Annotated in this window: 111 protein-coding genes, 2 tRNA genes, 1 other RNA gene and 1 riboswitch (2 of these 115 only partly in view); of the genes, 27 read left to right on the forward strand and 87 right to left on the reverse strand. The window is 67.7% G+C overall.

The features are described from left to right. The 5 genes from ACOOGH_RS05940 to hutI form a co-directional block, all read left to right on the forward strand. A protein-coding gene (locus tag ACOOGH_RS05940; protein ID WP_420448043.1) for a chlorite dismutase family protein crosses the window boundary here: on the forward strand, positions 1-375 show its 3' end. Its footprint begins 471 nt before the window's first position; the window shows 375 of its 846 coding nt (coding positions 472-846); its start codon lies off the left edge, out of view; it ends in the stop codon at positions 373-375. A 68-nt stretch (positions 376-443) separates the two neighbouring features. Beyond that, the gene (gene hutH, locus ACOOGH_RS05945; protein WP_420448044.1) at positions 444-2,048 is read left to right on the forward strand and encodes a histidine ammonia-lyase; all 1,605 of its coding nucleotides are present in this window, start codon (positions 444-446) and stop codon (positions 2,046-2,048) included. Positions 2,049-2,062: 14 nt separating this feature from the next. Further along, the gene (gene ftcD / locus ACOOGH_RS05950) at positions 2,063-2,962 is read left to right on the forward strand and encodes a glutamate formimidoyltransferase (RefSeq protein ID WP_420450074.1); all 900 of its coding nucleotides are present in this window, start codon (positions 2,063-2,065) and stop codon (positions 2,960-2,962) included. Further along, positions 2,959-4,617 carry a urocanate hydratase gene (gene hutU / locus ACOOGH_RS05955; protein WP_420448045.1) on the forward strand — a complete coding sequence of 553 codons (1,659 nt, stop codon included), beginning with the start codon at positions 2,959-2,961 and terminating at the stop codon, positions 4,615-4,617. The genes ftcD and hutU overlap by 4 nt, the downstream gene beginning before the upstream one ends. A 16-nt stretch (positions 4,618-4,633) precedes the next feature. Then, positions 4,634-5,866 carry an imidazolonepropionase gene (gene hutI, locus ACOOGH_RS05960; RefSeq protein WP_420448046.1) on the forward strand — a complete coding sequence of 411 codons (1,233 nt, stop codon included), beginning with the start codon at positions 4,634-4,636 and terminating at the stop codon, positions 5,864-5,866. A 21-nt stretch (positions 5,867-5,887) separates the two neighbouring features. Here hutI and ACOOGH_RS05965 read toward each other — a convergent pair whose 3' ends face one another. Genes ACOOGH_RS05965 through ACOOGH_RS05985 form a run of 5 tightly spaced genes read right to left on the reverse strand, consistent with a single transcriptional unit; the run spans position 5,888 to position 12,691 of the window. Then, complete coding sequence (locus ACOOGH_RS05965) at positions 5,888-7,192, reverse strand: metallophosphoesterase (RefSeq protein WP_420448047.1); 1,305 nt, start codon at positions 7,190-7,192, stop codon at positions 5,888-5,890. Between the two features lie 14 nt (positions 7,193-7,206). Next, positions 7,207-8,205 (reverse strand): hypothetical protein, encoded by a 999-nt coding sequence (locus ACOOGH_RS05970; RefSeq protein ID WP_420448048.1) that lies wholly within the window; start codon positions 8,203-8,205, stop codon positions 7,207-7,209. Then, positions 8,202-8,999 (reverse strand): sensor histidine kinase, encoded by a 798-nt coding sequence (locus ACOOGH_RS05975; RefSeq protein ID WP_420448049.1) that lies wholly within the window; start codon positions 8,997-8,999, stop codon positions 8,202-8,204. Before ACOOGH_RS05975 ends, ACOOGH_RS05970 begins: the two co-directional genes overlap by 4 nt. Then, positions 8,996-9,481, reverse strand: a complete 486-nt coding sequence (locus ACOOGH_RS05980) for a response regulator (RefSeq protein ID WP_420448050.1) — start codon at positions 9,479-9,481, stop codon at positions 8,996-8,998. Before ACOOGH_RS05980 ends, ACOOGH_RS05975 begins: the two co-directional genes overlap by 4 nt. 6 nt (positions 9,482-9,487) lie before the next feature. Further along, on the reverse strand, positions 9,488-12,691 hold the full coding sequence (locus ACOOGH_RS05985) for a HEAT repeat domain-containing protein (RefSeq protein WP_420448051.1): 3,204 nt from the start codon (positions 12,689-12,691) through the stop codon (positions 9,488-9,490). Positions 12,692-12,748: 57 nt separating this feature from the next. Between ACOOGH_RS05985 and ACOOGH_RS05990 the strand changes: the two genes are divergently transcribed. Next, positions 12,749-12,822, forward strand: a tRNA-Pro gene (locus ACOOGH_RS05990). Positions 12,823-12,869: 47 nt separating this feature from the next. Here the strand turns inward: ACOOGH_RS05990 and ACOOGH_RS05995 are convergent. The 19 genes from ACOOGH_RS05995 to ACOOGH_RS06085 form a co-directional block, all read right to left on the reverse strand. Further along, entirely contained in the window at positions 12,870-14,039 is a 1,170-nt protein-coding gene (locus ACOOGH_RS05995; RefSeq protein WP_420448052.1) for a tyrosine-type recombinase/integrase, read from the reverse strand. Continuing rightward, positions 14,036-14,425 carry a hypothetical protein gene (locus ACOOGH_RS06000; RefSeq protein ID WP_420448053.1) on the reverse strand — a complete coding sequence of 130 codons (390 nt, stop codon included), beginning with the start codon at positions 14,423-14,425 and terminating at the stop codon, positions 14,036-14,038. The genes ACOOGH_RS05995 and ACOOGH_RS06000 overlap by 4 nt, the downstream gene beginning before the upstream one ends. A gap of 377 nt (positions 14,426-14,802) precedes the next feature. Next, positions 14,803-16,515, reverse strand: coding sequence for a phage/plasmid primase, P4 family (locus tag ACOOGH_RS06005; RefSeq protein ID WP_420448054.1), 1,713 nt, complete (start codon positions 16,513-16,515; stop codon positions 14,803-14,805). Positions 16,516-16,705: 190 nt separating this feature from the next. Beyond that, the gene (locus tag ACOOGH_RS06010; RefSeq protein WP_420448055.1) at positions 16,706-17,020 is read right to left on the reverse strand and encodes a hypothetical protein; all 315 of its coding nucleotides are present in this window, start codon (positions 17,018-17,020) and stop codon (positions 16,706-16,708) included. An 18-nt stretch (positions 17,021-17,038) separates the two neighbouring features. Further along, positions 17,039-17,947 (reverse strand): hypothetical protein, encoded by a 909-nt coding sequence (locus ACOOGH_RS06015; RefSeq protein ID WP_420448056.1) that lies wholly within the window; start codon positions 17,945-17,947, stop codon positions 17,039-17,041. A 3-nt stretch (positions 17,948-17,950) separates the two neighbouring features. Then, entirely contained in the window at positions 17,951-18,985 is a 1,035-nt protein-coding gene (locus tag ACOOGH_RS06020; protein ID WP_420448057.1) for an ArdC family protein, read from the reverse strand. Continuing rightward, on the reverse strand, positions 18,982-19,203 hold the full coding sequence (locus ACOOGH_RS06025) for a hypothetical protein (protein WP_420448058.1): 222 nt from the start codon (positions 19,201-19,203) through the stop codon (positions 18,982-18,984). The genes ACOOGH_RS06020 and ACOOGH_RS06025 overlap by 4 nt, the downstream gene beginning before the upstream one ends. A 12-nt stretch (positions 19,204-19,215) precedes the next feature. Next, positions 19,216-20,202 carry a CpaF family protein gene (locus ACOOGH_RS06030; protein ID WP_420448059.1) on the reverse strand — a complete coding sequence of 329 codons (987 nt, stop codon included), beginning with the start codon at positions 20,200-20,202 and terminating at the stop codon, positions 19,216-19,218. Beyond that, the gene (locus tag ACOOGH_RS06035) at positions 20,199-22,229 is read right to left on the reverse strand and encodes a type IV secretory system conjugative DNA transfer family protein (protein WP_420448060.1); all 2,031 of its coding nucleotides are present in this window, start codon (positions 22,227-22,229) and stop codon (positions 20,199-20,201) included. The genes ACOOGH_RS06030 and ACOOGH_RS06035 overlap by 4 nt, the downstream gene beginning before the upstream one ends. 304 nt (positions 22,230-22,533) lie before the next feature. After that, positions 22,534-23,469, reverse strand: coding sequence for a hypothetical protein (locus tag ACOOGH_RS06040; protein ID WP_420448061.1), 936 nt, complete (start codon positions 23,467-23,469; stop codon positions 22,534-22,536). Further along, a complete protein-coding gene (locus tag ACOOGH_RS06045; RefSeq protein ID WP_420448062.1) occupies positions 23,466-24,137 on the reverse strand; it encodes a VirB8/TrbF family protein in 672 nt (223 codons plus the stop codon). Before ACOOGH_RS06045 ends, ACOOGH_RS06040 begins: the two co-directional genes overlap by 4 nt. Positions 24,138-24,155: 18 nt before the next feature. Beyond that, positions 24,156-25,145 (reverse strand): type IV secretion system protein, encoded by a 990-nt coding sequence (locus ACOOGH_RS06050; protein WP_420448063.1) that lies wholly within the window; start codon positions 25,143-25,145, stop codon positions 24,156-24,158. Between the two features lie 13 nt (positions 25,146-25,158). Next, the gene (locus ACOOGH_RS06055; protein WP_420448064.1) at positions 25,159-26,055 is read right to left on the reverse strand and encodes a hypothetical protein; all 897 of its coding nucleotides are present in this window, start codon (positions 26,053-26,055) and stop codon (positions 25,159-25,161) included. A gap of 17 nt (positions 26,056-26,072) precedes the next feature. Continuing rightward, positions 26,073-27,314: a TrbI/VirB10 family protein gene (locus ACOOGH_RS06060; RefSeq protein WP_420448065.1), complete on the reverse strand. Its 1,242-nt coding sequence runs from the start codon at positions 27,312-27,314 to the stop codon at positions 26,073-26,075. Further along, positions 27,311-28,195 carry a TrbG/VirB9 family P-type conjugative transfer protein gene (locus tag ACOOGH_RS06065; RefSeq protein ID WP_420448066.1) on the reverse strand — a complete coding sequence of 295 codons (885 nt, stop codon included), beginning with the start codon at positions 28,193-28,195 and terminating at the stop codon, positions 27,311-27,313. The genes ACOOGH_RS06060 and ACOOGH_RS06065 overlap by 4 nt, the downstream gene beginning before the upstream one ends. Before the next feature lie 4 nt (positions 28,196-28,199). Continuing rightward, entirely contained in the window at positions 28,200-30,641 is a 2,442-nt protein-coding gene (locus ACOOGH_RS06070) for a VirB4 family type IV secretion system protein (RefSeq protein WP_420448067.1), read from the reverse strand. Then, entirely contained in the window at positions 30,638-30,943 is a 306-nt protein-coding gene (locus ACOOGH_RS06075) for a VirB3 family type IV secretion system protein (RefSeq protein WP_420448068.1), read from the reverse strand. The genes ACOOGH_RS06070 and ACOOGH_RS06075 overlap by 4 nt, the downstream gene beginning before the upstream one ends. After that, on the reverse strand, positions 30,943-31,230 hold the full coding sequence (locus ACOOGH_RS06080) for a TrbC/VirB2 family protein (protein ID WP_420448069.1): 288 nt from the start codon (positions 31,228-31,230) through the stop codon (positions 30,943-30,945). The genes ACOOGH_RS06075 and ACOOGH_RS06080 overlap by 1 nt, the downstream gene beginning before the upstream one ends. Beyond that, on the reverse strand, positions 31,227-31,772 hold the full coding sequence (locus ACOOGH_RS06085) for a helix-turn-helix transcriptional regulator (RefSeq protein ID WP_420448070.1): 546 nt from the start codon (positions 31,770-31,772) through the stop codon (positions 31,227-31,229). The genes ACOOGH_RS06080 and ACOOGH_RS06085 overlap by 4 nt, the downstream gene beginning before the upstream one ends. Positions 31,773-32,152: 380 nt before the next feature. On the opposite strand from ACOOGH_RS06085, the gene ACOOGH_RS06090 reads away from it, so the two are divergent. The 13 genes from ACOOGH_RS06090 (at position 32,153) to ACOOGH_RS06150 (ending at position 53,579) form a co-directional block, all read left to right on the forward strand. Further along, entirely contained in the window at positions 32,153-32,878 is a 726-nt protein-coding gene (locus ACOOGH_RS06090; protein WP_420448071.1) for a S24 family peptidase, read from the forward strand. Between the two features lie 147 nt (positions 32,879-33,025). Next, a complete protein-coding gene (locus tag ACOOGH_RS06095; RefSeq protein WP_420448072.1) occupies positions 33,026-33,127 on the forward strand; it encodes a type II toxin-antitoxin system HicB family antitoxin in 102 nt (33 codons plus the stop codon). Between the two features lie 163 nt (positions 33,128-33,290). Next, positions 33,291-34,127 carry a hypothetical protein gene (locus ACOOGH_RS06100; protein WP_420448073.1) on the forward strand — a complete coding sequence of 279 codons (837 nt, stop codon included), beginning with the start codon at positions 33,291-33,293 and terminating at the stop codon, positions 34,125-34,127. Further along, a complete protein-coding gene (locus ACOOGH_RS06105; RefSeq protein WP_420448074.1) occupies positions 34,124-34,678 on the forward strand; it encodes a DUF1788 domain-containing protein in 555 nt (184 codons plus the stop codon). The genes ACOOGH_RS06100 and ACOOGH_RS06105 overlap by 4 nt, the downstream gene beginning before the upstream one ends. A gap of 37 nt (positions 34,679-34,715) precedes the next feature. Continuing rightward, positions 34,716-38,213, forward strand: a complete 3,498-nt coding sequence (gene brxC / locus ACOOGH_RS06110; RefSeq protein WP_420448075.1) for a BREX system P-loop protein BrxC — start codon at positions 34,716-34,718, stop codon at positions 38,211-38,213. Between the two features lie 34 nt (positions 38,214-38,247). Continuing rightward, positions 38,248-38,658: a TIR domain-containing protein gene (locus ACOOGH_RS06115; RefSeq protein WP_420448076.1), complete on the forward strand. Its 411-nt coding sequence runs from the start codon at positions 38,248-38,250 to the stop codon at positions 38,656-38,658. Next, positions 38,658-39,125: a RipA family octameric membrane protein gene (locus ACOOGH_RS06120; RefSeq protein ID WP_420448077.1), complete on the forward strand. Its 468-nt coding sequence runs from the start codon at positions 38,658-38,660 to the stop codon at positions 39,123-39,125. The genes ACOOGH_RS06115 and ACOOGH_RS06120 overlap by 1 nt, the downstream gene beginning before the upstream one ends. Next, positions 39,122-42,784, forward strand: coding sequence for an Eco57I restriction-modification methylase domain-containing protein (locus ACOOGH_RS06125; protein ID WP_420448078.1), 3,663 nt, complete (start codon positions 39,122-39,124; stop codon positions 42,782-42,784). The genes ACOOGH_RS06120 and ACOOGH_RS06125 overlap by 4 nt, the downstream gene beginning before the upstream one ends. Beyond that, positions 42,781-44,493, forward strand: coding sequence for an ATP-binding protein (locus ACOOGH_RS06130; protein WP_420448079.1), 1,713 nt, complete (start codon positions 42,781-42,783; stop codon positions 44,491-44,493). Before ACOOGH_RS06125 ends, ACOOGH_RS06130 begins: the two co-directional genes overlap by 4 nt. Positions 44,494-44,909: 416 nt before the next feature. Continuing rightward, positions 44,910-47,333 (forward strand): BREX-1 system phosphatase PglZ type B, encoded by a 2,424-nt coding sequence (pglZ, locus tag ACOOGH_RS06135; protein WP_420448080.1) that lies wholly within the window; start codon positions 44,910-44,912, stop codon positions 47,331-47,333. After that, entirely contained in the window at positions 47,330-49,414 is a 2,085-nt protein-coding gene (gene brxL / locus ACOOGH_RS06140; RefSeq protein ID WP_420448081.1) for a BREX system Lon protease-like protein BrxL, read from the forward strand. The genes pglZ and brxL overlap by 4 nt, the downstream gene beginning before the upstream one ends. Before the next feature lie 1,036 nt (positions 49,415-50,450). Beyond that, positions 50,451-53,357, forward strand: a complete 2,907-nt coding sequence (locus ACOOGH_RS06145) for a hypothetical protein (protein WP_420448082.1) — start codon at positions 50,451-50,453, stop codon at positions 53,355-53,357. 84 nt (positions 53,358-53,441) lie between these two features. Next, positions 53,442-53,579 carry a hypothetical protein gene (locus ACOOGH_RS06150; RefSeq protein ID WP_420448083.1) on the forward strand — a complete coding sequence of 46 codons (138 nt, stop codon included), beginning with the start codon at positions 53,442-53,444 and terminating at the stop codon, positions 53,577-53,579. 114 nt (positions 53,580-53,693) lie between these two features. On the opposite strand, the gene ACOOGH_RS06155 is transcribed toward ACOOGH_RS06150, so the two are convergent. From ACOOGH_RS06155 to ACOOGH_RS06255, 21 genes are all read right to left on the reverse strand, one after another. Next, positions 53,694-55,283 (reverse strand): AAA family ATPase, encoded by a 1,590-nt coding sequence (locus ACOOGH_RS06155; protein WP_420448084.1) that lies wholly within the window; start codon positions 55,281-55,283, stop codon positions 53,694-53,696. A 543-nt stretch (positions 55,284-55,826) separates the two neighbouring features. Further along, positions 55,827-56,483, reverse strand: coding sequence for a non-canonical purine NTP pyrophosphatase (locus tag ACOOGH_RS06160; protein WP_420448085.1), 657 nt, complete (start codon positions 56,481-56,483; stop codon positions 55,827-55,829). Continuing rightward, positions 56,471-57,433, reverse strand: a complete 963-nt coding sequence (locus ACOOGH_RS06165) for a hypothetical protein (RefSeq protein ID WP_420448086.1) — start codon at positions 57,431-57,433, stop codon at positions 56,471-56,473. Before ACOOGH_RS06165 ends, ACOOGH_RS06160 begins: the two co-directional genes overlap by 13 nt. A gap of 4 nt (positions 57,434-57,437) precedes the next feature. Continuing rightward, positions 57,438-57,677, reverse strand: coding sequence for a hypothetical protein (locus ACOOGH_RS06170; RefSeq protein ID WP_420448087.1), 240 nt, complete (start codon positions 57,675-57,677; stop codon positions 57,438-57,440). 7 nt (positions 57,678-57,684) lie between these two features. Beyond that, entirely contained in the window at positions 57,685-58,608 is a 924-nt protein-coding gene (cyoE, locus tag ACOOGH_RS06175; protein ID WP_420448088.1) for a heme o synthase, read from the reverse strand. Positions 58,609-58,622: 14 nt separating this feature from the next. Then, positions 58,623-58,925, reverse strand: coding sequence for a cytochrome C oxidase subunit IV family protein (locus tag ACOOGH_RS06180; RefSeq protein ID WP_420448089.1), 303 nt, complete (start codon positions 58,923-58,925; stop codon positions 58,623-58,625). A 43-nt stretch (positions 58,926-58,968) separates the two neighbouring features. Then, positions 58,969-59,583, reverse strand: coding sequence for a cytochrome c oxidase subunit 3 (locus ACOOGH_RS06185; protein ID WP_420448090.1), 615 nt, complete (start codon positions 59,581-59,583; stop codon positions 58,969-58,971). Positions 59,584-59,607: 24 nt separating this feature from the next. Then, positions 59,608-61,374: a cytochrome c oxidase subunit I gene (locus tag ACOOGH_RS06190; RefSeq protein ID WP_420448091.1), complete on the reverse strand. Its 1,767-nt coding sequence runs from the start codon at positions 61,372-61,374 to the stop codon at positions 59,608-59,610. Between the two features lie 15 nt (positions 61,375-61,389). Beyond that, on the reverse strand, positions 61,390-62,055 hold the full coding sequence (gene coxB, locus ACOOGH_RS06195; RefSeq protein WP_420448092.1) for a cytochrome c oxidase subunit II: 666 nt from the start codon (positions 62,053-62,055) through the stop codon (positions 61,390-61,392). A gap of 88 nt (positions 62,056-62,143) precedes the next feature. Then, positions 62,144-63,004 carry a carboxypeptidase regulatory-like domain-containing protein gene (locus ACOOGH_RS06200; protein ID WP_420448093.1) on the reverse strand — a complete coding sequence of 287 codons (861 nt, stop codon included), beginning with the start codon at positions 63,002-63,004 and terminating at the stop codon, positions 62,144-62,146. Positions 63,005-63,069: 65 nt separating this feature from the next. Next, a complete protein-coding gene (locus ACOOGH_RS06205; protein ID WP_420448094.1) occupies positions 63,070-64,629 on the reverse strand; it encodes a c-type cytochrome in 1,560 nt (519 codons plus the stop codon). Then, complete coding sequence (locus tag ACOOGH_RS06210; protein ID WP_420448095.1) at positions 64,626-65,423, reverse strand: c-type cytochrome; 798 nt, start codon at positions 65,421-65,423, stop codon at positions 64,626-64,628. The genes ACOOGH_RS06205 and ACOOGH_RS06210 overlap by 4 nt, the downstream gene beginning before the upstream one ends. Further along, on the reverse strand, positions 65,420-66,256 hold the full coding sequence (locus ACOOGH_RS06215) for a hypothetical protein (RefSeq protein WP_420448096.1): 837 nt from the start codon (positions 66,254-66,256) through the stop codon (positions 65,420-65,422). Before ACOOGH_RS06215 ends, ACOOGH_RS06210 begins: the two co-directional genes overlap by 4 nt. Further along, positions 66,253-68,025 (reverse strand): cytochrome ubiquinol oxidase subunit I, encoded by a 1,773-nt coding sequence (locus ACOOGH_RS06220; protein WP_420448097.1) that lies wholly within the window; start codon positions 68,023-68,025, stop codon positions 66,253-66,255. The genes ACOOGH_RS06215 and ACOOGH_RS06220 overlap by 4 nt, the downstream gene beginning before the upstream one ends. Further along, on the reverse strand, positions 68,022-69,446 hold the full coding sequence (locus ACOOGH_RS06225) for a radical SAM protein (RefSeq protein ID WP_420448098.1): 1,425 nt from the start codon (positions 69,444-69,446) through the stop codon (positions 68,022-68,024). The genes ACOOGH_RS06220 and ACOOGH_RS06225 overlap by 4 nt, the downstream gene beginning before the upstream one ends. After that, positions 69,443-71,710 (reverse strand): universal stress protein, encoded by a 2,268-nt coding sequence (locus ACOOGH_RS06230; RefSeq protein WP_420448099.1) that lies wholly within the window; start codon positions 71,708-71,710, stop codon positions 69,443-69,445. The genes ACOOGH_RS06225 and ACOOGH_RS06230 overlap by 4 nt, the downstream gene beginning before the upstream one ends. Before the next feature lie 213 nt (positions 71,711-71,923). Then, positions 71,924-72,631, reverse strand: a complete 708-nt coding sequence (locus ACOOGH_RS06235; protein ID WP_420448100.1) for an ABC transporter permease — start codon at positions 72,629-72,631, stop codon at positions 71,924-71,926. Then, positions 72,628-73,593 carry an ATP-binding cassette domain-containing protein gene (locus tag ACOOGH_RS06240; RefSeq protein ID WP_420448101.1) on the reverse strand — a complete coding sequence of 322 codons (966 nt, stop codon included), beginning with the start codon at positions 73,591-73,593 and terminating at the stop codon, positions 72,628-72,630. Before ACOOGH_RS06240 ends, ACOOGH_RS06235 begins: the two co-directional genes overlap by 4 nt. After that, complete coding sequence (locus ACOOGH_RS06245; RefSeq protein ID WP_420448102.1) at positions 73,590-73,862, reverse strand: ferredoxin; 273 nt, start codon at positions 73,860-73,862, stop codon at positions 73,590-73,592. Before ACOOGH_RS06245 ends, ACOOGH_RS06240 begins: the two co-directional genes overlap by 4 nt. Positions 73,863-73,882: 20 nt before the next feature. Next, positions 73,883-74,326: a PCP reductase family protein gene (locus tag ACOOGH_RS06250; RefSeq protein WP_420448103.1), complete on the reverse strand. Its 444-nt coding sequence runs from the start codon at positions 74,324-74,326 to the stop codon at positions 73,883-73,885. Beyond that, on the reverse strand, positions 74,323-75,219 hold the full coding sequence (locus tag ACOOGH_RS06255; protein ID WP_420448104.1) for an ATP-binding protein: 897 nt from the start codon (positions 75,217-75,219) through the stop codon (positions 74,323-74,325). Before ACOOGH_RS06255 ends, ACOOGH_RS06250 begins: the two co-directional genes overlap by 4 nt. Before the next feature lie 128 nt (positions 75,220-75,347). On the opposite strand from ACOOGH_RS06255, the gene ACOOGH_RS06260 reads away from it, so the two are divergent. Together ACOOGH_RS06260 and ACOOGH_RS06265 are read left to right on the forward strand one after the other, a co-directional pair. Next, a complete protein-coding gene (locus ACOOGH_RS06260; protein ID WP_420448105.1) occupies positions 75,348-75,554 on the forward strand; it encodes a hypothetical protein in 207 nt (68 codons plus the stop codon). 22 nt (positions 75,555-75,576) lie between these two features. Next, on the forward strand, positions 75,577-76,224 hold the full coding sequence (locus ACOOGH_RS06265; RefSeq protein WP_420448106.1) for an HmuY family protein: 648 nt from the start codon (positions 75,577-75,579) through the stop codon (positions 76,222-76,224). Here the strand turns inward: ACOOGH_RS06265 and hemC are convergent. The 14 genes from hemC to ACOOGH_RS06335 form a co-directional block, all read right to left on the reverse strand. After that, on the reverse strand, positions 76,214-77,179 hold the full coding sequence (gene hemC, locus ACOOGH_RS06270; RefSeq protein WP_420448107.1) for a hydroxymethylbilane synthase: 966 nt from the start codon (positions 77,177-77,179) through the stop codon (positions 76,214-76,216). The genes ACOOGH_RS06265 and hemC overlap by 11 nt on opposite strands. 36 nt (positions 77,180-77,215) lie before the next feature. Then, complete coding sequence (locus ACOOGH_RS06275; RefSeq protein WP_420448108.1) at positions 77,216-77,629, reverse strand: PaaI family thioesterase; 414 nt, start codon at positions 77,627-77,629, stop codon at positions 77,216-77,218. Between the two features lie 22 nt (positions 77,630-77,651). After that, entirely contained in the window at positions 77,652-79,385 is a 1,734-nt protein-coding gene (locus ACOOGH_RS06280) for a Na(+)/H(+) antiporter subunit D (protein ID WP_420448109.1), read from the reverse strand. Further along, on the reverse strand, positions 79,375-79,671 hold the full coding sequence (locus ACOOGH_RS06285) for a hypothetical protein (RefSeq protein WP_420448110.1): 297 nt from the start codon (positions 79,669-79,671) through the stop codon (positions 79,375-79,377). Before ACOOGH_RS06285 ends, ACOOGH_RS06280 begins: the two co-directional genes overlap by 11 nt. Before the next feature lie 3 nt (positions 79,672-79,674). After that, positions 79,675-81,120: a monovalent cation/H+ antiporter subunit D family protein gene (locus ACOOGH_RS06290; protein ID WP_420450075.1), complete on the reverse strand. Its 1,446-nt coding sequence runs from the start codon at positions 81,118-81,120 to the stop codon at positions 79,675-79,677. 14 nt (positions 81,121-81,134) lie between these two features. After that, on the reverse strand, positions 81,135-82,616 hold the full coding sequence (locus tag ACOOGH_RS06295; RefSeq protein WP_420448111.1) for a monovalent cation/H+ antiporter subunit D family protein: 1,482 nt from the start codon (positions 82,614-82,616) through the stop codon (positions 81,135-81,137). Further along, positions 82,616-82,984 carry a cation:proton antiporter subunit C gene (locus tag ACOOGH_RS06300; protein WP_420448112.1) on the reverse strand — a complete coding sequence of 123 codons (369 nt, stop codon included), beginning with the start codon at positions 82,982-82,984 and terminating at the stop codon, positions 82,616-82,618. Before ACOOGH_RS06300 ends, ACOOGH_RS06295 begins: the two co-directional genes overlap by 1 nt. Further along, complete coding sequence (locus tag ACOOGH_RS06305; RefSeq protein ID WP_420448113.1) at positions 82,981-83,403, reverse strand: Na(+)/H(+) antiporter subunit B; 423 nt, start codon at positions 83,401-83,403, stop codon at positions 82,981-82,983. The genes ACOOGH_RS06300 and ACOOGH_RS06305 overlap by 4 nt, the downstream gene beginning before the upstream one ends. Next, positions 83,400-83,894, reverse strand: a complete 495-nt coding sequence (locus ACOOGH_RS06310) for a DUF4040 domain-containing protein (protein WP_420448114.1) — start codon at positions 83,892-83,894, stop codon at positions 83,400-83,402. The genes ACOOGH_RS06305 and ACOOGH_RS06310 overlap by 4 nt, the downstream gene beginning before the upstream one ends. Before the next feature lie 71 nt (positions 83,895-83,965). Further along, positions 83,966-84,289, reverse strand: coding sequence for a monovalent cation/H(+) antiporter subunit G (gene mnhG, locus ACOOGH_RS06315; protein ID WP_420448115.1), 324 nt, complete (start codon positions 84,287-84,289; stop codon positions 83,966-83,968). Then, entirely contained in the window at positions 84,286-84,567 is a 282-nt protein-coding gene (locus ACOOGH_RS06320; protein WP_420448116.1) for a monovalent cation/H+ antiporter complex subunit F, read from the reverse strand. Before ACOOGH_RS06320 ends, mnhG begins: the two co-directional genes overlap by 4 nt. Then, positions 84,564-85,040: a Na+/H+ antiporter subunit E gene (locus tag ACOOGH_RS06325; RefSeq protein WP_420448117.1), complete on the reverse strand. Its 477-nt coding sequence runs from the start codon at positions 85,038-85,040 to the stop codon at positions 84,564-84,566. Before ACOOGH_RS06325 ends, ACOOGH_RS06320 begins: the two co-directional genes overlap by 4 nt. Before the next feature lie 203 nt (positions 85,041-85,243). Continuing rightward, the gene (lptE, locus tag ACOOGH_RS06330) at positions 85,244-85,756 is read right to left on the reverse strand and encodes an LPS assembly lipoprotein LptE (RefSeq protein ID WP_420448118.1); all 513 of its coding nucleotides are present in this window, start codon (positions 85,754-85,756) and stop codon (positions 85,244-85,246) included. Positions 85,757-86,413: 657 nt separating this feature from the next. After that, a complete protein-coding gene (locus ACOOGH_RS06335) occupies positions 86,414-86,857 on the reverse strand; it encodes an acyl-CoA thioesterase (protein WP_420448119.1) in 444 nt (147 codons plus the stop codon). 112 nt (positions 86,858-86,969) lie between these two features. On the opposite strand from ACOOGH_RS06335, the gene ACOOGH_RS06340 reads away from it, so the two are divergent. Next, positions 86,970-87,713: a UDP-2,3-diacylglucosamine diphosphatase gene (locus ACOOGH_RS06340; RefSeq protein WP_420448120.1), complete on the forward strand. Its 744-nt coding sequence runs from the start codon at positions 86,970-86,972 to the stop codon at positions 87,711-87,713. Positions 87,714-87,746: 33 nt separating this feature from the next. Here the strand turns inward: ACOOGH_RS06340 and ACOOGH_RS06345 are convergent, their stop codons facing one another. The 3 genes from ACOOGH_RS06345 to ACOOGH_RS06355 all read right to left on the reverse strand — a co-directional run bounded on the left by ACOOGH_RS06345 (position 87,747) and on the right by ACOOGH_RS06355 (position 88,783). Further along, positions 87,747-88,244, reverse strand: a complete 498-nt coding sequence (locus tag ACOOGH_RS06345) for a hypothetical protein (RefSeq protein ID WP_420448121.1) — start codon at positions 88,242-88,244, stop codon at positions 87,747-87,749. 11 nt (positions 88,245-88,255) lie between these two features. Beyond that, positions 88,256-88,351 (reverse strand) — tRNA-Sec (locus tag ACOOGH_RS06350). 39 nt (positions 88,352-88,390) lie between these two features. Then, a complete protein-coding gene (locus tag ACOOGH_RS06355) occupies positions 88,391-88,783 on the reverse strand; it encodes a RidA family protein (protein WP_420448122.1) in 393 nt (130 codons plus the stop codon). 259 nt (positions 88,784-89,042) lie between these two features. On the opposite strand from ACOOGH_RS06355, the gene ACOOGH_RS06360 reads away from it, so the two are divergent. From ACOOGH_RS06360 to ACOOGH_RS06370, 3 genes are read left to right on the forward strand one after another with little or no spacing between them, the layout of a single operon-like run. Beyond that, positions 89,043-89,822 (forward strand): MlaE family ABC transporter permease, encoded by a 780-nt coding sequence (locus ACOOGH_RS06360; RefSeq protein WP_420448123.1) that lies wholly within the window; start codon positions 89,043-89,045, stop codon positions 89,820-89,822. A 13-nt stretch (positions 89,823-89,835) separates the two neighbouring features. Further along, positions 89,836-90,678 (forward strand): ABC transporter ATP-binding protein, encoded by an 843-nt coding sequence (locus ACOOGH_RS06365; protein WP_420448124.1) that lies wholly within the window; start codon positions 89,836-89,838, stop codon positions 90,676-90,678. A 58-nt stretch (positions 90,679-90,736) separates the two neighbouring features. Beyond that, entirely contained in the window at positions 90,737-91,717 is a 981-nt protein-coding gene (locus ACOOGH_RS06370) for an MlaD family protein (protein ID WP_420448125.1), read from the forward strand. 47 nt (positions 91,718-91,764) lie between these two features. Here the strand turns inward: ACOOGH_RS06370 and ACOOGH_RS06375 are convergent, their stop codons facing one another. After that, complete coding sequence (locus ACOOGH_RS06375) at positions 91,765-92,232, reverse strand: GreA/GreB family elongation factor (RefSeq protein WP_420448126.1); 468 nt, start codon at positions 92,230-92,232, stop codon at positions 91,765-91,767. Between the two features lie 87 nt (positions 92,233-92,319). Beyond that, positions 92,320-92,690: a transfer-messenger RNA gene (gene ssrA / locus ACOOGH_RS06380) on the reverse strand. A gap of 188 nt (positions 92,691-92,878) precedes the next feature. Here ssrA and ACOOGH_RS06385 point away from each other — a divergent pair. Together ACOOGH_RS06385 and ACOOGH_RS06390 are read left to right on the forward strand one after the other, a co-directional pair. Continuing rightward, a complete protein-coding gene (locus tag ACOOGH_RS06385; protein WP_420448127.1) occupies positions 92,879-93,331 on the forward strand; it encodes a PTS sugar transporter subunit IIA in 453 nt (150 codons plus the stop codon). Further along, the gene (locus ACOOGH_RS06390; RefSeq protein ID WP_420448128.1) at positions 93,331-93,687 is read left to right on the forward strand and encodes a hypothetical protein; all 357 of its coding nucleotides are present in this window, start codon (positions 93,331-93,333) and stop codon (positions 93,685-93,687) included. Before ACOOGH_RS06385 ends, ACOOGH_RS06390 begins: the two co-directional genes overlap by 1 nt. A gap of 35 nt (positions 93,688-93,722) precedes the next feature. Here the strand turns inward: ACOOGH_RS06390 and selB are convergent, their stop codons facing one another. From selB to purM, 23 genes are all read right to left on the reverse strand, one after another. Next, positions 93,723-95,621, reverse strand: a complete 1,899-nt coding sequence (selB, locus tag ACOOGH_RS06395) for a selenocysteine-specific translation elongation factor (RefSeq protein WP_420448129.1) — start codon at positions 95,619-95,621, stop codon at positions 93,723-93,725. 31 nt (positions 95,622-95,652) lie between these two features. Then, a complete protein-coding gene (gene recO / locus ACOOGH_RS06400; RefSeq protein ID WP_420448130.1) occupies positions 95,653-96,393 on the reverse strand; it encodes a DNA repair protein RecO in 741 nt (246 codons plus the stop codon). A gap of 24 nt (positions 96,394-96,417) precedes the next feature. After that, entirely contained in the window at positions 96,418-97,554 is a 1,137-nt protein-coding gene (locus ACOOGH_RS06405; RefSeq protein ID WP_420448131.1) for a hypothetical protein, read from the reverse strand. Positions 97,555-97,765: 211 nt separating this feature from the next. Then, positions 97,766-98,590, reverse strand: a complete 825-nt coding sequence (locus tag ACOOGH_RS06410) for an ABC transporter ATP-binding protein (RefSeq protein ID WP_420448132.1) — start codon at positions 98,588-98,590, stop codon at positions 97,766-97,768. Next, entirely contained in the window at positions 98,583-99,572 is a 990-nt protein-coding gene (locus tag ACOOGH_RS06415; RefSeq protein WP_420448133.1) for a FecCD family ABC transporter permease, read from the reverse strand. Before ACOOGH_RS06415 ends, ACOOGH_RS06410 begins: the two co-directional genes overlap by 8 nt. Continuing rightward, positions 99,569-100,501: an ABC transporter substrate-binding protein gene (locus ACOOGH_RS06420; RefSeq protein WP_420448134.1), complete on the reverse strand. Its 933-nt coding sequence runs from the start codon at positions 100,499-100,501 to the stop codon at positions 99,569-99,571. The genes ACOOGH_RS06415 and ACOOGH_RS06420 overlap by 4 nt, the downstream gene beginning before the upstream one ends. A gap of 100 nt (positions 100,502-100,601) precedes the next feature. Then, positions 100,602-100,770, reverse strand: a riboswitch (cobalamin riboswitch). 28 nt (positions 100,771-100,798) lie between these two features. Further along, positions 100,799-101,338 carry a bifunctional nuclease family protein gene (locus tag ACOOGH_RS06425; protein ID WP_420448135.1) on the reverse strand — a complete coding sequence of 180 codons (540 nt, stop codon included), beginning with the start codon at positions 101,336-101,338 and terminating at the stop codon, positions 100,799-100,801. Between the two features lie 36 nt (positions 101,339-101,374). Next, a complete protein-coding gene (gene metK / locus ACOOGH_RS06430; protein WP_420450076.1) occupies positions 101,375-102,526 on the reverse strand; it encodes a methionine adenosyltransferase in 1,152 nt (383 codons plus the stop codon). A 97-nt stretch (positions 102,527-102,623) separates the two neighbouring features. Then, on the reverse strand, positions 102,624-104,372 hold the full coding sequence (gene ptsP, locus ACOOGH_RS06435) for a phosphoenolpyruvate--protein phosphotransferase (RefSeq protein ID WP_420448136.1): 1,749 nt from the start codon (positions 104,370-104,372) through the stop codon (positions 102,624-102,626). Then, positions 104,369-104,734, reverse strand: a complete 366-nt coding sequence (locus tag ACOOGH_RS06440; RefSeq protein ID WP_420450077.1) for an HPr family phosphocarrier protein — start codon at positions 104,732-104,734, stop codon at positions 104,369-104,371. Before ACOOGH_RS06440 ends, ptsP begins: the two co-directional genes overlap by 4 nt. Positions 104,735-104,756: 22 nt before the next feature. Then, positions 104,757-105,485 carry a PTS system mannose/fructose/sorbose family transporter subunit IID gene (locus ACOOGH_RS06445; protein ID WP_420448137.1) on the reverse strand — a complete coding sequence of 243 codons (729 nt, stop codon included), beginning with the start codon at positions 105,483-105,485 and terminating at the stop codon, positions 104,757-104,759. Further along, positions 105,482-106,180, reverse strand: a complete 699-nt coding sequence (locus tag ACOOGH_RS06450) for a PTS sugar transporter subunit IIC (RefSeq protein ID WP_420448138.1) — start codon at positions 106,178-106,180, stop codon at positions 105,482-105,484. Before ACOOGH_RS06450 ends, ACOOGH_RS06445 begins: the two co-directional genes overlap by 4 nt. After that, on the reverse strand, positions 106,177-106,656 hold the full coding sequence (locus ACOOGH_RS06455) for a PTS sugar transporter subunit IIB (protein ID WP_420448139.1): 480 nt from the start codon (positions 106,654-106,656) through the stop codon (positions 106,177-106,179). Before ACOOGH_RS06455 ends, ACOOGH_RS06450 begins: the two co-directional genes overlap by 4 nt. 9 nt (positions 106,657-106,665) lie before the next feature. After that, positions 106,666-107,067 (reverse strand): PTS sugar transporter subunit IIA, encoded by a 402-nt coding sequence (locus tag ACOOGH_RS06460; RefSeq protein WP_420448140.1) that lies wholly within the window; start codon positions 107,065-107,067, stop codon positions 106,666-106,668. Beyond that, the gene (hprK, locus tag ACOOGH_RS06465; RefSeq protein ID WP_420448141.1) at positions 107,057-108,013 is read right to left on the reverse strand and encodes an HPr(Ser) kinase/phosphatase; all 957 of its coding nucleotides are present in this window, start codon (positions 108,011-108,013) and stop codon (positions 107,057-107,059) included. Before hprK ends, ACOOGH_RS06460 begins: the two co-directional genes overlap by 11 nt. Beyond that, positions 108,010-108,357, reverse strand: a complete 348-nt coding sequence (locus tag ACOOGH_RS06470) for an HPF/RaiA family ribosome-associated protein (protein ID WP_420448142.1) — start codon at positions 108,355-108,357, stop codon at positions 108,010-108,012. The genes hprK and ACOOGH_RS06470 overlap by 4 nt, the downstream gene beginning before the upstream one ends. Next, entirely contained in the window at positions 108,332-109,489 is a 1,158-nt protein-coding gene (locus ACOOGH_RS06475; RefSeq protein WP_420448143.1) for a glycosyltransferase family 4 protein, read from the reverse strand. The genes ACOOGH_RS06470 and ACOOGH_RS06475 overlap by 26 nt, the downstream gene beginning before the upstream one ends. An 8-nt stretch (positions 109,490-109,497) precedes the next feature. Then, positions 109,498-109,932 carry a transcription antitermination factor NusB gene (nusB, locus tag ACOOGH_RS06480; RefSeq protein ID WP_420448144.1) on the reverse strand — a complete coding sequence of 145 codons (435 nt, stop codon included), beginning with the start codon at positions 109,930-109,932 and terminating at the stop codon, positions 109,498-109,500. After that, the gene (ribH, locus tag ACOOGH_RS06485) at positions 109,929-110,393 is read right to left on the reverse strand and encodes a 6,7-dimethyl-8-ribityllumazine synthase (RefSeq protein ID WP_420450078.1); all 465 of its coding nucleotides are present in this window, start codon (positions 110,391-110,393) and stop codon (positions 109,929-109,931) included. The genes nusB and ribH overlap by 4 nt, the downstream gene beginning before the upstream one ends. Positions 110,394-110,449: 56 nt before the next feature. Continuing rightward, on the reverse strand, positions 110,450-111,664 hold the full coding sequence (locus ACOOGH_RS06490) for a bifunctional 3,4-dihydroxy-2-butanone-4-phosphate synthase/GTP cyclohydrolase II (protein ID WP_420448145.1): 1,215 nt from the start codon (positions 111,662-111,664) through the stop codon (positions 110,450-110,452). A gap of 49 nt (positions 111,665-111,713) precedes the next feature. Beyond that, entirely contained in the window at positions 111,714-112,322 is a 609-nt protein-coding gene (locus tag ACOOGH_RS06495; RefSeq protein WP_420448146.1) for a riboflavin synthase, read from the reverse strand. Between the two features lie 12 nt (positions 112,323-112,334). Beyond that, positions 112,335-113,495, reverse strand: coding sequence for a bifunctional diaminohydroxyphosphoribosylaminopyrimidine deaminase/5-amino-6-(5-phosphoribosylamino)uracil reductase RibD (gene ribD, locus ACOOGH_RS06500; protein ID WP_420448147.1), 1,161 nt, complete (start codon positions 113,493-113,495; stop codon positions 112,335-112,337). Further along, positions 113,492-113,760: the final stretch of a phosphoribosylformylglycinamidine cyclo-ligase gene (purM, locus tag ACOOGH_RS06505; RefSeq protein ID WP_420448148.1), read on the reverse strand. The gene runs 757 nt beyond the window's last position; only the last 269 of its 1,026 coding nucleotides appear in the window; its start codon lies beyond the right edge, outside the window — the gene reads right to left on this strand; it ends in the stop codon at positions 113,492-113,494. The genes ribD and purM overlap by 4 nt, the downstream gene beginning before the upstream one ends.

A 113,760-nucleotide genomic window follows, 5' to 3' on the forward strand; every position in this document is an offset into this window, starting at 1 on the left:
CGCCTCGAGCCGAGGCAGCCGGAGCATATGCCGTACGTCTGCTACTACCCGATGGACAAGCGGCGCAACGCGGAGCAGAACTGGTACACGCTCTCGCTGGAAGAGCGGGCGGGACTGATGAGCGCACACGGCAAGGTGGGGCGCCGCTTCGGGGGCCGCATCATGCAGGTGATCAGCGGGTCCATGGGCCTGGACGAGTGGGAATGGGCCGTGACGCTGTGGGCGGCGGACCCTCTCGAATTCAAGGCCATCATCAGCGAGATGCGCTACGATCCGGCGAGCGCGGAATACGCCGAGTTCGGTCCCTTTCTGGTCGGGAAGCGGATGCCCGGAATGGAGTACGAGACGCTGCTTTCCGCCGTGCCCACGCCGTGAGCGAGGTGGCGGGGGGGAGGCCGGGTTCCCGGGAGCGGAGCGGAGCCGGTCCGGGAGAGGCGCCTCCCGTGAGGCTCTCGCGGAAGCTCACGATCGGGGACGTCGTCGCCGTGGCGCGTGGGGGCTCGCCCGTCCGCGAGCTGGACCGCGATGCGCGTGAGCGGGTGGAGGCGAGCCGCAGCACGGTGGTGGAAGCGCTCGCTCGGCCCGGGTCCCGGATTTACGGGATCACCACCGGCTACGGGTCTCTCGCCGGCACCCGCATCGAAGCGTCCGATGCGGCTCGGCTGTCGTGGAACCTGATTCTCAAGTGTGCGGCCGGGACGGGCCCGCCGCTGTCCGAGGACTGGGTGCGGGCCATGCTGCTCGTGCGGGCGAACTCGCTCGCCCTGGGAGCCTCGGGCGTACGCCCGGTGATCATCGACACGCTGGTCCGGATGCTGAATCGGGGAGTCACGCCGGTGGTTCCGGGCAAAGGCTCGCTCGGGGCGAGCGGGGATCTCGCCCCCCTCGCGCACATGGCGGCGGTCGCGACCCGTGCCCCGGAGCCGGATCAGGGCGTCGGCGGAGGCGAGGATGCGGCGGCTTTCAGCGGCGCAGCGTGGTTCGAGGGCCGTCGCATGGACGGAGCGAGCGCGATGGCGGCGGCGGGGATCTCCCGCCCGGGCGTGCAGGCGAAGGAAGGGCTGGCGTTGACGAACGGGACCACGATGATGGTCGCGGGCGCGGCGCTGCAGCTCCACGATGCCCGACGCCTGCTCCTCCACGCGGAGCTCGCGGCGGCGCTGAGCTGCGAGGCGCTGCTGGCCCGTTCGGCTGCGCTGCACCCGGCGCTGCACGAAGCGAACAACCAGCCGGGGCAGATTGGAACCGCGGCGAGGCTCCGATCGCTCCTCGCCGGGAGCAGGCTCGTCGACACGGACACCGACCGGGTACAGGATGCCTACAGCCTGCGCTGCACGCCGCAGGTCGTGGGTCCGGTTCAGGACATGGTGGGATTCCTTTGGGGGCGAGTGGAAGCATCGCTCAACGCGGTGTCGGACAATCCGCTGGTCTTCCCCGCCGAGGGACAGGAGGCGGGCGCAGTCGTGTCGGGCGGCAATTTCCACGGCGCGGGGCCGGCGCTGTGGCTCGATACACTGGGGATCGCGCTTACGGACGTAGCGAGCCTGTCTGACCGCCGGGTGTTCCGCATGCTCACGCCGGAACTCTCCGCGGGGCTTCCCGCCATGCTCGTGGAGTCTCCGGGGCTGCACGGCGGCCTGATGTCCCTGCAGTACACGGGGGCGGCGCTCGTGTCGGACAACAAGACGCTCGCGCACCCGGATTCCGTGGACTCGATCCCGACGAGCGCGAACCAGGAGGACCACGTGAGCATGGGAGCGAATGCGGCCCGGCACACGCGTGAGATCCTCGACAACACGCGCACCGTGCTCGCGATCGAGCTGCTGAGCGCCGCGCAGGCCGTCTACGTCCGTCCCCAGGGCCCTGGTCGACTGGGCGCCGGCACGCGGGCGGTATACGACGTGGTGCGCGAGTGCGTCCCTCCCGTGACCGAAGACCGTTCGCTGGCGGAGGATGTCGTGCGTCTGGAGGCAGCCATCGAGGAGGGGAAGCTGGAACGGGCGGCCACCGGCGCCCTGGGCGATCTCTGGCCCCCCGCACCCCTCTGAGCCCCGGGTGGCTCCTGTGCGAGCCCAATGTGAGCGAGGGGCGTGATCCAGGCAGGATGGCCCGCTTCGGGGCGGCGGTCGAGGAGAGCCCCGGAGTTGAACTCATCCACTGGTCGGCGGACCCGGATCACCACCGGATGGTGCTCGCGTACCGGGGCGCCCCGGATGCCGTGGTCCGCGCAACGTCCGCGCTCGCGGCGGCCGTGTACGCCGAGGTGGATCTGCGGCGGCAGCGGGGCCAGCACCCGCGGATCGGCGCGCTGGATGTCGTCCCCTTCGTGCGAGGCCCGGGCTGTGCCGAGGCCGATGCGCTCGGGGCAGCCCGATCCTTCGGCGAGTGGGCGGCGGCGCGCTCGGTCCCCGTCTTCTTCTACGAACGGGCGGCGGCGAATCCGGGCCGGGCTTCCCTGCCCGGCATCCGGTCCGGGCAGTTCGAGGGTCTGGCCGAAAAGTTGTCGAACCCCGAATGGAGGCCGGATCTCGGCCCTCGATCGCCCCATCCGTCGCTGGGGGCCGTCGTCGTCGGGGTGCGAGCGGCCCTCGTGCGTTTCAACATGAATCTCGATACGGAAGATCCCGGCCCGGCTCGGCGCATCGCCGCAGCGATTCGGGAGTCGAGCGGTGGGCTCCCGCATGTCCGTGCGCTCGGCATCCCGCTCCGGCGGCGGGGTTTGACGCAGGTGTCCATGAACCTGACGCGCCACGCGGTGACGGGCGTTAACACGGTGTACGAGCGGGTGGCCGCGGGGGCGCGGGCGGAAGGCGTTGCGCTCGCAGGCTGCGAGTTCATCGGTCCGGTACCGGCCGACGCCCTCCGCGGCCTCGACCCCGGACGGCTGGACGCGGACCTCGGACCGGGGCAGATATTGCAACTACCGGAGGCGGGAGACCGCGAACACGGAGGAGGCGAATGAAACCTGCCGGACCGATCCGGGCGCCGACGGGAACGACGCTTTCCTGCAGGGGATGGCACCAGGAGGCGGCCCTCCGGATGTTGATGAACAATCTCGACCCGGCAGTGGCGGAGCGGCCCGAGGACCTCGTCGTGTACGGCGGCGCGGGCAAGGCGGCGCGTAACTGGGCCGCATACGCGAAGATCGTGGAGACGCTGCGCCGGCTTGAGAACGATGAGACCCTCCTCGTCCAGAGCGGAAAGCCGGTCGGCGTGTTCCGCACCCACGACGAGGCGCCGCGCGTCCTCATCGCGAACGCCCACCTGGTGCCCCGCTGGGGGGATATCGATGAGTTCCGGCGCCTCGATGCACTGGGGCTCACGATGTACGGGCAGATGACCGCCGGCTCGTGGATCTACATCGGCACGCAGGGGATTCTCCAGGGGACGTACGAGACGTTCGCGGAACTGGCGCGGCAGCACTTCGGGGGTTCCCTTGCGGGGCGGCTCGTGGTGACCGCCGGCTTGGGAGGAATGGGGGGCGCCCAGCCCCTCGCCGCGACGATGAACGGAGGCGCGTTCCTCGGGGTCGAGGTCCAGGAGGACCGCATCCGCCGCCGCCTCGACACGGGTTACTGCGACCGGATGGCGACGGATCTCGACGAGGCGCTGGAGTTGCTCACCGCCGCCATGGAACGGCGCGAGGCACTCTCGGTGGCCCTGCTCGGGAACATCGCCGAGATCCTCCCGGCGCTGGTGGACCGCGGCGTCGTGCCCGACGTGCTCACGGATCAGACCTCGGCGCACGATCTCCGTCTCGGCTACATCCCCGCGGGCCTGTCCGTGGCCGAGGCCGAGGCGATGAGCACCTCGGACCCGGACGACTACGTCGAGCGCGTACTCGATTCGATGGTCGCGCACGTGTCCGCCATGCTCGCGCTCAAGGCAAGGGGCGCAATCGCATTCGACTACGGGAACAACCTCCGAGGGCAGGTGGCGGATCTGCGCGGGATGGCGGAGGCCTTCGAGATCCCCGGCTTCGTGCCGGCCTTCATCCGGCCGCTGTTCTGCCGAGGCGCGGGCCCCTTCCGCTGGGCGGCCCTTTCCGGCGACCCCGGCGACATCGCGGAGACAGATGACGCCGTGCTCGGAATGTTCCCGGAGAAGGAGGCCCTCGCGCGCTGGATCCGGCAGGCGCGCGAGCGGGTGCACTTCCAGGGGCTCCCCTCCCGCATCTGCTGGCTCGAGTACGGCGAACGGGCGGAGATGGGAGAACGCTTCAACTGGCTCGTGAAGACGGAGCGCGTGCAGGCGCCGATCGTGATCGGGCGCGATCACCTGGACACCGGCTCCGTGGCATCGCCGAATCGGGAGACGGAGGGGATGCGGGACGGCTCCGATGCGATCGCCGACTGGCCGCTGCTGAATGCGATGCTCAACACCGCCTGCGGGGCGAGTTGGGTGTCGATTCACAACGGGGGCGGCGTGGGCATCGGCTATTCTACGCATGCGGGCATGGTGTGCGTGGCGGACGGGACGGCTTCCGGCAGCCGGCGACTCGAGCGCGTCCTCACGGCGGATCCGGGGACCGGGGTCATGCGGCACGCCGACGCGGGATATCCGGAGGCGATCCGGACCGCCCGCGAGCGCGGCGTCGACCTGCCCATGCTCGAGTAGCCGCCGGTTCGCCGCCATGCCGCGCCTCGCGAACATCGGCTGTCTCGCCACCTGTGCGAACCCTGTCGGCCAGGAGGACATCGGCCTCATCCGCGACGCGGCGCTGGTGTGGCGGGATGGGGTCGTCCGCTGGGCCGGACGCGCCACGGCGCTTCCCGCGGAATACCGGCAGGAACCCGAGTGGAATGCCGGAGGGCGCCTTGTCATCCCGGGTCTCGTGGACGCGCATACGCACCTCGCCTTCGGTGGCTGGCGGGCGGGCGAGTTCTCCGACCGGATCCAAGGCCGGGACTATCTGGAGATCGCCGCGGCCGGAGGCGGGATCAGGTCCACCGTGCGGGCCACGCGCGCCCTCGACGAGGATACCCTCCTCGACCGGGCACGGGAGTTTCTCTCCGGGATGGTATCGCTCGGCGTCACGACCGTGGAAGCGAAGAGCGGGTACGGCCTGGACCTCGAGACGGAACTCCGACTCCTGCGCGTGTATCGGCGGCTCGATGAGAGCGGGCCTGTACGGATCGTCGCGACGTGCCTGGCCGCCCATGTCGTCCCTCCCGAATGGGCGGCGGACCGGGCGGGCTACGTCCGACTTATCACCGAGGAGGTCCTGCCCGCGGTGGCCGAGGAGGGCCTGGCCGCTTTCTGCGATGTCTTCGTCGAGGATTCGGCGTTCTCGGCGGACGAGGCACGGCAGATCTGTGAACGGGGATCCGATCTGGGGTTACGGCCGAAGCTCCACGTGGATCAGCTCACAGGCGGTGGCGGAGCCGAACTCGCGGCGTCTCTCGGGGCCGTGTCGGCGGACCACCTGGAGTACGTGTCGGAGTCCGGGATCGAAGCCCTGGCGCAAGCCGGCGTCGTCGGAGTCACGCTCCCCCTCGCGAGTCTCTACCTCGACCAGGCTCCGCCCCCGGCCCGGGCCCTCATCGATGGCGGTGTCGCAGTGGCGGTCGCCAGCGACTTCAACCCCGGCACGGCCCCATCCTACCACCTCCCCTTCGCCATGACCCTGGCCTGCGCACGTCAGCGCATGACCCCGGCTGAAGTCCTCAAGGGCACGACGCGGTACGCGGCCCGTGCGCTCGGCCGCGAACGCCGGGTCGGATCGCTGGAGCCGGGAGCCGCCGCGGATTTCGCAGTCATCGATGCCCCGGACGTGGAACACTGGCTCTACCACCTGCGGCCCAACGCGTGTGTCGCCGCGGTGATCGGCGGTGAAGCCCGACACGGAGTTCTGCCGAAAGCGTAGGCGGTGGCGCGACCCCCGAAGTCAGGCGCCGGGGTCCGCCACGGAGCCGAGTGGAGCGGTGCCCCCGTCCAACCCGATGACTGCGCGGTGCCAATCACCATCCGGTCGACGGATGAGGCGCAGCATCTCCGCTGCTGCGTCGAGCAGGTCTGCGGCAATCAGCTTTCCGCCGTAGCTCTCCCGGATCGTGCGCACGGGTGTGTGTCCGACGACATGAATGTCGGCTTCGAAACGCTCCAGGACGGTGTCGAGGTGGTCCCCCAGCGTGTCGGCGAGCACGAGATCCCGATACCAGAGCACGCTCTCCGGCCCGAAGAAGAAGTCGTACCGGCGGTAGATCTGGGCAGAATCGAGCCGCGTTTCGCGCGCGAACTCCCGGAGGAACCCTCCGTCCCGCCACCTCTTGAACAACGGCTCCGCGATGTAGGTCTCCAGGGTGTCCTGATATTCCTCGAGCGAATAGTCGACATACGCCGGACTCACGCCCCCGTGCGCGAAGAGCAGATCCTCCAGTCGAATCAACCCCGGCTTGGCGGCGATCCAGCGTCCGAGTATGGATGTGTCCAGATCGAACAGCGCCTCATAGGACATGCCGTGCCGGTCACCGATCGTCTGTTCCTTGGGCGCCACGTAGCGCAGGTCGGCGGACAGGACCATCACTTCGTGATTGCCGAGGAGCGTGACGACTCGGCCGCCGGCCGCGAGGGCCTCCCGTTCCAGGCCGTAGATGAACCAGAGGAGACGGGTGACGTCTTCCCCCCGGTCGAACAGGTCTCCGAGAAAGGCGACGACGGCGCGGCCGCCCGTCCAGCGCAGTTCCGCGTCGATCAGGCCGGCCAGGCCGAGGAGAGAGACGACGCGGTCGAACTCGCCGTGCACGTCTCCGAACACAAACACGGAGTCGTGGCCCCTGAGGTCGACCTCCGGCGATGGGGCTTCCATCCAGATCCGGGTCCGGTGAAGAGCCGCGGCCCCGCCGGTACCGTCCGCATGTTCCACTCCGTATTCCAGCGTGATTTCGGGTGCCCGTACCTGCAGTTGGGCCGCGTGGGCGTACCCCGGGTCGGTCGTCTGCTCAGCGACCACGCGTCCATTCACTATCAACCTAACGCGCCCGGACTGCTCTTCCTCCGTCAGCCAGCGCACTTCGAGGTCGCGGCCGGCAAGCGCGACGTGGAGTCCGTACTCCCCCTCGAAGCGCCAATCGGCCTGCCCCGTTCGCGGCGGAGACCCGCCCGGTGGCGTCACATGACCGGGAGCGGGAGCGGAGGCGCCGGTCCACCCCACCCCCGCGACGGCGACGGCACAGCCCAGCAGACCGGACATCCGACGCCGAAGCTTCAGGGGATCAGCCCGTAGCGGCCGTCATCAACCCACTCCAGTAAACGGGTGATGCGCCGGTGCATGGCCCGGATCTCGGATTCGGTGAGGCCGAGCTGGATCCGCTCCGCATCGCGGCGAACCCCGCGGCCGGGCTCGAGATTCTCCGTCCGCTCCACCTCCACGAAGTTTCCGTCCCGCAGTTCGAGCTGAACGAGGACCCCGAGGCGGTCCTGCAGCGCCTCTAGCGAAACGCTGCGCAGCCGGTCGATGGCGGAGGCCGGGTAGCGGTCGAGGCGCAGATCGCGCCACTGGGTGCCCCGGTCGCTCTCCTCGCTCGCGAACGCCACGCCGTTGTCGATGCTGAACACCCGGGGCCACGCGGGATCCATCGACTGCACGAAGTTCCCCCGGTTCGAGTCGCTGTGGCCGATGACGTAGGTGAGGAGATTGAAGTTCCCGAGGAGACGCTCGTAAACCTCGTCCGCCTCGAGCCGGTCGTCGTCGGGCAACTCGTCGGGTATCTCCACGCTGAACATCCAGTACTGGAGCGCGACGAGGGTCATCGGCCACTCGTCGAACGTACGTTCCGGCGGGTTGGCGGCGTCTCCCGTCCGGGCGACCGTGGCCTGGACGGCCTCGATCGGGAACGCGCGGATCGCGGTCGGAGGGACGACCCATTCCCGCTCGTCGAGGAAGAGCGTCTGGACTGCGTAGGCCGCCAGCTCGTAGCGGGGCCGGTTGTTGAACTCGTCCGCACCCTCGCCGGCCGGGGCGTACTTGATCTGGAGCACCTGCCCGCCGGACTGCAGCGTCACGCGATAGGTGCGCTCACCGGGAAGGCCGCGGGACGGCTGTACGTCGATGACCTGGATTTCCCCTTCGCGCAGGATCCCGTCGATCTCGGCGATGGGGAGGAGGAAGTTCGCGTCCTGAGCCGTCGCCGGGGCCGGCGTCGCAGCGGCGGCCGCCCCCGCGACGAAGACCAGGGCGCGGAACAGATCGGCGCATCGTATCATTCCGAAGTCTCCTTCCGTGCGGGACCCGTGGACTGGCGAAGCGGGAGCTGTACGTCGAACGTCGTCCCCCGTCCCGGTTCGCTCTCGACCGAGATGTCTCCTCCGTGCTGGTGTACGATCTGGAGGGTGATGGCGAGACCCAGCCCCATCCCGATCCGCTCACCCTTGGTTGTGAAGCCGGGCTCGAAGATCTCCGCGAGGACGTCGTGCGGGATGCCCCGGCCCGTGTCTGCGACGCGGACGTGCGCGTGGTCCCCTTCCGCGCGCGTCGCGATCGTGAGTACGCCGCCATCGTGCATGGCCTGGGCCGCGTTGTGCACGAGATTCATGAACACCTGGTTGATCCGGTTTGGATGACACACCACGGGCGGCAGATCCCCGAAGTCCCGGACGACCTCGATCTCCTTCAACTCGTGTGCCAGAAGGGCCAGCGTGCCCTCGATGCCTTCGTGAAGGTCCACGGGGCGTGCCTCGGAGGTCGTGGGCCGCCCGAAGTTCCGCAGGTTCTGTACGAGGTTCACCATGCGTTCCACGGCGATGCCGTTCGTTCGCAGCACCGATTCGGTGGCGCGCACGACGCGCCGGACTTCATCGAGTTCGTCCGGCGTTACGACTTCATCTTCGAGGATGTCCCCGAGCTTGAGGAGCGCGCGCTCGATGACGTGGTGGTTGCTGTTCAGCGCCCCCAACGGCGTGTTGAGCTCGTGAGCGATGCCGGCGACCAGGGTACCCAGCGTGGCCAGCCGGGCCTGGGTGATCTCCCGGGCCGTCGCCCCGATTCCCGGCTCGCTCACAGGAAGGCCTGGATCCAGCGCTGCCGGAGTCCGGCGAGTTCATCGTGTGCCGCTTCCAGTTCGGCGAGGCGCTCCGTCAGCACCCGAAAGAGCAGGCTTCGCTCGACGCCGTTGCGGATCGCGAAGGCCAGCGCGTCGTTGTCCCAGGGTTTCTCGAGATACTGGTAGAGACCCGCCTCGTTGATGGCCAGGATCGCGTTTTCCTTTTCGGCGTAGCCGGTGAGCAGGATCCGGGTCGCCTCCGGCCTCATCTCACGGGCCCGCGTCAGAAACTTCACACCATCGAGTTCGGGCATCATGAGGTCCGCCACGATCGCATGGACCGGTTCTTCCTCCAGGCGGGCGAGAGCGGCACGCGGGGACGTGAAGGGGAGCACGATGTGGTCGGTCTCGAGCTCGAGGAAGCCCTGAATCGCGCCGACGACCATGTCCTCGTCGTCGACGATCATCACGGTCCCGGCGTCCGGTGTCATCTCATCCATGTGGGATCATGTCATGGCCAGGCCGCGAACGCGACTCGCGAGCCCGCGGAGGAGGTCGAGACCGAGTTCCGGATGGTCGATCAGAAGGTCGCGGAAGTCCTCCCGGGTGATGCGCAGTACACGGGTGGATTCGATGGCGCGTGCTTCGACCAGGCTCGGGTGTTCGTCGATCAGGGCCCAGGTGCCGAATGCTTCGCCGTCACCGACGGCGATCGACCCTTCGCCCGCACCCTCCAATGAGACTTCGCCGTGGATGACGTGGTAGAGGGCGTCCGTGGGTTCTCCCCTGCGGATGAAGACCGCATCCGGCCGCACCTCGACCTCCCTCGCGATGGAGGCGAGGAGCGCGAGCTGCCGGCTCTTCACGCCCGAAAGGAGATCCACGCTCTGCAGGCGGAATACCTTCTCGATCAGTTCCATCTGTTCCTCGTCTCGTTCCCTCTTCGGGTCCTGTGCGCGGGCCCCCGCCCGCCGCGCAATCCGGCGGGCCGCCAGCGCCAATGCCGGCTCCGCCGGCACGAATCCATCGAGTGCGGAGGCCATCGTTTCGCGGGAGGTCTCGAAGGACGTCCAGAGCGCGCACCTCGCGATCCAGGCGTCCTCATCGTCCCACAGCTCCCGGAGTACCTCCTCCGCCTCGCGCGGGGCTACCTTTGGGGGTTCCTCCGCGAGCACCGGCCTGAGATCCGAGAACATAGAGTGTCCGACCGTGCTCTCGATCCACTCCAGCGCGTTTGCGCGGCGCCGCTGCCGTCCGCTCTCCAGGGCCAGGTAGCTGCGCCTCATCGCCTGTTCGGGATATACGAGCCCTAGCCACCGAAAGACACTCGCCCGCCGATCTCTCCGTGCCTCCTCGAGCGCCCGGAGGAGCAGCGCCCCCGGCATCGACGCCGGCACGCCCTCGAGCGCGGTGGCGGCGCGGGCGTAGCGCCGGGACGCCCTCACCTCGCGCTCCACGGCCTCGAGCACCCGGTCGGCCGGAAAGGTGAGGTGATCATGCTGCGTTCGCAGCCGGTGGAGCGACACCAAGGCCTGGTCGTCGAGGGCCTGCTCGGTCTCCGGCAGCAGGTAGGATGTGATGAGAGCGTCGATCGCCGCGTGGGTCGCGATTTCGCCAAGCACGACGGCCACGCCCCGCCGTACCCAGGGATCGGCAGCCGGATCGGAGAGCGCCGCGAGCAGCGGTGTGACGATCTCCTCGCCCCGCCCCGCGAGGCCGTCGCGTGCCGCGCTCCGGGTCCGGGGGAGCGCCAGGGATGCAATGGCTGCCTGCACCAGCGCCGGCTGCGGAAGCCGGGACGCGCTTCGCACGGCCGCCGCCGCCACGTCGTCCTGCGGATGGGCGACGAGTTCGAGCAGGACGCCCTCGACGGCGGGGTGCCCGGGCACGAGCCCCGCCGCCATCGCCAACTCGCGGGCGCCGGACGCATCGAGCTGCCCCCGTTCATGTTCCCGGAGCAGATGTTCGAAGCGGGGGGTGGCGATTCGTTCGGCCCGGGCGGAGCCGAAGTCGCTGAACAGGCAGTCGAGCGCGGCGGAGCGGGCGTTCGTCGACTCGGAGTTCAGAATCGGGATGAGGACGTCGCGCGCGCGCGGCGCCGCCTTCAGGGCGAGGAGCCGGGCGGCGGCCCGACGGACCCGGGAATCCGGATCCTCGAGCAGGGCACGCACCGCCTGCTCGTTCGAGAGCCCGGGAGCGCGCGACAGCGACCCGAGCGCCCGCGCCCGGAGTTCCGGATTCTCGTGTTCGAGCAGGCGGTACAGTTCGGGCGCGAGCGTCTCGATATCCTCCGGCGTGGCGCCGCGCAGCAGGTCGAAGGCGAATGCCACTTTCAGGGGCCGGTCGTCTGTCAGCGCGTCCCGCGCGAGAGCGAGGGCGCCCACGTCGGCCATCGACACGAAGGTTCCCCGCAGGCTCGCAAAGCGCCCCTCGAAGGATTCGGCCAGGCTCGTCACGTAGGACTTGCGCACCTTGAGGAAAGCGAGCAGAAGGATGCCTGCCAGAACCACCCCGGCGAACCCGATGATGATGAGCCGGCCGGTGATCGATACGCCCGCGAGCGCGATGGAGGGGATCGCGATGAGCACGCCGGAAAGCGCCTTCCCCAGACCCTTCTCCACCGCGACGTCGATGTAGGACTTCGCCTTGAGCTTGATGTCCTCCGGGACGGGGACATAGAGGATCTCGCGGCCGGTGCGCTCGGCGGAATAGCGGAACATCTTCTCCGTCGTCCGCGCCCCGACAGCCACGGCCAGCGCAGCTGTGGACAGCCACACCGCGGCGGCAACAGCGCCGGTCGCGAGGATCACCGCGATGGGGAAGATGATGACGGCGACCCCTGCGCCCCACCGCCGAAGGATCGGGCGCAGGGCGAGGAGGACGACGATCGGCAACCACTGGGTGAGGACATCCACGAAGGCCAGGAAGCCGGCGATCGCCCCCAGATCCGTAAAGACCTCGCGCGTGAGCGTGTTGTACTGGTAGTCGATGAACTGCTTGACGACGATCGTCAGGAGCACCGTGGCCGCGATGAGCCGCACCTGCGGGTTCGCCGCCATGCGCCTCAGGTCGCTGCGCTCGAGATCGGGATCCTCCGCGCGCGCGTATTCCGACGGTGGCTCGGGCGCCTCGCGGGACCACACGAGCGCGAGCCCGCCCGCCAGCGCGAGGAGCGCACCGCCCGCCACGAGGAGCAGGTTTTCGGACGGCCCTCCGCCGGACGTGAACACGGTCGTGAGCAGCGCACCGAGCGTGGCCCCGGCGGAACCCGAGGCGATGACGATGGGATAGGCGCGCTTCGCGTCGCGAGCATTGTAGAAGACCTGCGTCGCCATGTAGAAGTGCGTGACGAGCGAGGCCGCGAGCACGTCGTACCACCCGTAGAAGATGAGCCCGAACCACGCCTCGCCCGATTGATACAGCAGGCGGAAGGCGACCATGCTGAGGGCGAAGAAGGCGGCCGTCAGAGGGATGAGGCGGCGCCACGAGATGCGGTCCGCGAGGGCGTTGTAGATCGGCGCGACGACGACCACGGCGGCGCTGATGAAGTACACCTGGTAGAAATCGCCGGCCGCGAGTCCGGAAAGGGCAAAGGCCCTACGCAGGGGGCTCAGGATCCCGATGACGAAGAGGACGAGTGCGGCCAGCCCCATCATGGCGAAGAGCTTCCCCGCCCCCGGTCCTCCCTCGAAAATCCTGCCGATCCTCATGACCGCTCCCGGAGCGGGGTGGCTTCGACCCCCGGCACAGTCCATCTTGCGGCCCTTCGGGGCGTGGCGCAGTCCGGTAGCGCACCTGCTTTGGGAGCAGGAGGTCGGCGGTTCGAATCCGCCCGCCCCGATTGAACTTACGTGATTTGGGGAGTCCGATGTATGCCAATTATGTATGCTAATTGGAACCGATACCAACCCCCCGGTACTCCTCGATGGCTTTTCTGAGCCGGTTCTCGTCGGGCCTCTGATAGCACTGAAGCACGGTCTCGGCTGTCTTCCAGCCGCCCAGATCGCAGAGAACCTTGAGCGGCAGGTCCATGAGGTCGCTGGCGAATTTCCGCCTGAGCGAGTGCCACCCGCGACCGCGTTTGGGTTCCAGTTCCGCGTGCTTCTCGGCCCGCTTCCACCAGACCCGCGCCAGCGACCGGCTCATGCACGCGAACGGATCCTTCGGCGCGGGCATCACCGGCGTGTCCCCGATCCCGGGGTTGTGCCTCCGCGCTTCCGCCAAAGCGGCGAGCGCCTTGGAAGTGACCGGCGTCCGGTGTTCGTAACCGGTCTTCTCGTGCTCTCCCCGCCACCGGATGGTCCGGCCATCGCGGTCGATGTCAGCCCAGCGAAGCTGGCGGATGGCTCCGATTCGGTGCCCAGTCTCGTGGGCGAGCACCAAGGCCACTCGGAACCGCCAGTTCATCCCTCCCGCCACCCGGAGCAACGCCTCGTACTCCACCTGAGTGAGTATCACCCGGGTCGGGTTCTTCTCCTTGGGGAGCTTGAGGCCCCGAAGCGGGTTGGATTCGAGGAGGAGCCTCCCCTCCTCGTCCCGCGACTTGGCGGCCCAGTTGAGGATTGCGAGCAGGAATCTGAGGTCGTATTCGACCGTGCGGTTGGACACGGGCCCGCGGCTACCACCGGCATTTCCCGCGCGCCGCGCCCGGATGAATCGGTCCCAGTCACGCTGTGAGAGGGTCTTGGCCTTGCGGTGCCTCCCGAAGAACCGGAGAAACCTCTTCATCGCGGCCCGGTCGTACCTCTGAGACCGCTTCGCCTTGGTGGGCGTGACCTCGTCACCGTAGATGTCAAACAGCGTCTCCAGGGTGAGCGGCTCGGGCTCGGCGTCCGCCGGATCGCTGCGCGGCTCGGTGAGCCCGGCTGCGATCTCGTCGGCCTGCTGCTTGGCTTGGTCCCAGTCACGATGCCTGAGCGACCGGATCAGCCTGCGACCGTGTTCGCGCCACTGAACCTGCATGATGCCGGTCCTCGGATCAGGGAAGACCCGGACCCGGTTCCGGCCCCACTCACCGGCGCTGTAGGAGCGCCGGCCCTTCTTCGTGCGTCCCATCATTCGATTCCCTTCTGGATGATGGAGTGCACGATCTGCACGTTTGAACGTTCGCGTGGACGGGCGGATTCCGCCAGTCTCGGCTCGGACGGCGCCTTTAGGGGAAGGTGCCTGCGGGCGATTCTGGGTGCGTTGGGCCTTCCGGCGTTGGGGATCTTGCCGTCGCGCACGAGGCGTCCGAGGTGGGTGGCGGTGTATCCGCTCTCCCGGGCCGCGTCGGTCAGCGTCAGCGTCGTTTCGTCGCGTTCCTGGATCGTGCCTTCGAGTTCGTCGGCGCAGCGTTCGAGCGCGGTGGCGAGCGCTTGGCCGCCGTATCTGCGGAGTGTCTTAGCCTGTCGCCGCCAGGCGTCGGGTAGCTTCCTGATCGAGGGTTGGCTGGTCCTGGTCATGAGCAGACCTGCATGTCAGAGGTTGGGTGGGGCCGGTGGTTTCGGACTGGCCGCACTGCGGGCGCGGCGTCGGTAGGGGCGAGACCGGAAGGAGGAGAGCTTCGACTCGGCCGCGGCCCGGGTGGGGCCTCGGGTAGCCCGTTGGGGGTGCCGGGCAATCGGGACTGCCGGGTGTGGTCCGCGGGTGGGTATGCCCGAGCGGGCATCGGGGATGCGGAATCGCGGCATGATCCGGCACGATCGGGCGAATTCGGCGCGAAAATGTCGTCTTTGGGACCGAATGGGACGGATGCGGCGCTTCCGTAGGTTTCCCTTGCGTACGCGCGCGCCCACGGCACAACCCAACCAATGGGTCTATTCGGTCCCAACCGTCCCATTCAGGCCTCCCGGCACCCACGCCAGATTCTTGAACTGCCGCGCTTTGAGCGTTTGCAGTCCCGTCTCCGCAGTTCCGCGGCGATCGCACGGACGGAGGGCACGGCCCCGAGCCCGTTGTCGTCGAAGTAGTCGGTCAGCATCTCCCGTATTCTCTTTGCCGGAACCGAGGCGTAGGCGTCGCCGAACGCGAACAGCGTGTTGAGCGCTTCGCCCAAGGGATCCATGCTGTCGAAGAGGTCCGCGGTCGCGGTCTCGATGCCCTGCGGGAGCGTGGGCGCGATCCAGGGCTTGCCCGCCTGATGCCGCTGCCAGCCGGCGTTCGCTTCGCCGACCATGCGGGCCAGGATGCGCGGCGCCTCCTGCCAGAGCGTCTCGGGCAGTCGTTCGTCGGGTCGTCTGGCAGTTGTACAGGGAATGACGACGAGTCGTCGCTTGAGTCCGGAGTCCCACCCCGGCAGCCGGGGCTCGGCGTTGCCGTAGAGCATGAGCTTGGCGGTGGGGCGGAAGGAGTAGCCGTCGGCGCGCATCCGGTTGGCGCGGATCGTGTCGGCGCCGGTGAGCGCCTTGAAGAGTCCGGCCTTGAGTCGGCCCGAGCTGGGGATTTCGGCGGCTGAAGCGAACCGCGATCCGTCGAGCGCGGTCATCCATTCCGGGTGGCGGTCGGAGGTTCCGCGTGCGGAGACGAGTCCGTCGGGCGGGATGCGGGCGGCGTAGTCGCCCATGATGCGCGTGAGCAGTTCGACGAGCGTGGACTTGCCGGCGGCGCCGCGTCCGTAGAGGAAGACGGCCCGGTGGACGACGGTCTGTCCGGTGAGCAGGTAGCCGAACCAGCGCCAGAGCCACTGGACGACGTCCGCATCGTCTCCGCACATCTCGCGCAGGAACGCATCGAACCGTTCGGTCTCGCCGCCCGCCGGCGCGCACCCCAGGGAGCGCGTGACCCCGTCCTCCCTCCGGGCTGGCCGGTCCTCGATCCGCCCGAGGTCCACCACCGCGCGGCCAGGCAGGCCGCACAGCATGGGATCGGCGTCCGGCCGCAGCTCGGGTGCATGGGCGTAGAGGATATCGAGAGCGGCGCGCGCGACTTTGGTGCGGGCGCGCTTGCCGCCGATGTTCCAGACCCGCGCGACCGCCTTGCCCGGACTGGCCCGGCCGGACCCGGACACCCAGACGGAGCCTGTCCAGTAGAGGCGCGCGCGCCCGGGTCCCAGCGCGAGGTCGGCCAGCACACCCCGGCGCACGCATTCGCGGACGAGGCGAACCTCGCCGCCCAGCTCCTTCGGCGCTGCGCCCATGACGGCGGCGTCCACGATCCTGCACAGCTTTGCCGCTTTCTCGGCTTTGGCGGCTTTGGCTCTCGCTTCCGCGAGGATCCGGTCCCGGTGGGGATCCCTCCGGCCGATGGGTCCGTTGGCGATCTCCTCGGTCAGCGCAAGGTCCCTCCGCGCGCGTCTGGCCCGTGCCTCGTACCAGTCGGAGGGCGGGGTGCCGGGCCGGTATCCGAGTGCCTCGCACATGGCCTTGAAGTGCTGCGGATCGCCGGGATGTTTGCGGCAGTGGAAGTATCCCGAGGGCGAGACCCGGAACCGGTCCTCGCCACCGCAGGCCGGACAGGGTCCGCGCCATTCCTTGCCGCGCGCATCAAGGCGTTGGCCGGTTGAGTGCAGGTAGTACCGGGCCACCTGGGCCTGCGTCCGTCCCGAGCGGTTCATGGTTGGCCAACTGCACTCGGTTGGCGCGTTTTCGGATCCTCGTCGCAGCGCCAGCATCGCGGCTGGTTCGAGGTGCGGACGAGATCGGCGATGCGGCCGCACGGGCAGCGTCCCATGCCGCCGCACACCGGGCAGGCGGGCGCCAGGGGCGGGACCCTTGCGCCACAACGAGTACAACGGGAGCGGGCGCTCATTCCCAGTCTCCTTGCGTGTCCCTCCGCAGCGCCTCGATGAGGTCCGCATCCCCCTCGCCGCGCCGCACGGACCGCTCGGCGAGATCGACGCGGCTCCCGAGGTCGGCGAGTCCGGTGGTTCGGGCAACGACGTAGATCGCGGCCGCGACGACGGAGAGCGCGAGCACTGCGTGCAGCACAAGTGCGATGCCGTGGTTGGCGAGGATGGCGGGCCAGTGGGGCGCGAGGTAATCGAGGCGGGAGCCGCCGAGCAGGAATGCGGAGCCTGCGATGGCGGCGGTGAGTCCCGCGCTGATCTTCCAAGGCTGCATTGGATGCCTCCCGTGTGGTCAGATTTCGACTGAGGCCGGGTCTCGGTCGACTGGCCCCCTGAGCCAGGAGCCGTTGTCGCTTCCTCCGAGCCCGAGCTTTCGTAGCAGTCCCGCCGCGGCCGGGCCGTTGGCGTGCATGGCGAACCCGGCGGCGGCCTTCGCGCGCAGTGCCGGTTCGCGGTAGTTGCCGGAGACGGCCTCGACGTTGACGCGGCCGGTCCGGCCACCGGCGTCCTCGTACTCGATCTGCGCGTCCGGGTAGAGCACCTTGCCGTGTTCATCGAGTGGAAGGCTCAGTTCGCGGGCGATGCGGCGGCGTTCGTCATCGGCGGCCTGCTTGCCGTGCTTGAGCCGGGCGGCCTCGCTCGCCCGCGCGACGGCGCTCTTGAGTTCGGCATCGAGCCGGACGCGCTTTACTGCGGCGCCCTGCTCGGCGAGGCGTTGCCGTTCCCTCCATGCGGCGCGGTAGATGGCGGTGTCGTGGCCTGCCTCGGCGGGCTTCATGCGTTGGGTTCCGATCCGCTGTGCGGGATCGATCCCCCGCCGGGAGGCTTTCCTCCGGGCCTCGACGACACCCTCGCGGGTGAGCGAGAGGACCTTGAACGAGTTGCCCTTCGGTCCGGTGGCCCGGTGCTCTTCGACCCATCCTTTGCGGATCCAGTCGTTGACGGCGCGGCGGGTGGTGTGGGGGTGGCCGCCGAAGCGTGCCTCGGCGAGGTCGCGGTAGGAGACCGCGCCGAAGACGCCGATGTCGGTCAGCGCCCCGTCGCAGCGTTCGGGGAAGGAGATGGACCCGCGCGCCCGGTCCGCGGCGTATTCTCGGCGGTGGCCTTTCCGCATGCGTTCGCGATTGCGATTGCGGCTGGGTGGCGCGGCGGGGCGCGGGTCCGGTTCGGCCGTGCGGTCGAACGTCTCTCTCCCTCTCACGGGTCAGCGGCTCGGTCCAAAGCCGCGCTCGGGGACCGGGATCCTCGGCACGTGTACTTGGATCCGCTGCGGTCCCTGCGCGGGTGTGCGGACCGCCGCGACGGCCACGGGGTCGCGTGCGGCAATGCGTTCGCGGTGCCGCACCAGCACGAAGTCGGAGATCTTCTGCGCGTCCGCTGCGGCGCGCCGGATCTCGCGCGGGTCCTCTTCGAGCGCCTGGACCCAGCCCTCGACGTAGGCCGCGCCCCGGCTTGGGTCGTGTCCGACGCCGACGCGCTCACCGGTCATCATCGCGCTGATCTCGGCCCTCAGCTCCTCCCTCGCGTACTGGGCCGAACCGAACCCGCCGTCGATCCCTTCGATGAGGGTCTCGCGGTTCATCCGGTCCTTGTGGCCGGTGCTGTGGCCCAACTCGTGAAGCGCGGTCTGGTAATAGTGGTTGGCGGAGGGGAACTGGCCGCGCTTGGGCAGCACGATCTCGTCGCGCTTCATGTGGTAGTAGGCGCGGTCGCCCTGGATGTGGCGGACCGGCACTCCAGCGTCGTCCATGACCCGCTCGGCGTCCTGATGGGTCTTCCAGAGCGGCTCGGGCGTAGGGTTGGCGCGCTCGGGCAGCCCGTCGGCCTGCTCGGCGTTGAACACGGTGTACTGCCGGACGTAGGGCGTCTTGAGCTTCTCGTAGCGGTAGAGCTTCTTGCCCTCGGCGTTCCTCCTGGGCCGCCCGCGCTCGTCGGTCACGGCGATGCGCTTCTTGTCCTGGAAGGAGAGGATGCGCGTCCCGCGCTCGCCCTTCCTCACCTGCCCGCCCTGCTTCTGGATCTGGCGGTAGGTGCCCCAGCGCACATCGCCGTAGCCTTCGCTCTGCTGCATGGCGGCAAGGTGCAGGCTGTTGCCGCCCCGGTAGGAGCGGTCGGTGTCCACGTTCCTTGGCATGACGAGCTCGCCCGGGGCCCAAGGTTTCTGCCAGGGCGCGGTGCCTCGCCTGATCTGCTCGATGATCGTGTCGGCGAACTTGCGGTGGTACTCGTCGTGCTTCATTCGTCCACCTCCTCGCCGGCGGGGCCGTACGGATCGTCCCAAGCAGCCGCGATCTCGTCCTCGGTCCCAACGTCCTCGGCGAAGAGGCCGTACTCCCCGGCCAGATCGGCCAGGACCTCGAGCGTCTCGCCGCCGTCGCGCGCGAGTTCCCGGTCGAAGTCCTCGAACGTGTCGATGGGGATGATTTCGATGGGGATGGTTCGGCCATTCCAGCTCATGCGTTCACCTCCTTATGAAGGGTGGGTATGGGTTCCGGTCTCCGGTTGCGCTCCCGGCGGCGCGGTGATCCAGCGGCCGGCCGTCGCGTCGTATCCGCAGACTTCGAGCGCGTCCTCGACGAACCGCCGGCCGCTGCGGCGGGCCACGTGCAGCACGAGCGAGATGCCGTCGACGACGCCCCGGCAGGTGACCTCCCAGGGCAGCGCGTCCCCGGCCTGCATGGCGCAGCTCGCGAGCCGCGAGAGCGCGGAGCGCGCGTTGTTGGCGTGGATGGTGGTGAGCGACCCGCCGTGGCCGGTGTTGAGCGCCTGGAGCAGATCGGCGGCCTCGCCGCCCCGGACCTCGCCGACGACGATGTGGTCGGGCCGGTGGCGGAGCGCGTGGCGCACCAGGTCGCGGATCTCGACGGGGGTCTCCGACTGAGTGGCTCCGGCCTCGAACCTCAGGCAGTTGGCGCGGTCGATCCTGAGTTCGAGCGTGTCCTCGATGGCGACGATCCGCTCGTCCTCGGGCAGCAGTTCGATCAGCGCGTTCAGGAGCGTGGTCTTGCCCGAGCCCGTGCCGCCGGAGACCAGGATGTTCTGGCGGGACGCAAGCGTGCTCCGGGCGGCTTCGAGGATGTCTTCGGGCAGCGATCCCAGGCGCACCAGGTCCTCCGCCGAGAACGCGCGCCCCCCGAACCGGCGGATGGTGATCGCGACCTCTGGACTCGCGGGCGGCGTGCAGATGGCGACCCGCGATCCGTCTTCGAGCCGGGCGTCCAGGACGGGCCGAGCGGCCGGATCGAGCCCGAGCGGGCGGGCGATGTGGATGGCGGCGCGGTGGAGCCACGCGGACGTGAGGTCCGGTGCTGGGTGGGGTTCCAGTTTCCCGCCCCGCTCGACCCAGACGTTGCGGGGTCCGTTGATCATGATCTCGGAGACTTGCCGGTCTTCGAGCAGCCCCTTCAACCCCGGCAGGAACGGAGCGAGATGGCCGACACCGCTGGCGCGCTTCATATCCGCCCCTCCTCGCGCTGTTGCCAGTAACCCGTCTCCTTCGGCAGGTAGTGCGGTTTCAGGTAGACGCGGCGTGCGGGGAGCGACTTCACGCCGTCGTAGGGCAGGCAGATCGCCTGGTAGTTGGCGAGCAAAGTGAACTCGCGGGGCGTGAACACCGGCTCCCTCTGCCGGCGGAACGACTTGCTCGCGCCGATGGTGCCGCGTCCGCCGCCCGCCCGCCCGGACAGCAGCGAGAACTCGGGCCTGCCCGTGGTCTCGGTGAACGTGTAGGAGGGCTGGGTCTTCATGACCGAGCCGCACATCTCGGACGCGATCTTGGCCGACGCCTCGTCGGAGAGCGAGAGGAAGATCCGGGTGCGGAGCGTCTGGACAAGCGTGCGCCACGCCTCTCCAGACGGCAGTACGGAGCGGAGCGAGGAGATCGACTGCGTGGCCACGATCGGGATGCAGCGGCACTGCCGGGTGAGCGCGAACGCCCTCTCGTCACCGGAAGGATCGTCCTGGCCCACGGTGGCGAACGCCTGGTATTCATCGCAGATGAACACGGCGGGCCGCATGTAGCGGTCCGGCCGCCGTGCCGCCTCGGCGGGTCTTCGGAGCAACGCCTGCATCCACGCACTCTTGAGCAGCACGCCGATGGCGCGGGCGAGCGCCGGGTTCGCGCCCGCGGGCATGTTGAGCGCGAGCACCTTGCCGCCCTCGATCAACTCGGAGAGCGGGGGCAGCCTCCGGCGGAGCCCATCCATGGGCGGACCCTTCTCGTCGTCGTCGGCCTCACCGCCGCCCTTGGGTTCCGGCTTGGCAGTCTCCGGCGGCGGCGGGCAGAACACACCTGCCACGTCCGGCTGGTCGAAGAGCGAGAGGAAGACGCTGATCCCCTCGACGATCGAGGTGCAGAGCTTCGCGTCCAGCTTCGACCAGTCCTTGTCGTACCACCGGTCAATGGCGTCGACCCGCTCCCTGAACTCGGAGACTCCACCGCCCCCAGCCGCCTCCACCTCGTAGGTGACCTCGAGCTTCGCGAGCTTGGCCCGAAGCTCTGCGTCCAGCCGCGAGCGCACACGGTCGTCGCCGTCCTCCTCCCAGTCCCACTTCTTGAGCGCACCGGCGTGGGAGATCATGTCTTCCTTGGCAAGAACGGCGTCCACCGGGGATACCTGATCGGCGATCTTCTGGGCCGCGCCGATCATTTGGGCCAGGAGCTGCGCGTCCACGGTGCAGCGGTAGATGTCCTGGAGCGTGACCCAGCCGCCGGGGAAGAGCCGGTGCAGCTCGATGATCCAGCGCACGAGGTTCGTGTACGCTTGCTGCCAAAACGGTTCGCGAGACTTGCCGAAGAGCTGGTTGATGAGCGACGCGACGCCGTAGGCGAGCGAGTAGGAGTCGAGCAGCGGATCATCGAGCGGGTTCCACTGGACCAAGCCGCCGAGCCCGATCTCTAGGTAGTCCTCGCCGCGTCCGGCGTCTTCGAGGATGCCCCGGACCTGGTGACAGAAGTCACCTTTGACCTCGAGCACGAGCGCGCCCGCGCGCTGTCCGGGATCGCCGGCTTGCCAGGAGAGGATCTGGCGGGCGAAGGGATACATGCAGCCGCTGGTCTTGCCCGTGCCGACGGCGCCCACGATGAGGGTGCCGGTGTAGAGTCCCTTCTCGGGGATCACGAGCCAGGACGGTTGCTCGCTCTCGCGCGGAACGGTCGGATGATGCAGCTCGCCGATTACGAGAGCGGGCGCTTCGTCCTCGGGCGACACGGGCCACTCGGGCAGCTTGCCCCGGCGCTTGAGGCGGAAGAGCGGCTGGAGCCAGACGCGCCAAACGGACAGCGCGAACGAGCCCGCGAGCACGACCAGGACGGCGGGCCATGCGTAGTGCCAGACGCGGATGGCAGCGTGCAGACCCGAATCGTGCGACGCGATCAGGTCGAGGTACGGGTTCGTGCCTGAGGTTGGGAACGGCGCCCTGAGCGCGTGGCCGCCGACCGCGCCGACGGCGCTCCCGATGATGGCGAGGGTACCGTACCTCATCGGAGATACACCCTTCCGGGACGGACTGCTGGCTGGGAGTGACCCCGGAGCGGAGGGGAGGATGGGGCTGTCCGGCTCCATCCGCCCCGGCGCCAATCGAGGTTTGCCGAGATGGGGGGTCGCTCCCAGCCACCTCCAAAGAACGCAGACTGGCGCCGGCGCTCCCTCTGTCGTAACGTAACCGCAAGCGCGCCAGCGACATGGACGGCCAGGGCCGTGTCCGGCCAAACGGCGAATTCGTGTCCGGCGACCCCCGAAGTGAGCCGGACACGCAGGAGTCGCCACCAACACCCGCATCCGGCGCTCAAAACGGGTCTCCCGAGAGACGCGTGGATCGCCACACGGTAAACCCGTCGATCATCGCTTCGGAGGGTGCGGCCGGGAGCGCGTCCCGCAGTTCGGCGAGCCGCACCAGACAGCCCCGTAGGCTACCGTACCGCCCGGTTACGCGCTTGTCCCTGCCACGGATGCCCTGTTCGATCTGCTCGATCTCGCGGCGGATCTCGCGTCCGGTTGCGGACGCCTGCGCGCGGCCGGGGGACCGCTTCGGGTCGGTCCAGTTGGCCAGAACTTTCTCGGCCCGCTCGAACTCCCCGTCGCCCAGGACAACCGCGACGGCCTCGACCTTTCGGCCCTGCTCCTGGAGCCCCTCCCAAAGTTCGCGGTGGGCACGGCCCCAGGAACGGAGCCCCGCCGCCGTGTCATGGCCCGGATCGGCGTAGACGAACACCGCGCCTCCGGCATCCAGCGCGACGGGCAGCTTAAGAGGGAAGTGGCGGCGCGTATCGCCGCCGCCGCCCCGGTACACGCGCACGGGCAACAGCACTCGCTCGATCCCGAGCGCCTCAAACGCGGCGACCTTCTCGGCCTCGGTCGGAAGCCACGCTTGGCCGGTGTGCTCCATCACGTAGTCGAGCGAGAGCAGGCGGCGGAGCAGCACCCGAACGGAGGCGATTCGGCGGTGGCGGATGTTCTCGGCGCCGAGCGCCCGGTAGGCCGCCCGCGCGTAGATCCGGCAGACCCTCCGGCCCGCAAGCCGGTCCCTGGCCGCCAGCCTCCGGTCCGACATGTCCCGGATGAACCGGCGCGCGCTGCGGGGGTGGATGCCGAGCCAGTCGCAGATCTGGTCGCGGGTGAACACGCCGCTGTGGAGGCAGACCAGCGCGATCCACTCGGCCTCGCGCCCCGTCCAGCCGAACGACTCCAGCGCCTTCTCGCGTCCCTTGAGATGCGCGATCATCGGTCGCCCCCGGTGACGAGCGCCCGATCGGCGCGCATGTAGGTGACGAGGAGTCCCATCGGGTTGTGGACGACCAGCTCGGGCGGAATCGAATCGAGGAACTCGAACCGCAGCGAAAGCGTCCAGCGCTCGCGCCTCAGCTCCTGTTCGCCTCTGAGATGCACGAGGTCGAAGTCCGCCGTCGCCCCGTGCGGCGGCTCGGGCGCGGGGTGGATGCGGAGCACCACCTGTTCGACTTCGAGTTCGGTGTCGGCCGTCCCCGCCGCGACGCTCGCGACCTCCGCGCCGTCCCTCTGGAACGCCGCGTTCGCGAGATCGGTGCTCAGGAACCGAAGGCTTCTCGTCCAGCTCTCCTGCGCCGTTGCGCGGCGCCGCGAGTGGAAATCGTGGACGAACCGGTTCAGGAAGTACTTCGTTGTCGGATCGAGCGGATCGGCCTGCGCGGTTGCGGCCTCGTAGGCCAGCGCCTCGGCGCGTCCCACCTCGTCCACGCGCACGACGATCGGCTTGGGCGGTTCCTTGCGCGCGAGGTTGAACAGGATCACGACAAGCAGCAGCGTACTCGCGGCCAGCAGGATCAGGATCCTCCGCAGCTTGCGGTTCGCCTCGACCGCCTCGCCCCAGATCTCGGCGTACTCGCGGCCGGCGTTGCGGTCACGTTTCATCATCGGCTTCTCCTTCGGGGCTCAGACGGGGGGCTTGACGGGGGCGGCGGCCTTGCTGGCGCCCTGCATGACGAGTGCGACGAACCCGGACCCGGCGGAGCCGGAACCGGAGACGAGCATCGAGGCGAGTTCGCCGACCTTGAGCCCGGCCATGAGGCCGCAGACGACGAGCGGCATGAGGACGACGGCCCAGAGCCAGAGCTCGAACGGGTCCGCCGTGCCGGTGCCCATGAGCGCATCGGCGTACGTCGTGATGTAGCCGAGTCCGACGCCCATGAAGACGCGCAGCACCGCACCGGCGACGACGCCGTAGAGCGTGTAGACCATCATGGTCCGGAACCATCCCCAGAACAGGAACGAGAGCGGCTCGAAGAGCAGGAACGCGATGAACACGGGACCGAGCAGGATCGCGATGGCGATCGCGACCTGCGCCCAGATCACCTGCGCGTAGGTGACGCAGAACAGCGCGAGCAGGCAGACCACGAGCGAGGCGCCCATCACGAGCGTGACCAGCGAGGAGAAGATCACCGTGGTTCCCGCCGTCACGATCGAGAGCAGGTTGCCCGTGGACCACGCCGCGCTCAGGTGCGCCGAGTACGCCTGCACGAGCGCCGTCATCTCGGTGTAGCCCGCCGAGACCACGTCGGAGAGGAACAGGTTCTGAAGCCAGATCCCGCCTCCGGCGATCATGGCCGGAAACGTGAATCCGACGCCGGGGATCGGGATCGTGTAGTAGTGGAGCAGCGTGCGGGGGATCGCGATCCCGATCACGAGCTTGACGATCTCCCAGGGCTGGAAGGTGCCGCTGAACGCGATCTTGAGACCCGTCCACGCGACCATGACGGCGGCGAGCCCGCCCCAGAGCTGGAGTCCGAGCGTATGCACACCGGGCGCGGCTCCGACGACGACGGTGTCGAGCACGATGTCCAGGAAGCTCTTGAAGTCCTGAAGCTGATCGACGGGGATCTGCGTGGGGACGTTCGGGTCGATGGACTGCGGGGGAAGTTGCATGGCTGGCCCGCCCCTACCGGTAGAACGAGGGAATGCGGAACAGAAGGCCGTCGCGGAGTGTGGTTCGGTTCAGCGAAGCCGCGTTCCGCATCGTCTCGGCGAGCGTGTTCGCGCGAGCGTTGTCGTCATGCCAACGGCCAAGCCATTCGAGGCGGGCGAGTTCGGCCTGCCTCGCCCGGCTCGCCTCGGCGGCGGCCTGGTGCGCGAGCACCTGTCCGGCGGCCGCGTTGATGCGGCCTTGGCTCAGCGCGGCGGCGACCCGTGCCTGCTGCAGAGCCGTGTTGGACAAGTTCCGGTTCGCGGTCAGGTCACCGAACGAGCCCTGCGCGCTCTCGATGGTCTCCGCGAGTGCGGCCGCCGCGTCGAGTGCGGCGTAGTCGAGCACCCGCTGCCGGTCGGCGGCATCCTTGGCACGGCGGTAGTCTTCGAGCGCCCGGGTCGCGGCCTGGGGCGGGAGGTTCCGGAAGAGACCGAGTACGTCGGCTTCGGTCACCCGGTCGGCCGTCCCGTGCGCGGTGCGCCACAATCCGGTGAACGAGCGGCCGTTGCCGAAGCGCCGGACGGCGTCCACCGTGCCGCGGGCTTGTCCCGTGAAGTCGGACCGCCAACCGAGTCCGTCGCGCACGAGACCAACGGGATCGGCCGCGAGGTCGGAGAACGGTTGCAGAAGCGCGTCGATCTCGCCGCGCGCGGCGCGCTCCATGTGGTCGAGCTGGTCCTCGAGTTCCGTAAGCTGGCGGGCCATCGACCGGATCTGGCTGACCTGGTGCGAGATTTGCGTGATCTGGTTCGCGATGATCGTTGCCCGCTGGAACCAGCTGCCGAAGTCGAACTGCGCGCTCGCGGGCCGAGCGGCCGCGAGCAGCACGACGGGGACGAGAAGTGCCGGGGCGAGGATGCGGTGCAGCAATGGGGAGTCCTTTCGTGTCATCGGGGTGTGGTATTGCGGGGAACCAGCACATCCGCAGTGAGCCAGATGCGGAGCCGGTGGCCCGCACGGATCGTGATCTCAGGCAGGCGGTTGAGGTACCGGTCGAGCATCGAGGCGGCGCTGCCTCCGAGTCCCTGGCCGACCCCCGCCCGGAGTCCGTAGGGAGAGGCTCCGGCAAGCGTCAGTCCGCTCAGCGCGCCGACCGCTCCGGCGGCCGCGAATGTCGAGAGATAGCGACGGTTGACCTGGTCCCTCAGCGCGCTCTCGCCCGCCTGGTTCAGTCCGGCGAACTCGAGGTCCACCCAGCTTCCGCCAGGTAGCAGCAGGCGGTGGAACGCCACGGCGAGGCGGCTCTGGTCGCGGTCTTGGACCGCTTGGGCCGTACCGACGACGCGCGCGCCGCGCGGGATCAGCACCCGCTGGCGGTCGGCCGTATACAGAGGCACCGACACCATGGCGAGCACCGGGCCGGGGAACTCGCCGGAGAGTTGGGTGAGCAGCACCGCTTCCAGGAACGAGCCCTCGCGGATCCTCTCCCAGCCGGGCGGATCCGCAGGCTGGACAGCGTGGCCGGGCTCGGATGTGCGGGGCGAGGGTGGAGCGGCCTGCGGGAAGGGGCCTTCCACGTTGGGCGCGTATTCTCCGGCGGCCAATCCGGCCGCCATCTCGGCCTCAAGCGCGGCCAGGGACTGCCCGAGGGATGCGAGCGCGCCGTCGAGCGCCGCGTCGGGAGACTCGGGTGCGGGCGGTGACATCCCAGCCGCATTTGAGGTCCGGTTTGGATCCCGGTGGGACTGCGCGACCGGTAGTGAACGAAGCGAGCGCGTCCTGCGCTCGACCTCTTCGAGCCGGAGCGCCTCGCGAAGCTCGAACTCGGCCTGGCCGAGGGCGGCCTGGGCACCGGCGTTGCCGGTATCCGCCCCCGCGTCTTGCCCGGCCGGTTCCCGCCCGGCGTCATCGGACTGTTGCCGCTCGCTGTCCGCATCGGCCGCCGCCTGCTGGCTCTGGCGATCCGTCTCGGCGCTGAGGCGCCCGTCGAGCGAGCGGCCTGTGCGGTCGTCCACGGGCCGCGCCTCCGTGGGCGCGACTCCCTCGGCCGTCTCGCCGGGACCCGACAACGTCGAGGAGAACAGCAACCCCGCCACGAGTACGGTGATCAGGGCGATCCCGGCCTTCGTGACCATGCCACCGGGCAGCGCGCCCTTAGGTTCCTTGACCCATTGCTTCCAGCCGCTCACCTGGAGCCCGCCTCTGGCTCGAACCGCCAGTGCAACCGCTTGTCGCCGATCTGGAGCCATCCGTCGCCCAGGACGCGGCGGGCGATGTAGAGGCCGTCCTCCGTGAGATCGAACGCGACCAGGCTCGGCTCGCCGTCCTGGAGTTCGTAGAGGGCCGGGGCTTCCTGCGCGCGAGAACGGATGTAGGTGAAGAGCCCGTCGTGCCACATTGCCTCGACCCGGAACGGACGCTCGGACGCTCTGCGGTCCAACCGGTACTCGAACCGGAGCCGTTCGGGGTAGGAGGCGCGGAACGCTTCGATCTCCGCAGCCGCCTGCTCACGCGCCTCGGCGATCCCGGCCTCGGCCTCCTCGCGCGTTGCTTGCGCGGCCGCCACCGCTTCAGCGGCCATCTGCCGGTAGGCCGCGACTTCGCTCCGGGCCACGAACGCGGGTCCGCCCGCGCTGCCGGCCATCTCAGCCGCCTCCGCGCCCGCCTCGACGCGCACCACGAGATGGGGCGGCTTCTCCCCGTGCTCGGAGACCAGAAACGAGTAGATGCGCCCCGATTCGCAGACGAGCGCGACGTTCGTGGCCGCGTCCTCGGCCAGTGGTTTGAGGTAGGCGACGTTGGCCGAGCCGGTCAGGTGCCAGTACTCCGAGTCGCCGGCCACGAAGTCGAGGATCCGCTCTTCGGCCGGAAGCACGATTACAGTCGTGTGGCGCACGCGCGCGCGAAGCCGGGGGATCCGCTCATCGCCCTCCGCAGACACCGGGACCCGGAGCAGGGTGGCGTCCGCGCCCGGTTGCTGCGCGCAGGCGTCGCCGGGCAGCGCCAGCACAAGCAGCGTGAGCAGGACAACGGCGATCCCGAGCAGGATCGCTGCGGTTGGTGTTTTCATGGTGTCACGTCCTCTCGGTTAGTGAGGTGGTATGGGTTCGGCCCGCGAGCGCTTCGAGCGCCCGGACCAGTCCGTGCCTCGCCACGGCCTCGGCGCGTCTCTCGGCGTCGAGGGGCGAGGAGGTGTAGAGCCAGTAGCTCTCTGGATCGACTTCGAGACGGAGCACCGCCGCCTCGTCCGGGCGGCGGAGATAGAGTTCCCGCTTCGGCGTCAGCTCCCGGACCTGGGCGATCTCCGACTCGTTCAGCCGGAAGAGCGCTCCGGCCTCGGCGGGCAGCTCGGGGTTGGCGAGGAACAGCTTGGTGGGAATGGATTCGAGGAGCGCCGAGGCGCCCGGCGTCCCGGTCACGTCCACGGCGGACTGGGTGGCAAGCACGAGCGCGGCGTTCTTCTTGCGCCACGTCTTGGCCGCCTCGGCCAGGTAGTTCAGCACGGCGGGGTCCTGCATGTACCGCCACGCCTCGTCCACGACCATCAGCTTGAGCCGCGCGGTCTCCGCCGGGTCCTCGATCTCCAGGCGCATGCGTTCCAGCAGGTAGGCGAGCGCCGCCTCGCAGAGGTCCGCGTGTTCCGCCGCGCCCGCCAGATCGATCACCTGCCAGTCGCGGAACTCGATGTCGGCCGCGCCCGACGGCGCGTTGTCAAAGAACGCACCCCAGGCACCGCCCTCGGTCCACCGGCTCAGCGCTGGCCACATTGCGACCGGGAGCGAACCGGCCAGCACGCTCAGCGTCCGGCGCTCAGGCCCCAGCGCGTAGAGGTCCTCGATCCGCGCGCGGATCTCGCTCGTGTCCGAGCCGTCGGCCTCGTAGCCGCCCAGGCTGAGGAGCCGGAGCACCCAGCCGGTCAGGAACTGGAACGTCCTCGTGGTCGGGGGCAGCGCGAAGGGTTGTAGCCGAAGCGTCGGTTCCGTCTCGCCGGGCGCGAGCTCCAGATACCGGCCGCCCAGGAACCGGGTCAGCCAGCGATACGAGCCTCCCAGGTCCAGGATCAGGATGCGGGGGTCGTACTTGAGCGTCTCGACCAGCAGGAAGTTCAGCGCGAAACTCTTGCCCGCACCCGTCGCCCCCAGGATCAGCGTGTGGCCCACGTCGCCCGCGAACAGGTCGTAGCGATACGCGGTACGCCACGGCGTCTCGAACACCGCCAGCGGCTCGCGGCCCAGATGGCGGCTCGTTCGGTTCCCCTTGGGCGGTCCGAACACGGGCGCAAGGCACGCCGCGACGCCCGCCGACACGAACATCTTGCGCACCTGCCGCTTGCGCGGCTGGGCCGGGAGCCGGGCGAACCACGCGGGAAGCTGGCCGTAGCCTTCCCGAATCACCTTCGCATCGTGCGCGGCGAACAGTCGGCGCACGTCGCCGTCCAGGCGCTCGATCTGTTCCAGTTCCCCGTGGAGCGCCACGGTGAGCGATGCCTCGCCGTAGGCCACGCCGTCGGCTTCGAGTTCGACCAGCGCGCTCCCAAGCCGGTCCGATTCGGCGGCGGCCGCGGAATCGACCATCGCCGCCGCCGTACCCTGCGCGTCCTGCGCGTGCGCCATCATCGAGTAGCGGCGCGCGAAGTAGTGGCGCTGCGCGCTACGGATCCGGCGCCGCGCCGCTTCCACTGTCCACGGCCGCCATTCGAGCGACACGGTCGTCACCGCATCGAGGCAGTAGAGGTCGTTGAGCAAGTTCGCGTGCGCCTGCCCTGGCGGCGACAGAAGCGAGTAGAGGATCACCGGCTCGCCGTCAAGCTTCAGATGTGAACGCTCGGCCTCCAGCTCCGAGATCGCGAGCCGCCAGTTCATGCCGCTGCCCGTCGCGCCGTCCCAGAACGTGCCGGGCTTGTTCGTCAACTCGGAAAGGAGGCCGGACGCCTCGTGCGCTCCGAGCAGCTCGATGGGCGTGTGTTCGGCCACGAGCGAGCGGCCCGCGTCGATCATCGCCCGGAACCTGTCCGCAGCCGACTCGATCTCCGAGGCTAGGTAGGTCGTTCCCGTCTTGCCGCCGCGCTTCCGAAGTCGCGTGAGCCGTGATAGCGGTCCCGACCCCGAACTCCCGCCGACCGGACGGAGCCCCGGGTTGTGCGTCCAGACGGCGTAGGAATCGAGCCGCTGGACGCGCCCGGCGAGGAACGCGCTTCGCTTGCGCCCCGACAAGGATGCGATGTCCGAGCCGCTCGTCTCTGGACCCTCGGCGCGGCTCGGGCGCCGGAGCATGTGGAATTGAAGCCGCGTGCCGGGACCGAGGCCCGACAGCAACCTCTGCCAGAGTCCCAGCACGCGGTCGATCTGCTCTGGCGTGCGCCCGTCGGTCACGGCGGGCCGGATCCGGCCTGCCGCAATCAGCTCGCCTGCACGGGTCAGGCAGCTTTGGCCGTCTTCGAGCCAACCCCAGTAGGGCAGCTCCTCGGCCAGCGAGCCTGCCGCCTCGTGGGCCCGGAGTTCGTCGGCGACCCTCACCGGGCACCCGTCCGGATGCGGAGATGCCAAGGCTCGTCCGCCCACTTGCCCGGATCGTACCGGGCCGGATAGCGGGCCGCCGCCCGGAGCACCGCCAGCATCGCCGGGTCCCTGCGGCCCGCCAGCCACCCGCCGCCGTAGCAGACGGCAAACACCAAGCCGCCCGCAACGAGCGAGGCCGTCGCGTTCCACACCGCGACCGCCAGCGTCGCGCCCAGCAGGAACAGCCGCCGCTCGACGCCCAGCACCGTCAGCGGACGGTTGAGCGCCGCGTAGCCCGGCCAGCGCCTGAGGCCTCGCATCAGAAGAGCCAGGCCAGGAAGTTGACCGCGCCCACCGCCATCCCGATCCCGAAGATGATCCCGGCCAGCGTGCGCTTGCTGCCGCCCTCCCCGAACGCGAACATCAGCCCGCCGACGACGATCGCGATCAGCGACAGCCCCCGCGCGATCGGTCCGGTGAACTGCGTCTCGAGCTCGGCCACCGCATCCACCCATGGACTCGTGCCCTGCGCGTGGAGCGCGCCGGGCGCCAGCATGAGCAGCGCGGCCCACGCGGCCGCCCGCGTCCTTCTCATCAGCTTCCTCATTCCGTTCTCTCCTTGTTGGGGTTCGGTCGGGCGCCGCCTTGCGCGCCGCTCCGTGTGTCCGCGATTCGGTTGCGCATCCACGCCTCGACTTCCGACTCGATCCAGCCCACTGCGCGTCCACCCAGCGAGACCGATTGCGGGAATGTCCCCGCGGCCATCCGGGCGTAGATCGTTGGCCGCGCCAGACCCGTCCGGGCTTCCACCTCCGGAAGCCGCAGGAAACGGATCGGCGCTCTCGTTCCCTGTTCCATCGGTTGCTCGCTCTTCACTCTGGTCCGCTTCGTTCTCCTCGTCCGGGGCGAAGGCTCTCGGCGCCTGCGGCGGCGGGGCGGAGCCCGGGCACCGCCCGAATCCCTTTCGTGATTGTTGATGAACGCCAGCACCTGGTCCGCGATTCTGAGCGACGGCGAGCGCCCCTCCGCGATCTCGCGCATCAGGTTCGGGTCGCCCACCGCCTTCAAGCCGAGGGTCGTCGCTCCCATGCCGGTTTCCTCGAGGAATCCGCTCACCCGGGAGTTGAACTGCCGCTCCAGAGTCTCCATGGCCGAACTGCTCCCGCGTCTTCATGGCCAGAACGGTGAAGAATTGCTCTCCAGGAGCACAATCCGTAGGGAATTCCCTTGTATCTCGTAACGTCTATGGACGTCTCGTAAGGGAATGAACCCGGTGGATCGCGGCGCCAGTGGGGTGGAAAACACCCCCGTTGGGCGCTCGCGGGAGATCTCGGCGGCGGTAGGCGGGGGCCAAGCCGGGAGGCCGTGTCCGATCACCCGTTTGGCGTGGCGCGGATCTGTCTTGAGGGACCGGTCAAGCGAAGACGGTGCGCGCTGGCCGCGTCCCCGATGCCTACCCAGCAGAGCCAGTTCCATCGGGGTCCCGCCCGGCTTGCGAAACCGGCCGGAAGCGGGATTATTTCAGCCCCATGGGACGCAAGAAGAAAAGCACCGCCGCGCGGCTCGATCCGGTGCGCAAGCGGCTGCTCCGGCTGCTGGAGGCGAAGGGCTCGAACCTGCGCACCGCCTCGGTCGCCATGGGCCGCAACGACGCCTACCTGCAGCAGTTCACCTACCGGGGCACGCCGAAGGTTCTCGCCGAGGACGACCGCGAGATTCTGGCGGAGCATCTGGGCTGCCGGCCCGAGCTACTCAAGCACGGCCGAAGCTTCCGGCTCTCGACGAACGCCACGCGGCCTTCGCCGCCCGGCGACGCCTACGCCGCGCCGATCGGCTACAGCGCCGTGCCGGAGGCCGACCTCAGAGTGGAGCCGGACGCCGAGGAACCCTGGAACGGCGAGCTGCGCGAGACCGGAGATGCGTGGATGTTCGCCGATGCGTTCATCCGCCACCGGCTCCGGGCCGACCCCGGCGACCTGTGGATGGTCGAGGTGGACGGGGACTCGATGGAACCGCTGCTCTCAAGCGGCGACCACATCATGATCGACGTGAGCCGGACGGTGCCCGCGCCGCCCGGGATCTTCGTGATCTGGGACGGCATCGCGCTCGTCGCCAAGCGGATCGAGCACGTGGCGCACTCCGAGCCGCCCCGCGTGGTCCTCAAGTCCCTCAACCCCGAGTACGACGGCTACGAGTGTGCTGCCGAGGATGTCCGCGTCGTCGGGCGAGCCGTCTGGGTCTCGAGAAGGCTGTAGGGACCCAGCGACCATTCGGATTGGCACTCAGGCCGCTCGATCCCGGAGGCGCCGAATGGACTTAGGACCGGCGGTAAACCTCGGCCCCGTCGATTACTACCCCTTGAAGCCGGGTGCATGGCCCATGGAGCCGATCAGGAGACCGCGTTGTGGAATATCAAGGATGCGATGCAGGTCTGGATCGACCGGGCACGGGAGTTGAGGCGGCCCGTTCCCGAGCCCAAGGGCGAGCGCCTGATGCTCGCCTGACTCGTCCCATGCAACCGCACACCACGCTTCTGGTCTCGCGCGGGACGTTTGAATTGAACGGTCGAGGCCGGTCTGATCGTCCGGTGAACTGCTCCCAAGGCATAGGGACCGAACCATCGTCGTCGCGGACCCCGCCGTCCGACCTGGAGCATCGGAAGTGCGAATGAACATGCGCCTCTCCCGTTCCGCCTCCCTGGACCGCGCTGGTTTCCGGTTCGGGGAGCGCGGCACGCAGAGTTCCCGGCACATCATGCTGCGAGAGCTGGGCGAACTACTGGACGCGCTTCCGGCAAGTGCCGACCGATTCGACTACGCAACGGCCATCGTCGACGACAACGTCCTCGGAAAGCCGACTCTGGCCACCCGGCGCGCCACGCGACAGCGCCTGGCCGAACTCTACGCGCTCGATCCCGCGGTGCCGCTCTTCCGGGTCTTGCGCCGGCTTTGGGAGTTCGACCGCCGGCACGCGCGCGGTCGTGCGCTGCTCGCGTTGCTCTCCGCCCTCGCGCGCGATCCACTCCTGAGGCTTACGTCGGCCCCCGTATTGGGGCTCGCCCCCGGCGAGGAACTGGTGAGGAAGGAGTTCATAAATGCGGTTCACGCGCGGACCGGCACCCGATTCAACGACGCCGTGCTGGGCAAGGTGGCGGGCAACGCGGCGAGTTCCTGGTCGCAGGCAGGCCACCTCGAGGGGCGGACGCGCAGGGTGCGCCGCATCGTTGCGCCGACCCCCGCCGTCGTCGCCATGGCGCTCTGGCTGGGCGAGGCCGAGGGGCTCGCGGGGCATGGCTTGATCGACTCGCGCTGGGCCACGGTTCTGGATCTTCCCGGAGGCGCGCTCCTTCCCCACGCGGTGGAGGCGCGGCGTCTGGGCTTGATTCGGCTGAGCGCTGCGGGCAACGTGGTTGACGTGTCCGCGCGAAAGCTGGATCCCGGCCAGCGCGGAGACCCGCCTTCCCATGAGACATCATTCCCTGCAGGATTGGAAGCTGCGGTTTGAACCAGATAACCAAGCTCTCGCAGATCTACCGGCGGCACATCGGTGCACCATGGCAGCCGACGCTGGCCGGAGCCCAGCGCGTGATGATCGTCGTATACGCCAAGGAGCGCGAGCGCGCCCTGCGGGCGGGGATCGGCGAGTTCGAACAGGCGACGCGCGCCGAGGGACACGAGTGGGTCCAGACCGACGCCACCGGCTGGTTTGCCGAGTGGATGGCCGGCCATGATTATCGGGACGCCTACTTCGAGGACCCCGAACTGCTGGACGGCTCGCTCGCGAGCGAGTTCCGCGCCTTCGCCATCGAGAAGCTTTCCCGGGTCCTGGACGCGGCGGACGAGAACACCGTCGTCGCCCTGTTCGGCGCGGCTTCACTGTACGGCTTCATGCGCGTCTCCGACCTCATTCATTCTTCCGAGTCTGCGATCCAGGGCCGCCTCGCCGTTTTCTTTCCCGGAATCAAGAACGACAACAACTACCGCCTTCTGGACGCCCGCGATGGCTGGAGCTATCTGGCCCAGCCGATCACCCTGCACGAAGCCTGGATACCTTGAACGTGACATCTCTCCCACCATACGGCAGTCCGCAACCATGAAGATCCACGAACTGCTCGACCGCGACCCGCTACGCGTAGGCCTCGCCAACAACGGTCAGGCCCGGATCACGGCCGGACAGGACTCGCAGGTCATGCGCGAGTTGCGCGCAGAGTTGGAGACCTTCGTCTGCAAGGGGCAGTTCGCGGACGCGCTTGAACGCATCCTCGAAGGCTACCTCGCCAAGCTCGACGCCTCGCGCCAGGACGCCGTGTGGGTGAGCGGTTTCTTCGGAAGCGGCAAGTCCCACCTACTCAAGATGCTCGCCCATCTGTGGGTGAACACGTCGTTCGACGACGGCCAGACGGCGCGCGGGCTCGTGGGCGGCCGGCTGCCCTCGGGGGTGCGGCACGCCCTGCGCGAGATCGACACCCAAGCCCTGAGGGTCGGTCCCGATCCCGTGGCTGCCGCCGGATCGCTGCTCGGGGGCAACGTCGGCCATGTGCGCCTTTCGGTGCTCTCGATCCTGCTCCGCTCGTGCGGGCTTCCTGAACAGTACCCACAGGCGCGGTTCTGCTTCTGGCTCCGCGAGGAGGGCCTGCTCGACCGGGTCCGCACCAGCGTCGAGGCCCGGGGGCGGACGTGGGAGGGCGAACTGAACAACCTCTACGTCAGCCCGGTGATCGCCAAGGCGGTGATGGAGGCGAACCCCGGGTTCGCGGCGGATCTGAAGGGTGCGCGCCAGTTGCTCATCGGGCAGTTTCCCCAGCCGAGAGCCGACATCAGCGACAGGCAGTTCGTCGAGGCGGCGCGGCAGGCGCTTGCGCCAAGCGGCGGCCCGACCCCGCTCACCATCGTCGTTCTAGACGAGGTTCAGCAGTACATCAACGAGGATACCGACCGGGCACAGATCGTCACCGACCTGGCCGAGGCGCTTCAGACGCAGTTCGACAGCCGTGTGCTCCTCGTCGCGTCGGGCCAGTCGGCGCTCGCGGGTGGCAACGCGGCGCTCCACTGGCTGAAGGACCGATTCCGGATCACCGTGCAGCTCGCCGATGCGGAGGTCGAGGTGGTGACGCGCGAGGTGCTGCTGCGAAAGAAGCCTTCGGCCGAGCCCGCCATTCAGGACATGCTCGGGCGTTACGCCGGCGAGGTGGCGCGCCACCTGCAAAGCACCCGGATGGCCGTGCGCGCCGAGGACAAACAGCTCGATGTGGGCGACTACCCGCTGCTGCGTACGCGCCGCCGGTTCTGGGAGGCTTGCTTCCAGACCACGGACCCGTCCGGCACCCGGAGCCAACTCCGCTCGCAGCTGCGTATCCTGCACGACTCTTTGGGCGGCATCGCCGAGAAGCCGCTCGGCGCGGTGATCCCGGCCAGCGATCTATTCCGCGCGCTCGCCCAGGATCTGGTCGGCTCGAACGTGTTGCTCAACGAGATCAACACCCGCATTCGCAAGCTCGACGACGGATCGGCGGAAGGCAGGCTGAAGGCCGATCTTTGCGGTGTCGTCTTCCTGATTGGAAAGCTGCCCCGCGAGGAGGGTGCCGATCAGGGCGTTCGCGCCGACGCCACCACACTGGCCGATCTGCTCCTGGGCGACATCGGCCGTGACTCGGGAGCCTTCAGGACCCGGGTTCAGCGCACGCTTGACATGCTCGCCGACGAAGGCGTCCTCATGCGCATGCCCGACGAGTACCGGATCCAGACGCGCGAGGGCACCGAATGGGAGCGTGCGTTCCGGGAGGAGCGCACGCGGCTGTCCGGAAGCGAGGTGGAGATCGCCGCGCGGCGCGAGCAGCTGCTGGGGGAAGCCGTTCAGGAGGAACTGAAGGGCGTGCGGCTCTCTCACGGGGATGCCGGCGTGGCGCGCAAGGTGCGGCCGCACTTCGGAGCCGAGGATCCCGCCTCGCGCGAGGGTGGCGGGAGCAAGGAAGCCGCCGCCATCTGGATCTGGGTGCGAGACGGGTGGTCGTGTTCGGAGACCACCGTGAAGGGCGATGCGCGCCGAAAGGGCATGGAGGACGCCACCCTGCACGTCCATCTCGCGAAGCGAAGCGCGGACGAGTTTCGGGCGCACATCACGAGCGCCGAAGCCGCGCGCAAGGTGCTTGCCGCGCGTGGAATCCCTTCCTCGCGGGAGGGAGAAGAGGCCCGGGAAAGCATGAAGAGCCGGTTTTCCGGGGCCGAGGCCGCACGGGACCGCATCGTCGAGGAGATCGTCCGGATGACCAAGGTCTTCCAGGGCGGCGGAGCGGAGGTCTATGGGGAGGGACTGCGCGCGAAGGCGGCGGCCGGTGCGGAGTCTTCGCTCGCAAGGCTCTTCCCCCGCTTCAACGACGCGGACCATCGGGCATGGGGCACAGCGCTCAAGCGCATCCGTGAAGGAACGGGCACGCCCTTCGGCGCGGTGGGATGGGAGGGAGCCGTCTCGGACCACCCCGTCGCCCGCGAGGTGGCGTTGCGAGTGGGATCGGGTGCGACCGGCGCGAGGGTGCGGAGCACGCTTGAAGCCGCGCCGTACGGGTGGCCGCGCGACGCAATAGACGCGGCGCTCTTGGCGCTGGTGACGGACGGACATCTCAAGGCCGAACGGAACGGTCGGCCCGTGGGGGTTGCGGCGATCACGCAACAGTTGACGCCCGGTGTGCGATTCCTGCCCGAGAAGGTGCGGCTGACGACAGCGCAGAAGCTTCTGATCCGTCAGCTCTTCCAAGGGCTGGAGGTGCGGACACGGAGTGGGGAGGAAGTCGCGAAGGCTCCGGCGTTCCTATCCGAATGCAGGAAGCTGGCGCGAGCGGCCGGGGGCGCCCCTCCGTCGCCGCCGGTACCAGACACGCGGTTCCTGGAAGATCTCTCCGGGCTGGCCGGTAGTGAACAGTTGGCGGCGCTGCTCGCCGAGCGCCAGCGCATCGAAACTTCGTTGGCGCGTTGGAAACAACTCGCCGAGCGGGCTCCAGAGCGCACCTCTGCGTGGGAACTGGCCACCGCGCTTCACCGCCACGCCGATGGCGAGCTCGACGAGGTTGCCGACGATGTCGGTCGACAGCTTGACGCGATCCGTGACCGGCGCACCCTGCTCGACGACACGGACCACGTCCGGCCTTGCGTCACCCGGTTGGCGGATGCGCTGCGCGCGAATCTGGGCGAACTGCGTGAGGAGCTGAGCGCCTCGGTGAACGCCGCGACGGCGCGGCTCGAAGGCGACGTGACCTGGCTGAAGCTGGCTGCGGCCGACCGCGACGAGATCCTGGGAGACACGGGGCTGAGACCGCCACCAGCACTGCAAGTGGGCACGAACGAGGCGCTCCGAAGGGAACTCGACGCACGCGGACTGGCCGCGTGGCGCTCCGAAATCGACGCTGTGCCGACGCGAGAGAGCAGGGCGCTTGCTGCCGCCGCTGAACGATTGCCGAGTGATGACCCCGTTACGGTCAAGCATGTGCGCGTCAGGCGAGGAACGCTGGGCGACGCAGAGGCCGTGCGCGCATGGGTGACCGAACACGAGCGGAAGCTCAACGAGGCGGTTCGCGAAGGTCCGGTGATCGTGGAATGATGGCAGAATCGCAACTCGACACGAGAGGAGAATCGTGAGAACACACAACCTGTTCATCAGCCACTCGTGGGGTCACTCGGACGGATACGAGAAGCTCGTGGCCCTTCTCGAGAAGAGAACGTACTTCCGGTTCAAGAATTATTCGGTACCTCGCAATGACCCCATTCACAATGCGAATGACGACGATGCCTTACGACGGGCGATTCGGACCAAGATGCTTCCCTGTGGCGTTGTACTGGTGCTGGCAGGGGTATATGCCACCTACAGCAAGTGGATCGATGCCGAGATCGGGCTGGCCAAGTACGGCTTCCGCAACCCCAAGCCCATTGTGGCCATCGAGCCATGGGGCAGCGAGAAGACCTCGCGCCTGGTGAAGCAATCGGCAGACAGGGTGGTGGGATGGAATACGGAGAGCGTCGTCGGGGCGATCCGGGAGCTGGATTGATGGCTGCGAAAGAATCCAAAGAAGCCTTGGAACTCTACAAGCTACATGCGGAGCTTGCGGACAAGGTGAGCCAGCGACGTGATGGTGCCAACCGGACTTACTTCAGTGCACTGGTCGGTCTAATGCTGTTCATGGGCGGCTTGCTGAGGTTCGGTGAGACGAGTTGGCAGGCCGGGTTGTTTCTATGTCTGGTGGGGTTCGTGGGCGCTTCGCTGGCTATCTCTTGGGACCGCGTTATTCGTTCCTACGCGCAGTTGAACGGCGGCAAGTTTAAGGCATTGCTGGAGCTCGAGGAGAAACTGAGCTACCAGTTCTTTCAACGGGAATGGGGCTTGTTGGGCCAAGGCGAGGAGGCTGATGGGTACCTGAAACTCACCACGGTTGAACGAGTTACACCCTGGTTGTTCTTCGGGCTCTACGTCGTGGTGCTCGTCTTCGGCATAGCTTGGCTCGTGATCTCGACATGACCGCCCCCCTCCCTCCGGGACTCCGTGCCCGCCTCGGCACCGTCATTCAGGAGGCGCGCCGCACCGCCGAATCCGGCGCGCGCCAAGCGCTCAAGGCCCTCGCCGTGGACCGCGCCAAGCCCTTCGACTCCATGTCGCTCACCGAGAGGGCCCAGCGCAACGCGCTCCGAAACCGGGGCCGCCAAGCTGGTGACCGGATCGACGGTGCCACCCGTGCGCAGCCGATCGCCCGCCTTGCCCACGAGGTCGCCTACGAGCACTGGCACCGCATGCTCTTCGCGCGCTTCCTGGCCGAGAACGACCTGCTCATTGCACCACAGTTCGGAGTGGCGGTCTCGCTGGATGAGCTGCGGGATCTGGCCCGCGGCGTAGGAGCGGACCCCTGGGAGCTGGCGGGCGAATGGGCGCAGGAAATGCTCCCCGAGATTTTCTTCGCGGGCGACCCCGCGCTCGATCTCGCCCTCGCGCCGGAGATCCGCCAAACCCTTGACGAGTTGATCGAATCGCTTCCCGCAGAGGTCTTCACGGCGCAGGATTCGCTTGGGTGGACCTACCAGTACTGGCGCTCCGAAGAGAAGGACCGCGTCAACGCGAGCGGCGTGAAGATCGGCGCGGATGAACTTCCCGCCGTGACCCAGCTCTTTACAGAGCGCTACATGGTGCTTTTCCTGCTGCACAACACCGTGGGCGCATGGTGGGCGGGCAAGGTGCTCGCCGCCAACCCCGCGCTCGCCAGCTCGGCACCGGACCAGGCCGGGCTGCGCAAGCGGATACGGCTCGGGAGTGGTGGCGGATACGACTTCGACTACCTGCGCTTCGTGCGGGCAAGGGCGGAGGCAGACGAGGACGACGAGCGGACCGGTCTATGGCGTGCGGCGGCGGGATCGTTTCCGGACTGGCCCCGGGCGGCGCGGGATCTTCGGGTCCTCGATCCGTGCTGCGGGAGCGGGCATTTCCTGGTCGAAGCGTTCGAGCTTCTGGTGCGGCTACGCATGGAGGAGGAGGGACTCTCCGTATCCGACGCCATCCGAGCGGTGCTGTCCGAAAACATCTTCGGCCTTGAGCTCGACCCGCGCTGCTCCCAGATCGCGGCCTTCAATCTGGCGCTGGCGGCATGGCGGATGGCGGGCGAACGGATCGAGCTCCCCGCGCTGAACGTCGCGTGCTGCGGGATCGCGCCCGAGGGAAGCAAGGATCAATGGATGCGCCTCGCGGACGAACTGGAGGGGATGACCGGGTTGGCGGAGGATCCCGACCTGTTCGGCGCGGAACCGTCACTCCCGAGCGGACCGTTACAGGCGGGGATGGCCCGCTTGCATCGCCTCTTCCACCAAGCACGCGAGTTGGGGTCGCTGATCGATCCGGAGGTCGTCGGGGCCGATCTTCTCAGCGCGGGCTACGATGACCTCAAGAGGCTTCTCGATTCGGCGATCGGGCGCGAACGAAGAGGCGCAGGGCGCGACGAACGGGTGGTCGCGGCGGCGGGAATGGCGCGCGCTGCGGAGATCCTGACTGGGCGCTACACGCTGGTGGTGACCAACGTGCCGTTCCTGGCGCGTGGGAAGCAGGGCAACCGGCTGCGCGACTTCGCCGAAACCCACCACGGCGACGCGAAGGGCGACATTGCAACGGTGTTCGCCTCGCGGATCTTCCGCTGGCTGGGCGACCATGGCACACAGGCGCTGGTGACGCCCCAGAACTGGCTCTTCCTGACTAGCTACCGGAAGCTGCGGGAGCGGCTGCTCAAGAGACAGACGTGGAATGTGGTAGCGCGGTTGGGGCCGGGCGCGTTCGAGACGATCAGCGGTGAGGTTGTCAACGTCGCGCTGGTCGTGCTGTCGGCGGGAAAGCCGGAGCCGGATTGGGAGATGGCGGGGGTGGACGTGTCGTCGCCCCGGGGTCAGCCGCCGATTCGGGCCGCGGAAAAGGCAAGGCTGTTGGAGCGTGGGTCGGACGTGCTCGAGTCGGTTCAAGCCGATCAGCTGGAGAATCCGGATGCGGTCGTCCTGATGCGGCCGGTGGGCAAGGGGAAGTTGCTACGAGACTTGGCAGGTGGTTGGCAGGGAATTGCGACCAGCGACTACCCCAGATTTGGTCGGTGCCATTGGGAACCCGCGTGGCCGAGCGGTCCTGAATGGCGACTGCAACAGACGAGCCCACACGCGTCTCAGCACTTTGCCGGTCGCACCCAAACCATCCTTTGGGAAGACGGAAGTGGTCAGATTACGGAAGTCTGCCAAGCTGGTGCCACTTTCAGGGGAAGGGAAGCTTGGAGTCGGCAGGGTGTCGCCGCAGGCCAGATCGGCGCTATTCCTGTCTCGATCTTCCTAGGCCAAGCATTCGACAACAATACCGCAGTCCTGACGCCCAACTGCGACGAGCACCTCCCCGCCGTCTGGGCCTTCTGTTCATCCCCCGAATACGCTACCGCGGTACGCGAATTCGACCAGAAGCTAAACGTCACCAACGCCACCCTCGTCAAAGTCCCCTTCGACCTCGACCACTGGACCAAAGTCGCCGACGAGCGGTATCCCAACGGCCTGCCCGAACCCTACTCCGACGATCCCACCCAGTGGATCTTCCACGGAGACCCCTGCCGGAGCGTCGTCTGGGACGAGGACGCCAAGCTCACTGCGCACGGGTCCGTCCGCTTCGACCATACCGTGCTTCAGATCGCCGTCGCTCGCCTCCTCGGTTACCGGTGGCCCGCCGAGCTCGATCCGTCCATGCGCCTCGCCCCCGAACAGCGCGCCGTCGTGGAGGCTTGTTCCACCTACGACGAATTCGCCGACGAGGACGGCATCGTCTGCCTTTCCCCGGCGCGCGGCGAGGTCAGCGCCGCCGACCGACTACGCGCGCTTCTCATTCGCTCTTACGGCGACGAGTGGTCCGGAGCCACCGAACGCAGGCTGCTCGCAGCGACCAACCCGACCGGCCGTGCGCCCAAGTCGCTCGAAGACTGGCTTGCGACCAAGTTCTTCGCCGAGCACTGCAAGCTGTTCCATAATCGCCCCTTCATCTGGCACATCTGGGACGGGCGCACGGACGGCTTCCATGCCCTCGTCAACTACCATCGGCTTGCGGGTCCCGACGGGCAGGGCAGACGCACCCTCGAATCGCTGACCTACGCCTACCTGAACGACTGGATCGGGCTTCAGCGGGCCGAACAGCGCGACGGCGTGGCGGGGTCCGACGCCCGCCTCGCGCACGCCATGGACCTCCAGCAACAGTTGGAGCGGATCCTCGAAGGCGAGCCCCCCTTCGACATCTTCGTCCGCTGGAAGCCACTCCACGCCCAGGCGATGGGCTGGGAACCCGACCGTGACGACGGAGTGCGGCTGAACATCCGGCCGTTCATGCGCGCCGAATTGCGGAAGGGTGGGCGGGCCGGTGCGGGGATTTTGCGCATGAGGCCGACAGTCAGGTGGGGCAAGAACATTGGGAAGGAGCCGGAGGAGCCCCGGCCGCCCGAGGAGTTTCCGTGGTTCTGGGGGTGTCCGGGTGGGGGGAGCACTGAGGCGCGGACGGACTTCGAGGCGTTGGAGGATGCGAGATTCGATGGTAATCGCTGGAATGACCTGCACTACACGCGGGAGGCGAAGCGGAGGGCGCGGAAGCGACATGTCCGAAACGGCGCGGAAACGGGGTCAGACCCATGACCATGACGAGAGTCGAGATCGAGTCGCTTCTTGACCGCTTGGAGGATTGCACCGCCGAGGAACTGGAAGGCCAGCACGTCGACTTCAAGGAATGGGGACGCGGCAATTCCCGCGAGCAACTCCAACGAGTGGTCAGGGCCGCCGTGTGCATGGCGAACGGCGGGGGCGGCACCGTGGTGTTCGGCGTCGCCGATGGGGTGACGGGACGGGGCAACGCGGTGGTCGGCGTCCCCTACCACGTGGGCACGAATCCGCTGCGGCGGCACGTGTACAATGGCACCGACCCCAAGCTCACACCGGTGTTCGAGGAGATCGAAGTCCCGGAGGGCACCGGGCGACTGATCGCCATGCATGTCCACCCGGGCATTCCGCCGTATACGGACACCGCAGGGCGGGGAGCAGTCAGGGTGGGGAGCGATTGCCTCCCCCTCACGGGATCGCTGCTACGGCAACTCGACGAGGAATCGGCAGGTAGCGACTACACGGCCCAGCCGGTCGATGCTCCGCTCCAGAGCGTCTTCTCGGCGGCCGCCATGGAGGAACTCAGGGCGGTAGCGAAACGAGAGCACGCATCGGATGCCCTCCTCGAACGCGACGACAAGGATCTGCTGGAAGCAGTCGGAGCAACGGAGGCGGACAGGCCTACGCGGGCCGCCATACTCCTGGCCGGTTCACGCGCCGCGATACGCCGTCACGTGCCGCGATGCGTTTGGACCTATGTTCGCATGGCTTCGAGCACCGACTACTCGGAGCGTGCCGACGGCCACGATGCGATTCCCGTGGCCGTGGATCGCATGATCGCACGAATCATGGCCCACAATCCCATTGAGACGGTACGCGAAGGCGTCTACCACTACGAGCACCGCACCTATCCGGAAGTGGCTCTTCGCGAGGCCGTGCTCAATGCGTTCTGTCACAGCGACTACCGGATCGGTTCGCCCCGGTTGGTGAAGCAGTACGCCGACCGCATCGAGATCACGAGCCCCGGCGGCTTCCTGGGCGGCATCACGGCGGAGAACATCCTGCACCACAGGCCAATCACGCGAAACCCTCGTCTGGTGGACGCGCTGGTTCGGCTCAGGCTGGTCAATCGAACCAACCTGGGAACCGAGCGCATGTACCACGCCTTTCTGGTTGAGGGAAAGCGGCCGCCGGTGATCGAGGACATCGGGGGTGCCGTACGAGTGACGTTCCGCGCCTCCCGGTTCTCCGTGCCGTTTCACGGCTTCACCCTGGCAGAGAGCCGGAGCGGAAGAATTCTCACCGTGGACCATCTTCTGGTCCTGAACCATTTGTCACAGGACCCGGAAATCGGGTTGGCGGCCGCGGCCCGGTTATGCCAACGCTCCGAGGAGCAGGCGCTCGAAACCTTGGGGGTGATGGAGGCCGACTTCGGATACATTGAACGCATTGGGTCCGACGAAAGCTGGACTCTGACCCGCGAGCTTCGTCAGCGCATCTTGGTCGAGGAGGAAGAGGCGGAGGACTGGGCGGCGTTGAAGGGCCGCGTACTCCGAATCATGCGCCGTTGCAGCGAAATAGGAGATCCACCGTTGGCAAATCTGGACGTACGACGGATCACCGGTCTCGACCGCCATCAGGTCAGGCGTCTCATCGGTGAGCTCAGAACCCAAGGGCTCGTCACTTTGAGCGGACGCGGACGTGGCGCTCGATACGTTTACGTCGGTCCGCATGGATCGGCGCAATGAGCGGGGTGGTGCGACCAGAAGCGCCATCTGGAGCCATCGCGGGTGTCCGTCCGTCGGCAAAAGACGCGACGCCGAACGCAGTGCGCGTTTCCGTGCGCATTGGTGCGCCTACAAAGCGACCACAAATGCAATCGACCCATTGTTCGCGCATTTCTGACGGAATCGGACCACGAAATGCGGTCGAAATGCGAAAGCCGCATTCTCGCCCGCGTTTCGGTGAGCGGTGAACCTCCGCCAAGTGACCGGTTTTGCGCAGGCCTCCCGTCCGATGTGCGTGCCGCCTAAAGCCATGCGCTGTCGAGCGTTTCAACGGATATGCGCGCCGCCGCCCCCTGATATGCGCGCCGGTGCCGGGGCTTTGCCCCGGCACCTCCAACCGTTCGCCCCTCGTTTGGAGAAACACTAATCTACAGCCCATGACCGCGCTCGATCTCCTCGCCGCCGCCATCCGCGCCAAGGTGGGCGTGTCCGGCAGCATGGTGCCTCCCGCCGCCATCCTGTGGCCGGACGCCAGCCAGGATTGGCGTCGGCTCCTTCCCGCCGCACGTTCGCGCATCCCGGAACTGCTCGTGCTTGGCGACTACCGCCCGGACGACCGCACCGGCCCCGCCATCTGGCTACGCTGCGTGATCGACGGAACGATCGAGCTCCCGGACGTTACCGGCGACGGGCCTCCGGTCGTCTACCTGCCGGGGATCGAACGGGGACAGCTTCGCGCGGGCGAGGACTGTCCCGAACATCTCCGACCCCTCGTCGAACTCCTGTACCGGGGCGTGCCTTGGCACCACCCCAACGGACGCGACTGGAGCGTGCGCGCGTTTCTCACGCTTCGCGCCGCCGGGGTTCCCGCAGGCCCCGGCCTCGACATCGCGGGCGACTCGGAGACACGCGAGGCACTGCTGCGCGCCATCGGCGAGGTCGCGCAGACGCCCTTGGACGAGTTGCGAGGGCGCCGGCTCGACGCCAACGCGTTCAACCAGATTGCCGGCGTCGAGATCGAGCGCGACATCCTGCGCTGGATGGGCGATCCGGCGGCGAGCCGCAAAACGATGGGGGATGCGCGCTGGGACGCTTTCCGCGACCAAGCGCGCAACGTGCTCAAGTTCGACCCGGAGGCCGGGTCCGACGTGGAGGCCGGTGCGAAGCTCGCCCAGGGCAAGGGAAGGTGGAGGGCGGTGTGGTCGCGCTTCCGTGAGGCTCCGAAGTCCTTCCAAGGCGTTGCGGAGGTGCTCCGAAGAAGCCGACCGCAAGGCGAACTCGTGCTCGAAGGCCGCGACCGTTGGCCGGATCTCAACGATGAGGACGAGATGTCCGTGCGTGCGGCGCTCGGCGGGTTGCCGGGTCTCTCGCATCCCGACGCCTGCGCGGAGATCGAGCGGCTTGAGGCGGAACACGGCCAGCGGCGCGAATGGGTATGGGCGAAGATGGAAGAAGCGCCCCTTGCGGAAATGCTTCGCCCGCTGGCTCGCCTCGCCGAGGCCGTCGGTAAGTCGGTCGGCGGCGCGGCCCCGGACGACATCGCGCGAGTCTATGACGAACGGGGTTGGCAGGCCGACCGGAGCGCACGCGAAGCTCTCGCACTCGCCAGACCCCAGCACGAGGAGTTGATCGCCGACGCGGTTCGCCACCTGACGAAGCCATGGCTGAACCAATCGGCCCAGGCCTTCCAGGCGGCGGTCAGGGATCACCCGCTTCCGTCCGTCCGCACCGGATCGGTCAAGGAACCCCCCTCGACCGCGTACACGGCGACCCACCCCACCGTCGCTGCCGCTCCCATGTCGCCCGTTGCCGCCACCGAACAGGAGTGCCTGCTCTTCGTCGATGGTCTCCGCTACGAGCTCGGCCGCTGCCTCGTCGAACGCCTCCGGGAGCGCGGCTTGACCGCCGCGATCCGCTCCCGCTGGGCCGCCATTCCGACCGTCACAGCCACCGCCAAGCCCGCGGTCACCCCGGTCGCGGACCGGATCGCCGGCGACCGCTTGGGTGCCGACTTCCAGCCGGTCGTGCGTGGATCAGGCCGCCCCGCATCCGCCGGCACGCTGCGAGAAGCCATGAGAGAGCGCGGCTACGAGATCGTTCGCGACGATGCCCTGGATCTCGGCCCTCCGCCCGCTGCCCGCGGCTGGCGCGAGACCGGCCGGATCGACCACCACGGCCACCATCACGAAGCGGCCGGGTTCGCACGACTGGTCGAGGATGAACTCGACCGGCTCGTGCGCCGCGTCCTCGAACTCATCGAAGCCGGATGGACATCCGTCCGCATCGTCACCGATCACGGCTGGCTGCTCCTGCCGGGCGGACTGCCCATGGTCACGCTTCCGGGGCATCTGACCGAGTCCAAGTGGGCCAGGGCGGCGGTGCTTGCGGGAGAAGCCAGGCCCGATGCTCCACTGCACCCGTGGCATTGGAACCCGGACGAGTGCTTCGCATCGCCTCCCGGCATTGCCTGTTTCAGCAAACGGCCCGAGTACGCGCACGGGGGCCTGAGTGTCCAGGAGTGCCTGATCCCGGACATCCGCATCAGCGCTAAGGCGGCGGACGGGGGAATGGCGCACGTTGGGCTTCCCCGCACGGTCATCCGATCCGTCTCCTGGCTCCGGATGCGGTGCAATGTGATGGTGGACAGCCCCGGAGCGGGCGCCACGGCCGACCTTCGCCTCGGGAGCTCCTCGGGAAAATCCGTCGCATCCAGCCCGAAGGCCATTGACACGGACGGATGCGCCAGCCTGATCCTGCGCGACGAGGACCACGAGGACGCCGCGCTGGTTCTCGTTGTCATTGCCTCCGATGGACGCGTCCTCGCCCACCGGACGACCCGAAGGGGAGACCCTCCCGCATGACCGAGCGCAGCGAAGCCATGTCCGCCGCCGACTTTCGGCTTGACGACCTTGACCACGCGGCCAATGAGGCCTTTCCCGGCTACCTGGTCCGCAAGGACCTCGTGCGCCAGTACGCAAGGCAGTATCCCGTTCCGACGTACGTCGTCGAGTTCCTGCTGGGGCGATACTGCGCGAGCGTCGAACCGGCCGAGATCGCCGAGGGACTCGATATCGTGAAGCACCAGTTGGAAGGCCGCACGGTCCGTCCCGCCGAACGCGAGATCTTCAAGTCCCGCGCCCGCGAACAGGGCTCGGTGCGACTGATCGACATCGTGCGCGCGCGCTTGGACGCCAAGAACGACTGCTATCTGGCGGAACTGCCGAGCCTGGGCCTCCGGGACGTGCGGATCGGCACGAAGTTCGTCGTCGAGAACGAGCGCATCCTCGCCGACGGCTTCTACGCCGAGGTCACGCTGGAATATGACCCGGTCATCGCGCAGGAGAGACAGGGCCGCCCCTTCAGCATCGCCGCCATGCGTCCGATTCAGATGTCGAGTCCGTCTGTGCTCGATGTGCTGGCGAAGGGGCGGCGGAGCTTCGGCACCGAGGACTGGATGCGCCTCCTCCTCCGCTCGACCGGTCTCGAGCCCGACGCCCTTGGGGAACGAGCGATCCAGGTCGCCATCCTGCGCCTCATTCCTTTTGTGGAACGCAACTACAACCTCGTCGAACTCGGACCGCGCGGCACCGGAAAGAGTCACGTCTACCAGCAGCTGTCGCCGTTTGCGCACCTGCTCTCGGGCGGCAAGGCGACGGTGGCGAAGATGTTCGTGAACATGGCGAACGGGCAGCGCGGCCTGGTCTGCCAGTACGACGTGGTCTGCTTCGACGAGGTGGCGGGGGTCTCGTTCGACCAAAAGGACGGCGTCAACATCATGAAGGGGTATATGGCGTCGGGTGAGTTCAGCCGAGGCAAGGAGAGCATCCGCGCGGAGGGATCGCTGGTCCTCGTCGGCAATTTCGACGTGTCGGTCGAACAGCAGCAGCGAATCGGGCACCTGCTCAGTCCGCTCCCCACGCAGATGCGCAACGACACCGCCTTCCACGACCGCATCCACGGCTACGCACCCGGCTGGGACTTTCCCAAGCTCAATCCCGCCGAGCACCTCACCGATCATTTCGGGCTCGTCAACGACTTCCTGAGCGCCTGCTGGACGAAGCTGCGTGACACGACCCGCCTCCCGATCCTGCAGAATCGCATCTTCTGGGGCGGCGCGCTTTCCGGCCGCGACATCGAAGCCGTGCACAAGACGATATCCGGCCTTCTCAAGCTGCTCTTCCCCGATCCGGAGATGGAGGTCGAGGATGGCCATCTCGAATGGATGGTCCGGCTCGCGCTCGAATCGCGGCGGCGGGTCAAGGAACAGCAGAAACGCTGCCTCAAGGCCGAATTTCGAAGCACTCACTTCTCGTACACGCTAGGGGTTGACGGGACGGAGAGTTTTGTGGCCACCCCGGAGTTGCGCAGCGACGAAGCGATCGAAAGCGACCCGTTGCCGCCGGGCCAGGTGTGGGCGATCGGGCCGGGCGTGGAAGGGAGCGGGCCGGGCCTCTACCGCATCGAGGTGGTGGTGGGAAAGGGTTCTGGGGGCGCGAAGATCCTCAATCATCCGGTGCCGCCGGCCTTTCGCGAGAGCGTGAAGGTAGGGGAGCAGAATCTATACACGGCGGGGAGCGCGCTGGTGGGAGACCGCGACCCGCGCGGTCACCAGTACACGATTCAAATGCAGCCTCGCGACAACGAGCGGTCGGGTGCCGGGCTGGGGCTGCCGGTGCTGGCCGCGTTGGTGGGAGGGCTGCTGGAACGCCGGACACGGGGGGCGACCATCGTCGCCGGACCGCTCAACCTGGGCGGGTCGCTGGAGCGGATCCCCGACCCTGTGGCCATCGCCGAACTGGCGGTGGACAAGCAGGCGACCGTGCTACTCATGCCGGTCGGCTCGCGGCGCGAATTGATGAACCTGCCGGACGATCTCTGGACCAAGGTGAACATCGAATTCTACCGGGACGCGGAGGACGGCGTGTTCAAGCTGCTGGAATGAGTGGGGGCGGTCGGACTTTGCGGCTCTCTTGGAGGGCCTCTATGGCAAGATCCGGCGGCCCCTCTTGTGCGGCTCGGTGAAGTCACCCGGGCGAGGCGATGCGCTGCTCGCTCGGTTTACCCTGACTCTGAACGCTCGCCAGCCACGATCATCCAGAGTTCGCGGAGGAGCAGGACCGCAGCTGAGAATCGCCTTGGCCAGCGCAAGACACGGACCACCAACCCCGGGGCGCACGAACAGGATCGACATGCTTGTAGAACAACTAGCTCTATCGAGATCGGCGTGGCGTCGACTCCGACGAGAACTGCGGCAGCGCAGCGTCGCGTCATGTGCCTCAGCGGTTGGAGGACTCCTTACGGTGGCGCGCCTCGCTCCATATGGCGTCAGACTAGAGACCCTTGCCCATCTCGTTGTCGCCTACTCACGAGGACATCAGTCGCTCTCTCAAAAGCGCGCGCGTCGCTGGTTGGGGCGCGTGTTGGCCGACTCCCGTGCCGCTAGAATGGAAGATCCACCGGAAGACGTGTTTGTTTCCAACGTGCATACGCGCCGGGGAAACTACCGACTATTCCCGGGCGGATGGGAATCGGCCCATTCGAATCTCCAGCAACTCCTGGATTCCATGTTTCTGCAGTCCCATCCAGAGTCCTGGGTCGCCATTACCGAGCCCGTCGACAGCCTCCTCCGGCTAAGCGACGCCATGGCCGAGCGCGCGGGTGTTGAGCGTTGGACTCCCCCGGCTGCTACGTCTCCTTCAGGTCCATTGGGCCGCCTTCCCGACCTTCGGTCTCTACGGGGGCGCGTGTCCTTCAGCAGGGAAGACCTGACAGCACTTGGGATCCGACCGGTTGATCTAGACCCTTTCATCCTCTCGGAAGCCCATTGGTCTTCGATCAACCGCAGCCGAATCAGTGAGTCGGAACTCACCCGACATCCTCTCATCCGCGTTGAAGGGCGTGTGATCTGCGTGTTGCCCACAGCCATTAGCGTCGCTGCCCGTCACCACGTCCTAGAGCAGGCAGCCCACGGCGGTCGCTTGAAGGAATTGAGAGCGAAGCTTGAGCGTTGGCAGGAGGAACTCCTCTTCAGTGAGGTCTTACCACGCATGGGGGCCGCAGAGCACTCGGTCCCTCACCCCGAGCGCATCTCGCTGGGCGACGATCATGCGACCATCGCGGAGGTTCAGTTGGACGAGACCACCGTCGCTCTGGTGGGTCTGTTCCACGACAGAGTACCTGACATCTTGGAGAACGGTCTTGACTCGATGATGCAGCATTTGTTGGCGTTGCAACATGGTTTCGTCAACCGCATCAAGGAATTGGCCGAGGAGCACGACTCGGTCTTTGGATGCCTCGTTGTAGGCGGTCTCGGTCGTTCATGGGGATTCCCAGTGCCCACCCTTCCGGCGCGTGCCTCACTTACAGCAATCCACCTGGCCGATCTTGAGACGCTTGCGTCAGTAGAGGAGGCAAGTCTCCTACGATTCATGAAGCTCGTTCAGCACGAAGAATGGCTTCACAGTCAAGGCGTAACGATCGTGAACTTGAGTGGTCCGCTGAATCTCTTTGCGTTTTGGGAGTCTAACGGATACAGCCTCATTCCGGACTACCTCTATCTTCCCGAGACCAACGGGCGACTCTTGATCCCGAGTGACTCTCTCCGGGACCTACGGGTCCGCGCGCGGGTGAATCGTGACCGTCATGGCGTCCGAGCTCCAGATGTAGATGGTCAGTTTGTCGCGGTTGAGAGGCTAACGCCTCACGGGTTTTTTCCCTCGCAAGCCCGGAGACCCATCTACGCAGCGCCCCACGCCTTGACCGCCAGACATCTGGCTGGGATCGTTGAGGGTCAAAGCCTCAGGATATGGGTGTTGACGAGTGGGCGCGGCCTTCCGGCCATCCTTCGGCATCAAGCTTATGGCATCTGGGCTGCGTTGCTACAGTGGCTTGATCGAGCGCGAGGCTTGCTCCCCACTGCAAAGGCTGAAATGCTGACGGCCGTGGTTCGGATTCACATGGAAGAGCCGAGCGAGTGGGCGCGTCAGCTGTCAGAAGGAATCACCCTAGCGCCGGCGAAACCTAGAGTGGCCGCAGGACCATCTGAAATTGCCGTGCGCATCTCCCCAGGCTTCTTGGCGCTGCTAGACCGAACCGAGAACGATGGCGAACGCTCCCTGCTAGTCGCTGTCGTTAGCGCATTGTTCACAAGGATAAAGAGAACGCCTGAGGTCGAGTCGACAAGGCTGGCGCAGCAGGTTGTCGAGGGAGTAATGCAGGACCGAGACGCTCGTGAAATACACATGTTTCGATCCAGAGGACCAACGGACCACCTACCCAATCGACCAGGGCCTGTTCCGAGGCTCATCCAGCCAGAAGATGTCTCTGTAGCACGGGTCGGGCTTGCTTGGAAATGCCTGGAGCGGCAGAGGGAGGGCAGGATTGTGGAGGGGGATAGCGCCCAAACGTTGCTGCATTGCTGTGTCGATGCACTCTGGCTCCTGATCCGCGAACGCCTGTCGAAGCTGGACCGGCTCTCGATCATAGGCTTGGCCATGCGGAACCTTGAGGCCATCCATCATGAACGGCAACAGTGGCGTCTGACGGCACGAGCCGTGCTGGCGCTGAACGAGACTCGGGAGGAGACCCTCCGTATCGCTGCTGATCGGGAGGGTGAACGGACTGTTGCTGCCGTCTCCTTCAGGGTGCTTATCGAGATGGCCGCCGCGAGCGGCAACCGAGGCAAGGGAAACCCCGCTCGATGGGCTGAACTCGATCATCTCAGTGCTCATGTATCGGCACTTCTTGGCCTGGCCTCACACTCCGATGCTATTCGCGGACATCTGGCTGAGCCGGTGGTGGGTGTAACAGAGGCGGGCAGACTCCAGTTCGACCGGGAGTACATCGGCGAATTGCTCAGACCGTTTTCTCGCCGTCGGCTTGATCGTGAGTACTTGGAGTACGCATCCAACTACGAGGACTACCGGGATCCGGGCGGTGGCAACAACGGATCGTCTCGGTTTACCGAGGACTTCGCGAGCGCCTTCAAGGAGGAGTTCGGCGTGTCGATAGAAGGCTTGCTGGAAACCGTCGGTGCCCTCCTTGACTTGGCAGCCGACGAAGAGAGACTGGTTGTACGCCGTTCGGCAACCACGTTGCAACGGCGGGTGAGGCGAGCACGTGGCTTGGCGCGTAGCGACGTAGCGAACGCACTAAGTTTTCTTACCCTCCCAAGTCGTGACCGATGGGATTCAACGCCGAAAGGTTATAGCGACAAGGATTGGTATCCGTGGCGTTTCCGACGGCGGTTGTCGATCGCACTTGCGCCTCTCGTTGCGCTTGGCCAACGACCTGAAGACGACATCGTCTTTGGCGCAAGCCAACTCCCCGCGAGTGTCTCGTACCGCTTGAACGGGCTGGGAAAAGGGTACTTCCCGTCCGAACACTTTGCCACTGGTGCAATGCAGCGCTACGTGGGCGATACAAGGCGGCGTCAGGGGCATGACTTCGCCTTGCGGGTCGCTGACGTGCTGGGCACGATCGATTGGCACACCGACACCAACGTTGAGATGTCGTCACTTGGAGCACCGGCGGAATTGGGAGACATCGACGTGTTGGCTTGGCGTCGGGATACGCGTAGGCTGCTTGTCATTGAATGCAAGTCGCTGATTCCACGTGGCAACACTTACGAGTTGGTGGAGGAGCTACTGGCATTCCGTGGCGAAGCTAAGGATCGACTTGGCCGACATCTGGCCCGTGTGGAGTGGCTATCCGACAACACACGAGTACTATCGAGATGCCACACGCGCGCCGGACAACCTCCGCAGCTCACGCCGCTCTTCGTCACGAACCGTGATGTACCGATGCGTTACGTGGACACGCTTCCAGTGCCGCCGGAGGGCTTCCAGACCATCGACGAACTTCGCGAATCCATGGCGGATGGCTAGTGGAGAACGACTCGTTGACTGAGGCTGCTTCGCGCCACCGAGGCGAAACCGAGACCCAGCCAGCGGTATCAACCCGGGATGCTCGTGCTCGGCGCGCCAGAGGATCGTCCCGCCCTCGAAGTCGATGTCGAACCACCGAAGCTGGCGGATGGCTCCGATGCGGTGGTCGGTCTAAACGCGCACGGCCCAAAGACGCGGATCGTGGTGACGCAGGCGCCCTGAGGGACTCCCGCAAGCGTCTTGATGCTGCGGTGATCGCGTCGAGTGGCGACGCTACCTCGATGAGTTTGCGTCCGCGGCGCGGTCCGGCTTGCGTCGGCGGCCCCACCCATTGCGTCAGGCTCCCCACACCGTGACCCGGGAGTCGCCCAAGTCGCGTTCCTCGCGGAAGATCCTCTCCGCCCAGCTTCTGCCGGGGCGCAAGTCGAAGATGACGAGATGGCCCGCGGCCGTTCCGCTGATGTCCATGTAGCGCTTCGTCTGTTCGAGTCCCTCTTCGACCGTTCTCGACAGGGAGCGGCCCTCCTTCACGAGCTTGCACTCGACGACGGCCCGGTCCTCCCGTCCGCCCTCCCGGGGCCAGACGACCAGCAGATCCACGCGGCGGCTCCCCAGCGCGTACTCACGCTCGATCCGTCCCGTGGCGTTCACGACGCGGTGCAGAAACGCCTGAAGCACCAGCTGCGGGCCGGCCTCGGTGTACTGCGCGCGCCGGATCCAATGCTCGGAGTTCTGCCGGAAGAACTCCTGGAAGGCGGCGAGGAGGCGGTCCATGTCCAAGCTTCCGTTGGGGTGGACATACCACGCAGTCTCCTGGGGTGCAATCTCGTGCTGAAGGACCCACGTCAACTCCCGTGGGAGCACCTCGCCGTAGATGGGATTCGCCACCCGCAACGTGCGACCCGGCGCGACCAAGCCAAGGTCGCGCACGTACTCGAAGTCGCGGTCGCTGTACTCGGCGTCCCCGCCGCCAAGCAGGGGCTCGATCACTCGACGCACGCGCGGCTCGCGCAGCTTGTCCGCCAACTGGTCAAGATGCGTGTCGCGGCGCAGGATCAGCGCCTCGCGCGAAAGGAAGACATCGCTCTCCGTGAAGGCTTCCCCGGGCTCCCTGGGAACCCCCGCCGAAAAGCACATCTCCAGAGCAAGCGCGTTGACCAGCCAAGGCTGGCCGCGGGTCTGCTCCCACACGGCCCGGATCGCCCCGGGCGCGAACCCCTGGCCGGTCTCGTCGGTGTGCTGCCCCAGCAGATCCTCGACCTCGGCGCGCCCGAAGTCCCCCATCCTCAGCGACGTGGCTTTGACGTTGAAGGCGCTCCCCCCCGTGATGACCTCTTTCTCCGAACCGGCCCGAATGCGGTAGTCGCGCACGTCCCGCACTCCGCACAGCACCACGCTCTGGGGGAATCCCTCGGGCCGGCGCACGTACCCCGCCCGCAACTGCCGTAGCACGGACACCAACGTGTCGCCCACCAGCGAGTCGATTTCGTCGATCAGAAGCACCAGTGGCGCGCGGCCGGCTCTCGTCCAAGTCTCCAGCAGAGTGCCGAGCACGTCGTCTGGACGCCGGGTCGTGTCGAGCGCCTCCGCGGCTTCGGCCGTGGCGTGATCGTTCAGCGTGTATCTGGCCTCTCGGGCGATTTGCGACGCGATCGCGCCCATCGCGCGCCCTACGTCCTCTCGCGCCGTCTGGGCGGGCTCGACATTGATGTAGGCGCAACGGTACTCGCCAGCCTCGCCGCCGTTGAGCAGGCCGCGCAGCGCCAGCAGCGCCGTGGTCTTGCCCGTCTGCCGAGGAGCGTGCAGCACGAAGTAGCGCTCCTCCCGGATCAGTTCGAGGACCTCCGGCAGAGCGATGCGATCCAGGGGCGGGATGTGGTAGTGGAGCGCGGGCCGAATCGGACCCGCAGTATTGAATTTTCGCATGGGGGTAAACGTGGTCGGCGCACGCGGGGTGGGCAAGCACACCGATGTTTGCGTTCGGGAGTGGCCTGAAGGTCACGCCCTAGGTTACCGAGGCCAAGGGGTCTCCCGTCAGTCCTCTCCGCTACGTCCTGGCCGTCGATCCCGGAAGGGCGAAGTCGCTCGCATGGCATCCGCCTTGCCAGCATTCGCACGGACCCCAGCGAGAGCCTCGTCTCCCAACTCCGTCTTCCGACCGCGCCCGGCCCCGGCTTGCCGGTTGCCGCCGAGGGTCGAGCTGAACATCCGCAGCCGCTGCTCCAGAGTCTCGGGCAACGGCACCCGCATCTCCCGACCCAACCTTCTGTCCAGTGCTTTCCCGCGTGCGCCCGATGCGCTCCAAATGCCCTCCATTTCAACCGCATTTCCGGCGAATTGGGGACGGCGGACCCAGACGCGAGCCAACAGCAAGAAATGCAGATCGTACACTCCCAGTTGAACTTAGGAGATATTATGCCGTGATTCGCAGCCGGTTTTCAGCCGTTTTGGGAGCAGGGGGTCGCCGGTTCAAATCCGGCCGCCCCGATTCCGCAGGACCTCCCTTTCGATCCATCCCCTGGCCCCTCGGATCGCCTTCGCTCGATGGCTCGTCGCCATCTTCACCGCCGCGGGCAACTCCGCGTAGGTGCGGTCGTGGCCTTCCGGGACGAACAGCGGGTCGTAGCCGAAGCCGCCCGAGCCCCTCGGTTTGCGTGCGATTCGTCCCCGCACGATGCCCTCCACCACTTCGTGGCACAGATCGTCGGTGAGTGCGACTGCGCACCGATAGTGCGCCCCTCTGCGCTCCTCCGCTACACCCTCCAGACGCTCGAGCAGCCAGCGGTTGTTCGCTTCGTCCCGTCCCCAGCGCGCGACCCGGTCCGCCGGGGCGAAGCGTCGCGTCCGCACCCCGGGGCCGCCTCCGAGCGCATCCACGCAGAGGCCGGAGTCGTCCGCGAGCACGGGAAGTCCGGAGCGACGATGAAAATACTTCGCCTTGGAGAGGGCATTGCGCGCGAACTTATCGAAGGGTTCGAGCTCGTCCTCTTCCTCCGACTCGGGGAGGCCGAGATCTGCCGGGCCGAGCAAGCGGATCGGGAGGTCGGTGAGAAGACCGCGGATTTCGCGGAGTTTGTGGGCGCTGCGCGTGGCCACGAGGACCGGGGGCGGGTTCAGTCCGCCCAAAGACTCTCCGCCGTGAGACTCTCCGCGAACGCCGGGTAGACCCTCCACAGGTATCCGCCCATGACGAAGGCCGCGAGCACGTTCCCCACCAGGATCGACCACCACGCAAGTTCCTCGAGAATCCATCCGCCCAGCATCGCGACCATGGCGATGAAGAAGACCTCGAACACCACGAACAGGACGATGATCCCGAGCGCAAGCGGCGGGAATCTGGACACCTGTCGGGCCAGGCCGGAGACCGCGACGCCGAACAGGACGAAAAAGGCGAAGTGGGCGAGCGTGTACCCGAGAATCGGCGCGAGGGAGATCTCCACCGCGACCGGCGTGGGCGCGCCGCGGAAGAGGACCGTGGCCAGCGCCGCCGGCGTATAGAGGGGTTCCCGGAGGACGGTGTCGATGATGAGGAACCAGAGCGCGACGACGAGCGCGCCGAGGAGCCCGGCGTAGATGCCGTGCCGCGTGACCCGGTGGGTCTGGAGGAAGTTCATCATGCCCACGATGCCGGGTTCGGAACTCACCCAGTGCATGTGGGTGAACATCACGACGCCGGCGAGGGCGTTCCCGAAGAAGACGGCGGGCCAGCCCGGCGCGGACATCACGAGTCCGGAGGGCGCCCGGATAAGTCCAACGTAGAAGGCGAGCGAGCACACGAAGAGGCCGTACAGCGCGCCGATGAACACGTTACGGGGGACGCCCGCCCACTGCACGAGCGCCGCCGCCAGCATCCCGAGCCCTCCCCAGACGGCGAAGTGAATGATGGTGAAGCCCGAGATGATCCCGATGGAGGGCTCGACCTCCGCCCGGCTGATGAGCGCCCCCCACAGGAAGGCGGGCGTCTGAAGCGGGGTCCCCTGGCCGAGGTCGTAGAAGTAGAAGAGTACCGCGAGGACGAAACCGCCCAGCAGGCCTCCTACGAGCCCTGCCCGGATCCTCCGCCTGAGCGTCAGCATGGCCTCAGCATACGGAGTCCGGGTCGGTGCGCGCCGCCTCCCATTCGCGTTGCTCTTCCAGGGCCTCCTCCACCTCCCGCTCGCGTTGTCGGCGGCGCGCCCGGAAGATCCCGCCTCCAATCACGACGAGCAGGAGGTAAGGCATCGCCGCCATGAAGACGAACATCAGGAGGTATCCCGCCTGTTCGTTCGGGGTATGCTGCATCTGCGTGGCCGCCGCGAGGGAGGCGAAGGTGTTCAGCACTTGGCCGCTACAGCTTGTCGAGGACGAGCACCGCCATCAGCAGTGGAAGGTAGAGGATCGAGGCCCGGAACAAACCTCGAGCGTTGGCCGACGATGCGGAACGGGCGAACCGGATCGCGGCCAGGAGGAAGAGGGCTCCGAGGGCAAGCGCGACCCCAAAGTAGACGGCCCCCGTGAGGCCGAGGACGCTGGGGACGAGGCTCACCGGGATCAGGGTCAGGGCGTAGAGCAGCGCCTGGTGGCGCGTCTGCCGGCCCTCGAAGTCGCCGACGGAGAGCATGCGGAGGCCCGCCGCCTCGTAGTCGTCCCGCAGCAGCCACGCCAGGGCGAGGAAGTGCGGCAACTGCCAGAGGAAGAGGATCCCGAACAGCGCCCAACCCCCAGGACTCAGTTGTCCTGTGGCGGCAGTCCAGCCGCCGAGGATCGGCAGTGCCCCGGGCACCGCGCCCACGACAGTCGAAAGCGAGTGCACCCGCTTGAGCGGCGTGTACACGAGGTCGTAGGAGATGAAGGTGGCAAGGGCGAGGCCGGCGGTGATCGGATTGACCGCGACCCACAGCCATATGATCCCCGCCGCGGCCAGGCATCCCGACACGACGGCGGCCGACGGCGTTCCGACCCGCCCGGCCGGCAGGGGCCGCGAGCGCGTCCGGACCATGAGCGCGTCCACATCCCGCTCCAGCACCTGGTTCATCGCGCTCGTGCCTGAGGCGACAAGGGCCACGCCGATCATGGCGTGGGCGAAGAGGGCGAAGTCGAAGCTCGCCGCGCCGAGGAGGTACCCGGCGGCCGCGGTGACGACGACCAGCGCCGTGATGCGCGGCTTCGTGAGCTCCAGGTACGAGGGAAGCGTCCCGAGAACCGAGTGGGCCCGTCTCGAGATCCCGCCGAGCGGGATCCCGCGGGCCTTCAGAAGACTCCCGGCTTCCACGGCGAAGTCGGCGCTTACACGTACTCCATCATGATCGCGATGATCATGATGGCCACCGCCGGCAGGGGCGCCAGCGCCACCAGTCGCAGGCGGTTGGGCTCGAACTTCAGATGCATGTAGTAGAGCGCCACCAGCAGCGCCTTCCATGCGGCCATGACGAGAAGCGACACGACGATTATCCACTTCGCGATGTCCAGGTAGACCACCCCCACCTCAAGGGCCGTGAGGATGGCCAGGTACAGCCAGATGAGCATGTACTTCGGGTGCTCGTGCGCATGATCGTCCGCGGCGCTGGCCGCGTGTCCGGCTTCACTCATTCGTTCGCTCCGTAGCTCTCGGTCACCCACCGGTCCGTGACGGCTAGATCAGGTATACGATCGTGAACAGGATGATCCACACCAGGTCCACGAAGTGCCAGTAGAGCCCGAGCACTTCGATGCCGTGCGTGTTGTCCGCCCCCCAGTGCCCCCTGTAGGCGCGAATCGTGGCCCACGCGAGGCAGATCACGCCCAGCAGGACGTGGAAACCGTGGAATCCCGTCATCGTGTAGAAGGTGGCTCCGTACAGTCCCGCGGCCGGCGTGAACCCCTGGCTCCCCTGCCAGGATTGGTGCAGGACGAGTTCGGTATACTCGTAAACCTGTACACCGAGGAAGGTGGCGCCCAGCAGGGTCGTCGACAGGAGCCACAGCTTGATCCCCTTCTGGTCCCCTGCCTGCGCGGCCGCGAACGCCTTCACCATCGTCACCGAACTGCAGATGAGAAGGAAGGTGTTGAACGCGGTGATCGGGACAGCCAGCACCTCGTTGGGCTCCGCCCACGTATCGGAGGCCCCGAAGCGGAGTACAACGTACGAGCCGATGAGGCCGGCGAAGAACATCACCTCCGAGCACAGAAACACCCACATGCCCACCTTCTGGGTGTAGACGTCGAGCCCTCTCTCGGGGACCCGGCCTGCGGTCGCGGCGTGTGCCATCTCGTCTGATCCCTTCTTATGCGATTAGTGGCTGCCGGCGGCCGGGCTCACGACATCCGGCCGTTCGTTCTGCGCCAGCCAGTCCTTGTCCTCCACATCCGGGTGGCTGTACTCGTGCGGCCCGTGGTAGACGACGGGGATTTCCTCCCAGTTCCCGTGCTTGGGCGGCGACGGCGTCTGCCACTCCAGCGTCGTCGCGTTCCACGGGTTCGCCTCGGCCTTCTTCCCCTTCTTCAGGCTCCAGAAGAAGTTGAACGCGAACAGGAAGCCCGACGCGAAGAGGATGAACGCGGACCACGAGATGAGCGCGTTGGAGTCCTCGATCCCCTGCAGGTGCGCGTAACCGGTGGAGTCGTAGATGCGCCGCATCATCCCCACCATCCCCACGCCGTGCATCGGGAAGAAGACAAGGTTGAAGAAGACGAAGGTGAGCCAGAAGTGGATCTTGCCCATCGTCTCGTTCATCATCCGGCCGAACATCTTCGGGTACCAGAAGTAGATCGCGCCGAAGAGCGCGAACAGGCTCCCGCCGAAGAGCACGTAGTGGATGTGGGCCACGATGAAGTACGTGTCGTGGATGTAGATGTCGACCGGTGTCGAGGCCATGAACACGCCCGACAGGCCTCCGATCGCGAACATCGCCACGAACCCGATCGCGAACAGCATGGCCGTGTGCAGCTGGAGGTTCCCCCGCCACATGGTGCCCATCCAGTTGAACGTCTTGATCGCCGAGGGCACGGCGATGAAGAGCGTCGAGACCGTGAACGTGAGCCCCAGCATCGGGTTCATCCCGCTCTGGAACATGTGGTGGCCCCACACGATGAAGCCCAGGAAGGCGATCGAGACGAGCGCCAAAACCATCGCCTTGTAGCCGAACACCGGTTTCCGCGACCCCACCGAGAGGATCTCGGAGGTGAAGCCCATGGCCGGGAGGATGAGGATGTAGACCTCCGGGTGGCCGAAGAACCAGAACAGGTGCTGCCAGAGGAGCGGCTGTCCCCCGCCCTCGGGGAGGAAGAAGCTCGTCCCGATCGTCTGGTCGAAGACGAGCATGATCCCGGCCGCCGACAGCACCGGCATGGCGAGCAGCGCGAGGATGGCCGTGATGAACAGGGACCAGATGGTCAGTGGCATGCGCATCCAGGTCATCCCGGGGGCGCGCATGTTGATCGTCGTCGTGATGTAGTTCACCGATCCGAGAATCGATGAGAGCCCGATGAAGATGAGCGCCACCAGCCACAGGATCTGTCCCAGGCCGACGCCGGTCAGGTCAGGACGGGCGCTGAGCGGGGCGTAGAGCGTCCAGCCGGCCCCCGCCGCGCCTCCCACCACGAAAAAGCTGGCCAGGGTGAGGATCCCGGCCGGCACCATGAGCCAGAACGAGAGCATGTTGAGCCGCGGGAACGCCATGTCGTGCGTCCCCAGCTGGAGCGGGATGAGGTAGTTCGCCCACACACCCACGAGCATCGGCATGATGGCGAGGAACACCATCACCGAACCGTGCATGGTGACGAGGGCATTGTAGAATTCGGGCAGGATGTACCCGCTCGCAACCATGGTCTCGGGGAAGATCCCGCCCAGCGGCAGCTCGCCCCGCGCCGGCCACGCGATCTGGTATCGCATGAGCATCGCGAGCAGTCCGCCGATCATGAGGAAGAACAGCGTATAAAAGAGGAACTGGATCGCGATGACCTTGTGGTCCGTCGAGAATATGTACTTGCGCAGGAACGACTGCTCGTGTTCCTCCTGCAGAATCGCCTGCCCCGTCGCCTCCGCTACGATCGTCGCCATATCAGCCTTTCTCGATCACTGGGCGGTCGCCTGGCCAGCCTGCCAGGCGTCGAATTCCGCCGCGCTGTGCACGGTTACGCTCGCCATCATGTAGTAGTGGCCCAGGCCACATAGCTCGGCGCACGCGATCTCGAAGTTTCCGGTCTGGGTCGCATCGAACCACACCGGGATGGTCATGCCGGGCACCGCGTCCTGTTTCACCCGGAGTTCGGGGATGAAGAAGGAGTGGATCACGTCCTCGGATTCGAGCAGGATCGTGATGTCTTCGTTCACCGGGAAGTGGAACTGGTTGCGGACCGTGAAGTCGTCCCCCGTCCCCAGCGCCCGGTCCATGCCGGGATAGGTGATGTTCCACTCGAACTGCTTTCCGACGACGAGGAACTCGAGCGCGTCCTGCGGCCGGTTGGAGCTCCCCTTGATGTCGTCCCAGACCATGGCCGAGTAGGCGCCGAGGATCGCGATGATGATGGCCGGGATCACCGTCCAGATGATCTCGACCTTGTTCGATCCATGCGTGTAGTGCGCCCTCGCTCCCTCGCGCCCGCGGTACTTGATGCAGAACCAGAGGATGCCGCCCTCCACGAGGACGAAGGCAATCCCGGTGATGACGAGGATGATCCAGAACAGCTGGTCGATCACGATGCCGAATGTCGAGTAGTTCGGGGGCAGCGCCCAATCCACGAGCTATCTCCTTCCAGGTGATCCCTTCAAATGAACGGAACGCGAGCGGGACCGGACGGCGCTCGGGCCGCCGGTCCCGCCCCTCGCGTTACTGGGTGCGCTCCACTCGGATGCGGTCGGTGCCGTGCTCGATGACGAGTGCGTCGCCCATCGGGACGTTGGAGCCCATCATGTCGCTGTTGTAGTCGAACGAGGCCTCGGCCATACCGCCGGCGGTGACCGTCACGCTCGCCGTCATCGTGCCGAACTCCTCGTGCCACGCCGTCATCGTGTAGTCGCCGGCGGGGACGTTGGCGATCGAGTAGCTGCCGTCGGCGCCCGTGACCGCGAAGTACGGGTGATCCACGACGCCGATGTACGCCTGCATCCAACCGTGCACGTCGCAGCGCACCGGCACCATCACCTCGGACACCGCGAAGCGCTGCGTGCTCGTGATCCCGGCGCGAGGCTGGCTGATGTTGAAGCCCCGGTTCTCGGTCGGCGTGGCGTTGATGTTGTGGAGCAGGTTGTCGCTGTTCGTGATCTCGATGTCCTGTCCGCTCTGCACGCCGAGAACGTGCGGGGTATAGCGGCAGTTCACCTGGTCGAGCTCGGCAGCGCCCGACGCGGCCGGCGCCCCGGAGACGCCCTCGCTCAGATACACGAACACGTTGGCCAGGCCACCGTTGGACGCGAGCACGTTCTGCGCCATGGGGCCCTCGGCGCCATAGCCGGCGGCACAGTCCTCCTCGGCCGACATGTCGATCGGCTCCATGGTCGGGACCATGCCGCCGAAGTTGGCCATGCCCGAGATGGTGCCGACGGTCGACGGATCCACCGCAGCGGCGGCAGGCGCCTCGCCTGCGTCGTCCGCCGCGCCTTCCGACGATCCACCGCCGCCGCCGCCACAGGCGGCCATCGCCGTGACGGCCAGCAGAGCCGCAGAACGGTTCCAGAAATGCGATCGCATTGATTTACCTCCGTACGAGAAGCTGTTGCACTATTGGCTGTTAAGAGCCCTTCCTGGTTGCCTCGTCAGTTCCTCCGACGGTCCTGGGCCCGGCGCACGAGAACGAGACCGAAGGCCCCCGTCAAGAGCATGGCCAGGAGAGGCGTGACGACGACCGTGCTGGACGCCGGGGGTTCAAGCAGAATGTAGTACCACGAGCTCACGGAACTGCGCTTTCCGACCTCGGCGCTCGACCCATCCCACGCCTGGAAGGCGATGGGCGTGGGGATGCCCTCGGCGAAGTCGAGACCGTCGCTCTCCAGCTCGATCGGACGCCGGACGTGAAGCGTCCAGCGCCCCTCCTCCCACGTGGCCTGCCCCGTTACCGGATCCTCCGTGAGCGGCTCGACGGAGTCGAGTCCCCGGCCGCGCGCGGCGCCGACGCCCGTCTCCGAGTCCCAGGTCCAGAGATAGACCGGCTCCCGGGTGTCCCCCATCAGGAAATACGGACGCTCGGTGCCCTCGGGCTGTTCGAACGGGAACTGGAGGAGCACCGCGTCCGGGGGCCTCGCCACCGGCGCGCCGGCGCTGTCGAGGGCGATGGGCTCCGCCCCGTCGAGATCAAGCGCGGCGGTGATCTTCGTCTGCCACTCGTCCCAATTCGGGTCCGGACTGTTGGACGGGTCGTTCCACTGCATGCGCAGCGCGATGTCGTTTCCGTCGTGAAGGCCCTGCACCCAGACACCATCCACCGTCGGCGCGAAGTTGCGCGGCACCTGGACGACCTGGCCCGAGAGCGGGAAGTAGAAGGGCTCGACACCCTCCCACGCCTCATCGCTGCCGTCGGCCGGAAGCCCCCCCTCGGCGCGCCCCACGCGGATGACTTCGCGCAGAGGGGGCGTCTCGCGCGGCCCGAACGAAGCGAGGTAGTGCGCCAGTTGCCACACCTCGTCGGGCGAGACGACGCCCGAGTTCATGGCGTCGATGGCCGACGGCATCGGGGTGCCGTCCAGCCCGGTCAACATCCGGGTGTGCATGTCCTCGACGCTGCTGCCGCCGTTCAGATACCACGCCTCGGTGAGGTCGGCCGCGCGAATGGGGAGGCCCCGCCAGTCCTCGAGCGTAGGCGCCGAAGTCCCGTCGCCGCGCCCCGACAGGCCGTGGCACTCCTCGCACAGCATCGTGAGGTATGCCGCCGCCCCCGCTTCGATCGCGGCGGGACCGCCACCCGGGTCCGATCCGAAGTCCAGCGGTTCGGGCGCCGGACCCTGCCCGAAGAACCTTGAGAAGCTCTTCAGGTAGACGATGAGGTCGTCGATCTCCTGGTCCGAGAGATTGGGCCAGCCCGGCATCGTCGTACCGGGGAGCCCGTTCTCGATCGCGAACCGGATGTCCGCGTCGGTCGGCAGTTGCCCGCTCCCGGTGGTGCGGATCTGGTACAGCGCCTGCGTGAAGTCGCGCGGCCGGGGCAGCATCGAGGTAGCAGCCGAGCCGTCCCCCTGCCCGGTTTCGCCGTGGCACTCCGCGCACCAGCGATCGTACACGACCTTGCCCGCGGTGGCCGCCTCTTCCTGCCCCGCCAGTGCGGGCGCAGCGCCCGCGGTCAGGGCCAGCAACGCGATCGCGGTCCGGCGCGATCTCATCATTCGTGGCCCCCTTCCCCTTCTTCCTCCCACGTGCGCGGCGTGTAGCCGGACTGCTCGTAGAGATAGAGGATGACGGCCCAGATCTCGTCCTGCTCGAGTATCAGCTCCCAGGCCGGCATGGCCGAATCCCACGGCGTCCCTTCGCGCGGCAGGCCGGGGCCACCCTTGGCGATGCGCCAGAACACGTAGCTCTCCGTGAGCTGCGGCAGGTTGCCCGAACTCGTGAAGTCGGCCGGCACCGGGTTGAATGCCTGCGCGTAGTGGCCCTGGCCGTCGAGCAGGTCACCGTGGCAGGGCACGCAGTTGCGGACATATACCCGCTTCCCGACCGCAAGGTGCTCCTCCAGCGAGCCTTCCTCGTGCAGCGGATTCTCCAGCCCGGTCAGCTCGATCGTCTCGCCGCGGAAGGTGATCTGGTTCGGCGGCGCCGGGTGCACGGCGCGCAGCGTGGCCGGCGCGGCATAGCTCGGCTTCACCCGCTCGTACGCGAGCCAGCCGATCAGGACCGGAAAGGCCACCATGAGGATGCCCCGCACCGTTCGCCGGTCGGGCTGCACCATGGTGGCCTGGATCGGTTCACGGAAGCGCTGCCAGCGCTCTTCGTCGGCGCTCATGTAGAGGAGGACGCCGACGAGTACGATCAGCATGTACTCGACGATGACGGAACTCGGGACCGGCGCGCTCGCCACGCCGATCACCGGCAGCACGTATCCGATCACGTACTCGAACGCGACCCAGGAAGCGACGACCACGATCACGCCCTGCCAGAACGGATGGGACAGGTAACGCTTCATCGGCTACCTCCCGCGCTGTCCGGCGGGGTGTCCGGGGGCTCGCCCGGAGCCTCCGCCCCGGATCCCGCGCCCCCCACCAGAAATTCCACCAGCACATCGAGTTCGACCGGGGACATGAGATCGCCGAAGATCGTCGGCATCGTCCCTGCGAAGGCCGAGTACTCCTCGTTGATCGTCGCCATCGGATCCACGATCCCCTCGCGGACGACGGCCGGATCCTGTCCCTGCAGCTCCTCGAGGGGAGGAGCGACCATACCGCCCTCGCCGCCGAGCGCGTGGCAGGCGAGGCAGCCCTGCGCCGTGATCAGGGCTACCGCGTCGACCTGATTCGGGTCGGTCACGGCGGGGGGTGGTGGGGCAGCGGCGGCCGCGTCGTCGGCGGCCAGCGCCGCGGCGAAGTCGTCCGCGTTCACCGTGATCTCGCCACCCTGCGATTCCAGGTAGGCGACGAGCGTCCACAGCTCGGCCTGCGACGAGGTGATGCTCTGATCGATCATGATGGGGTCGAAGCCATCCACGATGTAGGCCGTCGGGCTGGTCAGAGACTCCCACAGGTAGTCCTTGCAACTCTGCCCGGGCACGCGCGTCGCGCACACGCTGCCCGCCACCCCGACGAGATCCGGAGCGCGCGTGCCGAGGCCGTGGCACGCCGTGCAGCCGCCCACCCCGGCGTAGATCTCCTCGCCGATCGCCGCCAGCTCCTCGGGCGGCATGTCCGCGCTGAGCACGATCTCCCTTGGCACCGCCGACTGTACCTGCGGGATCACGTTCGCCACGAAGGTGAACACCGCCAGCGTCGCCACGACCGTGAACAGGATCTTGAGGTTCGTCATCTATCGCTCGCCTCCGTGCCGGCCCCCGCCCCCGCTTCGTCGTAGACCGACCTCTCCGCCAGCCCGCCCAGCCAGAAGATGAATCCGACGAGCGCGAAGAAGATGAGCACACAGATGCTGATGATCGTCGCCGCCGGGCCGAGCGCCGGCGTGAACGCCTGTTCGCTCGTGTCGCGAATCACCTCGTAGACGTGCCAGTGCTGCCGGATCCCGCTGCGGGCGAACCCCATGAGGCCCATGAGCCACGTGAACGTGACGGCCAGAATCAGCAGGGCATACTGCGAACGGTCCGGCATCTTCCCCCACTGGATCTCGCCGCGCGATTTCGCGCCCCGGAGCATCGCGATGTCGATACCGATCACGAACAGGATCGTCGCCAGCACCGCGAGCACCTGGTAGACGGAGAAGCCGATCCGCACGATCGCCGTCACGAAGTAGCCATACACGCCGTAGAAGACGACGATGACGGCCGAAAGCGCGAAGGCGGCGCCCTGCAGCATCGTGCCGGCCCGAACCCACGGCACGACCGGATACTTGTTCGCCCGCCGGTACATGAGGAACGAGAGGAACGTGGTCAGGATCATCAGGTTGACGGCCGTATTCTTCGCGCTCATCACGCCGAGCACCTGCAGGAACGGGTGTCGGATTCCGCCCATGGCCGCGATCTCGTCACGGTCTGCAATCATCGTGTTCGGCGTCGCCCACACGATGACGCCGAGGACGAGGACGAGAAGCATCCACTTGATATAGGGCTGGAAGCGTTCAGCGCCCGGGATCCGTCCCATCCCGATCCACAGATAGTAGTTGCCGGCGAGGAAGAGGATACCGATGAGGAAGGCCTGGATGATCCAGAGCCAGCTCATGAAGCCGCCCATCATGGTGATCCCCATCTGCTGGCTGAACTCGTAGATCTCGCGTCCGAGCCAGTATCCGGCGAAGGGGAGGACGATGAGCGCTCCGATCGCGATGAGGTTGCCCGTGTAGCCCATCCAGTCGTAGTGCGCACGCTCCTCGTCGGTCCGGCTCGTGAGGAAGCGGTACGCCGCGTACGCGCCGACGATCGCGCCGCCGAAGACGACGTTCGCCAACAGCCGATGGATGTTGATCGGCATCCAGGTCGCGTTGTTGATGGCGCTCCACAGATGGACCGTCTGCGGGGCCGTGTCCACCGTGAGGCCTTCCGGCGGGCTCATCATGTAGGTGAGCCACCCGTTCGCGATGAACATCACGATCGTGCCCCACACGTTGAGCATCAGGCCGAGGCACCAGTGAACCTTCTTCGCCGCGCCCTTCTTCCACGCGTCCCACCCGTAGTAGTAGAGGTAGAGCGTAAATGATTCGAGGAAGAAGAGGCCCGCGTACACCCACATCGACGGCGCAAAGACCGCCGTCAGGTAGCCCCAGAAGCGCGGATAGAGGGTGGAGAGAAAGAAAACGAGGATCGCGCCCCAGATTGCGGTCGCGCTGTAGGCCACGAGCAGCAGCCGCGTGAACTCCTTGGCAAGCTTGTCGTACTTCTCGTCCTTCCCGACGATCCCGATCGCCTCGATGACGACGGCAAACATCGGCACGCCGAGGACGAAGGCCGCGAACAGGAGGTGCAGCTGGGCCGCGATCCAGACGGCGCCGCGGCGGTCGAGTCCGAGGAAGTTGAACTCGCCGTAGTCGGGTCCCGGCGCCTGTGCGAGGAGCGGGAGGGCCACCGCCAGCGCGAGGGCAGCCAGCAGAGCGCCGCGGGTCAGGACACCACGGGTCATCCAGCGATTCATCGCTTCTCCCCCTGGCCCCTGCTCCGCCGTTGCCGGGCGAAGAAGGGCATCCGCTTCGAAAAGTCCACCGGCATGGCGCGGCGAACCTCGGTCATCACCTCGAGTGTCACTTCCGCGTGCCCGCGCTCGCGGGCGAATTTCTCCACGCGCTCCGCCACGACTCCGCGCACGAAGCTGGGGATGGCGCCGAGCCGAGCTTCGGCCTCCGCGTTCCACGGGAGATCGAGTTCAGTGGCCGAACCGTACGTGGTCGCCCGGCGCGGCGCGATGGCCGGGGCCACGCGGGACGCCGGCTCGTAGGCGCAGGACGGATCCGGGCCCAGCAGGTCTCCGTCGATCGCGTAGGCGCGGGCGCGACAGCCGCCGCAAAGTTCCCGGTACTCGCAGCGCCCGCACTTCCCGCCCGGTTCGCCGTCGCGCAGCAGACGGAAGACCGTGGCCTCGCGCCAGATCTCTCCGAAGGAGGCGTCGGCGAGATCGCCGGCCACCTCCGGCATGTACGGGCAGGGCGTCACCTTCCCCTCGGGCGTGATGCGGCAGTATTGCACACCGCACGGGCACCGCGTCCGGTAGTTGAGGAGGGGCGAGTCCGGATCGTGCTCGTATACGTGGCGCATCAGTTGCGGCTGGCACTTGGAGCGGATCATGAGGCGCCCGCGGTACTCGCGCTGCAGTTCCGCGAGCCGGGCCACGATCTCGTCGTTTTCTTCCGGCGCGAGGCCCCGCATCCCTTCGCCCCTCCCCGTCTCGACGAGGAAATAGACGTTTAGACACACGGCACCCTTCGAGTCCGCCCAGGCGGCCAGGGCATCGAGTTCATCCCGGTTCCCCCGCGTGACGGTGAACTGGATGAGGAAGTCGAGTCGGTGTTCCACCAGGCGGTCCACCGCAGCCAGCGTGTCCTCCAGCGCCCCGTCTCCGTGCCGGAAGCGATTGTGGTATCGCGGGTTGAGGGAGTCGATACTGAGGGCGACGCCCTGCACGCCCGCTGCCTTCAGGGACGCGATACGCTCGTCCGTGAGCCCCGTTCCGTTTGTGCCCACGGTCACGGTCGCGCCGCGTTCCGAGGCGTAGGCCGTGATCTCCTCGAGATCGGACCGCACGAGCGGCTCGCCGCCGCTGAGGATGAGGAGCGGTGACGGACTGACGTCGAGGATCTGGTCGATGACCCGGAAACAGGTCTCCGTGTCGAGTTCGTTCGCGGCGGCGTGCCACGAGCCGGCGGAGATGTAGCAGTGGGCACAGGCGAGGTTGCAGCGGCGCGTCAGATTCCAGGCGACGACGTGAGGGATCGCGACATCGGGCTCGACTCGCGGCGCCGCGGCGGCGGGGGCGCCGTCCCAGGCTGGCCCGGACGCCTTGTCAATCCGGGTATCGGTCCCGTGTGCGACAGCTTTCGCGGCCAGCGGGGCCCCGGTCACTTCGCGTGCGACCCCTGCTCCGAAGCGGGACCTGAGTTCGCCCCGGCTTCCCCCGCCCCCTCCTGCTCCGCTTCCGATCCCGACTCATCTCCCAACTCCGTGCGCGCGAACTTCTCGACGGCGGCGCGGGCATCGTCGGGCGAGACCATCTTGAAGTCGACGGGACAGTCGTCCGCCTGCTCCTCGATGTCGCGGATAGGACAGCGAGTCACGCCGGACGCCTTTGCCTCTTCGATGAAGCGCTTCATCTCCTCGCTCATCCCGTCGACGCCGGCGGCTTCGGCTCGCGCCTGCTTCGCCTTCAACTCGTTGAACATCACGAGCATCGTGTCGAGGTCGAACTCGTCGGCCGCGATCATCGCGTCCTTGTTCTCGTCCATCACGAGTGTAGTCACGCGCCACATGCCCTCGTCGCGGGCGAAGCGCTCCACGGTATTCCGGGCGAGGGGGCGCGCGATCAACGGCACGCGGCCCAGGCGCTCGAACGCCTCGTGCGTCCACACGATGGGATCGGCGGCCGTGCGGTCGCGAGGGATCTGGTTGTCCGTGACGGGGCACTTCGCCATCACGGGAAGCGGGGCCTCGAAGGCGTCCGCGTCGCTCGTTTCCACGATGGTGCGCTTCATCGCGTCGCCCGCCTTCACCTCGGCGAGGGCGAGTTCTTCCGCATCACCGATCCCCATCACGAGTTGCATGTGGGTCGGGAGGAGCTTCTTGATGGCCTCGTCGAGACGCTCGTTCGTCACCACGGGCAGCTGATCGCGATTCCACAGTTCCGCCTTCTCGGCGTTCCCGCGCCCGTTGGCGGCCTCTCCGACCTCTGCGATCGAAGGAGCCGCGCCGGTCTCGAGGGCTTCGCGGGCCACCTGCGCCGTTCCGTTAGTCTCAATCCCGGAGGCCTGGTACTTCTTCTCGTCCTTCGGGTTGGGGACGAAAGCGGCCGCGTAACGGCTTCCGGGTCCGTAGTGCTCGAGGACGAACTCCTCGACGGCCTTGCGCGCGATCCCGAGCGCGAACGGCGGCACGCGCAGGATCCTCACCTCCGCCTCGGGCGCCCACTCGAGCCCGGCCTCCCCGTCCTCTTCAATCCAGGGGATCTCCTCAGGCCGCACGTGCTCGGTCCCGATGAGGAGCACATTCGTGTCGGAGAGGTGGACGAGGTTGTCGGCCTGCGACCCCAGATCCGTCCCCTCGATGCGGTGCGAGCCATGGCGGGCCACGACGATGAGAGAGGGATCGATCTCCTCGGCCCACTTGAGGAGTGCGTCGAACGGTTTCCCGATGAGGACCTGGGTCTCGATTTCGACTTCGGGATACTCGCTCGCCATCACCTCGGCGCGCTTGATGTTCGCCTTGCACAGGCGGAGAAGGCCCTTGTCGATGATGTTGTTGTGGAGTTCTTCCTGCTCCTCGAACTTGAACACCTTCGAGGCCTGGACCGAGAGCACATCCTTGATGTTGTGGAAGACGACGTGGTGGTACTGCACGTCGAACGCGCTCGCGATGTAGACCTTGGCGCCGTACTCACGGGCCATGTCCAGCGCGATCCGAAGCCCCTTATAGGCGTAGGCCGAGCCGTCCACGCCCACGAGCCACTTTCCGCCCTCGAGAGACCGTTCATCTCGGATGATGAGCGCGTCCTTCTCGATACCGCGCAGCGAGCGCGCGACCACGCCGCCGAGGCGGCTTCGCTCCTGCCGCCCGAGCCCGTGGGCACCGATCGCCACGAGGTCGTAATCGCGGCCGGAGGTGCCCGCCAGCTTGTCCTCCTGCTCCTCGTCCTCGGCCAGGAGGCGGCCGTCCTCGCCCAGCTTGACGTCCGTGCGCTGCTTATCGCTGCCGTCGTAGTTGTGGGCGATGTTGGGATCGAAGCCGATGAGGCTGGGGAGACGCCCGCCGCCGCGGTTCGCCTCGTTGATGATCTCCTCGTAGTTGATGCCCTCGAGGAGCTGCCGCGTGACGGTCACGCCGACATCGGCACAGCGGCGGTGGAGCTGGTCGAGGAAGCTGTCGGAGATGAGCTGGAGACCCTTCTCGATCAGCTTGTCGTGGATCTTGCGCTGCCGCCGGATTTCAGCCGGTTCCTGGAACTGGGCCGGAAGCCCGATCTCGAGCTGGCGGAACCGGATGTCGTGGAGGCGTGCGGCGTAGACGTGAGAACCGGTTATGCGGCCCCCGAAGCGAGCACAGAGTTCGATGGCGCGGTCCACGGCCCAGTCCGACTCGCGCGAGTTATCGACCGGGACAAATACCTCTCGATACATGGCGCTCCGCTGGACGGCGTGCTGCGGCCGGTTCACGCTGGTCAAACCAACTTCGCCAGGGCGCAAAGCCCGGATGTATGCGGTCCGCGAAGGGCAGCCACGGACGAGGAATTCGGCGACGCTGGTTCAAGGTTTTCGGGGCTTGCGGAAGGTCCGGATCCCCGCTTGTGCGCCAAGAAGTTGCGGGTGCCCACGGGGAAAGTCAAACGGGGTCTACGGAGTCCGCGGCCAGCGGAGCCGACGGCTCCAGTCCGCCGAGAAAACCGCCGCTCCAAAGGTGACGAGAAGGACGACGAGCAGGCTGCGGAACCACACGGAATCGTCCATGCCGATCGCGCCGACGCCGGCACCCAGCGCGGCCCGGAGCGGGGAGTATGGATTCCAGTCCGCGACGAGTTGTGTCCAGCCCGGAACGGGGCTTCGGAAGAAACCGGCGAAGTGCAGGAGGAGGAGCGATAGCGCGGCCGAGGCGAGAGCCGCTTCGGCCAGCGAACGCACCGCCGCGGCTACGAGGGGGCCGAGGAGGTTCGCGAACCACAGCGTGGCGAGAGCCGCGAGGAGAACGACGGGCGCAGCCCCCAGGCCACCGGCCGACCAGAGGAGGACGAGCAGGGTCGGCACGAGTTGCAGCGTATCGATGGCCGTGCCCGCGAGCGTCCGCTCCAGTAGCCAGCGATGCGCAGGATAGCCCGTGCGCAAGATCTCTTCGAGCCAGCCGTCACGCGCGTCACGCACCGCCGGGATCGCCGAACCGAAAGATCCGAAAAAGACGAGAAACACTCCGAACACCGCGACCCGATGCGGCGCCGCAGCTTCGCTCAGGGCGACGGGCGTGAGGAGGAGGAGCGGGACCGCCATGTTCCAGACGAAGAGCCGCCGCCGCCGGAGCGCGGATCGCCACGCCAGGCGCCAGATCGTCATCGGGCGTCATCTTCCAGCCGCCGGCCCGTGAGGATGGCGAAGGCGTCCCCGAGATCCGGCTTCCGAACATCAACGGAAGCGACGGAAGCGCCGGCGCGGAGGACCCAGGCCAGCGTCTCGGGAAGGGCGCGGCCCGGATCCTCGACCTCCAGTGTCACGCCCCCCTCGCTCCACGCGGAGGGCCGTACGCCGTCCGGCACGGAGCCAAGTGCATCGCGGTCCGGATCCCGGCCGGCCGCGAACTGGATCTCCACGCGCGGCCGCACACCGATGCGGGAGAGCAGCCGGGTCGGGGTGTCCGCCACCTCGCACCGCCCATCGACGACGAAGGCGACCCGGTCGCAATTCGCCGCCGCGAAGATAGGGTCGTGGGCCGAGAAGACCGCCGTGCCCCCGGCCGCCCGGTGGCCCGAGAGCGCTTGTGCGAAGGCCCCGCGGCCCTCCGGATCCAACCCGGCGAGCGGCTCGTCCAGGAGCAGCAGCCGGACCCCCGTCCCGAACGCCGCCGAGAGCGCGAGACGCCGCCGCATGCCGGCCGAGTACGTGCCGGCGGGCCGGTCCGCGTCGGCGGCAAGACCGAAGCGATCCAGCCAGGCGCCCGCGGCCGTGCGCGCCTCAGCGGGCAGGGCGCCATGGAGTTCGAGCAGCAGGGCGGCATTCTCGCGTCCGCTGAGCCAGGGCCGAAACACCGGCTGGTCCGGCGCCAGCCACCGCCTGCGGGGGTCGGCCACGGTCGGATCGCGCCGGACGTGCGGGATTCGGTCCCCGCCGAGGAGGCGGAGGAGCGTTGATTTGCCCGACCCGTTGGGGCCGAGGATACCCAGACGTTCTCCTTCGCGAACCGCGAGCGAAAGTTCACGAAGGGCAGAACTCCCATCGGGATAGGCGTACGCCAGATCCTCCGCCTCGACGAGCATTCGAGCCGCTGACGCGTCCCGAGTGTCCCCGGGGCCGCGTTTCACGGGACGATCTCGACCCCGTCCTCCCAGACAGTGATCGCGTCAACGGGACAGGACGCGCAGGCCTCCACGAACCGCTCCCGCGAAGCATGCTCCGGAGTCGTGAAGATGGCGATGCCATCTTCGTCGAGATCGAACGCCTCGGGTGCTTCCTCGATGCAGTCGCCGAACCCCACACAGAGATCACGGTCGATGACGGCCCGAAGGCCGTCGACCTCCCGCTCCAACTGTGGATCCGGGGTGTCCGCCTCGTCCACTCTATTATTGTCCACTATTGTCGTTCACTTGTCAGCTACATTCCCTCCAGTCCGAGATCCGAACGAGCCCGGTCCATGACGGCGGGCGTCATCTCCTCGATTCCCCGATCCTTCGCATAGTCGTTATAGATCTTCTTCACCATCCCCCGTACGAACGAGGGCACGTGACCGAGGCGTTCCACCGCCTCCACGGTCCACCGCACCGGCCCAGGATTCTTGGCGGAAGGCGTCGCGAAGGCGTCGTCCCTGCCCTCCGCCACGCCCGTGCGGATGCCTTCGAACTCCGCCTCGGGCACCGTGCGCCCTCCCACCTTCACCCCGAGCGAACTCACGAGTTGAGTCTCCATGGGGTTGGCGAGCATCGCCGTCTTGCGCCCGCAGGCGGGACACTTGAAGACGGCGGCCAACGTGCCGTCTCCGGGGACGGCCCGTTCGTCGAACGCCATCTGACGATCGCAGTCCACACAGAGAAACTTCATGCCGGCTCCGCGGGCGCGTCGCCGCGAAGCGCTTCGACGATCCGCCGGACCACGTTCATGTTGGCCCCCTCCGCATCCAGCCACGCCTCGAGACGCCCTTCATCCGCAGCGGTCCCCAGCGCCGGATCGAAGGGGAGCCGGGCCAGCAGCGGGATCTCAAAGTGGCGCGCCAGGTCGTCGCCGGCGTCGCCGGCATGCAGCGGAGCAAGGCCACCGCAGGCGTCGCAGCGTATCCCCGACATGTTCTCGATCACCCCCTGGACCGGCAGGCCACGCGCCCGGGCCAGGTCGAGCGAACGGGCCACGGCGTCCCGCGACGCGGGGCTCGGGATCGTGACCGCGACGACACTCGCCAGCTCCGGCAAGAGGGCGTGCAGCTCCGCGAGACGCTGCGTGCCCGGTGGCAGGTCCACGAGGAGAATATCCAGTTCTCCCCAGGCGACATCCGCGAGGAATTCCCGCAACGCGCCGCGCTCCTGGGCGCCGCGCCACACGAAGCCCGCGTCGGCGGGCTCATGCCAGGTGAGGGCGCGGTCCGGATTCAGGAGGAGTCCCATCGACATCACCCGGACACCCGCCGGCGAGGCCGGCGGCTCGATTCCATCCGGACCCTCTGTGAGCGTCCCCGGCTCGACGCCGAGGAGGCGCGGACCGCTGGGGCCATTCAGGTCGGCGTCGATCAGGCCGACGCGTTCCCCCCGGCGGGCGAGGGCCGTGGCGAGGAGGGCGGCGACGAGGCTCTTCCCCACCCCGCCCTTGCCGCTCATCACGGCCACGACCCGGGCCACCGATGCGAGGCGGGCGGATACACGTTCGTCCTGTCCCGCGATCTGGTCGGGCAGATCCGAGCGCAGCTCGTCGACTTCGTGATAGGTACGGATTCCGGAATTCATCGGAGGCCAAGCTCCCACGAGGCCAGCGGAGGGTCAACCGCCGAAGACGGGGCAAGTTTCGGCGCGCGTCCCGCCATCGTACGATGTCTCACAGGTTGACCGTAGTCCATCGCGAATCGGGACGCTCCATGTCGATCATCGGCTTTCACCGCTTTCTCATCGCCACGGCCATCATCTTCTGCGCCGTTTTCGCCGCATGGGAGTTCCGGATCTTCGCGAGCGCCGGCAGTCTCGGAGCCCTGGTGGTCGGCGTGATCTTCGCGCTGGCGGCGGCCGGCCTGGCCTACTATCTGGCCAACCTGGCCAGGTTCCTGAAGACCGAGTCACTCCGCTAGCAGCTCCGTGGGACGACCCCGAATGCCGGCCGGGCTGCGCGGTGGAGGCCCCGACGAGCGTGAGGTACGCCGGCCCCTGGGCCTGTACCTCGGCGGAGGGGGCTTCCTCCTCGTCATCGCCGTCGTCGTGGCCGGTTCATTCGTGCGACCCGATCCCCTGACCTTCATCCCCACGCCGGTCGCTCCGCAGCCCCCGGTAGATCGGTTCGTGGTGGACACCGTGACCGTCGATGCGCGGGATGGCTCGCAGTGGGTCTACTTCGACTTCGACAAGAGGAGCGCGGTCGACGGACCGCTCGCGGGGTGGGATCTCGCGCTGAATCGATACCACGTCGTCGTGAACGGCGGGTCCGGGTATCCGGGGGCCGGCGGAGCCATCGCCGTCAACGAATCGTGGGAAGCCGTGCTCGAGGCCCCCGCTTCCGGCTACGCCACGACGGAAGGTTCGCTGGACGGTCTCCCCGGGACGCCCGGACTTGAGCGCTGGTATCGGTACGGATTCTTCTCCCATCTCCTCGAGCCGAAGGATGAGACGTACGTGATCCGTACGGCGGAGGGGCGGTACGCAAAGGTGAGGATTCTGAGCTACTACTGTCCGCAGGCGACGCCCGGGTGCGTGACCCTGCTGTACGGGTACCAGGGGGACGGGTCGCGCCGCCTTACTGGCTGAACCCGCGGGCGCGCTCAACCAGGGCTGCGGCGCCGGACGCCAACATGCGGCGGGCCAGGCGAAGGCCCACATCCCCGGGGACCGCCGCCGGACCCGTTTCCCGGTCGACGACGGGCGCACCGCCTTCCACGCTGTAGACCGCCGCGCGCAGCCGAAGATCTCCCCCCTCCAGCGACGCCCGGGCCGCGATGGGCACCCGGCAACCGCCTTCGAGCACCGCGAGAAGGGCCCGTTCGGCGGTGACCTCGGCTCGGGCGACCGGATCGTCCAGCGCCTGGACACGCGTGCGCACACCGTCTTGAGCGGCGCGACACTGCAGGCCGAGCGCGCCCTGACCGGGAGCCGGCAGCCATCCTTCGTCCATGGCGTATGCGCCGGCGGGCCACAGGCCGAGGCGCCGCAGCCCGGCCGCCGCCAGAACGAGCGCCTCGAAACGTCCCTCCTCCAGCTTCCGCAGGCGCGTGTCGACGTTGCCCCGGACCGGTCGAGGCTCGAGGTCGGCCCGGGCGGCGCGCACCTGGGCCGCGCGGCGCAGCGATGAGGTGCCCACGCGCGCGCCGGGGGGCAGTCGCCGCAGGACCCGCTGTCCCTCGGCGTCCGTACCGGGGGCAACCAGAGAGTCCCGGACCACGAGCACATCGCGGGGATCTTCCCGGGGCGGAACCGCCGCCAGCGTGATTCCCTCGGGCGAATCGACCGGGAGATCCTTGAGCGAGTGGACGGCGACGTCGATGCGGGATTCCCGGAGGGCCCGCTCGAGGTCCTCCGTGAACAGGCCCTTGCTCCCGATGGCCGGGAGCGGCGTGTGAGGATCCCGGTCTCCTCCGGTCGAGATGAAGCGGTACTCGACGCGAAGGCCGGGCCAGCGTGCCTCCAGCCGGTCTCCCACCCACGTCGCCTGCACCCGGGATAGCGGAGACCGCCGGGCTCCGATCACGAGACGGGTCCCGCTCATCCTTCGTGGCGGTCGCGGCGCACGGCCTTCATGACGTCACCCGACGAGCGAAGAGTAGGTCCCGCGTCCGACCGCGCAGAGGCGTCCCTGGTCGTCGTGCACGTCCACGTCCGACACGGAGATCGTGCGCCCGTAGCGCCGCAGGCGGCCCGTGGCGCGCAGCCAGGGACCCGTGCACGGCCGCAGGTAGTCGACCCGCAGCGAAATCGTGGGGACTCCGCCCCCGGCCCTGACCGCGACGACCATGTCACCGGCGATGTCGATCAGCGATGCGACCGGTCCGCCGTGATAGATCGTGCCGTCCCGGGTCAGCCCGGGCCGCATGGCCATCCGGAGGACGACGGTGTCCTCGTCCAGCGCCTCGAGGGTCACGCCGAGGGCGACGATCGCCTCGGATCCGGCGAGGATGGACTCCACCAGGGACCAGGAAAAGGAATCTCGGTCAGGCATGGATTCAGGCTATCGATTCAGGCTACAGCGGTGGGAAGTCGTTCCACGCCGACTGGGCCCTGCTCAGGTAATAGAGGAAGAGAAATACTGCGAGGAGCACGGCGACCCAGATCACGGAGACGCCGGTGGGCCACGGGCGGGCGAGCACGCCTTCGGGGCCCATGTAGCGTCGTGCCGACCCGATCGCGCCCCCGACCGCGGACACCGTGCGTGCCGCCACGCCGTCCCTGAGCCTCCAGACAATACTCCCGGTGGCGAGCGCGATGCCTCTGCCGAGCCGGCGGTAGAGCCAGTCCGCGTCCAGGTTCGTCGACGGCAACTCGTGCGGCTCGCGGTCCGACAGCCGCAGCCACACGAAAGCCAGGACCGCGAAGAAGAGCAGCTGCAGCTGGCTCACCACGTGCGCGGACGTGTACGCCACGTACGTCACCTCGTACGGCAGGTTCGGATACAGGAACCACGTCGGGAAGGTCCCGTTGAAGACGCAGAGGAAAGCGGCCATCCCCATCGCGATGAGCATGCTCGTCGGCGCTTCCTTCGTGCGGATTCCGGAATCCGGCCCGAAGAAACCGTAGAACGGGATCTTGATGCCCGCGTGGTGCAGCACGCCGGCCGATGCGAAGAGGAGGAAGATCCAGACGATGTCGAGGTTCTGCTCGAGCGCGGCCGCCATCACCATCGACTTGCTCACGAAGCCGCTGAAGAGCGGGAAGGCGGAGATCGACGCGGCGCCGATGACGCACAGCGCCGCCGTCTTCGGCATGCTCTTGTAGAGCCCGCCCAGCTCGCTGCACTTCGTCGTCCCCGTCCGGTAGAGGAGGGCCCCCGTCGACATGAACAGAAGCCCCTTGAAGAGGACGTCGTTGAAGGCGTGGGCGACCGCCCCGTTCACGGCCAACTCGGTGCCGATCCCGACGCCGCACACCATGAAGCCGATCTGGTTGATCATGCTGTAGCCGAGCACCCGGCGCAGATCGTTCTCGATCACGGCGTAGAAGATCGGGAACAGCGTCATGAGAACGCCGACGTAGATGAGGAACTCGGTGCCCTGGTATCCGCGCGCGAGGGCGTACACGGCGACCTTGGTCGTGAATGCGCTCAGGAAGACGGCGCCGCTGTACGTGGCCTCCGGGTAGGCGTCCGTGAGCCAGGTGTGGAGGAGGGGGAACGCCGCCTTGATCCCGATCCCGAGCAGGATGAGCTTCGTGCCCAGCGTCTCGACGCCGAGGTGATCGAAGGCCACCGAACCCGTCGCCTGTACGTGGGCGATGATCCCGGCCAGGAGTACGACGCCCGACCCGACCTGAACGATGAGGTAGCGGATCCCCGCCCGGTAGGAACGTTCCGTGCCGCGCGCCCACACGAGGAAGACCGAGCTCAGCGCCAGCAGCTCCCAGAAGACGAAGAGCGTGATCAGGTCGCCGGCCTGGACGGCCCCGATCGCGGCGCCCGCGTAGACCAGCGCCGAAGCGTCCTCCAGGGCGCTTCCTCCGCGCCGGGCGAAGATGAGCCCGATGAGGGCGGCGATGTGGAAGAGCCAGCCGAAGATCCGGCTCAGCCCGTCGACCCGGACGAGGGTGAGTTCATAGGAGAAGAACGAGACCTGCCCGAACTCCCCTTCCCCCAGCGCCAGGAGCGCGGCGAGGCTGGCGACGGGCAGCAGCAGCACCCAGCCCGTGCGCGCACGGCCCCGCAGCAGCGGGACGAAGAGCGCCCCGAGGATCATCACCGCGGCGGGAGGAAGGCTACCGATCATAGTAGTCCTCGTCCCGCATCACGCCCTTCCGGAGCAGCTTGGCCGTGTAGACGATCGTCGTATAGGCGAGGAAACCGTACACCGCGTAGAAGGGGGGCAGCCCCTCCCAATCGCGCTCCGGGTGGCGCAACTCGGGCCACCCCATCCGCTGCTGCAGGAAGTTGACGAAGTCGAGCGCGAAGAGAATGGCGCAGATGACGCCGAGGATCGCGATCAGCCTCTTCCAGCGCTTCGGATCGTCGAAGTAGTGCTTCCGCTCGCCCGCGTCCGGTCTCTTCGCGGCCATCTTCTATCCTCCGGCGATTGGGACGAGCAGGCGATACACATCGTCCGCGAGGAAGAAGAGGACGATGCAACCGAGCGCCGTGAACGAGAGGGCCGCCACGCAGAACGCCGGCGCCTCCTTGAAGCGCGGCGGGTCCGATCCATCGGCGGGCTTCGAGAAGAAGGCCCGGATCGGGATCGGGACGAGGTACGCGATGTTCAGCAGCGAGCTGATCATGAGCACGGCGACGAAGACAATCTGCCCGGCATCCAGCGCGCCGAGCGCGAGATACCACTTGCTCCAGCTGCCGCCGAGCGGAGGGACGCCGATGACGCTCAACGCCCCGATGAGGAACGCCACCATCGTGATGGGCATCGCGCGGCCCAACCCGCGCATGTCGCTGATCTCCGTCTTGTGCGCCGCGACGTAAATGGCGCCGGCGCAGAAGAAGAGGGTGATCTTTCCGAAGGCGTGCATCACGATGTGCATGCTGCCGCCGACCACGCCCCACGCGTTCGCGAGCGCCGCCCCGAGGACGATGTAGGAGAGCTGGCTCACGGTCGAATAGGCAAGCCGGCGCTTGAGGTTGTCCTGCGCCATGGCCACGAGAGAGCCGGCGATGACCGTGAATCCCGCGGCATACAGGAGCCAGTCGGCGGCCCCCGTCGTGGTCAGGAGGTCGAGGCCGAAGATGTAGACGACGACCTTCATGATCGTGAACACTCCGGCCTTCACCACCGCGACCGCGTGCAGAAGCGCGCTCACCGGCGTCGGCGCCACCATGGCGGCGGGCAGCCAGCGGTGGAGCGGCATGACGGCGGCCTTCCCCGTCCCGAAGACATAGAGCGCGAGCAGCACGACGAGGACGCCATCGCTGGCCCGGCCGGCCAGGATCCCGCCCACCCGGAAGTCGAGCGTACCCGCGAGGAACCACGTCCAGGCCACGGCGAGGAGGAGGAAACCGACGGAACTCGTGACGAGAACCCCCAGGTACGTCCGCGCGCCCTTCATCGCCTTCGCGGTGCCGTGGTGGGACACGAGCGGGTACGTGGAGAGCGTCAGTACCTCGTAGAAGAGGAAGAGCGTGAACATGTTGCCGGCGAGCGCCACTCCCATGGCCGCGCAGATCGAGACGGCAAAGCAGACATAGAAGCGTGTCTGGTGTCGCTCGTTGTGCCCGCGCATGTAGCCGATCGAATAGAGCGACGTGACGATCCAGAGCCCGGACGCCACGAGGGCGAAGAGCAGCCCCAGCGGTTCCAGCCTCAGCACCAGGCCGAGGCCGGGCATCACCCACGCGAGCAGGATTGCGGGGTTCGAACCTCCGGCAACATGAGGTACGAGCGTGATGACGAACCCGAACAGCGCCACGCCCGTCACGAGCGTGACGGCTTCGCGCAGGTTGGGCCAGCGGCCGAGCGCCGCGATGAGCACCGCGCCGGCGAGGGGAATCAGCAGCGCGAAGTGCATCGGGACGATCCCGCTCACTGGAGGCCTCCCAGAACGGCCTCCGCCGCCTGCCGCGCCACGCCCGCCGAATACCGGGTGAAGATGCCGAAGAACACCGTCGCCCCCAGCAGCACCCAGGTCGGGATGAGCATCGCGAGCGGCGCCTCCCGCGCCTCCCGCGCCCGCTCACTCGGTTCGCGGAAGAAGGCGGTCTCCACGACGCGCCACACGTAGACGAGCGCCAGGAGCGAACTGAGCAGCACGAGAACGGCGATCAGCAGGGAGTAGTTTTCCAGCGCCGCCTGGATCAGGTACCACTTGCTGATGAACCCGGCGGTGGCCGGCACACCGATGAGCCCCAGCCCGCCCAGGGCCCATGCGGCCATCGTCCACGGCATCGTCCGCCCGATCCCCTCCATGTCCTCGAGGTCGACGGAGTGCAGCCGCAGCATCACGCACCCCATCGCCATGAAGAGCCCGCCCTTGATGAGCGCGTGGTTGAACAGGTGGACGATGCCGCCCGTGAGCCCCGTCGCGGTCGCGAAGCTGATGCCGAGCACCATGTAGCCGATCTGCGCCACCGAGGAGTAGGCCAGCATGCGCTTCATGTTGCGCTGGAAGATCGCCACCGTGGAGGCGACGAAGATCCCCGCCAGCGCCAGAGGCATGAGCAGGCGCCCGAGTTGGAGATAGTCGAAGGAGAACTCGAGCCCGAACACGCTGAACATGAAGCGGAGCAGGATGTAGACGGAGACCTTCGTGGCAGTCGCCGCGATGAAGGCGCTCACTACCGAGGGCGCGTAGGCGTAGGCGTTGGGGAGCCAGACGTGGAGCGGGAAGAGCGCCATCTTGAGCGCGATCCCCACCGTGAGAAACGCGAAGGCCACGAGCGCCGTGCGTATGCCCTCGACGGCCGGCAGCCGGGCCGCCATGTCCGCCATGTTCAGCGTCCCGGTCATCTGGTACATGAGGCCGATGCCGATGAGGATGAACGTGGCCCCGATCGTGCCCATCACCAGGTACTGGAAGGCCGCGGGCAACGCCTGCCGGCGGCCGCCGAGGGCGATGAGCGCGTAGGAGGAGAGCGCCGAGACCTCGAGGAAGACGAAAACGTTGAACAGGTCCCCGGTGATCGCGATCCCCAGCAGCCCGGTGAGGCAGAGCAGATACAGCGTGCAGAAGAGGTAGTGGCGGCTCGCCGGGATCTCGTCCGTCAGGCTGCGCGGCGCATAGGTGAGGACGAGCGCGGCGATGCCGGACACGAAGAGGAGGACGAAGGCGCTGAGCGCGTCGACCCTGTACTCGATTCCCCAGGGCGCGGCCCAGCCCCCCATAGCGTAGCTGATGGCGCCGCCCTCGAGCACATCGCCGAGGAGGGCCGCGGAGACGAGGAAGGTGAGCCAGCACACGCCGATCGCGAACGGGAGCACCAGCGAGCGCCGCCGCAGAATGATGCAGAGCGGCGCCGCCAGAAGCGGGATGACGACCTGGAGGACCGGCAGCTGGGCCTGGAGCATCAGGCCTCGTCCTGCGCGTAGATCTCATCCTCCTCGATCGTCTCGTACGCTTCGCGGATGCGCACGACGAGCGAGAGGGCGACGGCCGTGGTCGCCACCCCGACGACAATCGCCGTCAGGATGAGCACGCTGGGGAGCGGGTTGCTGTAGACGTCGATGCCCTCCGCCGTGATCGGCGCGGTACCGCCGCTCACCTTCCCGATCGTGATGTAGAGGAGGAAGACGGAGGTCTGGAAGATGTTCAGCCCGATCACCTTCTTGATGAGGTTGCCCCGGGAGATGACGATGTAGAACCCCATCATCATGAGGAAGATGACGACCCAGTAGTTGTAGAGGCCGAGCGCGGTGTCGAGGAAGTTCCCGGTCATGCGCGCCCGCGCCCGGCGAAGGTCGAGTAGATCGCGATCATGACCGCGGCGACCGTCATGCCGACGCCGAGTTCGACGATGAGGATCCCGAGGTGCTGTCCATCGGAGGGGTGCGCGGGGTTGAGGGCGCCGTAGTCGAGGAAGTTCCCGCCCATGAACATCGTCACGACGCCGGTGCCCGCGAAGACCAGCACGCCGCTCGCGATGAGCAGTTCGATCATGCGGGCCGGGGCAACCCGACGAACCTCGGTGAGCCCGAAGATCAAGCCGTAGAGCACGAAGCCGGCGGCGAAGATCACGCCCGCCTGGAAGCCCCCGCCGGGCCCGTAGTCGCCGTGAAACTGCACGTACAGGGCGAAGAGCAGGACGTACGGCACGAGGAGCTTGCTCACGACGCGGAGGATCGTGTGGTCCGTCATCCCGTATCCTCCTCGCCGACGACCGTGGGGCGGCGCTTGCGGCTGCCCCGGAGGAGGGCGAGCACGGCGATCCCTGCCGTGAAGATGACGACGGTCTCGCCCAGCGTGTCGTAGCCCCGGTAACTGGCCAGCACCGCCGTGACGACGTTCGGCACGTGGATGTCGTGCTCGGTGCGTTCGACGTAGGACGGTTGCGGATAGTTGCTGGCCGGCGCCTCGGGGTCGCCGAAGTGCGGCATGTCCAGCGTCCCGTACACGAGGGCCGCTCCGGTGACGGCGACGACGAGCAGCGGCAGCGCGGGCGGCCGTACCGGGCGCTTCGCCTTGCGCGTCGTGAGGGCAAGCGTGGCGAGCGCAAGGATGGTCGAGATGCCGGCGCCGACCGAGGCCTCCGTGAAGGCGACATCGGGGGCGTCGAGCAGGAGCATCCAGGAGGCGCCGAGGAAGCTGTAGATCCCCATGAGCATCACGGCCGCGAACAGGCCGCGCATGCGCACGACCGCGATCGCCGTCCCGCACAGGAGCGTGAGGAGCAGCGCCGTGACGATCTGGACCTCGAGGGCTACGAACTCGATGTCGCCTCCTCCGTCTCATCGACGTGCGGACGAAGCCCGGTCTCGAGCGCCGCGTTGGCGAGCGCGTGCGCGGCGGTCGGACTCGTAAGCCACAGGAAGACGAGGATCGCGACCAGTTTCACGGTCACGATCCAGTGCGGGGAGAGGAACATGAGCCCCGTCAGAATCAATCCCGCGCCGAGCGTATCCGTGATCCCCGCGCCGTGGATGCGGCAGAAGAAATCGGGCAGGCGGAGGATCCCGACCCCACCGATGACGGCAAAGAGGGCGCCGGCGATCACGAGCACGGAACTCACGATCTCGAGCGTCACGAAACCTTCTCCCGGTCCGGATCGGCGAAGTGTCCGTACTTCGAGAACCTGAGGACCGCGATGACGCCGATGAAGTTGATGAGGGCGTACACGAGCCCGAGGTCGAGGAAGTCGGGGCGGCCCGTGACGAACCCGATCACCGCGATGAGCAGGACCGTCTTCGTGCCGAACATGTTGAGCGCGAGGATGCGGTCGAAGACGGTGGGGCCCTTCGCGGCCCGCACGAGGGCGAGACCCATCGTGACGATGATCGCTCCGACGACGGCGGCGAGGATCATCCGCGTCCCTCCAGGCGGCGCACGCGCCGGTCCATCGCCCCCGAGAGGACGCCCTCGGCGGCTTCGCGCGTGAGCGCATGGACCGTGATGTCGTCCCCTTCCGTATCGATGGACACGGTGCCGGGCGTGAGCGTGATCGAATTGGCGTAGATCACGCGGCCGACATCCGTGCGCTGCCCGGCTCGAACGCGGATGAGGCGCGGGCTGATCGGAAGGCCGGGCCTCAGGATGCGGAGGGCGACATCGACGTTCGCCTTCACGATCTCCAGCACGAGCCAGGGGAGGTAGAGCACGAGACGCAGCGGCAGCTGGATCGGCGCCCCCTCTTCATCGACGATCCTCATGCGGAGCGAGATCCAGACGACGAGCGCGAGGGATACGGCACCCAGGCTCAGGAGCAGCGGGCCGTAGTGCCCGGACCAGAGGAGCCACACGCCTGCAAGCAGGACGGCCAAGCCGATCACGTACCTCACGAGGTGGGGTTCCCCGTCGGATCGTGGGGTCGGGGGTGTTGTCCTTCGGCTCGAGCGGCTAGCGGCATTTCTGCGCCCGGGGTTGAGTGAACGTTATCGGTTCATGATCTGAATCGAACCGCGATCGGTCATCGATCGACCACAGAATGGCGAACCGGTGCCGAGAGCGCGAGGGGTCCCTGCGGCGGTCGACGCCGGTCAGCCTACCACTGCGATTGCGCGCCGTCGACGATCTGCTGGACGAGGTTCTCGAGCGCGACGATCAGGGCCTGATCTTCGGTCTCGTTCCCGGGTTCGTATTCCCCGGTTCCGGTCAGACTCTGGTTGCCCCAGATGATGAGGTTCTCTGTCACGTCCAGGATCTCGACGGAAACGCTGACGGTCACCCGGCGCTGGAAAACGTCCGCGCCGACCCCCCCGACGGCATCGAAGTTGACCGCCTCATCGGCGTAGCGCCGGATCTGCGCGGTGATGACTGCGTCGGCTTCTTCCTCGGAAGCGAGCCGGAGCCCCAAACGCTGGCGAGACGCCGTGAGAAGTTCGTCCATGAGGGACTCGGCGATGCCGAACTGCGTGCTCTCGTTCTCGATCGGGGCGACGTAGACAGTGCGCATGTGCGCGGGCAGCCCTCCGCCGCCGGAAAAGCTGTAGCACCCCGCCAGCACGGCTAACAGCACCATCGAGACCGTCGCTCCGGCGCGGAATCGGCAGGACATAATACTCCTCATCGTATGGCTGTGACTGAGCTGTTGCGCTCCGCAACTCCCAATGGACCCCGCTCGAATACACGAGATCCCGATAGCGGGCTTCCCGGGGCCAGCGGGGATCGCTCCCCCACTCGAGTTCGATCCAGCGCTCCCGGCGGCCGGCCCGCCGCTCCTCAAGGCGGGTGAGCCGCCCATCTTCAAGATAATAGCTGCGCGTCGCCCCTCCTTCGACCGGGTACTCGAGGATGCGGAGCTCCGGCGTCTCGATCCCGCGGCCGGGAGGGATCGGGCCCGGCCGGAAGATCCCGGCCATGGCGTAGAGGAATACCGTCGGAGGCAGTTCCACGCCCTCGAGGTCGCCGGACGTGACGAGGACGTCGTCGACCAGCGTCGCCCGGAGGCTCCCCTCTCCCGTCGAAAAGAGATCGAGCCGGAAGCGGTCCGGAGGGTTCACCCGGGCGGCGCCATCACCCCGGAAACTCCCGCTCTCCCCGACGTAGTCCCAGCTGAAGATGACGTGCATCGGGACATCCGCGCCGGAACTCGCCCGCGCCCGCCGCGCGACGGCTTCCGCATCCGGGATTGGGGCCCCGACTTCGAAGCCCCCGGCGCAGCCGGTGAGCAGGAGGAGGAGTGGCCAGGGGGCGCGACTCGCCCAGGTCCGGCTCATGTGGCGGAAGGCAAGGCGGCGGCAGCCGGGAGGGCCCCGAGCTGCCGCCTTACAGCTTCCGGAAACCGGTGCGGACGGCCCCGGGCATCGGTACACACGAGGGCGGTGCGTGCGCGAGCGAGCGTCGCGTCATCGGACGCGCGGGCGATCCGGTACGCGAACACGACTTCGCGGCTTCGGAGGCGCTCCACGCGGGTGTGAATCCGGATGAGCTCGTCGTATTCGACGGGGATTCGGTACTCGACCTCGACTCTGGAGACCGGGAGCCACAGGCCTCCGCGCTCGAGTTCCGCGTACGACACGCCATGGTCCCGCATGAGTGAGGTGCGCCCGAGCTCGCACCATACGAGGTAATGGCGATGGTGCGCGCGCCCCATCTGGTCGGTCTCGGCGTACCGCACGCGCACTTCCGTGGTCCCGGTTCCGTCTGCGTTTTCCATCCTCCCAATATGCTTCCGTGACGCACCGGGTGTCGAACTTTGCCGCTGACGGGTGCGCCGGAGCGTTCGCTACGTTTGACGCACCGCGCCCGGCGCGCCGAGCTTCGCCCCCATGTCCCAACGAACCCTCATCGTGTCCGACATTCACCTCGGGGCCGTGGCCGAGGAAAACGCGCGCGCGTTTCTGGCCTTTCTCGAAGAGGCGCATCGCTGGGGCGACGAGCTTCTCATAAACGGCGACCTGTTCGACTTCTGGTTCGAGTACGGCCAGGTGATTCCGCGTGGCCAGCTCGACGTCCTCGTCCGCCTGCGCCACCTCGTGGAAGGGGGCATGCCGATCCTCTTCATGGGAGGGAACCACGACGCGTGGGGAGGGAGCTTTCTCCGTGACGAAGTCGGGATCGACGTCCTCACGGAGCCGGCGCGGAGATGCATCGGAGGGCGGCGCGCGTACATCGCGCACGGCGATGGACTCGGCCCCGCGGACCGGGGCTACCGGGTCCTGCGCTGGGCCGCCCGCAGCCCGGCCGGACGCGGACTCTTCCGCTGGATTCACCCCGATCTCGGCCTCCCCCTCGCTCGGCTCGCCAGCGGGACGCGGCGCGCCCAGGCGCGAGGGGCGGGTGTGGAATCCCCCCGCGCCACCCTCCTTGCGAAGCACGCGGCCGAGGTGCTGGCCGCGCACGAGGACGTGGACCTGGTCGTGTTCGGGCACTCTCACCGGCCGGAAGCAACCGAGCTCGCGCCCGGGAGGTTCTATCTCAACTCCGGGGACTGGCTCCATCACAACAGCTTCGCCGTCGTGACGCCGGACGAGATCCGACTCGAGGCCTATCGTGGGTCCCGCGCAGGCTGACTCCTGACGGGCCCGACAACCGCTCGTCCGCCGTTACGGGAAGTTGACCTTGAAACCGAGGGCGACCCCCACCGAGCCATCGGTCGGCGGGCCGATCGATGGCTCGAAGTCCCAGAACTGTGTGGACACCCACGCATCAAGGCCGCTGAGGAAGGCAATGAAGCCCGCGAGCACGATCCAGTTTTCCCGCTGCCCCGTGCGGTTGGAGATCCGCTCCTCGTTCGGCGGCATTTCCTCTTTCGCCGCGGAGAGCCGCGCGTCGGATTTGAACACCATGAACAGGAAGACGGATTCCGCCGCGAAGTAGAAGGCGCCGCGGGCCGGGCGGCCGACCTCGACCTGTCCCCAGCCCGGGAGGATCAGCGAACGCCCGAACGCGCCGAGCGGAGAGATCGGGGGCTCCCGGACCGTCGTGTCCGCGACGACGCCCTCTTCCGCGGCGGTCGAATCGGGGACGACCACGGGGGGCGGAGGATCCTGCGCCCGCAGCGGCGACGCTGCCAGCGCGGCCCCACAGAGTAGCGCACCCACGAACGCGAGAGTGGCGGGAACGTGTGGGAATCGAACCCACCCGGGACGCGCGAACGCCCCGTAACGGTTTTGAAGACCGCAGGCGACACCAGTCACCATCCGCTCCCGGTCATCCGTATCAGCCGCCAATCCGATGCGATCGATTCTCAAGCGCCCGGCCGTGCTCGCGCAATCACCTCGATCTCGACCCGTGCCCCCAGAGGGAGCGCGCCGACAGCGACGGTGGAGCGCGCGGGATACGGGGGCTCGAAATGGCGGGCGTAGATCTCGTTCACGGCGCCGAAATCGCCCATGTCCGCAAGGAAGATCGTCGTCTTCACGATATCCGCGAAGGCGAGCCCCGCCTCGTCCAGCACGGCCGCCAGATTCGTCATCACGCGCTCCGCCTGCGAGACGACATCGGTGCCCACCAGCTGGCCGGTGGCGGGGACCAGGCCCACCTGCCCAGCGGAATAGAACAGTTCGCCGGCCCAGTATCCCTGGGAGTAGGGGCCGACTGCGGCGGGCGCGTGGTCCGTGTGGACCGGTCCGGTCTGCATGGCTTGCGACTCCTTTCCGGGGCGGGCATCCGGTCCTCTCCAACCGGCGTGTTGCAACGCACCCGCGGATCGCGGTCGCCTTGCATCGGATCGGTGGGAGCCGGTAACCTCGCCCGTACGCCTCACCACTGGAGGCGAGATGTTGCGTTCGAACGCGTTCAGGCGGTCGGGCGAACATACTTCGATCCCCGGGAGAGCGCCAAAGACCGTGCCCGACGGCTCCGCTCGCCGTTCCGCCGCAAGACTCGCTCGCGATGCCGTGCTCCGCGTGGCCCTCGCGGCCGAGGCCTATTGCCGGCTTCTCGCGCGCGTCCTGAGGGCCTGCCTGAGCCGACCTTTCTACCGCCACGACGTCGTCCAGCAGATGGATACGATCGGCGTGGCCTCGATCTTCATCGTCATGCTGACGGGACTCTTCACCGGGATGGTGCTCGCCCTGCAGGCCGCCGTGGAAATGGAGCGCTTCGGAGCGACCGTCTACATAGGGCGCCTCGTGGGAGCCAGCACGATTCGGGAACTGGGACCTGTCCTTACGGCGCTCATCGTCACGGGCCGCGCGGGGGCCGGCATGGCCGCGGCTCTGGGAGCGATGCGCGTCACGGAACAGGTCGACGCGCTCCGTACCATGGGTGTGGATCCTGTCCGGAAACTCGTAGTGCCCCGGTTTCTGGCCGCTCTCGTCATGCTCCCCGTGGTCACGATCATCGGCGACTTCGTGGCCATCCTGGGCGGGCTGCTCGTCGCCGTGCTCACGCTGGACTTCACGGCCCAGCTGTACATCAACTCCGTATGGGAAACCCTCGCCCAGAGCGGCTTCGTGCTCAGAGTCGTCCCCATCGACCTGATTCAGGGACTGGTGAAGCCCTTCGCGTTCGGCGGGATCATCGCGCTCACCAGCTGCTTCCACGGGCTTCGCGCAGAGGGGGGCACGGAAGGCGTCGGGCGAGCGACGACTCGGGCCGTGGTGTCCTCGTCCATCCTCATCCTCGCGGTAGACTACCTGCTCACCCAGATTCTGCTCGCCATGTTCCAGTGGTGAGCGACGATCCCCCATGAGCGACCGCGAGCCCCCGGGCGCACCGCAGCCGGGAAGCGAAGCCTTCGAGGCGGAGTTGCGCGACGAGATTCGACGCGAATTGGGGACCCACGCGCGCGGCCCCGCGGGACCCGAGATCGTCGAACTTCGAGACGTCTGGCTTTCGTTCGGAGATCATCCGGTGTTGCGCGGCGTCTCGCTGGGGGTGGCGCGCGGAGGGACGCTCTGTATCCTCGGCGGGTCGGGGGTCGGGAAGTCCACGATCCTGCGCCTCATGCTCCGGCTCCTCCTCCCGGACCGGGGCGAGGTCCTCATCGAGGGACGCGACATCAGTGCAGTTTCGCGCCCGGAAGCTCTGGCCCTGCGGGAACGGATGGGGATGGTGTTCCAGGGCTCGGCGCTCTTCGATTCCCTGGACGTGTTCGACAACGTGGCCTTTCCGTTGTACGAGCATACGACGCTGGGAGACGATGCCATCCGGGAGCGCGTCGACGAGGTGCTGTCCTTCGTCGACCTCGACCCGGCCGTGGTGCTCCCCCTGCTCCCGTCCGCCCTCTCCGGAGGCATGCGCAAGCGCGTCGCCATCGCGCGCGCCATCGTGCACCGGCCGCCCATCCTCCTATTCGACGAACCGACGAGCGGGCTCGACCCCATCACCACCCGCAGGATCGACGAGCTTATCCTGAAGCTGCGGCGGGAACTTCGAGTCTGCGTCGTCGTAGTCACCCATGACGTGCGGTCCGCAGCGAGAATCGCGACCGAGACCGCGCTTCTGAAGGACGGAGAGATTATCTTCAGCGGAACACCGGAGGAGATGCACGCCACGGAAGACCGCTACGTGCGCGCCTTCCGCGGCTAGCAGCCCGTGGCAAGGCCTTCGGGCTGCCAACCGGTCAATCAGGGAGCGGAACGAGACCATGCGACGATCGGAACCGATCACCTGGGATCATATGCGCGTGGGGCTCGTCCTCATCGTCTCTTTCGTCCTTCTCGGGTTGTGCGTGCTGTTCGTGGGCCAGATCGGGGACGTGTTCGGCGAGCGGTATCAACTCATCGCCCTCATGGAGTCCGCCTCGGGGCTCCGTCCTGGAGCCCCCGTACAGGTGGCCGGACGGGGCGTGGGCCAGGTGGAACGCGTCGAGTTCATCACTCCGGAGGAGCGTGGCAGCTCGGAAGCGGCCGTCGCAGTCTGGCTCGGAGTCAACGTGGGGATCCGGGAGCAGATCCGGCGCGGCTCACGCGCCCGCGTGCGCACGCAGGGACTGCTCGGCGACCGTCTCATCGACATCGAACCGGGGTCGCCCGATTCGGCGATCCTGGTTCCGGGAGACACCATCGGCACGGCGCCGGCCCTGAGCTACGACGAACTCCTCGGCCAGGCGGCCGACGCCGTCCTCGGCCTCACGCAGCTCTCGAACGATCTCTCCGCAACGTTGGCCCGCGTCTCGGACGGCGAGGGTTCGCTCGGACGCCTGCTCGTCGACGAGGCGCTCTACGACGGCCTCGTCGACCTCAACGAGAACCTCGCGGCCGTGCTGGGGCCGATCGCGGACGGGGAAGGTTCGCTCGCCCGTCTGCTCGAGGACCCCGAGCTGTACGACCGTCTCGTGTCCTCGACCGCGCGTCTCGACACGGTCACGGCGGCGCTGGCGGCGGGAGAAGGCACCCTCGGGCGTCTGCTGGCGTCGGATTCCCTGTACCGCGCGCTCGCCTCATCCGCGACCCGGGCCGACTCCATCCTCGGGCTCATCGAGGGCGGCGAAGGGGCGGCCGGACAGCTCGTCAGCGACGAAACTCTCTACGAGGAACTGCTCAAGCTGGCGGTGGACCTGAACGCGTTCGTCGCCGAGGTGCGCGCCAACCCCGGCAAGTTCATCCCGCCGATCCGGGTTTTCTAGCGCACCACGGCCCGGCTGGCCGGCCGCCCGTGGCAGGAGCCCCACTGCTAAAGATCGTGCAGCGTCTCGAAACCAATGACCTCGAACTCGCGCCCTCCGGCGGGGAGTCTCACGCTCACGAGCGCACCCTTCTTTTTTCCGAGGAGCGCACGGCCGATGGGCGATTCCAGCGAAATGTCGTTGTTCTCGATGTCGACGTCGTCGCCGATTGTGAGGTTGAAGGACTCGATCTCGTCGTCCTCCAGGTCGCGCACCGCGACTCTCGAGCCGAACCCGACCCGATCCGTCGGGATGTTTTCGATATCGAGCTCGCCGAGTTGCGACATTCGGCGGGCCAGATAGTCGAGCCGGGCACGCACGAAGCCCTGCCGCTCGAGGGCGGCGGTGTATTCGGAGTTCTCTCGCAGGTCGCCCTGGGCGACGGCCTTCTCGATCTCGTTCGGAAGGATGACGTTCAGCTCGTGGAGGAGCATCTCCGCCTCGTCCCCGATCTTCCGCTGCAGTTCTTCAATCATCCGGAACCTCCTCGACCCGTCGGCGGGCCGGCCGCAAAAAAAGCCGAGGCGCTCCCGTGAGGGAGACGCCCCGGGGTCGAACATTTCCAGTGGAGGCGGCGGGAATCGAACCCGCGTCCGCGAGCCCATCCGCCACGGCATCTACGTGCGTAGTTCGTGATCGGGTCTCGTCTCGCGAGGGTTCACGAACAACCCCTTACGAGACCAGCCGTGTTCCCGGCTCTCGCCGTGTTCTCGTCACCCGCGGCTTACGGCGCTCCGGGGTGACCAGCCCGATTTATCGACGCCCGCCGGGAGATCCTCGGGCCCGGATCTCCCGGGGACGGGCTACGCAGATTTACGCAGCCAGAGCCAAACCGTCGTTGGCACTTTGAAGTTTCCCGGTGTTTAACGAGGCCCCGGGCACCTCGGCACGCTTCCGCGGCTTCCGGTTCACGCGTCGAAGCCGTGTCGCCCCCCTGATACTTGCAAGGCTACTCGTACGGTCGTTTCTCCTGGCGTGCGGCGCAAGTTCCGGCCGTGGGCCCGAGATTCTTTGACAGCCGGAAACCGGCACGGGTATACTCGGGGTTCGCCGGGTCCGGCGGAGTCCGTTCCTGTTGATCGACATGGGCCCCGCACTCGCGGGGAGGAGACATAAATCCAAGTGCAGCTTCGTGAATTGTTCGCTCCGTCCGCCATCAATCTCGATCTGGCGGCCGAGACGAAGGATGAGGCCCTGAAGGAACTTGTGTCGTGTCTGGGCCTCGATGGAAAGTCCGAAGGAATCCTCTACAAGATGTTGAAGCGGCGGGAGAACCTCGGTTCGACCGGCATCGGGCGCGGCATCGCGATTCCCCATTGCCGTTCGCTCGTCGTGACCCGCTTGAGAGTCGCGTTCGGCCGAAAGCTCTCCGGTCTCGACTTCAAGGCGATCGATGAGAAACCCGTTCGGTACGTCTTTCTCATCGTCGCGCCGCCTCTCGAGGTATCGAATCAGTATCTTCCGGTGCTCGGAAAGATCGCGCAGTTCGGCAAGGAAGCCGACGTGCCGGAAGCGCTCGCGGAACTCTCCAGTCCGCGGGAGTTCATCGAGTTGATCGAGGCGAAGGACCTGTAATGGACCAGCAGCTCGAACTCCTGCTCGAGATCCAGGACCTGCGCATGCAGCGCCGGGGTCTGACGGACGGCACGCTCACGGACCTGGAGACGGAGGTCTTCGACATCAAGATCGAGGACGCGATCCAGTCGCTCGACGAAAAGGTCGAAGAGCTGGAGCAGAAGCTGGCGCCCGGCATCAAGGACCGATACCGCCGCATCGCCGACAAGGCCCCAAGGGTCGTCGCGTCGGTCATCAACGGCATCTGCTACGGCTGTTTCGTGGCTGTCTCCACGGCTCGCGCCTCGGAGGCGGATCGCAACCTTCGCGTCGAATCGTGCGAGTACTGCGGCTGTTTCCTGTACCACGTCCGCTGACCCCAGGCTGAGTTTCGTCCGCCCGGGCCGAGCTTTCAGCCGGACGGGCGGGTCAGGACTCTACCCTCCGTGGTTCTCCGGGTAACGCCTTCCCGATCGAGACGTTCGAGGAGCGGGATCAGATACTTTCGGGAGAGCCCGAACGCCTCCTTGAACCGCGCGGGGGCGGCCGGCTCGCCATCGGCGAGAAGTTCCCGTACCCGCGACTCCATGGCTTCCAGAGCCGCGGCCGCGACGTGCAGTTCGGGTGTGACCGCCTTCGTCGTGCCCGATTCCTGGAGCAGCCGCAGGAGATCGTCGAGTACCGCACGGTCCAGGCGTAACGTCCTCCCGAGTTCCGCGACGAGGGGCGGCTGCAGTCCGGCGGCCTCGATTGTCGCCGCGAGTCGCGTGCGTGCCTGCTCCTCCTCCGGCGTCAGGCGAGGCACATGACCCGGAAGAGCGAGCTGCGGCCCGCTCTCGAGGAGGCGGCGCTCGGCGAGGAGTTGACGCACGGCGGTCTCCGCCAGATCGAGGTCGCAAACCGGAGCCAGGGCGGAACGCACGGCTTCTTTCGATACGCCGGGGGCGCGGCGATCCGCGGCATGAAGGCGCTTCATGCTTTTCTCCACGGCCTCCATGGCCCGCGCCGCCGCATCGGCGGCAAACCACCGGGCGCCTATGCGTACGCAACCGGCCTCTTCGGCAGCGGTCTCCAGGGTGAAGCTCCGCCGTCCCAGGCGGATGGGTGCTGTCGCGATCGGGAGCCCCCGCAGCCCCTCCAGGGCGACGGCCGCGGCGATCGCCTCCGCCGGCGGGCCATTCAGGATCCGTTCCCAGGCTTCCGTCCGTGATGGCCAGTCGGGCGGCGGGTTGAGCTCCACTACCCGGACGCCGCCGATGGTGGTCACCGGCGAGTAGAAGCGGAGGACGGCCCGGTCCCGCGTGCGTGCAAGAAGCGGTGCCTCCAGGCCGAGCACGGCCCATGCGGTCGCCCCGGGAGTGACAGGCTGCCGATCCGGGGTCTGCAGCCGGGCCATGACTTCCCGCGTTCCGAGGTAGACCCTGAGGCGCTGTCCGTGACGTAGAGGCCGGTCGCGGCTCGGGAGCGCCCGCAGCCGAACCCCGAGACGCTCGCTCGGCTCCCACTCCGGCGTGTCGACGAGTACGCTGCCCCGCTCGACCGCGGCCGGCGCGACGCCGACGAGCGCGGCGGCACACCGGCGCCCCGCCGTGACCCGGGGACGAGGATCCTCATGTACCTGGAGTGCGCGTACGCGGGCCGAGTCCCCCCCGGGGAAGACGCGCACGGTGTCCCCTGTGCTGATGGATCCGCTCCATACGGTGCCGGTCACCACCGTCCCCGTGCCCCGGATCGAGAAGGACCGGTCGACCGGGAGCCGGAAGCGGTCATCATCGCTGCCCGCGCGGATTCCCGCTAACGACTTCCGGAGCGCCTCCCTGAGCGGTTCCAGCCCATCGCCCGTCAGCGCGGAGACCGGCACGATCTCCCATGAAGTCCTGCTCGGCTCCCCGTCGAGCAACTCCCGGGTCGTTTCGGTCGCGAGTTCAAGCCATTCCTCGTCCACCCGGTCGCTCTTCGTGAGCGCCACGACGCCCCGCCGCACGTTCAGGAGATCCGCTATCGCGAGGTGCTCCAGGGTCTGCGGCATCGGGCCCTCGTCCGCCGCCACGACGAGGAGAAGAACATCGATGCCCGTGGCCCCCGCGAGCATGTTCTTCAGGAAATCCTCGTGCCCCGGGACATCGACGATCCCCGTCTCGAGGTCGGGATCAAGGTCCAGTCGCGCGAAGCCCAGGTCTATCGTAAGCCCCCGCTTGCGCTCCTCCAGCCAGCGGTCCGTCTCGACTCCGGTCAACGCCCGCACGAGCGCCGTCTTGCCGTGGTCCACGTGGCCGGCGGTCCCGATCAGGATCCCTTGCCGATGGCTCACGCCGTCCCGCGCAGCCGCGCTCACAGGCCGTTCACGAGCCCGGTCGGCCCAGCCGGCTCAGGAAGGGCAGAGATTTCAGCTGTGCGCCCTCCGCCACATGGTGCCGGATGAACTCGGCCGCCCAGCGGGCCTGGCGCCCGTTGGCTCGTCTCCCGTCCGCCGGGCCGCCGGACACGAGGGTTCGAAGGGTGTCGACCTCCTCCGGATCCAGCTTGGGCCCAGCCGGGCCGCACGAGCCGCAGCGAAGCCCGCCAGCCTCGAAGTCGAAGCGCGCCCGGTTCACCCCGATGGCACGACGGCAGCTCACACAACGTTCCACCTCCGGCCGGAAGCCCAGGGCGTTGACCACTCCCCAGACATACTCCAGGCCGGCCGGGGCCTTCTCCCGGACTCTGGCGTGGAGTCCATCGAGACCCTCGGTCAACGCACGGTAGAGCGCCGGGTCGTCGTGCTCCGGGGCGAGGCGCATCACGAGTTCGCAGAGGACGGAAGCGATCGTGAAGAGTTCGATCGAGCGGTCGAGTCCCCGCCGGTCCCGGCGAAGTTCGAAGCCGGAGAGCGTGTGCAAGTCACGCCCCTCCCGGCTGTAGAACGTCGCCTCCCCCTCCACGAAGGGTTCCAGAAGGCCGCCGAAGCGGCTTCGGGGGCGCAGGGCGCCGCGGGCGAGCGCGGAACAGGGGCCGAGATCCCACGTCATCAGGCGCAGGATCTTGCTGGTTTCGCTGTACCGGTACGTCTGGAGGACCACCGCCCGGGTCGTTACGAGTCCCACCCGGCTCCCCGGCCCCGAGTCCGGTCAGCTGGGACGAAGAAGGATATCGGTCGCTCCCGCCCCGATCGGCGTCTCGTCGATGAACTCGCCCTCCGCCGTCAGGAGAACGAGGCGTCCCTGGCCCGCGGTCACGTAGGTGGCGCAGAGCATCTGGCCGTCCAGGAATGCGGCCGCGACCCGACAACTCAGATTCGAGCCATCGCGGTCCCGCGGCTGTATGGGGTTCTCCGGGCCGTTCATGAAGGAGCGAACCGCGAAGCTGAAGGTCAGTACGTCGGTCTCGGTCGTCTCGAGGCCCTTGGTGCGCACGACGTAGAGGAGCCCGTTCCGCCCGGCCTCCATCGAGACGCCGTATCCGCCGAGCGTGTTCACGTCCTGTACGGTGCGGGCCGACATGTCGATCTCGACGAGGTTCCCCTCCCCGAGCGGAGCGGATGTCGCGGGATCCACCCCGCCGGCCAGCAGGACCATGTTGTCTTCAAGCACGATGGCCTCGGTGGCCCCGACGATGCCCTCCGGGAGCCTCAACTCGTCGAAGTAGCTCCCGCTGAAGAAGTCGTGGAGCACGATGCGCGGAGGGCCGAGGGGCTCTCGTTCGTCGGCCTCGTCGTCGAGGTTCCCATCGACGGAGACGATGAACTGCCCCGCCGGGATCGCCCTCTGCACGAACGTGCCCACCTCCTCGACGGTGATCTGGGCCATCGGGGTACCGGGGAAGGCCACATACACCGCATCCAGCGCCCGGGAAGGGATCAGCGCACCCACGGTACCGCCCGCATCGAAGATCACTGTGGGCTTACTGGGGTCCGCGATGGCGTCGTTCGGGAAGACGGCCATGGTCTGTTCGTCGGTGGAGAAGGATCCGAAGAGCACCTTGCTGCCTTCCGGGGTGTCCCACGCCGTAACCCACAGATCCTGGATGAAATCGGCCGTCTCGCCGCTGAAGCCGGCCCCCAGCTGGATGTCGCGCCCGAAGGGGACGATCTCGCCATCGATCCGGTTGAACTGCTGCAGCGTCCCCGAAATGGAGTTGAGAATGGCGAACTCCGACCGGTCCGGACGTACGACGCCGTCACCGTCCGGTCCCGTCCCGTTCGAATCGCCGCACCCGGCAAGCAGGACCGCCAGCGCTCCGATCTGTATTCGGCAACGTCTCCGCATGATCTTCTCCTGTGGTGCCCAGCCTGTCCGGCCCGCGGCCATTCGCCGCCCGGGCGTAGGTAACCGCCGCGCCGGTTCGGGGGCTCCCGGCAAGCTCCGTTCCGGGGGCGGCGACGGCAAGCAGGTGCCCTGCCGCCATCCGGGTCCGGCGAGCCTCTGCCCAAGGTAACGTTTCAGGAGCCTGTATCGGCGACGAAGCGCGGGTTCGCACCTACCGCGGACGGGCGCGGACGGGAAGCACGGAGTGGCCCAGGTCTCCCAGAAATTCGACCCGGACTTCACAGCCATAGGCCGCGGCCAGAGCGGGCGATGCGAGCACTTCGCCGGGTGGGCCCGCCGCTACCGCCTCTCCCGCCGCCAACAGGATCATGCGGTCCGCGTAGCGGCTCGCCAGCTGCATGTCGTGCGTAGCGCAGATGACGGTGAGGGCTCGCTCGTGCACGCGCTCGCGGAGCGCATCGAAAATCCAGAGTGCGTGCCGGAAATCGAGGTGAGCGGACGGTTCGTCCAGGATCAGGACGCCGGGTTCCTGTGCGATCGCCCGGGCCAGCTTGGCGCGCTGGCGCTCGCCGCCCGACAGTTCGGCGAGCCGCCGATCCGCGAGGTGCCGGAGGTCGGCCCACGCCAGCGCGCCCTCGGTCACCTCCCGATCCCGGATGGTGAGTGGCGCCCACGGACTCACGTACGGGTTTCGGCCAAGTTCGACGTAACCCTGGAGGCTCACTCGAAGGGCCTCGGGCGGAGCGTCCTGCGATACGACGGCCGTACGTCGGGCGAGGGCCGACCGGTCCCAGGAGGGGAGCGGCCGTCCGTCGAGACTCACCGACCCCCCGGACGGTTCGAGAATGCCTCCCAGCAGGCGCACGAGCGTGCTCTTCCCCGCCCCGTTCGGGCCGATGACCGCCGTGAATGTGGCCATTCCGAATTCGAGAGATAGACCCTCGAGGGCCGGATTGGAGGCGGACGGGTAGCGGAACGTGACGTCCTCGAGGCAGTACGTCGCGGCCTCTCCGCGCCTGCCGTCGGAATCAGGCATGGCTCCGCCTCAGGAGCACCAGGAAGAGCGGCACCCCCAGGAGCGCCGTCACGACGCCGACCGGAAGTTCGAGCGGCCGGAGGACGACCCGGGCGACGGTGTCCGCGAGGACGAGAGCAACTGCGCCCCCGAGGGCGCCGAGGGGCAGCAGACGCCGGTGATCGCTACCCCAGATCATGCGCGCGCCATGCGGTATGACGAGGCCCACGAAACCGATGACCCCCGCGGTACTCACCGCCACGGCAGCGAGCAGTGAAGCGATGAAGTAGGCGCTGCGCCGGACCAACTCTACCCGGGCTCCCAGATAGGCGGCCGCTTCCTCCCCCAGAGCGAGGGCGTTCAGGTGGCGCGAGAGCGCGAACGCCACGGCGCCGCCCGCCGTGGCTGCGAACCCGAGGGCGAGCGTGGACTCCCATCCGGCCCGCTCGAGGCTGCCCATCGTCCACAGGATCGCGGCCCGGGTAGCGTCCGGTTCCGCAAGCGAGAGAAGGAGCATCACGCCGGCCCCGAAGAACGCCGCCACTACGACTCCGGCGAGGATCAGGACATGCGTGTCGAGGCGCCCCACGGCGAGCGCGACGCGAAATACGATCGCGATGGCGATCAGGCCACCCACGAGGGCGAAGCCGACCGTGCCGAGGTAGCCCAGGACGCCTCCGAATGCGGTGAGCGCGAGGACCGCGCCCAGCGCCGCCCCCGAGGAAACGCCTAGGAGATAGGGTTCCGCAAGCGGATTCCGGAGCAGAGCCTGGAACAACGTGCCGGAGATCGTGAGCGCGATTCCCGTGAGGGCGGCCGCGGTGACACGGGGCAGGCGAAGCGAGAGGACGATCGTCCGTGCGGACGGATCCACTTCCTGGCCGGTGAGCGCCCGCCACACCGCCACCGGGGCGACGTTCGCCGCACCCAGCAGGAGGCCCGCCGCGACTGCGACAGCAAGGAGCAGCAGGAGAAGCAGCGCACCACGAGCGGAGCGGCTCACGGCGTACAGCCAACCACGGCGGGTTCCGGGGCGGGCGCCGGGAGTTCCCCGTGCAACGTCTCCGCAATGGACCACGCCGCCTCTGCCACGCGCGGACCCAGCCGGCTCACGATATCCCGATCCAGCGAGGAGATCCGGCCGGCCGCGACCGCGGGGATCCGTTCCCACCCGTGGCGCGTCGCCAGGTCCGGAGGCCGGTGGAGGGCATCCCGGGCCACCGAAACGAGGATCCGTTCCGGGTCGCGGTCGATGATGGCCTCGAGACTCACCCGTGGCGCCGCCGGGCCGAGGTCGCCGAACACATTGATCCCGCCGGCGATGGTGAGCAGTGCGTTGATGAAGCTGCCGCCCCCGATCGTCATGGGCGGATCCGCCCAGGCGTCGTAGTAGACTCGGATCGGCGGGCGGCCTTCCGTTGCGCGCGAGACCGCATCGAGTCCTCGTGCGATCCGGTCGGCGAGCGCCCTCCCTCCGTCCGGACAGCCCACGATCTCGCCGAGGCGCAGGACGTTGCGGCGGAGATCCTCCAGGGTGTCGTGTCGAAGGGCGAGTGTCGGCACGCCGAGGCGCTCCAGCCTCTCCCGGCTCTCGCGGTTCGCTTCCCCATCGTAGAGGATCACGAGATCGGGTTCCCTCGCCAGCACGGCCTCCAGGGATGGCCGGACCCCGTCACCCACATCTGCTATCCGACGCGCGGCGGGCGGGTAGACGCCCCATCGAGTGCGGCCCACGAGCCGGTCACCCGCCCCGAGATCGAAGAGAGTCTCCGTCACCGTCGGAATGAGTGAGACGATCCTTTGCGGGTCGGACACCGCAGCCGGGCCACCCGGGGCGTCGTCTCGATTCCCGCCCTCCGTCCCGGGTGCACCGCATGCCGAGACGAGCGCCATGGCGACAACGGCGAGCGGGCGCGTCCTGTCTTGAAACATCCATCCCCCGCTTCCAGTCCGAACGGGGGAGCGCGCCATGCAACCGGCGCGACGGAGGACCCCGCTCTTCCCGCGAAGAGCATGTGTTGGCAGCAATGGGCTGCTGGGGGCATGGAGGAGCACGTCTCCTGGCTCGAGGCCTTATCGTCCGTCCGGTCGGGCCTCTCACAGTGGCGGGGCCGCGCCGGATTCTCACCGGCTTCCGTTTGCCCCCTCCATGTCCGCGCGTCTCCGCCAAGATGAGGGCCACCATCCGCGACGCGCAACAAACCGCGGCCACCGTGGCGCGCCCGGCGGTCAGGGTTCGAAGCGGCCGAAGTCTTCGGGGTCCAGCCCCTTGAGATAATCGCTCAGCGGCTCCTCGGGGGCCCGGGACGGCCCCGTTTCGGGAGGCAGCGCTTCTTCCTCCTCGACCCCGGTCTCCTCTATCTCGAACGCGCTCGCTTCAAGGAGACTTTCCGCGGCATGGATCGGGACCTTCGCGCGGAGGGCGAGCGCGATGCTGTCGCTGGGGCGGGCGTCGATGGAGATGAACTCGCTCTCTCGACGAAACACGAGCGACGCGTAGTAGGTGTTGTCGACGACCTTCGTGATCAATACGCGCACGAAGCTGCTGCCCAGACCGCGCACGACGGCGTTGAAGAGATCGTGCGTGAGGGGTCGCGTGAACTGGACTCCGGCGAGTTCCATGGCGATCGCCGAAGCTTCGCCGGGGCCGATCCAGATCGGAAGGAAACGCTCGCCGTCCGTCTCCTTGAGAATGACGACGGGGGCGCCCGTGGTCTTGTCGAGCCCGAGGCTGGCCACGGCGACCTCCCTCATCCCGGGCTCCGTCACTTCGGTACTCCCCGGAGGCTCCCGTGGCAGCGGCGGCTATCCGGCGAGGGCATCGATCCGATCGGTTTGCTCCCAGGTGAACCCATCGCCTTCAGGTTCGCGGCCGAAGTGCCCGTAGGCGGCCGTCCGGCGGTAGATCGGTTTCCGGAGTCCGAGCCGCTCGATGATCGCACGCGGCCGAAGATCGAAGACATCCGTCACCCGGCGGGCGATTTCGTCGTCCGGCCGGCGCCCTGTACCGAAGGTGTTCACCATCACGCTGACCGGCTCATCGACCCCGATGGCGTAGGCGAGCTGGACTTCGGCCCGCCGCGCGAGCTCCGCCGCCACGAGGTTCTTGGCGATCCAGCGCGCCGCGTAAGCCGCAGAGCGATCGACCTTCGACGGATCCTTGCCCGAGAAGGCGCCGCCGCCGTGCCGTCCCACGCCGCCGTAGGTGTCCACGATGATCTTCCGCCCGGTGAGACCCGCGTCACCCTGCGGCCCGCCGATCTCGAAGCGGCCGGTGGGGTTGATGTGGCACTGCGCCGCGTCCTCGTCGTACAACTCCTCCGGCAGCACGGGCCCGATGACCTCTTCCCTGATCGCCGCTTCGATGTCCTCCTGCGCGATGTCGCCATCGTGCTGGGCCGAGACGACCACGGTGCCGATCCGCGTCGGCTCCCCGTCCCGGTACTCGACCGAGACCTGTGACTTCCCGTCCGGCCGCAGCCAAGCGATGCGTCCGGAGCGGCGCACATCGGTCAGGCGCTTCACGAGCGCATGGGCGAGCATGATGGGACGGGGCATCAACTCCGGCGTCTCATCGGTCGCGTATCCGAACATCATCCCCTGATCCCCGGCGCCACCGACATCCACGCCCTGGCCGATGTCCGTCGACTGTTCATCGATGGCGGTGAGTACGCTGCACGTGTCCCACCGGATCCCGTGCTCCGCGCGCGTATAGCCGATATCGCGCAGCACTTCCCGGGCGATGGCCGCGATGTCAATCCGGGCGGAAGTCGTGATCTCGCCCGTCACGAGGACGAGTCCCGTAGTCACGAGCGTCTCGCACGCGACCCGGCCCCGGTCGTCTTCGGCGAGGATCCTGTCGAGTACGGCGTCCGAGATCTGATCTGCGATCTTGTCGGGGTGCCCCTCGGTTACGGACTCCGAGGAAAACGATTGTATGCCCTTCACCAGGCTGATTCTCCCACTTGAAGGTTCGCAGCGGAGCGCCGCTTGAGGCGTAGCGGCCAAGATAGTGGCCGCCGAACCGTACGGAGGCAACGTCGCCGCCGCGATGTCAGGACATGTACACAGGCGACGGCTCCACCGGGATCGCGTCCTCGACCTGCGCTCGAAGTTCCCGCAGCATCCCGGACCGGTCCCCATCCCGGCTGGCGCGGGTCCAGAGTTCCGATAACTCCGTCACCGAGACCAGCCCCACGAGTTCCCGCACCTCGGGGATGGAGGTGGGTGCGAGACTGAAATCCCGATAGCCGAGGGCGAGGAGGAGGGCGAGCCCCATCGGTTCCGCGGCCAAATCTCCGCAGACGCCGATCTCGAGGTCGAGCGCGCTGGCCGTGTTGTAGATGCGCTCGTAGCTGCGCAGGAGCGCCGGATGGAGAGGGTTCGAGAGGTGCTGGAGCCTGGCGTTGCCGCGGTCCACGGCGAGCGAGTACTGCGTCAGATCGTTCGTGCCGAGGCTGATGAAATCCAGATGCCGCCCCACCAGATCAAGCGTGTCCGCGAGCGCGGGCGTCTCCACCATGACGCCGAAGGCAGCGGGTTCCGTCTGCCCGAGTTCCTCACGGACTTCCGCCACGATTTCCTTCGTGCGCAGGATCTCCGTCTCGCAGATGACGAAGGGGACGAGAATCCGCATCCGGGCCTCCAGCCCTCCCGCTCGGATCGCCGCACGCAACTGGTTGCGGAAGAGTTGCGGCCGGTCGAGGCAGACACGGATGGCGCGCCAGCCCAGATACGGGTTTTCCTCCGGAGGAAGGTCGAGAAAGAGCGGGAACTTGTCGCCGCCGATATCGAACGTCCGGAGCGTCACGGGCTGGTTCGGAAACCCGTCCACGACCTCTCGATAGGCTTCGTACTGTTCCTCCTCGCTTGGAATCACTCTCCGTCCAATGACGAGGAATTCGGACCTGAAGAGCCCGACGCCCTCGGCGCCCACGCGCCGTGCCGCCGGAACGTCGTGCGGCTGATCGATGTTCGCGCGGAGGTGGACGCGGACTCCATCCGCCGTGAACAGGGGGGTGGGTTCTCGAGCAGGGTCGGCGCCGCGAGTCCCCGCAAGGCGGCGGACCATGTGAAGGTGTGCCGATCTCTCGGCTTCCGCCGGCTCGATCAGGACGCGGCCGTTTCCTCCATCGAGGAGAACAATCATCCCATCTTCGATCTTCGCGAGATCGCTGCCGAGTCCGACGACGGCAGGAATGCCCAGGGAGCGCGCCACCAGCGTGCTGTGCGAGGTTCTGGACCCGGATCCACTCGCCACGCCGAGGACGAGTTCCGGGTCGAGGCGAACCGCGAGGCTCGGTGTGAGGTCGTCGATGGCGATGAGCCCCGGCTCTTCCGGAAAGGCGAGCGGATCTTCGCTGAGCCCCGCGAGTCTGGCGAGCACGCGGGACCGAATGTCACGCAGATCCGCGAGGCGGTCGACGACCATGAGGTGTCCCGCATCGATGATCGCCGTGCGAAGTTCGGTCAGCCGCCAATCGAAGGCACGCTCCGCAGAGAGAAAGTTCTCGCGGATGTAGCGGATCGTTCCCGCGACGAGATCCGGGTCCGAGAGAATGAGGATCTGCGGGTCGAAGATGTGTGCTTCCACGTCGCCCAGCGACCGAGCCGCCTGTTCGCGCGTGTCGCGGATGCGGTCGGCGGCCCAGGCCAGCGCTTCCTCGAGGCGCGCGACTTCACGCTCGACGACCTCGGCCGGAATCGTTCGGTGCTCCGGTCGCCACGCGTGACGCGCGAGCCGCCGCACGGCGCCCAGGGCACGCCCCGGCGAGGCTCCGATGCCGTGGATGACCTCGCTCACCTGGCCCCGTCCTCCCCGATATCCGGCACGAGTTCCTCGCTGAACCCGGACTGGACGAGGTCAATGAGAGAATCGACGGCGATTGCCGCGTCGGACCCCATGGCCCGAATTCGGATGGAGGCGCCGGCCTCCGCGGCGAGCATCATCACGCCCATGATGCTCTTCCCGTTCACTTCCATCTCATCCTTCTCGACCCAGACCTCGGCCTGGAACCGGCTCGCCAGCTTAACGAACTCCGCGGCCGGGCGGGCGTGCAATCCCAGCCGGTTCTGAATACGTACCGCTGCTTCGTGTTGCGTCTTAACAGGAACCTTCCGCTCCGGTCGAGCGAACGATCGGCGTCGGGCATTGCGCCGCGGCAGGCTGCTCCGCCTGTCCGGACGCTCACAGGAGCCACACCGCGCACGCGGCAAGCAGGCTCGCCATGGCGACCGCCGAGATATATCTGGGGCTAAAGTAACCCATCAGAGCCACGATGACTGCCCCACCTGCGGTCCACGTCGCCGGCATGCCTGCCAGGAGCGGTGCGATGAGAAGCGCGGAAAGGATCCCCAGGAGCACCTGGTTTGCCAGCACGAAGCCTCGCTCCATCCGCCGCAGCGGAGCCCGCTTCAAGGCCGAAGCCACGGCGCGGCCCGACCTCCAGCCGCACTGCAGTCCCCAGATACGAAGAGCGAGGTGGCCCGCGTTGTACACGACCAGGAAGGCCCCGGCGGCAACGACGGGGTCGAGTCCGAGCAGGAAACCGATCGCCGCCGCGGACGCGCAGAAGGGCCGCCATCCGGCCCACGCGACCCCATCTCCCAGCGCTCCGAGGGGAGCGCGGAGAGCGGCCCGGAAGCGTAACTGCGTGTCAGGGTCCTCTCCATCGAACTCGAGGCGCGCGAGCGCCCCGATCGCCACGGGAGTCAGGTACGGATGGGCGTTGAAGGCTCGGGAGTGACGCTGAATGGCTTCCCGCAGGGTGGCGGGATCGTCGTTGTGGATGCGGTCCAGGAGGGGCGTGAGCGCGTGCGCCAGCCCGGGGCCCGTCATCGTCCTGTAGTTCCACGAACCCTGGACTGAGAAACTGCGTAAGATCGCACGTGCGAAGTCTTTTGTGCGTGGTCTCATGCCAACACTCTCGCCAGGAAGATTCCGAGCAGCCCCCCTGCCGCCAGCGCTGGCCAGTGGCGGACGCGAGCGCCGAGGCCGCGGGCGGCGACGCCGGCGGATCCGGCAAGGCCGAGCCCCGCCAGGACGGGCCACCACGCGAGGCCGGCACCGCCGGGGACCTGAGTCGACACGAAACGGACGAAGAGCACGGACGGCACGAGCAGCGCTCCGACGAGAAGGCCCGCGCGGAGCCCGTCCAGTGCCACAGCCAGCCTGTGGCGCCGCGAGAGAGCGGCCGCTCCCCCGCGGAAGCCATCGGGACGCGAAACGAGGTGCGGCGTCAGGCGCCTGAGAAGGGTGACCGAGTACGTGCCCGTCCAGCCGATCGCCCAGCCCACGGCGACCGCCGCGGCGATTCCAACCGGGACGCCGCTGCCGGCGACCGCGTATGCCGCACCCGCCGTAAAGGCTGCGGGTCCGGTCTCCGGGTGCCGCGCGCCCCCGAAGGGCGGATGCCGCGACAGGACGAGTTCCAGCCAGATCCCTGCCAGACAGCCCTCGGCGGGAGCGCCGAAGAGCGTCCCCCCCAGCGTGCCCGCCACGATGGGCCGGGACCACATGGCCTGCGGCCACGAAACCCCATCCAGGCCGACGAGCGCTCCGAACAGACAGGCAAGCACCCAGCCGCCCGCCGACAGCTCGATCCCGATCATCCGAGCCTCGACGCGTCGATGCGCACTTCGGGCGCCGTCGGGAGGCTCCGGGCGCACACGGCGGCCCGTTCACCGATCACGCGCAGGTCGCCGATCTCCTCCGGTGAAAGGTGCACATAGTCGAGGATCCTCTTCCGCCCTTTCGCGGCATACAAGCCACCGACATTCACAGAACGCCCATCGAGGCAGCCGCGCTCCGCCAGCGCCCGCATCGTCGCCGTATCCCGCGTCAGGAGCGCACCCCGCCCCTCCCGACTGTCCAGCTCCCCGAAACGCCGGGCCGCCTCGTCCACTCCCACGAACTCCGCACTCTCTTCGTCGGCGAGCGCGCTGGCCCAGAGTTCCTGCTCCCACTCGCTGGAGGCGAGGGCTTCGTCAACTACGATGTAGAAGTCGAGGTCGAGAGGGCTTCCCCACCCAACGAGCACCTGGCCGTGGATCAGACGTTCGTCGATCCGCAGGAGTTCGAGGGGCATGCGTCTCGCTCAGTCGGTCCCGGCCGCGGGGGGCGCGTGCGCGCGCTGCCCGGACTGTCCCTTCCGAAGAAGACGCGGCACGAGTGCCTCGATCGGCATCTCGCGGTGGAAGACGAAGTCGAGCAGCATCGGGAGGTTGACTCCCGTGATGCACGCGCAGTCCCGGCTCGTTCGCAGATGCCGAAGGCTGGCCAGGGCGCAGCTGCCGCCCGCCAGATCCGCGAACAGGATGGCTCTCGCGCCGCCCGCCGCCTCTCCGATCGCCTCGGCCAGTTCGTCGGGCCCCAGACCCTGGTTGTCGACGGCGCGCAGGGTGCCTGTGACGCCGCTGACGGTCTCGACGGCGGACACGAGGGCGTGCGCCAGCTCCGCGTGAGCCACTACGACGCCGCGAACGAGATCATTCGTCATCGGACTCGAGGTAGTCCCGCACGGGCCGCATGCGTTCGATGAGGTCCCGCTCGAAGGCCGCCGCCGGATCCTCTCCGGAATAGCGCAGGAGATGGTTCATGGCCACGACTTCGGCGATGACGGTGAGGTTCTTTCCGGGGTTCAGGGGGATGCGGACCTTCGGCAATGTCACGCCCAGAATCTCGCACTCCTCCGTCTCGAGGCCCGTCCGGTCGTAGTCGTCTCGCTCTCCCCAGACCTCGAGTTCAACGACGACTTCGATCCGCTTCTGCTGGCGCACGGCCCGGATCCCGAACATGGCGCGCACATCGACGATGCCCACGCCCCGAATCTCCATGTGGTGGCGCTGGTGCTCGTGGGCGCGACCGAGGAGGATGTCGCTCTGGCGGCGGTGCACGAGGATGAGGTCGTCGGCGACCAGGCGGTGGCCCCGCTCCACGAGATCGAGGACGCACTCGCTCTTGCCGATGCCGGACGGCCCGGTGAAGAGGAGGCCGATCCCGTATACGTCCGCGAGGGACCCGTGGAGAGAAGTCTGAGGCTGGAACTCGTCTTCCAGGTAAGGCTGCAGCCGCCGGTAGAAGTCGCCGGTCTTGAGGGGCGTTGCGAGCACGGCAACGCCGGCGGTCTCGGCCGCGGAGATGAGTTCTTCCGGCGCTGCCTGATTCTTGGTGATGACCGCGCAGGGCACACCGGACTCGAACACGAAGGTGAGGGCGGCGGCGCGTGCCGAGGTGTCGAGGCTGTCGAGATAGGCGACCTCGGTCTCGCCGAAGATGAGGACCCGCTGGGAGACGAAACGCTCTCGATAGCCGGCGAGGGCGAGCCCCGGCGAAGAGACCTCGGGCACCTCGATTATTCGCTCGAGGCCGGACTCGCCGGCGAGGACCGAGAGTGAGAACGCCTCCTGCTTGCGTCGCAGCATCGACGCGACCGTGAGTGTCACTCGGCCTCGTCGCCCGCTTCGAAGGGGCTCCCGAAGAGTTCGTCCATCGGGGGTGCCGAGTGCTCGTTGTAGCGGTCATGGTTACGGCGGAGCTGGTTCCCCAGCTTGTCCGCGAGTCGGTCCAGCGCCGTGCGGGGATCCGGCCCCGCCGCCTCCCCGTGCACCGGACGTGCCCGGTCGACGCTGATCACCGCCGTCGCGCGCACCTGCATCTTCTCTCCGGTGAACACGACCTCGGCCTTCGACGCGCGGGGCTCGAAGCGGGTCAGGTTCGTAAAGCGCGTCTCAATGATCTCGCGGATATGGGAGACATCCGTGTTACGCGCGGTGACGATGGTTCTCATCGGCCCTCATCAGGGTTTCGAGTGATTGATAAAGGTGCGCTTCCGTCTCGTCCGCTGCACGCGACCACGAGAAGCGGGCGGCGTGGGCGACTCCCCCCCTGCCGAGTCGTTCGCGCACCGACGGCTCCTCCAGAACTTCACAGATCGAAGCAGTCCACGCTGCGGCGTCCCCGTGCGGCGCAAGAACTCCCGACTCTCCCGCCGCCACGGACTCCCGCAGCCCCGGCGAATCGCTCGCGATCACGGGCGTGCCGCAGGCCGCTGCCTCCACGTTCGTCATTCCCCACCCCTCCTTCGGAGAGGGATATACCACAGCCCAGGCCCGACGCAGCCAGGCGACCTTTTCCTCCTCGGAGATGTACCCCAGAAAGCGTACCCGATGCGAGAGCCCGGCGTGGCGCACGAGCTTCCGGAGGCGGCGTTCATCGCTGCCGCGGCCCGCGATCACCAGCCTCGCATCGGGCAGCCGGCGGTTCAAGCGTGACAACGCTGCGAACAGGATCTCGATACCCTTGTAGCGCTTGAGCCGGCCGACATAGAGCAGTGTCGGTGCCTCCGCGCGCTCCGTCGACGAACCCGGCCGGTAGGTGTCGTGGTCGATGCCGGGCGGAATGACCGTGATGTCGCGGGCAAGGACGCCTCGCTTCGTGAGGTCCAGCGCCGTGCTCTCCGAGATCGCATGGAAGGGACAGCTCCCGTAGACGCTCGGGATCGCCCGTTCGGCGGCCCATACCGCCGTCGCGAGTGGGATGGACGCTTCCGCGAAGGCCGTGGCCCCGAACAGGTGCGGCACGAGTGCGACGACGGGGACGCCGGCCCACCGGGGCGAATAGAGCGGGACCTTGTTGATGTCCTCCACCAGCACGTCGGGGGCAAATCCGCGCACGACGCCCCGGGCCGCGCGTCGCGCACGCCAGGCGTAACTGTACCGGTTGCCGACGCGCTCGAAGTCGATGCCATCGAGGGTCGCCGACGGGGGCGCACCCGGCCAGCCGCTCACGACGCCCCGCACCGTGTGTCCGCGGGCAGCGAGCCGGCCGAAGATCTCATGCAGGTGCACCTCCGCACCGCCGGCCTCCGGGTTCTCCCGGTCCTGCCAGTTGAGGAGAAGGATCCGGAGCGGCCGCGCCACGGTATCGCTCAGGACCCGGCCTCCCGCGCCTTCAGCACCGCGTCGAGCACGCCGTTGAGCAAGCGCGGGCTGCCCGGACTGCCGTACTTGCGCGCCAGCTTCAGGGCTTCATGGATCGAGACCTTGGGCGGCACATCTTCGAACCAGAGCAGTTCCGCGATCCCGATGCGCAGGATGTTGCGGTCGATGACATGCAGGCGCTCGATGCGCCAGTTCGAGGTGTGATGGGCGATCGTCCCGTCGATCTCGTCGAGATGGCGCTCGACGGTCTCCATCAGGCGCCGGACATGGGGGCGGTAGCGTGCGGCCATGCGGCGGTGCACCAGACTCTTAGCCGCATGCTCGAGCGGCGTGCCTTCCCCGGCCGCTTCCCACGCGTAGAGGAGGTTCAACGCCCAACTCCGCGCCCGCGAATGGACATGTACCCGGGCGGTCGGCGTCACGACCCCAGTTGCCGTTGAAGATCGGCCATACGGAGAGCCGCGCGGGCCGCTTCGGTGCCGGCGTTTCCGAGTTCGCCTCCGGCCCGCGCGAGCGCCTGGTCGAGCGTGTCGGGCGTGAGGACTCCGAGGCCGATCGGTACGTCCGAGGTGAGTTGCACCCTGGACAGTCCGTCGGTGGCCGCGCGGCTGACATGGTCGAAGTGCGCGGTTTCGCCTCGAATCACGCAGCCCAGCGCCACGATGGCCGCGTATCCGCGCCTCGCGGCCCGCCGCGCGGCGAGCGGAAGTTCCCAGGCCCCCGGGACATACACGATGTCGAGATCCGCCTCGCCCACGCCGCATTCGAGGAGCGTCCGCACGGCACCTTCCAGAAGACGTTCGGTGACTCGGGCGTTGAACCGGCTGACGAGAATGCAGACCGTCCGGCCGTCCGCTGCGGTCGCGCCCTCATACACCGTCACGCGCCCCTGCCGGAACACTTCCGAGCCGTCGTCGGGGGGGGTGTCCGAAGTGCTTCTCACGCCGATCCGGTCAGGTGTCCCAGCTTCTCGCGCTTCGTACGAAGATAGCGGGTCAGACGATCATCGATCTCGCCGAGCTCGAGCGGGACGCGGTCGCTGATCACCAGGCCGAACCCCTCCAGCCCCGTGAGTTTCTTCGGGTTGTTCGTCATGATCCGGATCGAATGCAGCCCGAGATCGGCGAGCATCTGAGCCCCGATGCCGTAGTTGCGCAGATCGGCCGGAAAACCCAGCGCTTCGTTCGCTTCGACCGTGTCGTGCCCCTCGTCCTGCAGCTCGTAGGCGCGGAGCTTGTTGAGGAGTCCGATCCCCCGCCCTTCCTGATCGAGGTAGACGATGACCCCGGTCCCGGCTTCGACGACCAACCGCATGGCGGCCTCGAGCTGGCTACCGCAGTCGCAGCGGTGGGAGTGGAAGACATCTCCGGTCAGGCAGCGCGAGTGAACGCGGACGAGGACATCCTGGACGCCTGCCACATCGCCGCGCACAAGTGCGACGTGTTCGCGCCCGTCGACTTCGTTCGCGTACCCGACAATGCGAAAATCGCCCCACGGCGTGGGGAGATCGGCCTCGGCGACGCGCCGCACGAGACTCTCCGTGCGCAGCCGGTAGGAGACGAGCGCCGCCACCGTGATGAAGGGGAGGTCGTGCTCCGCCGCAAACTCCTCGAGTTGGGGGCGGCGCGCCATCGTCCCGTCCTCGTTCAGGATCTCGCAGATCACGCCCGCCGGCGTGAGTCCGGCCAGCCGGGCGAGGTCAACCGAGGCCTCCGTCTGGCCGACGCGCTGCAGCACACCCCCGGGCCGGGCACGGAGCGGAAAGATGTGGCCCGGACGCATCAGGTCCGTCGGTCGTGTCTGGGGGTCCACGGCGACGCGGATGGTCCGCGCGCGGTCCTGAGCGGATATCCCGGTCGACACACCGAAGTCCTGACGGGCATCGATCGAGACGGTGAACGCCGTCTTGTTGGGATCCGCCAGCCGGTCGTCCGTCATCAGCGGAAGATCGAGGCGATCGGCCATCTCGTCGGGCATCGTGAGGCAGATGAGGCCCCGCGCATGCATCGCCATGAAGTTGATCGTCTCGGGCGTCGCGAGGGCGGCCGCGCAGACCAGATCCCCTTCGTTCTCGCGATCCTCGTCGTCCGCGATGATCACGAGCCCGCCGCCGCGGATGCGTTCGATCGCCGATTCCACCGTATCTGTGGGCATGTTCGTCAGCCGGAGTCTCTTCTCGGTTTCCATTCGTACGGGAGCCAGCTCAGGAGTCCGCGGGGACCGCGTACGGCCGGAGGGCGCGAGCGACGTGCTTGCCGATCAGGTCCGCCTCCAGGTTGACCCGCGCGCCGGGCACGAGGCGCCCCAGGGTGGTATGGCTCCATGTATACGGGATGATGGCGAAACGCGCGATGGTCCCTGTCAGGCGGTTGACCGTGAGACTCACGCCGTCGACCGCGAACGAGCCCTGCGGCACAGTCACCCTCTCGAGGTCGTCGGGAAGTCCGACCTCGAGCACGCCCGACTCGTCTTCCCATCGGACCCCGGCCACGGTTCCCACGCCATCGATGTGTCCCTGCACCATGTGCCCGCCCAGAGGTTCTCCCGCGCGCAGCGCCGGCTCGAGGTTCACGGGATCCCCGGGCCGCCAGCTCTCGATTGTCGTCCGTTCCAGTGTAGCCTCGACCACGTCCACATCAAACGTCTCGTCCCCGAGATCCACGATCGTCGTGCACACGCCCGCGAGCGAGACCGAATCCCCCGCCCGCAGCCGTTCGAGGAACGGAACCCGAGTGATGGTGAGCCGGAGTCCGGTGGGCCGGCGTTCGCGGCCCGCCACCTCGCCGACCGCCTGTATGATTCCAGTGAACACGGCGTCGCCCGCTCAGAGACTGTCGAGGGTTTCCTGGAGCTGGCGGTGCTCGAACACGATGTGCGTGTCCTGTCCCAGCGATTTTCGCTGGACCGGCAGCCAGTCTCCCGGCGTTGAGGGGTCGAGGCCCGGAAAGGCCGGCACGCCGCCCCGCCCGTAGAACATGGGGGCAATGAAGGCATGGATCATCTGGATGTGTCCGCCGCGAAGCATCGATGCGGCGACCTGTCCCCCGCCCTCGACGAGCACCGACAGCACTCCCCGAATGGCCAGTTCGTTCCATACGGCGGTCAGGCTCAGCCTGTGGTCGTCGTTCCGCGGGACCTCGACAACCTCCACGCCCGCATCGCGGAGCGGGCCGGCGCGTTCATTGAATCCTTCCGAATCGGGGTCCGCAAAGGCCCACACCGGCGCCTGAGCCACCGTACGTACGATTTGACTCGAAGGACTGAGGCGGAGCCGGGTATCCAGGACTGCCCGCACCGGCGGCACGCGCGGCACCACCTCGCCCCGGGCCGTGAGCAGAGGATCATCGATCTCGATGGTGTTGGAACCGAGCAGAATCGCATCGTGGCAGGAGCGGAGACGATGGACCTCGTCCAGCGCCCGTATGCCCGTCACCGGAGTCCGAACGCTCTCCTCTCCGAGCTTCGCGTCGAGGGAGAGCGCCAGTTTGAGCGACGCGAAGGGCACCCACTGGCGGTGAAACCAGAGGAACGGCGCATTCAGCCGTTTCGCGGCGTTCGCCTCGATGCCGAGTTCGACATCCAGTCCCGCCTGCCGCAACTCCTCGGCCCCGTGGCGCGCTTCCGGATTCGGATCGCGACAGGCGATGACGACGCGCCGCACGCCGGAGCGGATGATGGCCGCCGTACACGGTGGCGTCTGTCCGGTATGGCGGCAGGGCTCGAGGGTGACGTAGAGGGTGGCGCCCACCGCGCGCGGCCCCGCCTCCCGCAGCGCCACGACCTCCGCATGATCGCTGCCGTATTCCGCGTGCCAGCCGGTGCCGAAGACCTGGTTCCCCCGGGCCACGACGGCGCCCACGAGCGGATTGGGCGATACGCGACCCTGCCCGCGCGGCGCCACGGCGAGCGCCTCGCGCATATGCCGAAGATCTTCGGTGCGGCTCGGCGGCGCCCCGGTGATGGGATCGAATCCCCTCGGCGTCATGCGCTCTCCAGGTGCACCTTGCCACCTCCCGCGATGAGTTCGCCGCAGATGAAGGCCTCGCAGCCCGCACCGCGAATCTCCTCCAGCACCTTCCCGGTATCCGCCTCGCGCACGACCGCGATCATCCCGACGCCCATGTTGAAGGTGGCGAAAAGTTCCGCCTCGTCCGCCCCGCTCTCCCGCGCGATGACGTCGAACTCGTGCGGGCGCGGCCAACTGTCGGAGCGCACCACGGCATCGAGATCCCCGCCGATGACGCGATCCA

The sequence above is a fragment of the Candidatus Palauibacter sp. genome (assembly GCF_965213655.1).
In the GTDB taxonomy this organism is placed as follows: Bacteria; Gemmatimonadota; Gemmatimonadetes; order Palauibacterales; family Palauibacteraceae; genus Palauibacter.

Bases quoted from the DNA above. Each gene is read 5' to 3' on its own strand.
- hutU (WP_420448045.1), top strand. From the start codon at position 2,959: ATGAAACCTGCCGGACCGATCCGGGCGCCGACGGGAACGACGCTTTCC.
- hutI (WP_420448046.1), top strand. From the start codon at position 4,634: ATGCCGCGCCTCGCGAACATCGGCTGTCTCGCCACCTGTGCGAACCCT.
- ACOOGH_RS05965 (WP_420448047.1), bottom strand. From the start codon at position 7,192: ATGTCCGGTCTGCTGGGCTGTGCCGTCGCCGTCGCGGGGGTGGGGTGG.
- ACOOGH_RS05970 (WP_420448048.1), bottom strand. From the start codon at position 8,205: ATGATACGATGCGCCGATCTGTTCCGCGCCCTGGTCTTCGTCGCGGGG.
- ACOOGH_RS05980 (WP_420448050.1), bottom strand. From the start codon at position 9,481: ATGGATGAGATGACACCGGACGCCGGGACCGTGATGATCGTCGACGAC.
- ACOOGH_RS05985 (WP_420448051.1), bottom strand. From the start codon at position 12,691: ATGAGGATCGGCAGGATTTTCGAGGGAGGACCGGGGGCGGGGAAGCTC.
- ACOOGH_RS05995 (WP_420448052.1), bottom strand. From the start codon at position 14,039: ATGATGGGACGCACGAAGAAGGGCCGGCGCTCCTACAGCGCCGGTGAG.
- ACOOGH_RS06000 (WP_420448053.1), bottom strand. From the start codon at position 14,425: ATGACCAGGACCAGCCAACCCTCGATCAGGAAGCTACCCGACGCCTGG.
- ACOOGH_RS06005 (WP_420448054.1), bottom strand. From the start codon at position 16,515: ATGAACCGCTCGGGACGGACGCAGGCCCAGGTGGCCCGGTACTACCTG.
- ACOOGH_RS06010 (WP_420448055.1), bottom strand. From the start codon at position 17,020: ATGCAGCCTTGGAAGATCAGCGCGGGACTCACCGCCGCCATCGCAGGC.
- ACOOGH_RS06020 (WP_420448057.1), bottom strand. From the start codon at position 18,985: ATGAAGCACGACGAGTACCACCGCAAGTTCGCCGACACGATCATCGAG.
- ACOOGH_RS06025 (WP_420448058.1), bottom strand. From the start codon at position 19,203: ATGAGCTGGAATGGCCGAACCATCCCCATCGAAATCATCCCCATCGAC.
- ACOOGH_RS06030 (WP_420448059.1), bottom strand. From the start codon at position 20,202: ATGAAGCGCGCCAGCGGTGTCGGCCATCTCGCTCCGTTCCTGCCGGGG.
- ACOOGH_RS06035 (WP_420448060.1), bottom strand. From the start codon at position 22,229: ATGAGGTACGGTACCCTCGCCATCATCGGGAGCGCCGTCGGCGCGGTC.
- ACOOGH_RS06040 (WP_420448061.1), bottom strand. From the start codon at position 23,469: ATGATCGCGCATCTCAAGGGACGCGAGAAGGCGCTGGAGTCGTTCGGC.
- ACOOGH_RS06045 (WP_420448062.1), bottom strand. From the start codon at position 24,137: ATGATGAAACGTGACCGCAACGCCGGCCGCGAGTACGCCGAGATCTGG.
- ACOOGH_RS06050 (WP_420448063.1), bottom strand. From the start codon at position 25,145: ATGCAACTTCCCCCGCAGTCCATCGACCCGAACGTCCCCACGCAGATC.
- ACOOGH_RS06065 (WP_420448066.1), bottom strand. From the start codon at position 28,195: ATGAAAACACCAACCGCAGCGATCCTGCTCGGGATCGCCGTTGTCCTG.
- ACOOGH_RS06075 (WP_420448068.1), bottom strand. From the start codon at position 30,943: ATGCGAGGCCTCAGGCGCTGGCCGGGCTACGCGGCGCTCAACCGTCCG.
- ACOOGH_RS06080 (WP_420448069.1), bottom strand. From the start codon at position 31,230: ATGAGGAAGCTGATGAGAAGGACGCGGGCGGCCGCGTGGGCCGCGCTG.
- ACOOGH_RS06085 (WP_420448070.1), bottom strand. From the start codon at position 31,772: ATGGAGACTCTGGAGCGGCAGTTCAACTCCCGGGTGAGCGGATTCCTC.
- ACOOGH_RS06090 (WP_420448071.1), top strand. From the start codon at position 32,153: ATGGGACGCAAGAAGAAAAGCACCGCCGCGCGGCTCGATCCGGTGCGC.
- ACOOGH_RS06100 (WP_420448073.1), top strand. From the start codon at position 33,291: ATGAACATGCGCCTCTCCCGTTCCGCCTCCCTGGACCGCGCTGGTTTC.
- brxC (WP_420448075.1), top strand. From the start codon at position 34,716: ATGAAGATCCACGAACTGCTCGACCGCGACCCGCTACGCGTAGGCCTC.
- ACOOGH_RS06120 (WP_420448077.1), top strand. From the start codon at position 38,658: ATGGCTGCGAAAGAATCCAAAGAAGCCTTGGAACTCTACAAGCTACAT.
- ACOOGH_RS06125 (WP_420448078.1), top strand. From the start codon at position 39,122: ATGACCGCCCCCCTCCCTCCGGGACTCCGTGCCCGCCTCGGCACCGTC.
- ACOOGH_RS06130 (WP_420448079.1), top strand. From the start codon at position 42,781: ATGACCATGACGAGAGTCGAGATCGAGTCGCTTCTTGACCGCTTGGAG.
- pglZ (WP_420448080.1), top strand. From the start codon at position 44,910: ATGACCGCGCTCGATCTCCTCGCCGCCGCCATCCGCGCCAAGGTGGGC.
- brxL (WP_420448081.1), top strand. From the start codon at position 47,330: ATGACCGAGCGCAGCGAAGCCATGTCCGCCGCCGACTTTCGGCTTGAC.
- ACOOGH_RS06155 (WP_420448084.1), bottom strand. From the start codon at position 55,283: ATGCGAAAATTCAATACTGCGGGTCCGATTCGGCCCGCGCTCCACTAC.
- ACOOGH_RS06165 (WP_420448086.1), bottom strand. From the start codon at position 57,433: ATGCTGACGCTCAGGCGGAGGATCCGGGCAGGGCTCGTAGGAGGCCTG.
- ACOOGH_RS06180 (WP_420448089.1), bottom strand. From the start codon at position 58,925: ATGAGTGAAGCCGGACACGCGGCCAGCGCCGCGGACGATCATGCGCAC.
- ACOOGH_RS06185 (WP_420448090.1), bottom strand. From the start codon at position 59,583: ATGGCACACGCCGCGACCGCAGGCCGGGTCCCCGAGAGAGGGCTCGAC.
- ACOOGH_RS06190 (WP_420448091.1), bottom strand. From the start codon at position 61,374: ATGGCGACGATCGTAGCGGAGGCGACGGGGCAGGCGATTCTGCAGGAG.
- ACOOGH_RS06200 (WP_420448093.1), bottom strand. From the start codon at position 63,004: ATGCGATCGCATTTCTGGAACCGTTCTGCGGCTCTGCTGGCCGTCACG.
- ACOOGH_RS06205 (WP_420448094.1), bottom strand. From the start codon at position 64,629: ATGATGAGATCGCGCCGGACCGCGATCGCGTTGCTGGCCCTGACCGCG.
- ACOOGH_RS06210 (WP_420448095.1), bottom strand. From the start codon at position 65,423: ATGAAGCGTTACCTGTCCCATCCGTTCTGGCAGGGCGTGATCGTGGTC.
- ACOOGH_RS06215 (WP_420448096.1), bottom strand. From the start codon at position 66,256: ATGACGAACCTCAAGATCCTGTTCACGGTCGTGGCGACGCTGGCGGTG.
- ACOOGH_RS06220 (WP_420448097.1), bottom strand. From the start codon at position 68,025: ATGAATCGCTGGATGACCCGTGGTGTCCTGACCCGCGGCGCTCTGCTG.
- ACOOGH_RS06230 (WP_420448099.1), bottom strand. From the start codon at position 71,710: ATGTATCGAGAGGTATTTGTCCCGGTCGATAACTCGCGCGAGTCGGAC.
- ACOOGH_RS06235 (WP_420448100.1), bottom strand. From the start codon at position 72,631: ATGACGATCTGGCGCCTGGCGTGGCGATCCGCGCTCCGGCGGCGGCGG.
- ACOOGH_RS06250 (WP_420448103.1), bottom strand. From the start codon at position 74,326: ATGAAGTTTCTCTGTGTGGACTGCGATCGTCAGATGGCGTTCGACGAA.
- ACOOGH_RS06255 (WP_420448104.1), bottom strand. From the start codon at position 75,219: ATGAATTCCGGAATCCGTACCTATCACGAAGTCGACGAGCTGCGCTCG.
- ACOOGH_RS06260 (WP_420448105.1), top strand. From the start codon at position 75,348: ATGTCGATCATCGGCTTTCACCGCTTTCTCATCGCCACGGCCATCATC.
- ACOOGH_RS06265 (WP_420448106.1), top strand. From the start codon at position 75,577: ATGCCGGCCGGGCTGCGCGGTGGAGGCCCCGACGAGCGTGAGGTACGC.
- hemC (WP_420448107.1), bottom strand. From the start codon at position 77,179: ATGAGCGGGACCCGTCTCGTGATCGGAGCCCGGCGGTCTCCGCTATCC.
- ACOOGH_RS06275 (WP_420448108.1), bottom strand. From the start codon at position 77,629: ATGCCTGACCGAGATTCCTTTTCCTGGTCCCTGGTGGAGTCCATCCTC.
- ACOOGH_RS06280 (WP_420448109.1), bottom strand. From the start codon at position 79,385: ATGATCGGTAGCCTTCCTCCCGCCGCGGTGATGATCCTCGGGGCGCTC.
- ACOOGH_RS06285 (WP_420448110.1), bottom strand. From the start codon at position 79,671: ATGGCCGCGAAGAGACCGGACGCGGGCGAGCGGAAGCACTACTTCGAC.
- ACOOGH_RS06290 (WP_420450075.1), bottom strand. From the start codon at position 81,120: ATGCACTTCGCGCTGCTGATTCCCCTCGCCGGCGCGGTGCTCATCGCG.
- ACOOGH_RS06295 (WP_420448111.1), bottom strand. From the start codon at position 82,616: ATGCTCCAGGCCCAGCTGCCGGTCCTCCAGGTCGTCATCCCGCTTCTG.
- ACOOGH_RS06300 (WP_420448112.1), bottom strand. From the start codon at position 82,984: ATGACCGGGAACTTCCTCGACACCGCGCTCGGCCTCTACAACTACTGG.
- ACOOGH_RS06305 (WP_420448113.1), bottom strand. From the start codon at position 83,403: ATGACGGACCACACGATCCTCCGCGTCGTGAGCAAGCTCCTCGTGCCG.
- ACOOGH_RS06310 (WP_420448114.1), bottom strand. From the start codon at position 83,894: ATGCGCGGCCTGTTCGCGGCCGTGATGCTCATGGGGATCTACAGCTTC.
- ACOOGH_RS06320 (WP_420448116.1), bottom strand. From the start codon at position 84,567: ATGATCCTCGCCGCCGTCGTCGGAGCGATCATCGTCACGATGGGTCTC.
- lptE (WP_420448118.1), bottom strand. From the start codon at position 85,756: ATGTCCTGCCGATTCCGCGCCGGAGCGACGGTCTCGATGGTGCTGTTA.
- ACOOGH_RS06335 (WP_420448119.1), bottom strand. From the start codon at position 86,857: ATGGAAAACGCAGACGGAACCGGGACCACGGAAGTGCGCGTGCGGTAC.
- ACOOGH_RS06340 (WP_420448120.1), top strand. From the start codon at position 86,970: ATGTCCCAACGAACCCTCATCGTGTCCGACATTCACCTCGGGGCCGTG.
- ACOOGH_RS06355 (WP_420448122.1), bottom strand. From the start codon at position 88,783: ATGCAGACCGGACCGGTCCACACGGACCACGCGCCCGCCGCAGTCGGC.
- ACOOGH_RS06365 (WP_420448124.1), top strand. From the start codon at position 89,836: ATGAGCGACCGCGAGCCCCCGGGCGCACCGCAGCCGGGAAGCGAAGCC.
- ACOOGH_RS06370 (WP_420448125.1), top strand. From the start codon at position 90,737: ATGCGACGATCGGAACCGATCACCTGGGATCATATGCGCGTGGGGCTC.
- ACOOGH_RS06375 (WP_420448126.1), bottom strand. From the start codon at position 92,232: ATGATTGAAGAACTGCAGCGGAAGATCGGGGACGAGGCGGAGATGCTC.
- ACOOGH_RS06390 (WP_420448128.1), top strand. From the start codon at position 93,331: ATGGACCAGCAGCTCGAACTCCTGCTCGAGATCCAGGACCTGCGCATG.
- ACOOGH_RS06405 (WP_420448131.1), bottom strand. From the start codon at position 97,554: ATGCGGAGACGTTGCCGAATACAGATCGGAGCGCTGGCGGTCCTGCTT.
- ACOOGH_RS06410 (WP_420448132.1), bottom strand. From the start codon at position 98,590: ATGCCTGATTCCGACGGCAGGCGCGGAGAGGCCGCGACGTACTGCCTC.
- ACOOGH_RS06420 (WP_420448134.1), bottom strand. From the start codon at position 100,501: ATGTTTCAAGACAGGACGCGCCCGCTCGCCGTTGTCGCCATGGCGCTC.
- ACOOGH_RS06445 (WP_420448137.1), bottom strand. From the start codon at position 105,485: ATGAGACCACGCACAAAAGACTTCGCACGTGCGATCTTACGCAGTTTC.
- ACOOGH_RS06450 (WP_420448138.1), bottom strand. From the start codon at position 106,180: ATGATCGGGATCGAGCTGTCGGCGGGCGGCTGGGTGCTTGCCTGTCTG.
- ACOOGH_RS06455 (WP_420448139.1), bottom strand. From the start codon at position 106,656: ATGCCCCTCGAACTCCTGCGGATCGACGAACGTCTGATCCACGGCCAG.
- ACOOGH_RS06460 (WP_420448140.1), bottom strand. From the start codon at position 107,067: ATGACGAATGATCTCGTTCGCGGCGTCGTAGTGGCTCACGCGGAGCTG.
- ACOOGH_RS06470 (WP_420448142.1), bottom strand. From the start codon at position 108,357: ATGAGAACCATCGTCACCGCGCGTAACACGGATGTCTCCCATATCCGC.
- ACOOGH_RS06490 (WP_420448145.1), bottom strand. From the start codon at position 111,664: ATGCCCACAGATACGGTGGAATCGGCGATCGAACGCATCCGCGGCGGC.
- ribD (WP_420448147.1), bottom strand. From the start codon at position 113,495: ATGACGCCGAGGGGATTCGATCCCATCACCGGGGCGCCGCCGAGCCGC.